The 115,343-nt window shown below is 44.6% G+C and carries 110 protein-coding genes, 4 tRNA genes and 1 pseudogene (2 of these 115 cut by a window edge); 51 read left to right on the top strand and 64 right to left on the bottom strand.

All coding sequences use genetic code 11. The features are described from left to right. The 15 genes from WC805_02750 to WC805_02680 all read right to left on the bottom strand — a co-directional run. Nucleotides 1–536, bottom strand: the 5' portion of a protein-coding gene (locus WC805_02750) for an alanine--tRNA ligase (GenBank protein ID MFA5967409.1). Its footprint begins 1,225 nt before the window's first position; 536 of the gene's 1,761 nt are visible here — the first part of the coding sequence; it begins with the start codon at nt 534–536; its stop codon lies beyond the left edge, outside the window. 501 nt (nt 537–1,037) lie between these two features. Then, complete coding sequence (locus tag WC805_02745) at nt 1,038–1,721, bottom strand: 50S ribosomal protein L25 (protein MFA5967408.1); 684 nt, start codon at nt 1,719–1,721, stop codon at nt 1,038–1,040. A gap of 84 nt (nt 1,722–1,805) precedes the next feature. After that, entirely contained in the window at nt 1,806–2,171 is a 366-nt protein-coding gene (locus WC805_02740; GenBank protein ID MFA5967407.1) for a hypothetical protein, read from the bottom strand. A gap of 71 nt (nt 2,172–2,242) precedes the next feature. Continuing rightward, complete coding sequence (locus WC805_02735; GenBank protein MFA5967406.1) at nt 2,243–3,265, bottom strand: MraY family glycosyltransferase; 1,023 nt, start codon at nt 3,263–3,265, stop codon at nt 2,243–2,245. Next, complete coding sequence (locus tag WC805_02730) at nt 3,258–3,566, bottom strand: RNHCP domain-containing protein (GenBank protein MFA5967405.1); 309 nt, start codon at nt 3,564–3,566, stop codon at nt 3,258–3,260. Before WC805_02730 ends, WC805_02735 begins: the two co-directional genes overlap by 8 nt. Further along, nucleotides 3,538–4,413: a ComEC/Rec2 family competence protein gene (locus WC805_02725; GenBank protein ID MFA5967404.1), complete on the bottom strand. Its 876-nt coding sequence runs from the start codon at nt 4,411–4,413 to the stop codon at nt 3,538–3,540. The genes WC805_02730 and WC805_02725 overlap by 29 nt, the downstream gene beginning before the upstream one ends. Further along, complete coding sequence (locus WC805_02720; protein ID MFA5967403.1) at nt 4,358–5,851, bottom strand: ComEC/Rec2 family competence protein; 1,494 nt, start codon at nt 5,849–5,851, stop codon at nt 4,358–4,360. The genes WC805_02725 and WC805_02720 overlap by 56 nt, the downstream gene beginning before the upstream one ends. 149 nt (nt 5,852–6,000) lie before the next feature. Then, nucleotides 6,001–7,752, bottom strand: a complete 1,752-nt coding sequence (locus WC805_02715; protein MFA5967402.1) for a hypothetical protein — start codon at nt 7,750–7,752, stop codon at nt 6,001–6,003. Nucleotides 7,753–8,636: 884 nt separating this feature from the next. Then, entirely contained in the window at nt 8,637–9,620 is a 984-nt protein-coding gene (mltG, locus tag WC805_02710) for an endolytic transglycosylase MltG (GenBank protein ID MFA5967401.1), read from the bottom strand. Nucleotides 9,621–9,694: 74 nt separating this feature from the next. Beyond that, the gene (locus WC805_02705) at nt 9,695–9,886 is read right to left on the bottom strand and encodes a hypothetical protein (protein ID MFA5967400.1); all 192 of its coding nucleotides are present in this window, start codon (nt 9,884–9,886) and stop codon (nt 9,695–9,697) included. Nucleotides 9,887–9,985: 99 nt separating this feature from the next. Then, nucleotides 9,986–10,543: a Holliday junction branch migration protein RuvA gene (ruvA, locus tag WC805_02700; protein MFA5967399.1), complete on the bottom strand. Its 558-nt coding sequence runs from the start codon at nt 10,541–10,543 to the stop codon at nt 9,986–9,988. Nucleotides 10,544–10,552: 9 nt separating this feature from the next. Beyond that, complete coding sequence (ruvC, locus tag WC805_02695) at nt 10,553–11,143, bottom strand: crossover junction endodeoxyribonuclease RuvC (protein MFA5967398.1); 591 nt, start codon at nt 11,141–11,143, stop codon at nt 10,553–10,555. A gap of 90 nt (nt 11,144–11,233) precedes the next feature. Further along, the gene (locus tag WC805_02690) at nt 11,234–12,034 is read right to left on the bottom strand and encodes a hypothetical protein (GenBank protein ID MFA5967397.1); all 801 of its coding nucleotides are present in this window, start codon (nt 12,032–12,034) and stop codon (nt 11,234–11,236) included. A 479-nt stretch (nt 12,035–12,513) separates the two neighbouring features. Next, nucleotides 12,514–13,257: a YebC/PmpR family DNA-binding transcriptional regulator gene (locus tag WC805_02685; protein ID MFA5967396.1), complete on the bottom strand. Its 744-nt coding sequence runs from the start codon at nt 13,255–13,257 to the stop codon at nt 12,514–12,516. A 44-nt stretch (nt 13,258–13,301) separates the two neighbouring features. Further along, entirely contained in the window at nt 13,302–14,075 is a 774-nt protein-coding gene (locus tag WC805_02680; protein MFA5967395.1) for a helix-turn-helix domain-containing protein, read from the bottom strand. A 194-nt stretch (nt 14,076–14,269) separates the two neighbouring features. Here WC805_02680 and WC805_02675 point away from each other — a divergent pair, with 194 nt between their 5' ends. After that, nucleotides 14,270–15,715: a radical SAM protein gene (locus WC805_02675; protein ID MFA5967394.1), complete on the top strand. Its 1,446-nt coding sequence runs from the start codon at nt 14,270–14,272 to the stop codon at nt 15,713–15,715. A gap of 76 nt (nt 15,716–15,791) precedes the next feature. Further along, entirely contained in the window at nt 15,792–16,133 is a 342-nt protein-coding gene (gene panD / locus WC805_02670; GenBank protein ID MFA5967393.1) for an aspartate 1-decarboxylase, read from the top strand. A gap of 105 nt (nt 16,134–16,238) precedes the next feature. Here panD and WC805_02665 read toward each other — a convergent pair whose 3' ends face one another. Continuing rightward, a complete protein-coding gene (locus WC805_02665; protein ID MFA5967392.1) occupies nt 16,239–17,012 on the bottom strand; it encodes a helix-turn-helix domain-containing protein in 774 nt (257 codons plus the stop codon). Nucleotides 17,013–17,214: 202 nt separating this feature from the next. Here WC805_02665 and WC805_02660 point away from each other — a divergent pair, with 202 nt between their 5' ends. The 10 genes from WC805_02660 to WC805_02615 all read left to right on the top strand — a co-directional run bounded on the left by WC805_02660 (nt 17,215) and on the right by WC805_02615 (nt 25,718). Then, a complete protein-coding gene (locus tag WC805_02660; GenBank protein MFA5967391.1) occupies nt 17,215–17,772 on the top strand; it encodes a hypothetical protein in 558 nt (185 codons plus the stop codon). Next, on the top strand, nt 17,760–18,062 hold the full coding sequence (locus WC805_02655; GenBank protein MFA5967390.1) for a hypothetical protein: 303 nt from the start codon (nt 17,760–17,762) through the stop codon (nt 18,060–18,062). Before WC805_02660 ends, WC805_02655 begins: the two co-directional genes overlap by 13 nt. 27 nt (nt 18,063–18,089) lie before the next feature. After that, nucleotides 18,090–18,752, top strand: coding sequence for a hypothetical protein (locus tag WC805_02650; protein ID MFA5967389.1), 663 nt, complete (start codon nt 18,090–18,092; stop codon nt 18,750–18,752). A 111-nt stretch (nt 18,753–18,863) separates the two neighbouring features. Continuing rightward, the gene (locus tag WC805_02645) at nt 18,864–20,993 is read left to right on the top strand and encodes a UvrD-helicase domain-containing protein (GenBank protein MFA5967388.1); all 2,130 of its coding nucleotides are present in this window, start codon (nt 18,864–18,866) and stop codon (nt 20,991–20,993) included. A gap of 23 nt (nt 20,994–21,016) precedes the next feature. After that, a complete protein-coding gene (locus WC805_02640; GenBank protein MFA5967387.1) occupies nt 21,017–21,697 on the top strand; it encodes a septal ring lytic transglycosylase RlpA family protein in 681 nt (226 codons plus the stop codon). Nucleotides 21,698–21,834: 137 nt separating this feature from the next. Further along, nucleotides 21,835–22,707 (top strand): 16S rRNA (adenine(1518)-N(6)/adenine(1519)-N(6))-dimethyltransferase RsmA, encoded by an 873-nt coding sequence (gene rsmA, locus WC805_02635; protein ID MFA5967386.1) that lies wholly within the window; start codon nt 21,835–21,837, stop codon nt 22,705–22,707. A 19-nt stretch (nt 22,708–22,726) separates the two neighbouring features. Continuing rightward, complete coding sequence (locus WC805_02630) at nt 22,727–23,176, top strand: DUF1003 domain-containing protein (GenBank protein ID MFA5967385.1); 450 nt, start codon at nt 22,727–22,729, stop codon at nt 23,174–23,176. A 119-nt stretch (nt 23,177–23,295) separates the two neighbouring features. Further along, entirely contained in the window at nt 23,296–24,009 is a 714-nt protein-coding gene (gene rsmI, locus WC805_02625) for a 16S rRNA (cytidine(1402)-2'-O)-methyltransferase (protein ID MFA5967384.1), read from the top strand. Between the two features lie 121 nt (nt 24,010–24,130). Further along, nucleotides 24,131–24,349 carry a hypothetical protein gene (locus WC805_02620; protein MFA5967383.1) on the top strand — a complete coding sequence of 73 codons (219 nt, stop codon included), beginning with the start codon at nt 24,131–24,133 and terminating at the stop codon, nt 24,347–24,349. A 412-nt stretch (nt 24,350–24,761) separates the two neighbouring features. Then, on the top strand, nt 24,762–25,718 hold the full coding sequence (locus WC805_02615) for a L,D-transpeptidase (GenBank protein MFA5967382.1): 957 nt from the start codon (nt 24,762–24,764) through the stop codon (nt 25,716–25,718). Nucleotides 25,719–25,729: 11 nt separating this feature from the next. On the opposite strand, the gene recA is transcribed toward WC805_02615, so the two are convergent. The 3 genes from recA to WC805_02600 form a co-directional block, all read right to left on the bottom strand. Beyond that, entirely contained in the window at nt 25,730–26,731 is a 1,002-nt protein-coding gene (gene recA / locus WC805_02610) for a recombinase RecA (GenBank protein MFA5967381.1), read from the bottom strand. Between the two features lie 27 nt (nt 26,732–26,758). Then, nucleotides 26,759–27,253 (bottom strand): YajQ family cyclic di-GMP-binding protein, encoded by a 495-nt coding sequence (locus WC805_02605; protein MFA5967380.1) that lies wholly within the window; start codon nt 27,251–27,253, stop codon nt 26,759–26,761. A 105-nt stretch (nt 27,254–27,358) separates the two neighbouring features. After that, a complete protein-coding gene (locus WC805_02600) occupies nt 27,359–29,572 on the bottom strand; it encodes a DNA translocase FtsK 4TM domain-containing protein (GenBank protein MFA5967379.1) in 2,214 nt (737 codons plus the stop codon). A gap of 137 nt (nt 29,573–29,709) precedes the next feature. Here WC805_02600 and WC805_02595 point away from each other — a divergent pair, with 137 nt between their 5' ends. Both WC805_02595 and WC805_02590 read left to right on the top strand, forming a co-directional pair. After that, on the top strand, nt 29,710–31,509 hold the full coding sequence (locus tag WC805_02595; GenBank protein MFA5967378.1) for a hypothetical protein: 1,800 nt from the start codon (nt 29,710–29,712) through the stop codon (nt 31,507–31,509). A gap of 17 nt (nt 31,510–31,526) precedes the next feature. Beyond that, nucleotides 31,527–31,823, top strand: coding sequence for a hypothetical protein (locus WC805_02590; protein MFA5967377.1), 297 nt, complete (start codon nt 31,527–31,529; stop codon nt 31,821–31,823). A 13-nt stretch (nt 31,824–31,836) separates the two neighbouring features. Here the strand turns inward: WC805_02590 and WC805_02585 are convergent, their stop codons facing one another. The 6 genes from WC805_02585 to WC805_02560 all read right to left on the bottom strand — a co-directional run bounded on the left by WC805_02585 (nt 31,837) and on the right by WC805_02560 (nt 38,359). After that, nucleotides 31,837–33,579 (bottom strand): ribonuclease J, encoded by a 1,743-nt coding sequence (locus tag WC805_02585; protein ID MFA5967376.1) that lies wholly within the window; start codon nt 33,577–33,579, stop codon nt 31,837–31,839. A 10-nt stretch (nt 33,580–33,589) separates the two neighbouring features. Beyond that, complete coding sequence (locus tag WC805_02580; GenBank protein ID MFA5967375.1) at nt 33,590–34,228, bottom strand: uracil-DNA glycosylase; 639 nt, start codon at nt 34,226–34,228, stop codon at nt 33,590–33,592. Further along, nucleotides 34,221–34,547 carry a zinc ribbon domain-containing protein gene (locus WC805_02575; GenBank protein ID MFA5967374.1) on the bottom strand — a complete coding sequence of 109 codons (327 nt, stop codon included), beginning with the start codon at nt 34,545–34,547 and terminating at the stop codon, nt 34,221–34,223. Before WC805_02575 ends, WC805_02580 begins: the two co-directional genes overlap by 8 nt. 18 nt (nt 34,548–34,565) lie before the next feature. Beyond that, the gene (locus tag WC805_02570) at nt 34,566–36,671 is read right to left on the bottom strand and encodes a polyribonucleotide nucleotidyltransferase (GenBank protein ID MFA5967373.1); all 2,106 of its coding nucleotides are present in this window, start codon (nt 36,669–36,671) and stop codon (nt 34,566–34,568) included. Nucleotides 36,672–36,781: 110 nt separating this feature from the next. Then, nucleotides 36,782–37,051 (bottom strand): 30S ribosomal protein S15, encoded by a 270-nt coding sequence (rpsO, locus tag WC805_02565; protein MFA5967372.1) that lies wholly within the window; start codon nt 37,049–37,051, stop codon nt 36,782–36,784. A 21-nt stretch (nt 37,052–37,072) separates the two neighbouring features. Beyond that, nucleotides 37,073–38,359: a DHH family phosphoesterase gene (locus WC805_02560; GenBank protein MFA5967371.1), complete on the bottom strand. Its 1,287-nt coding sequence runs from the start codon at nt 38,357–38,359 to the stop codon at nt 37,073–37,075. A gap of 136 nt (nt 38,360–38,495) precedes the next feature. On the opposite strand from WC805_02560, the gene rpsT reads away from it, so the two are divergent. Continuing rightward, nucleotides 38,496–38,738, top strand: coding sequence for a 30S ribosomal protein S20 (gene rpsT / locus WC805_02555; GenBank protein ID MFA5967370.1), 243 nt, complete (start codon nt 38,496–38,498; stop codon nt 38,736–38,738). Here the strand turns inward: rpsT and holA are convergent. From holA to rpmH, 14 genes are all read right to left on the bottom strand, one after another. Next, on the bottom strand, nt 38,735–39,682 hold the full coding sequence (holA, locus tag WC805_02550; GenBank protein MFA5967369.1) for a DNA polymerase III subunit delta: 948 nt from the start codon (nt 39,680–39,682) through the stop codon (nt 38,735–38,737). The two genes, rpsT and holA, sit on opposite strands and share 4 nt — an antisense overlap. 1 nt (nt 39,683) lies before the next feature. Beyond that, nucleotides 39,684–41,513: a VanW family protein gene (locus WC805_02545; protein ID MFA5967368.1), complete on the bottom strand. Its 1,830-nt coding sequence runs from the start codon at nt 41,511–41,513 to the stop codon at nt 39,684–39,686. 2 nt (nt 41,514–41,515) lie between these two features. Next, on the bottom strand, nt 41,516–41,719 hold the full coding sequence (locus WC805_02540) for a hypothetical protein (GenBank protein MFA5967367.1): 204 nt from the start codon (nt 41,717–41,719) through the stop codon (nt 41,516–41,518). A gap of 38 nt (nt 41,720–41,757) precedes the next feature. Further along, on the bottom strand, nt 41,758–43,758 hold the full coding sequence (locus WC805_02535) for a sodium-translocating pyrophosphatase (GenBank protein ID MFA5967366.1): 2,001 nt from the start codon (nt 43,756–43,758) through the stop codon (nt 41,758–41,760). 88 nt (nt 43,759–43,846) lie between these two features. Further along, nucleotides 43,847–44,992 carry a glycosyltransferase family 1 protein gene (locus tag WC805_02530; protein MFA5967365.1) on the bottom strand — a complete coding sequence of 382 codons (1,146 nt, stop codon included), beginning with the start codon at nt 44,990–44,992 and terminating at the stop codon, nt 43,847–43,849. After that, complete coding sequence (locus WC805_02525) at nt 44,961–46,232, bottom strand: O-antigen ligase family protein (GenBank protein ID MFA5967364.1); 1,272 nt, start codon at nt 46,230–46,232, stop codon at nt 44,961–44,963. Before WC805_02525 ends, WC805_02530 begins: the two co-directional genes overlap by 32 nt. Next, nucleotides 46,226–47,308 carry a glycosyltransferase family 1 protein gene (locus WC805_02520; GenBank protein ID MFA5967363.1) on the bottom strand — a complete coding sequence of 361 codons (1,083 nt, stop codon included), beginning with the start codon at nt 47,306–47,308 and terminating at the stop codon, nt 46,226–46,228. Before WC805_02520 ends, WC805_02525 begins: the two co-directional genes overlap by 7 nt. Then, nucleotides 47,305–48,729: a flippase gene (locus tag WC805_02515; GenBank protein ID MFA5967362.1), complete on the bottom strand. Its 1,425-nt coding sequence runs from the start codon at nt 48,727–48,729 to the stop codon at nt 47,305–47,307. Before WC805_02515 ends, WC805_02520 begins: the two co-directional genes overlap by 4 nt. Beyond that, nucleotides 48,726–49,316, bottom strand: a complete 591-nt coding sequence (locus WC805_02510; protein ID MFA5967361.1) for a class I SAM-dependent methyltransferase — start codon at nt 49,314–49,316, stop codon at nt 48,726–48,728. Before WC805_02510 ends, WC805_02515 begins: the two co-directional genes overlap by 4 nt. Beyond that, on the bottom strand, nt 49,317–49,778 hold the full coding sequence (locus WC805_02505; GenBank protein MFA5967360.1) for a R3H domain-containing nucleic acid-binding protein: 462 nt from the start codon (nt 49,776–49,778) through the stop codon (nt 49,317–49,319). A gap of 4 nt (nt 49,779–49,782) precedes the next feature. After that, complete coding sequence (locus tag WC805_02500; GenBank protein ID MFA5967359.1) at nt 49,783–50,550, bottom strand: YidC/Oxa1 family membrane protein insertase; 768 nt, start codon at nt 50,548–50,550, stop codon at nt 49,783–49,785. A gap of 7 nt (nt 50,551–50,557) precedes the next feature. Continuing rightward, on the bottom strand, nt 50,558–50,803 hold the full coding sequence (yidD, locus tag WC805_02495) for a membrane protein insertion efficiency factor YidD (protein MFA5967358.1): 246 nt from the start codon (nt 50,801–50,803) through the stop codon (nt 50,558–50,560). Nucleotides 50,804–50,807: 4 nt separating this feature from the next. Next, the gene (locus WC805_02490) at nt 50,808–51,095 is read right to left on the bottom strand and encodes a ribonuclease P protein component (protein ID MFA5967357.1); all 288 of its coding nucleotides are present in this window, start codon (nt 51,093–51,095) and stop codon (nt 50,808–50,810) included. 2 nt (nt 51,096–51,097) lie between these two features. Next, nucleotides 51,098–51,232 (bottom strand): 50S ribosomal protein L34, encoded by a 135-nt coding sequence (rpmH, locus tag WC805_02485; GenBank protein ID MFA5967356.1) that lies wholly within the window; start codon nt 51,230–51,232, stop codon nt 51,098–51,100. A 128-nt stretch (nt 51,233–51,360) separates the two neighbouring features. On the opposite strand from rpmH, the gene dnaA reads away from it, so the two are divergent. The 4 genes from dnaA (at nt 51,361) to WC805_02465 (ending at nt 55,436) form a co-directional block, all read left to right on the top strand. Continuing rightward, nucleotides 51,361–52,779 carry a chromosomal replication initiator protein DnaA gene (dnaA, locus tag WC805_02480; GenBank protein ID MFA5967355.1) on the top strand — a complete coding sequence of 473 codons (1,419 nt, stop codon included), beginning with the start codon at nt 51,361–51,363 and terminating at the stop codon, nt 52,777–52,779. Between the two features lie 183 nt (nt 52,780–52,962). Beyond that, nucleotides 52,963–54,051: a DNA polymerase III subunit beta gene (gene dnaN, locus WC805_02475; protein ID MFA5967354.1), complete on the top strand. Its 1,089-nt coding sequence runs from the start codon at nt 52,963–52,965 to the stop codon at nt 54,049–54,051. Nucleotide 54,052: 1 nt separating this feature from the next. Then, a complete protein-coding gene (recF, locus tag WC805_02470; GenBank protein ID MFA5967353.1) occupies nt 54,053–55,183 on the top strand; it encodes a DNA replication and repair protein RecF in 1,131 nt (376 codons plus the stop codon). Beyond that, a complete protein-coding gene (locus WC805_02465; protein ID MFA5967352.1) occupies nt 55,140–55,436 on the top strand; it encodes a DUF721 domain-containing protein in 297 nt (98 codons plus the stop codon). The genes recF and WC805_02465 overlap by 44 nt, the downstream gene beginning before the upstream one ends. Before the next feature lie 94 nt (nt 55,437–55,530). Here the strand turns inward: WC805_02465 and WC805_02460 are convergent, their stop codons facing one another. After that, nucleotides 55,531–55,902: a hypothetical protein gene (locus WC805_02460; protein MFA5967351.1), complete on the bottom strand. Its 372-nt coding sequence runs from the start codon at nt 55,900–55,902 to the stop codon at nt 55,531–55,533. Between the two features lie 252 nt (nt 55,903–56,154). Here WC805_02460 and WC805_02455 point away from each other — a divergent pair, with 252 nt between their 5' ends. Further along, complete coding sequence (locus tag WC805_02455; GenBank protein ID MFA5967350.1) at nt 56,155–56,718, top strand: hypothetical protein; 564 nt, start codon at nt 56,155–56,157, stop codon at nt 56,716–56,718. A gap of 78 nt (nt 56,719–56,796) precedes the next feature. On the opposite strand, the gene WC805_02450 is transcribed toward WC805_02455, so the two are convergent. Continuing rightward, the gene (locus WC805_02450; GenBank protein MFA5967349.1) at nt 56,797–57,573 is read right to left on the bottom strand and encodes a helix-turn-helix domain-containing protein; all 777 of its coding nucleotides are present in this window, start codon (nt 57,571–57,573) and stop codon (nt 56,797–56,799) included. A 190-nt stretch (nt 57,574–57,763) separates the two neighbouring features. On the opposite strand from WC805_02450, the gene WC805_02445 reads away from it, so the two are divergent. Together WC805_02445 and WC805_02440 are read left to right on the top strand one after the other, a co-directional pair. Beyond that, nucleotides 57,764–58,879, top strand: coding sequence for a radical SAM protein (locus tag WC805_02445; protein MFA5967348.1), 1,116 nt, complete (start codon nt 57,764–57,766; stop codon nt 58,877–58,879). 5 nt (nt 58,880–58,884) lie between these two features. Further along, complete coding sequence (locus tag WC805_02440; GenBank protein MFA5967347.1) at nt 58,885–59,055, top strand: hypothetical protein; 171 nt, start codon at nt 58,885–58,887, stop codon at nt 59,053–59,055. A 121-nt stretch (nt 59,056–59,176) separates the two neighbouring features. On the opposite strand, the gene mutM is transcribed toward WC805_02440, so the two are convergent. The 9 genes from mutM to WC805_02395 all read right to left on the bottom strand — a co-directional run bounded on the left by mutM (nt 59,177) and on the right by WC805_02395 (nt 67,427). After that, entirely contained in the window at nt 59,177–60,151 is a 975-nt protein-coding gene (mutM, locus tag WC805_02435; protein MFA5967346.1) for a bifunctional DNA-formamidopyrimidine glycosylase/DNA-(apurinic or apyrimidinic site) lyase, read from the bottom strand. Further along, nucleotides 60,096–60,485 (bottom strand): hypothetical protein, encoded by a 390-nt coding sequence (locus WC805_02430; GenBank protein ID MFA5967345.1) that lies wholly within the window; start codon nt 60,483–60,485, stop codon nt 60,096–60,098. The genes mutM and WC805_02430 overlap by 56 nt, the downstream gene beginning before the upstream one ends. Further along, a complete protein-coding gene (locus WC805_02425; GenBank protein MFA5967344.1) occupies nt 60,464–60,877 on the bottom strand; it encodes a HEPN domain-containing protein in 414 nt (137 codons plus the stop codon). The genes WC805_02430 and WC805_02425 overlap by 22 nt, the downstream gene beginning before the upstream one ends. A gap of 6 nt (nt 60,878–60,883) precedes the next feature. Beyond that, nucleotides 60,884–63,103 (bottom strand): DNA polymerase I, encoded by a 2,220-nt coding sequence (locus WC805_02420; protein ID MFA5967343.1) that lies wholly within the window; start codon nt 63,101–63,103, stop codon nt 60,884–60,886. A 249-nt stretch (nt 63,104–63,352) separates the two neighbouring features. Beyond that, a complete protein-coding gene (locus tag WC805_02415) occupies nt 63,353–63,547 on the bottom strand; it encodes a hypothetical protein (protein ID MFA5967342.1) in 195 nt (64 codons plus the stop codon). Nucleotides 63,548–63,694: 147 nt separating this feature from the next. After that, a complete protein-coding gene (locus tag WC805_02410) occupies nt 63,695–63,973 on the bottom strand; it encodes a hypothetical protein (GenBank protein ID MFA5967341.1) in 279 nt (92 codons plus the stop codon). A 144-nt stretch (nt 63,974–64,117) separates the two neighbouring features. Further along, nucleotides 64,118–65,041, bottom strand: a complete 924-nt coding sequence (locus tag WC805_02405; protein MFA5967340.1) for an SIMPL domain-containing protein — start codon at nt 65,039–65,041, stop codon at nt 64,118–64,120. Between the two features lie 36 nt (nt 65,042–65,077). After that, the gene (locus WC805_02400) at nt 65,078–66,409 is read right to left on the bottom strand and encodes a UDP-N-acetylmuramoyl-L-alanyl-D-glutamate--2,6-diaminopimelate ligase (GenBank protein ID MFA5967339.1); all 1,332 of its coding nucleotides are present in this window, start codon (nt 66,407–66,409) and stop codon (nt 65,078–65,080) included. Next, the gene (locus tag WC805_02395; GenBank protein MFA5967338.1) at nt 66,402–67,427 is read right to left on the bottom strand and encodes a peptidoglycan bridge formation glycyltransferase FemA/FemB family protein; all 1,026 of its coding nucleotides are present in this window, start codon (nt 67,425–67,427) and stop codon (nt 66,402–66,404) included. The genes WC805_02400 and WC805_02395 overlap by 8 nt, the downstream gene beginning before the upstream one ends. A gap of 425 nt (nt 67,428–67,852) precedes the next feature. Between WC805_02395 and tsaD the strand changes: the two genes are divergently transcribed. After that, complete coding sequence (gene tsaD / locus WC805_02390) at nt 67,853–68,896, top strand: tRNA (adenosine(37)-N6)-threonylcarbamoyltransferase complex transferase subunit TsaD (protein ID MFA5967337.1); 1,044 nt, start codon at nt 67,853–67,855, stop codon at nt 68,894–68,896. After that, on the top strand, nt 68,889–71,009 hold the full coding sequence (locus WC805_02385) for a valine--tRNA ligase (protein ID MFA5967336.1): 2,121 nt from the start codon (nt 68,889–68,891) through the stop codon (nt 71,007–71,009). The genes tsaD and WC805_02385 overlap by 8 nt, the downstream gene beginning before the upstream one ends. Here the strand turns inward: WC805_02385 and WC805_02380 are convergent. The 7 genes from WC805_02380 to WC805_02350 form a co-directional block, all read right to left on the bottom strand. After that, nucleotides 70,977–71,693: a hypothetical protein gene (locus tag WC805_02380; GenBank protein MFA5967335.1), complete on the bottom strand. Its 717-nt coding sequence runs from the start codon at nt 71,691–71,693 to the stop codon at nt 70,977–70,979. The genes WC805_02385 and WC805_02380 overlap by 33 nt on opposite strands. Nucleotides 71,694–71,786: 93 nt before the next feature. Further along, the gene (locus tag WC805_02375; GenBank protein ID MFA5967334.1) at nt 71,787–73,493 is read right to left on the bottom strand and encodes a GspE/PulE family protein; all 1,707 of its coding nucleotides are present in this window, start codon (nt 73,491–73,493) and stop codon (nt 71,787–71,789) included. 4 nt (nt 73,494–73,497) lie between these two features. Next, nucleotides 73,498–74,379: a hypothetical protein gene (locus WC805_02370; GenBank protein ID MFA5967333.1), complete on the bottom strand. Its 882-nt coding sequence runs from the start codon at nt 74,377–74,379 to the stop codon at nt 73,498–73,500. Then, nucleotides 74,376–76,172, bottom strand: a complete 1,797-nt coding sequence (locus WC805_02365) for an ATP-binding protein (GenBank protein ID MFA5967332.1) — start codon at nt 76,170–76,172, stop codon at nt 74,376–74,378. The genes WC805_02370 and WC805_02365 overlap by 4 nt, the downstream gene beginning before the upstream one ends. A gap of 1 nt (nt 76,173) precedes the next feature. Beyond that, complete coding sequence (locus WC805_02360; protein ID MFA5967331.1) at nt 76,174–76,851, bottom strand: hypothetical protein; 678 nt, start codon at nt 76,849–76,851, stop codon at nt 76,174–76,176. 4 nt (nt 76,852–76,855) lie between these two features. Beyond that, nucleotides 76,856–77,398 carry a PrgI family protein gene (locus WC805_02355; protein MFA5967330.1) on the bottom strand — a complete coding sequence of 181 codons (543 nt, stop codon included), beginning with the start codon at nt 77,396–77,398 and terminating at the stop codon, nt 76,856–76,858. A 5-nt stretch (nt 77,399–77,403) separates the two neighbouring features. After that, nucleotides 77,404–79,938, bottom strand: a complete 2,535-nt coding sequence (locus tag WC805_02350; protein MFA5967329.1) for a hypothetical protein — start codon at nt 79,936–79,938, stop codon at nt 77,404–77,406. A 164-nt stretch (nt 79,939–80,102) separates the two neighbouring features. Between WC805_02350 and WC805_02345 the strand changes: the two genes are divergently transcribed. The 7 genes from WC805_02345 to WC805_02315 all read left to right on the top strand — a co-directional run bounded on the left by WC805_02345 (nt 80,103) and on the right by WC805_02315 (nt 85,500). Further along, complete coding sequence (locus WC805_02345; protein ID MFA5967328.1) at nt 80,103–81,617, top strand: PEGA domain-containing protein; 1,515 nt, start codon at nt 80,103–80,105, stop codon at nt 81,615–81,617. Between the two features lie 3 nt (nt 81,618–81,620). Further along, on the top strand, nt 81,621–83,951 hold the full coding sequence (locus WC805_02340; GenBank protein ID MFA5967327.1) for a hypothetical protein: 2,331 nt from the start codon (nt 81,621–81,623) through the stop codon (nt 83,949–83,951). Between the two features lie 440 nt (nt 83,952–84,391). Further along, nucleotides 84,392–84,484 (top strand) — tRNA-Ser (locus tag WC805_02335). 16 nt (nt 84,485–84,500) lie between these two features. Continuing rightward, nucleotides 84,501–84,803 (top strand): GIY-YIG nuclease family protein, encoded by a 303-nt coding sequence (locus WC805_02330; GenBank protein ID MFA5967326.1) that lies wholly within the window; start codon nt 84,501–84,503, stop codon nt 84,801–84,803. Between the two features lie 3 nt (nt 84,804–84,806). Next, nucleotides 84,807–84,896: transfer RNA gene (locus tag WC805_02325), tRNA-Ser, on the top strand. A 30-nt stretch (nt 84,897–84,926) separates the two neighbouring features. Then, nucleotides 84,927–85,409: a hypothetical protein gene (locus WC805_02320; GenBank protein MFA5967325.1), complete on the top strand. Its 483-nt coding sequence runs from the start codon at nt 84,927–84,929 to the stop codon at nt 85,407–85,409. A gap of 15 nt (nt 85,410–85,424) precedes the next feature. Continuing rightward, a tRNA-Arg gene (locus tag WC805_02315) sits at nt 85,425–85,500 on the top strand. Nucleotides 85,501–85,572: 72 nt separating this feature from the next. On the opposite strand, the gene WC805_02310 is transcribed toward WC805_02315, so the two are convergent. From WC805_02310 to WC805_02290, 5 genes are all read right to left on the bottom strand, one after another. Further along, on the bottom strand, nt 85,573–85,911 hold the full coding sequence (locus tag WC805_02310; protein ID MFA5967324.1) for a hypothetical protein: 339 nt from the start codon (nt 85,909–85,911) through the stop codon (nt 85,573–85,575). Between the two features lie 86 nt (nt 85,912–85,997). After that, nucleotides 85,998–86,240 carry a hypothetical protein gene (locus WC805_02305; protein ID MFA5967323.1) on the bottom strand — a complete coding sequence of 81 codons (243 nt, stop codon included), beginning with the start codon at nt 86,238–86,240 and terminating at the stop codon, nt 85,998–86,000. Between the two features lie 7 nt (nt 86,241–86,247). Continuing rightward, nucleotides 86,248–87,642 carry an extracellular solute-binding protein gene (locus WC805_02300; GenBank protein MFA5967322.1) on the bottom strand — a complete coding sequence of 465 codons (1,395 nt, stop codon included), beginning with the start codon at nt 87,640–87,642 and terminating at the stop codon, nt 86,248–86,250. Further along, a complete protein-coding gene (locus WC805_02295; protein ID MFA5967321.1) occupies nt 87,639–88,505 on the bottom strand; it encodes a UTP--glucose-1-phosphate uridylyltransferase in 867 nt (288 codons plus the stop codon). Before WC805_02295 ends, WC805_02300 begins: the two co-directional genes overlap by 4 nt. Then, nucleotides 88,502–88,915 (bottom strand): Hsp20/alpha crystallin family protein, encoded by a 414-nt coding sequence (locus tag WC805_02290; GenBank protein MFA5967320.1) that lies wholly within the window; start codon nt 88,913–88,915, stop codon nt 88,502–88,504. The genes WC805_02295 and WC805_02290 overlap by 4 nt, the downstream gene beginning before the upstream one ends. 76 nt (nt 88,916–88,991) lie before the next feature. Here WC805_02290 and WC805_02285 point away from each other — a divergent pair, with 76 nt between their 5' ends. Together WC805_02285 and WC805_02280 are read left to right on the top strand one after the other, a co-directional pair. Next, a complete protein-coding gene (locus tag WC805_02285) occupies nt 88,992–90,974 on the top strand; it encodes a SpoIID/LytB domain-containing protein (protein MFA5967319.1) in 1,983 nt (660 codons plus the stop codon). Between the two features lie 9 nt (nt 90,975–90,983). Further along, nucleotides 90,984–91,661 (top strand): ComF family protein, encoded by a 678-nt coding sequence (locus WC805_02280; protein ID MFA5967318.1) that lies wholly within the window; start codon nt 90,984–90,986, stop codon nt 91,659–91,661. Here the strand turns inward: WC805_02280 and trpS are convergent. Beyond that, nucleotides 91,658–92,644, bottom strand: a complete 987-nt coding sequence (gene trpS / locus WC805_02275; protein MFA5967317.1) for a tryptophan--tRNA ligase — start codon at nt 92,642–92,644, stop codon at nt 91,658–91,660. The two genes, WC805_02280 and trpS, sit on opposite strands and share 4 nt — an antisense overlap. A gap of 73 nt (nt 92,645–92,717) precedes the next feature. On the opposite strand from trpS, the gene WC805_02270 reads away from it, so the two are divergent. From WC805_02270 to WC805_02260, 3 genes are read left to right on the top strand one after another with little or no spacing between them, the layout of a single operon-like run. Next, on the top strand, nt 92,718–93,635 hold the full coding sequence (locus tag WC805_02270) for a hypothetical protein (protein ID MFA5967316.1): 918 nt from the start codon (nt 92,718–92,720) through the stop codon (nt 93,633–93,635). Beyond that, on the top strand, nt 93,610–94,989 hold the full coding sequence (locus WC805_02265; GenBank protein ID MFA5967315.1) for an O-antigen ligase family protein: 1,380 nt from the start codon (nt 93,610–93,612) through the stop codon (nt 94,987–94,989). The genes WC805_02270 and WC805_02265 overlap by 26 nt, the downstream gene beginning before the upstream one ends. Further along, nucleotides 94,982–95,437 (top strand): hypothetical protein, encoded by a 456-nt coding sequence (locus WC805_02260; protein ID MFA5967314.1) that lies wholly within the window; start codon nt 94,982–94,984, stop codon nt 95,435–95,437. Before WC805_02265 ends, WC805_02260 begins: the two co-directional genes overlap by 8 nt. Before the next feature lie 15 nt (nt 95,438–95,452). On the opposite strand, the gene WC805_02255 is transcribed toward WC805_02260, so the two are convergent. Next, the gene (locus WC805_02255; protein MFA5967313.1) at nt 95,453–96,808 is read right to left on the bottom strand and encodes an MBL fold metallo-hydrolase; all 1,356 of its coding nucleotides are present in this window, start codon (nt 96,806–96,808) and stop codon (nt 95,453–95,455) included. Between the two features lie 174 nt (nt 96,809–96,982). Here WC805_02255 and WC805_02250 point away from each other — a divergent pair. From WC805_02250 to WC805_02180, 15 genes and pseudogenes are all read left to right on the top strand, one after another. Continuing rightward, nucleotides 96,983–97,059 (top strand) — tRNA-Ala (locus WC805_02250). Between the two features lie 308 nt (nt 97,060–97,367). Continuing rightward, the gene (locus tag WC805_02245) at nt 97,368–98,747 is read left to right on the top strand and encodes a lyase family protein (protein ID MFA5967312.1); all 1,380 of its coding nucleotides are present in this window, start codon (nt 97,368–97,370) and stop codon (nt 98,745–98,747) included. Between the two features lie 121 nt (nt 98,748–98,868). Further along, nucleotides 98,869–101,289, top strand: a complete 2,421-nt coding sequence (gene leuS / locus WC805_02240; protein MFA5967311.1) for a leucine--tRNA ligase — start codon at nt 98,869–98,871, stop codon at nt 101,287–101,289. Nucleotides 101,290–101,291: 2 nt separating this feature from the next. Further along, nucleotides 101,292–101,939 carry a hypothetical protein gene (locus tag WC805_02235; GenBank protein ID MFA5967310.1) on the top strand — a complete coding sequence of 216 codons (648 nt, stop codon included), beginning with the start codon at nt 101,292–101,294 and terminating at the stop codon, nt 101,937–101,939. A gap of 68 nt (nt 101,940–102,007) precedes the next feature. Next, complete coding sequence (locus WC805_02230) at nt 102,008–105,481, top strand: DNA polymerase III subunit alpha (protein ID MFA5967309.1); 3,474 nt, start codon at nt 102,008–102,010, stop codon at nt 105,479–105,481. 33 nt (nt 105,482–105,514) lie between these two features. Continuing rightward, nucleotides 105,515–107,446: a hypothetical protein gene (locus tag WC805_02225; GenBank protein ID MFA5967308.1), complete on the top strand. Its 1,932-nt coding sequence runs from the start codon at nt 105,515–105,517 to the stop codon at nt 107,444–107,446. A 202-nt stretch (nt 107,447–107,648) separates the two neighbouring features. Beyond that, nucleotides 107,649–108,005, top strand: a complete 357-nt coding sequence (locus WC805_02220; protein ID MFA5967307.1) for a hypothetical protein — start codon at nt 107,649–107,651, stop codon at nt 108,003–108,005. A 129-nt stretch (nt 108,006–108,134) separates the two neighbouring features. After that, a pseudogene (gene rplS / locus WC805_02215) lies at nt 108,135–108,470 on the top strand (50S ribosomal protein L19). A gap of 223 nt (nt 108,471–108,693) precedes the next feature. Then, nucleotides 108,694–109,338, top strand: a complete 645-nt coding sequence (locus tag WC805_02210; GenBank protein MFA5967306.1) for a ribonuclease HII — start codon at nt 108,694–108,696, stop codon at nt 109,336–109,338. Between the two features lie 2 nt (nt 109,339–109,340). Beyond that, the gene (locus tag WC805_02205) at nt 109,341–109,685 is read left to right on the top strand and encodes a YraN family protein (GenBank protein MFA5967305.1); all 345 of its coding nucleotides are present in this window, start codon (nt 109,341–109,343) and stop codon (nt 109,683–109,685) included. A gap of 83 nt (nt 109,686–109,768) precedes the next feature. After that, nucleotides 109,769–110,953, top strand: coding sequence for a transcription termination factor NusA (gene nusA / locus WC805_02200; protein MFA5967304.1), 1,185 nt, complete (start codon nt 109,769–109,771; stop codon nt 110,951–110,953). Between the two features lie 28 nt (nt 110,954–110,981). Continuing rightward, the gene (locus WC805_02195; protein MFA5967303.1) at nt 110,982–113,471 is read left to right on the top strand and encodes an ATP-dependent Clp protease ATP-binding subunit; all 2,490 of its coding nucleotides are present in this window, start codon (nt 110,982–110,984) and stop codon (nt 113,469–113,471) included. A gap of 56 nt (nt 113,472–113,527) precedes the next feature. Further along, a complete protein-coding gene (locus WC805_02190) occupies nt 113,528–114,511 on the top strand; it encodes a PIN domain-containing protein (protein MFA5967302.1) in 984 nt (327 codons plus the stop codon). Further along, on the top strand, nt 114,492–115,049 hold the full coding sequence (locus tag WC805_02185; GenBank protein MFA5967301.1) for a DNA-3-methyladenine glycosylase: 558 nt from the start codon (nt 114,492–114,494) through the stop codon (nt 115,047–115,049). The genes WC805_02190 and WC805_02185 overlap by 20 nt, the downstream gene beginning before the upstream one ends. A 62-nt stretch (nt 115,050–115,111) precedes the next feature. Beyond that, nucleotides 115,112–115,343: the 5' portion of a hypothetical protein gene (locus WC805_02180; protein MFA5967300.1), read on the top strand. The gene runs 1,118 nt beyond the window's last position; only the first 232 of its 1,350 coding nucleotides appear in the window; it begins with the start codon at nt 115,112–115,114; its stop codon lies beyond the right edge, outside the window.

The raw sequence follows: 115,343 nt of genomic DNA, 5'->3' as shown, positions 1-115,343 counted from the left end.
TCTACGGTCGGACCGCAAGGACCTTCGTTGCCAGTCGGTCCCCAGAAATTATCTGTATCCGGCTGCGCTGTAATCTGATTTAATCCATCAACTCGTAATGATTCTAGAACTTCTTTAGCTTCATTATCCGGAAAAGTCCCGGAACGATTGCCGTTATAGTAGGTGGCTGACAGCCGAGCCTTATCAATGCCCATCCCATCAGGAGAAGTCAAAAATTCCCAGCCCCAATTAATCGCCTCTCGCTTGCTGACTGAACCATTAAAAGCAAAATTGCCTAGCATTTCGAAAAAAGTCAGATGTGATTCATCACCCACTTCGTTAATGTCAGCAGTCCGAAAACATTTTTGAATACTAACTACTCCCTCTCCATATGGAGAGGGAACACCCGTGTAGTACGGTTTAAATTGTTGCATCCCCGCAGTGGTGAATAAAACTGAGGCATCATGCTCAGGAATTAACGCAGCCGAAGGCACTAATTGATGCTGTTTATCGACAAAAAACTGAATAAAATTTTTCCGGACGGTTGGGTAATCCATTTTCCGTAGATAACCTATTAATAAACTGTACTACCTCTATCATATTATAAAAAATTCCGCTTTGGCAGTGTAATTTTTATTTCTACTAAAGAACACTCATTACTGAGTGTTCTTTAACGATTCTTAGTGAATCTTTTTACTTTCTCTTTTTGCGACGGACGGCCTTCTTCTTTTTGGGAGCTGCCTTCTTTTTCTTTGGAGCAGCTTTCTTTGCGACTTTGCGCTTTTTCTTTGCAGGCATTGTCTACCCTCCTTGGGTTATTAATATTATTCTTTTGTGTTGCATTTACAACAACAACTTAAATTATAAATACTTTACTAATCAAATACAATAGTTATTGTCAACATTTTCAAAAATTGACAAAGTTTTCTTTGCTTTGTCATTCTGACTTAGCCTAGAATCTTATTAAATAACTTGTAAACAAAAAAAATTATTTAAAAACTTTCACCGTGATGATGAAAGTTTCTGTTAAATTAATTGTTTTAATAATTTTGAACGAATTATTCTGATTTTTTCTCTTCTTTAGTGGTTTCTCCTTCGGCTGATTCTGTTTTTTCTCCAGTAGCCTCCACTGCCGCCACGGCTTCTGCCTCTGATACGACCGGCTCTACCTCTTCAGCTGCTGGTGGCGCCACCATAATAATAGAATCCTCTGGCTGATCTAACAGCTCTACGCCAGCGTTAACATGTAAATCTTTAACTAGAATGCTGTCGTCAACATTAGCCAACTTAGTTAGGTCCACAATAATTTCATGCGGAAGATCTTGCGGCATACACTCTACTTCCACTTCATTTTTATTAGTGATTAGAATTCCGCCAAAATCTTTTACCGCCGGAGCTTCGTTCTCAAATTTCAATGGCACCGTCACCCGCAACTTCTCACCTACTTTGATTTGCAAAAAATCAATATTTAAATATTCGTCTTGATCGGGACTCAACTGCACATCTTTGATCAATACCATTTTAGGCAAGGCATCGCCTAATTTTAAATTGATAATAGTGGTTTCACCCGCACTCCGATAAATTTTCTTAAAATCAAGCAGCTTGACTGCCAGGGGAGTGGGGACAACGTCTTTGCCATAAGCTACTCCCGGCACCTTGCCTTGGGTCCGGAAAGCTTTAGGGGAGATACTGGTATCCCTAATTTCGGCTGAGAGTTCGAGTTTTTCGGCTGGTTTATTCATTCTCGCTTATCGTTAACCCTGCCAATATATCCAAAAAACCCTGCCAAAGCAAGGTTTTCTAGTTCAGAGGTTAAAAATTAGCTTTTAGCGCACTTGCAAGAATTTGTCCCAATCATCCACCGCCTTGCCGAGAGCCTCATGAATATCGATCACATCATCATGGGTAATGGACCGAAAAATCTGAGGTTTTTCCTCAATCGCCAGCTTGCGCGTCTTAATTACCTGATTATCAATAAAGTCAGATTCTAGGATAGTGCCATCACCGGCCGCTACAGCCACACTCGCAAAAACAGGAGTACCGCACTTATGGCAACGCAGGTGTAGAAAGGTCATAGTTTCCATCTGGCCTAAATAATGGATGTCGTCCAGAAAATACCCCGAAGAACAATTAGGGCAACGCATCACATCCTGTAGATTGGCGACTAATTTTTCGAATTGCTGATCATTCATGTTGGTTTTTGTTTTAATGTTACAACGACATTCAGCAAATTATATCATTGTAACTCAAGGAGAGAGTTTTGTCAATGGCTTTTTCTCCTTTGCAAGAAAAATACAGTCCTGACGAGGATAATCATTAGCAAAGCTACCCCAAAAAGAGCGATCAGTTTAGCCCAAGTGCCCGATAGCAATGAAACCACCCCGAACAGAGCTACTAGTGCTAAAATGATCACCACAGCACTCTGGTGAGGCACTCCCGCATCCAGCAAACGATGATGGAGATGTTCGCGGTCGGCCGCAAAAGGAGATCGGCCTTGTTTTATCCGGCGGAACGCTGCCCACAGCAGATCCATAATCGGGAATCCCAACACTAAGGCAGCTGTAGCAATCTTCCCACCGCTCACAATGGCTAAGGCCCCCATGATAAATCCCACCATGTTGCTGCCGGCATCACCATAAAAGATTTTAGCGGGATGCCAATTCCACCACAAATAACCCAGCATCGTGCCTAAAAGAATTACTGCCATCGTAGCAGTCGTCGGCTGATTAACAATTACAAAGAGACTTAAGAAGAAAATGATAATCGAAAAAATACTAGTAGCTCCCGCGGACAGACCATCCAGGCCATCTAACATATTCACAGCATTCACTACGATGAGTAACCAAAACCCACTTAATAAATAATCCCAGATGGGAGATAAAACAATTACTCCACCGAAAGGATTAGTCACTTGCCCAATATGTAGTCCCAAACCGACCGCGATCGCCACTGCTCCGATTTGCCAAATCAATTTAGTAATCGGTGAAAGATTGTAGATGTCATCAACCAGCCCCATTAAAAATAGTAGTGTCATCCCGACTAGTAATGCCAAGCGCGGAGGAGTAAGGTCGACAAACCCTAAAAACACGATCAAAAAAGTCAACCAAACCGCGATGCCGCCCAAGCGTGTGATTTGACGCGCATCATGATGAGCACTCTGGTGCCCCCACCACTGATATTTCGTTGTTAAATATTTTATTCCGGCAAGTAACCCCCAACTCAAAATCGCCGCCAGCAAAAGAGGGGAGAGAAATTGCAGCCAAGATACAGCAATTAATTTAAACAAGGAAGCTAGTGCTCAATTTTATAATTTGGTCAAAATCATCATCCGCTGACATTTTATTAGTTTTGAGTGCACCGCACTTCAGGCATTTATGGATAATGTCGTAATCGCCGCTCTTGAGCTCAGCCCGCGTCGGTGCCATCAAGCCACCACAAGCATTCAACCGATCACCCGGCACATTGTCCACGTGTTTACTATATAAGCATTTAGGACAATGGTTGGTAAAACCACTGCCCTTAACCTGATACCCGCAATTTTCGCAGGTAAAATCTTCTTCAGTTTTGATAAAATTTTTTCTGTCCATTGGCTTTAACGGAGTAACCGTTATCTGTAAAAATCATCTCAATTGTACCATTCTGATCCGTCCGATAGATATCTGCCCCCACTGCCTGCAATCGCCCTAGCGTATCCGGACTGGGATGGCCATAAGAATTTTTACCTACCGAGATTACTGCTATTTCTGGATTAATCATCTGTAACCACAAGGTGTTGGATGAATTTTTACTGCCATGATGAGCCACTTTTAATATTTCAGCTGACAGAGCGGGATAAATCTGCATAAACAAGCTTTCTGCGGGCGCTTCCATATCGCCAGTCAGTAGCAAACTATTACTTTCATAGGTGAGTTTAGCCACAATGGAAGTATTATTAGTGTCCGTACTAACTATATCGATACTGGACAGCGGCAGTAGCGTATCCCAACTCACATCTCCCCACTGATAATCATCCGCTGCATCAACATAATTGATTATTGGCCCTTGCATGATCGCCTGTTGCCAGGCCGCACTGATACTAGTGGATCTACCGGGTGGTGGTGTTAGCACTTCTTTGATTTGGTAGCGCTTTAAAACACTAACTAAGCCGGTAATGTGATCGGCATCGGTATGAGTTGCCACCACCAAGTCTAGCGTGGTATCCCACACGGGCAAGATCTTGCCCAACTCCGCTAAAACACTGTCATCGGGTCCGCCGTCAATTAAAATATCCTCGCCGGTGGGAGTGCGCAATAAAATAGCATCGCCCTGGCCAACATTCAAAAAGTAGACCCGCAAACTATGGGCAGCAGCTTCGCCCACAGCCACCCAAACAAAATAGTTAGTGAGGATCAGGATGGCTAACAGCCCTAAGTGGAACTGATTTTTTCTGACCATAATAAATGATTAAACCTATAATCAGTATTAAATAATAAACAGCTACCCACCAGCCGCCGGAAACTGTTATTTCCAGACTAGCTCCCGGCAGAGTGCGAAAGTATTCTGCCAAAACCGCCACTAGTTTTAGAGGTACCCATGCCAGCCAACCCAACACCAATCCTAAATCAGTCTGCACCATGCCGCCGATAACTGCCCAAAACCCCAGCAACATCGCGAGAGGTACCAAAGGCACCACTAATATATTAGTCAACGGCGCAACCAACGAGATGCGACCAAAGTTTATCATCAAAATTGGTGTCACCAAGACTAAGGCTGATAAAGTCGCGCTCAACAAGCCGCCCAAATAATGCGGCCAACGCCGTAGCCAATTCTCTAAAACCGGACTTAGATAAATAATACCAACGGTGGCTAAAAATGATAACTGAAAACCAATATCGTCAGCTAATATTTTGGGATTAATTGCTACCATTGCCACTGCCGTAAGACACAAAGACACCGCCACATCCGCCCACCTCCCCAATAAACTAGCCAGCAGGATCAACATACCCATCAGCGCTGCGCGCACAGCCGAGGGAGCCGCTCCGGTCAGCAACACAAACAGCCACACTGCTACCATGGCCGTAATCAATCGGAAATTTAACGGCAACCAACCCAATAATTTAAGAATCGCACCAGCTACAATGCTGATATTAAAACCTGATAGGGCAATGATATGAGTTAAGCCGGTAGTATTAAAACTTTCCAATAAGTTTTTAGGTAAAGCTGCACTGATACCCAGCAGTAAGCCAGCCAAAAGACCAGCAGTCGGTTCCGGCATTATCTGATTAGTCGTCTGTAAAAAATAATGTTTAACCTGATATAGCCAGCGCCATATTTTATTGCCAGCGAAATCTTGCACTACGGTAATTTCCGGATAACTGCAGATTACATAAACGCCGGATTTGGCGAGATATTTAACATAACTATCAGTGGTATTGGCCGAGGGCAAGCTTAACTGCCCGGTTAAAGAGATTAGGTTGCCGTATTGATAAGTTGGATAATGTTGCGCTTTAACCAATATCTTTCCGGACACGCTAGACGCTCCTTCTAACGATTTAACTCGCACATTAAACTTGGTCTCATCGACTGACACTTGAGGATCGTCCATAATTATTCCCTGCAAGGTAACTACTTGTCCCGCATAATAACTAATATCTGTGGCTGAAATAACCTGGGCAGTCCCTAAACGCCAGTTTCCTACTAGAGCTAGCAGTAAAAACCAAACAACTGGCCCCAGCCAGCGTCTATATTTATAAAAAATTAGACTAATTGCCACTAGTCCGACCCCGCAATAAAGCGCTAAGCCCCAATTCGGCAGCATCCACCAACTCCCGACAGCTACCCCCACCAAAAACCCGATACACGCCAAAATAGTGTATACCCTCCCCATCGCCATACATTAATTATACGATCCTGCCTGCCTTGCCGGTAGGCAGGGACGAAGCCAGGATGACAAAGCAAGGAATGCTTTGTCAATTATATCAACGGCTATCCGCCAAAAAGTCTCTATATATGGTTAACCCCGAGGCGGACCTCGGGGTTATATTAACTTAACAATGTGCCACCATCACGGATAGTGATGGCGATGGTTTCAGAATCTACTAGCGCTTTGACGTAATTTCTGACTGCCACTACTTTGTCATAATCCAGATTTTGTACTCTCTGGATATACGCTTTAGTCAGTTGCTCTTCTTGCTCCCAAGTTAAAAATCCGTTTGTGATAAAGAAATGATAGATGTCGTTAACATCTCCCCATTCTTGTTCTAGAGCTTCTTTCTGTAGAAACGCCCAGGCCGGAGAGCCGGGAATGATGATCTGCAAAAAACTCCCGCAGGAAAGAACAACATCTCCATAACCCGCCATCATATTGTCAACAAGCTTAGGAAGCTTATTTAGATTGGAATCAGTCAGACCGGCTCCAATGACAAATGATGTGCGAACATAGATATCGTTCTCTCGGCAGAGTTGCAGCACCTTCATGGGATTAATATTTGGTTTATGCAACGCTGTCCGCGTTCCACGTTCCCAACCATCAAACCCCACGTAAGCAATCCTGATCCCTGCTTCCCGTAGAAGAGGAGCGGTTTCTGAGCTGAATGATGCTGCAGTGAGATAAACATACTTATTGATGTCAACCTCGCTATACTGATTTTTGGCAATCAAATAGCCTCGCAGCCAATCAGCCTGATTTTTACCAGTAACTGGAATAAATTGATTACTCACATCGAACAACCAGTTAATCCCAAATTCTCTAGCAAGCTGATTCTCTAGATCAAAATGGTTCTGGAATGGCTTAAAGACTGGCTGACTGGAAACTCCTTGGAGGGCACACATTTCGCATGGCTTTCCAGTCAAGTATGCCCATGAACATCCCCTGACGCTTTCGATGCATAAGTTTCGTATACCAGTGAATGGTCCAAACGCATACCGAGAGCTTTCATTCAGTCTATTGTTCAAACCTAAATACCCATGGTAGTTAGGTTCTGCGTAGAAGTTTAGACCAGAATCAAGCCAACCTTCAGCATAGTTTTGACCAGCCAACATCGGTTGCAGAATAACTTCTGCATCACCCACGCCAACTTGATCGATATATGTTAGGTTGCGATAAGTTTCAGGAATGACCCGGACTAATTGTCCGCCAACTCCTGTTTTGATTTTTTCCCCGAACTCATTTTTGAGAGTTTTTAATAACCCCAATGACGATTCAGAGTTATAAGACAGGAGCGTACAATAAACAACTGGTTCAAGTCCTGAAGACCAAGATTTCTCAATCTCGCTTCTAAGATAGTTGAGAACGAAATCACGTTCTCGTCCTTGCAGATTCGGTCCCGGATAAGACTCATCGATGGCCGATGAATCATAACCAAGGCCTCGGGCGATCCCATTCAATACAGCTATGGTACCATTGGGCATCATTACCGTGTCAAATCGGGGATCGTAATCGCCAGAGGGTGAGCAGTGAACAAAAAAAGGTTTAACCTTCCTTTGTCGGATCATACTAGTCGCAATCATAACTAATCTCTGATCCTGCTCTTCAAGCCGATAACAAAGCGGTTTGATTCGAATAATCAACGCTTTTCGTTCAGGGATTTCCTTGGCTAGATCGGCAAATTGCGCCGGAGTCAAGCCTGGACTCTCCCAAATCCAATGATCCAGCTGACATATCTTGTCTATGAATACATGCCGCGATGGTACATATTCAGAATGCTGACTGATTCTTTCTGTCGGCTGACCAGTGTAAATATAGTTGATCTGAAAAAAAGACAGAATCAACAGGATAGCCATGAATATCCGCATCAGGATGTTCCTCCTTGGAAATAGATTCCTTGTTATCAAGGTAATTATTATATAGCAAAAAATTACCTTTCTGTCAAGATTTATCGGCTCTGGAAGCTAATTATCTTGCATGACTGAGCTTAGATTACCTTTAACCCAGTTTAAGCTTAAATTCAGCGCGCCAGTTAGAATAATTTAAAAAACCGACCAGCAAGTGGTCAGTTTATACAGGAGGTTTTCTGTTGGAGCAGTCAGTTAGTTTGGATTTAGGATGCATCATTATGATGGTAGATATAACTGCAGGTTGCTCCTATAACTGTTATTCCCAATATTAAACAGAGGTATATTCGCATCACCAGCGTCATCAGCTGTGGATCATGCTGATCACTGAAATCATATATTCTTACCGTTACTGTGTCATTAGGACCAAACACCTCTCTAACTAAGTAAGAACTACGACTGGTTTCTCTGTCAGTTGTGCTTACAGATTGATATTGGGGTGCGATGGCTACAATCACTACCAAGCAAATTACTACCAACAAATACCTGAATATGGTTGGCATTAGATTTAGCTCCCTTTAAAGAACATCAGATCAGTTGATCTGTATGAGCATACTATGTAAAAATCCTCTTTGCGTCAAGCTATTCTATCACCAACCATCGAAGGAGAGATGTTTTTATCTTCAGTCCTGGCATTGGAGGAGGGCTTTTGTTCCCATCCGGGCATTGGAGTCCGAGCGATAGGTATTCCAAAAATTACCGCTGCAAAGTCGGTTACACCGACGAGAGCGGAAAGGTAGATTTTTGGTTAAATACCGAGTGAGGACGACTGCCCGAAGACTTTGGTTACTTTCCTCGGGAAAGTAACAAGAAAAATTCTGCAATACTCTGTCAGAGTATCAAAACTATAATAAATATTCGACTTTGTTTTGATTATGTTCCGCCAAAGTTTTAGCGTAATGGGTTACCCCTTCCGGATCAGTCAGATAGTAATAATATTTGTGCTCGGCGGGATGCAACGCCGCTTCGATCGCTGCCAGACCAGGATTGCAGATCGGCCCCGGAGGCAACCCCGCATGTTGGCGGGTATTGTAGAGCGAATCGACCGTGAGATCGGCTCGTGTCAGGGGATCCTTCCAATTATTAATAATGAAACGCACCGTGGCATCGATATCTAATTTCATCCCGATCTTCAGCCGATTATAAATCACTCCGGCAATCATCGGGCGGTCTTCGGTTTTTTGGGCTTCGCGTTCAACTAATGAGGCTATGATCAATATTTTATACAAATCCTGGTCGCCCAAATCCGGCTGGATCTCGGAATGATATTTAGTCGAAAAATTATCCAGCATCCGCCGGATTGCTAAAGTGGGATCGCCTTTGATTAGCTTGTAGGTATCGGGAAACAAAAATCCTTCCAAAGATTTCCCAGCCGGCCGCGCTTTCAGAAAATCATAATCTGGCGGAAAATCATTGGCAATTTTTAAGAACTCTTCTTTAGTGGCAATATTCTTTTGGGCAACTTCTTCGGCAATCTGCTCTAAAGTAAATCCTTCCGGAATAGTCAGGGTTACATTAGAAGTCGAGCCGCTAGCAATCAAATTAGCTATTTTGGGCAAACTTTGAGCGGGGGACAACTCATAAGTGCCGGGCTGCACAATGATCTGCCCGGTTAGTTTGAGATATAATTTAAAACCCCAGGCAGATTTAATCAAATTCTCTTTCTGCAAGTGTTCGGCAATGATGCCAATGCCCTCGCCAGACTGCACCACAAACTGCTTAGGTTGCTGGCTAGAACCAGCTGGGGCCAACCAAACATAATAACCGCCCCCCAAGATCAGGATGCCGGCCACCACGCCACTAATTAGCCACCAATATTTAGTCTTCATTATATTTATTTTACCACTCTAAAATCCGGCCCTCTTAGGAGCCGGATTTTTAATCTTAAATTGATCTAAAAAACTTAGCGGCGCTCAATCAATTCTTTAATAGCGGCTGCAATCAACAGTACCGGCCAATAAGCGAATAGATAAACGCCCAAGAAGCCAAGATTAACCCCTAACACTACAAAAGCCACCAATAAAATCAAAACGATATAAAACCAGTCACCGAATAAATGCACCCCACCACACTTACACTCATCATGTTTGGCCATATTATTTCCCTCCATGTCCGAAGGACATGTCCCGCTTCCCGATGTCGCCAATAGGCGAATTCGGGACATCGGGACTACCTTCAATATTTAATATAAATACTACCCTAATAATTTTAATGCTTCTTTGACTTTTTCTTCGATGGGAGATTCCGGAGAAATTTTTCTGATCACTTCGCGAATTTCATACATATTATAGCCTAATCCTGACAGGGCAGTGATAACTTCTTGCGAACTGCCGTTTAATTCGCTCGTGCCGATCTCGCCAACTTTGGATTTTAATTCCAGAATAATGCGTTCAGCTGTCCTTTTGCCGATTCCGCTCACCGCCATAAAAATAGCGCTGTCGCCGCACCCGATCGCCGACCGCAGCTCTTCAATTTTCCCGGCCGACAGCACCGCCAAAGCAATTTTAGGGCCTACCCCCGACACGCTAATCAATAAATTAAACAATTCTAATTCCTGGAGGGTCATAAACCCATACAGTGACTGGCTGTCTTCCCGCACAATTAACTGCGTAAATAATCTCACCGGTTGATCCAACAGGGTTTTGACTATCACATCACTCGTCACAAACACCTTATAACCCAACCCGCCGGCTTCCACCACCAGATGATCAATACCCTTATGAATAATGTTTCCCGAAACCGATGCGATCATATCTTTATTCTAACATCCAACTTTAACTGTGTGGTGCACCGCACAAATCGCTATCGCTAAGGCGTCGGCGGCATCATCCGGCTTCGGGATGCTTTGAAGCTTCAGGATAGATTTAACCATCCGCTGTATCTGTTGCTTATCGGCTTTACCATATCCGGTCAGGGTCTGTTTCACTTGCAAAGGAGTATATTCCGCAATTTCCAAGTTATGTTTGGCGGCTGTGACCAAAATTACCCCGCGGGCTTCTGCTACTGAAATGGCGGTAGTAATATTCTTGGTAAAAAACAATTTCTCTACTGCTAAAATATCCGGCTGATATTTTTTAATTAAAATTTCCAGAGATTTCTGAATGGTCAGCAGTCGTTCGGCAGGCCCGCCAGCACCCGCCAACATCTGCGAAGTTGTGACGGGAGCATTGCGGGCAGGCTCGCCAGCAACGCTAAGCGTAGCTTTGCGGGCTGGGGATATACTTTTGAGTGTAGTAATGATACACCCGCAATCCACATATTCAACTTGGCCTTTAGTATCTTTAACTACCCCAAACCCAGTTGTCGCCGTCCCCGGATCCAATCCTAAAATAATCTTGTTCATTGTTTCCATTTTACACCCCTCCCAACCTCCCCTTGATAAGGGGAGGAGGGGTGGGGTTATAAAAAACCCACGCTTTTTAGAACGTGGGAATACTAACTACTAGGCTTCTTCTGGTGGAGTCAACCCCCATCTTTCAAACCATTCTTTCGGAGTAGGTTTACCCGCTTTAAACCAATCCACTCTATTGCCAGGTTTACCTATCGTACCTGTAACGCCTATCTCATAATAGAGCACCACTATTGGTAACAATCCATATTTGCGCAAATTGGCCATACCACGCATTTCCAATTCGCCTATCTTTTCCAGTAGATACTCTGGAATTTCTCGAATAACTAAGGGGTCGTGGATGATTTGTTCAATGATCGGGTTAATCAAATCATGCATCTGATTAATCAAATTTTTTGTGTCGGCCAAAATAGATCGACCAGTATTCTCGTCCTGTTTATCCGGATTAATCTGATCATAAATATGTTTGAGCAGTAGCCATTCATCTATATGCTGCTTTAAACTGGTGCGCCTGTACTTATCACGTTTCTGTTGGGTATCTAGTAGTTCATTGTTGTCACCTCGGCCGTGTCTATGCTGAGGGGCATCTGCTACCAATCCCAATATAACCCCGGGGCAAAATAGGTTGCACATGGGAGCTTCATTCTTGCGTAGAATTCCAAAATATTTACCGAATTGTTTGACATCTACTCCACACTCTTGCTCAATGCGCTTAAATAGTTCTCCAGTAATAATTCCTTCGAATTCTTCTTCATAAGTAAGATGCAATTTTTCTAAGTAAGTGTAAACGCGCTCCGCTACTTTCGCTTGTTGATCCAAATAATCTTCCTCGTCTGATAAACCATTGGCTCCATGGCCTAGTTCATCAGCTTTCGGGGGGATATAGGCCATCATGGTTCACCGTCCTTATTGTCAATGTGATCTAAATATACCAAAAAATAGCTCCTGGTCAATAATAATCCCTTCCTATCCCTGACTTCTGTGGTTCTCCTTCCTCTAAGCCATTGGAGGAGGACGACTTTGTCTTTCAACCCCATTGAGCAAATTCAGATAGCAAATAGCAAAATCACTATATTTCTTTGTCTTTCTCCGTCAACCGGGCATTGGAGCCCGAGCGTACTGCAGACAGAAAATCGCTGTTGCGTAGCCCGTTGTCTGTTAGGGCGAGAGCAGGAAGGCGATTTTATGATTTACTGCAGAGCGAGGGCGACTGCCCGGGACTTTGGTGTTACCTTTCTAGAAAGGTAATAAGAAAAAAGTTTTATTGATTTTACAAAATCAAAGGTAGCCCCCTGCCTACCGGCAGGCAGGCTCGACTCCGCTCGGGGAATATACTCCCACCTCCCCCAACCCCTCCTCCGGCAGGAGGGGAATTAATCTTCGAGTTTTGCCATAATCTCATCCGGAACATCCAGAGTGCTGGCCACTTCCGTTACATCATCATAATCATCCAAGGCATCCAAAAAATTCAACACCCGGCGAGCCATATTTGAGTCAGTAATTACAGTTTTATTTTTCGGCACCAGCCCCAAAGCACTGGAAGTTATTTTAAATCCGGCGGACTCCAACTTGTTTTTCACTTGGTCCAATGCTTTCGGCTCGGTATATACCTCCACCACATCTCCCGCATCTGAAAAATCCAATGCCCCCGCATCAATCACAGCTAACTCGAGCTCCTCAACATTGCCTGATTTGCTGATTTCCAACACTCCGCGATGGTCAAACTGCCAAGACACCGGGGAGCCAAAATTCCCGCCAGCCTTAGTAAAAATATTGCGCAAATCCGCCACAGTCCGATTTTTATTGTCAGTTAGGGCTTGAATAACTACCGCCACATTTCCGGGAGCTAATCCTTCGTAAGTTGCTTCTTCTAGACGGCTCGCTTCTTTGTCTTGTCCGCTCCCTTTTTTGATGGACTTCTCAATCGTAGCCAGAGGGACATTGGCCGATTTAGCTTTTTGCACCGCCAATTTCAATTTAAAATTCATCGCCGGGTCCGCCCCGCCTCTGGCCGCCACTTCCACGATTTTCACCAATTTGGTAAACAAAGCCCCGCGCTTCTGGTCTAGCGCGCCTTTCTTCCGTTTGATTGTAGCCCATTTTGAGTGTCCAGACATAGAAAAACTGGTTATAGACCCAGTATACCAAATTGGGCAATAAGCTAGAGTAAACTCCACAGGAGGTCGAAAATCATGCGTTGGTTGCGGGCTAAAACAGGACTCTCAATGATTACAGCGGTTAATTCGTGCTTGCTCAAAGAAATCATCGAGATTTTATTGCCATAGATGTTTATATCCACCTCGAAAGGGAACTTATCCGGTGGCACGGTTTTGATGGCAAACAGATCTTTAGTGGAATGCTGGTAGTACTTGGAGAAATAATCCTTCAACGCTTTTTCACCAGGGACAATTAGTTTTGTTTTAATCTTACTGCGAATCTTTTGCTTAGCATAAACTTTTAAATACTGTTCGCCCAAAGCCTGTTCGACTTTACTGGCCGAACTATAACAGAGGATTTCTTTATGATCCCCCCGAATTTGGTCAAACCATACCTCTTTGATTCCGGCTTTGCCTTCAAAGAATCGCATCACCGGTTTAGTGCCCGAACTATTCAGTAAAGCCGAGAGTTCTGTCTTAAGCCCCTTAAAGCTATCTGACACGGTCCGCCAATTGGTTTCCTGTGCCAGAATATATTCTTCTAGTTCGTTAATCCCAGTGGCAAAATAGTGAATCTTCTTCTTCTCTTCCGAACGCGACACTAAACCCTTGTGGGTTAAGGATTCTAGGATATCGTAAGCGGTCGAGCGATTGATCTGGGCCTTCTGGGCGATAGGGGAAACCGCCGCATTGCCCAAACTCACCACCGCCGAATAAACTGCCTGCTCTTTCTGGCCCAACCCGATCTCCTGGAGTAATTGTTCAACAGTTTTAGCCATCTTAAAAAAAGTTATATTTTGTGGAACTGCACCCACAAATATATTAACATATCTGATTACTTTTGTAAATACTGATATAATCCAGCTATTTTATTTATTTATACTGTGGATGATAATTGACAAATTTATTAGTTTATCATAGTATTGAGCCATCAGAGCGCAAAATCAATGTAGCTTGAAAAAGGAGAGTAACCATGAAACGAGTAATTCTGGTAATCCCCCCATTGATCACTAACAGAGCAGATCTGAAAAAGTCTGCGCTGAATCTGGGGACTTGGTACCTCGGATCAGCTTTAAAAAACTTAGGGCATCACGAAGTCCAAGTAATTGATTCAGCCCTAGAGGGCTGGGGCACCCTCCGAAAGACTACCTCGGAAACGTTGGAGTATGGATTGCCAGACAAGGAAATTACCCAAAGGATATCTGATTTCAAGCCAGATGTCATTGGCATAACCTTACTGGCCACTGTGGGGTACACGGGATTTCTCACAACTGCAAAACTATTGAAGCAGTATTTCCCCAATATACCTCTGGTTTGTGGTGGAGCTCATGCTTCAGCGCTTCCTGAGAAAACCTTAAGGGATAGCCTGATTGATTATGTAGTAACTGGTGAAGGAGAGGTTGTAATGGGGAATATCGTTGCAAACCTGGACAACCCTTCTATAATCCAGCAGTCAGGAAGCGTGGCCTATCTGGATAGAAACAACAAATTTTGCATTAATCCGCCAGAAGATCTTGTAGAAGATTTGGACTGCTTGGGGTCTTTGGATCTTGAACTGATTCAGCAGATCCCTCTTACTCCAAGCCCAACTTACGCAGGGTCTGCACACGGAGAAAAATATTTGGATGTTATCTTGAGTAGAGGATGTCCAAATAAATGCGGATTTTGTTGCACTCCTTGGATGTGGGGACAAAAATTTAGGAAACACAGCCTTTCCTGGATTTCAAATCACCTTAGGCTGTTGAGAGAAAATGGTTACAGCCATGTCATTGTTCAGGACGACAACTTTTCCCGAGGAGGGGACTGGGCAATAAAAGTAATGCGGCTGTTTAAAAAGCATGGTCTGTCTTGGGAGAACAATGGTGGACTTGAGTTAGAGAACCTGACACCCGAACTTATCGACTACATGGCAGATACTAACTGCCGGACATTGTTTATCCCAATTAATCTGCGAGGAAAGACAACCGACCAAATTCCCGAGCAGCTGATGTCTCACTATAGAAGCATCCTGGGGGCAGCTAAAAAGAGAGGACTCTGGGTGTACACCTCTCATATTATGGGTTTTCCTGAGCAAACCATCCTGGGAATGGAGAATCAAATTAAGTTCGCAAAGAACTTACGAGATGAGGGACTCTCAGATTTCCATGTGGTTTATTGCTTTTCGTTGCTCCCAGGGACAAGAAGGTTCCACGAAATAATGGAATCAATAGGCGGGGGAGAATACCGCATCAGGCCGGAAAGCGGTATTGAACTACATGGGGGATGGCAAAACTGGAGTAGGTATTCCATAAACATCCCTCAGTTGAACTCAAGAAATTTCACCTTTCAAGAGGTGAGCGACTTATTCTTCTCGGCTATACGGCACATCAATGGAGATCGAGGAGAACTCTGGTTCTCCAATAGAGAATGGCCCAAATGATTGATTAAATGGAGACTTCTTAGGGAGTCTCCTCTACTTTCTTAATACTCTTATTTAGTTTTTATTAGAAAAAATGATGAGATATTTAATGAGATCAAAAATTCATAAAGCAACTGTAACAGAAGCCAATATAAACTATATTGGCAGTATTACTATAGACAAGGATTTGATCATTAAAGCCGGTTTTTGGCCAGGCGAAAAAGTTCTCGTTGTAGACAACACCAACGGTGCGCGACTAGAAACTTATGTAATTGTTGGAGCAAAAGGTTCGGGTACTATTTGCATGAATGGAGCAGCCGCCCTTCTGATAAAAACTGGCGATGAAATTATTATTATGGGTTTTGAATTGACTAATAAATTAATCAAAGCTAAGAATGTATTAGTTGATAAAAATAATAAGTTTGTAAGGTTTCTATAGAGCTTTGATGGTATAAAACAATCTAGGAAAGTTCTTTCATCTTTAAGAACTAAAACCCCTGCCAGATCTCTGACAGGGGTTTTAACTTGCTAAAAAGTTTGGCTATTATAATCGCTTCCAAAGAAGATTAAAGATGATACGTTGATTGCGAACTAGAGCAGGGCTTTCGATAATAACCGCAACCGGCTCGGCAGGGTTAAGCGAGATCATGGAAACTTTATTACCATAAATGTTCATTTCCATCTCCATCGGGAATTCATCGGGAGACACAACTTTAATATCGAATAGCTGTTTGCCTTTTTCAGGATAATATTTTTTGACATATTCTCGCGAAATGGGTTCGTCCGGCAAAATCGCTCTGGTAACGATATTGGTTTTAGATTTTTGTTTAGTAAACATCTTTAAATAATCACTCCCCATTAGTTCCTCTAATTTGCCCGCCGAACCATAGGCTAAGATTTCTTTATGATCACCGCGAATCTGATCAAAAAAAACTTCTTTTACTCCTAACTTCCCTTCAAAGAATCTTACCGTCGGCTTTACTCCCGCGCTGCCTAACAATGCTTCCAGTTCAGGTTTTAAATGATGAAAGGTATGGATGATGCCATCCCAGTTAGCCTTTTGGGACATCAGATATTCTTCAAGTTCACCGGTACCCTTAGCCGAATAATGCAGTTTTTTCTTCTGCTCGGATTTAGCAACTAATCCTTTTCCGATCAAATGATCCAAAATACTATAAGCTGTTGCTCGATTAATGCGAGCTCTTTTGGCGATCGGGGACACTGGCGCATCACCCAGTTCAACTACTGCTCGGTAAACCGCCTGTTCCTTGGCGCTCAGCCCGATTTCTCCTAATAATCTTTCGATTGTCTTAGCCATTTCAAAATCTTAAATTTTGTTCATTCGTACCAACAAATATTATAGCATATCTGGTTTTATATAGCAATATCAGATTATAAATGACCGTAAAACAGTTTTCTAATTGTCCGAACTTATTGACACAAATCTACAAATAATGTAGTCTGGAAGCAGAAAATTGCAATCTTGAAAACAGAAAAACGAAAAAATAAGGAGAATAACCATGGGGCTATTATTGCTGATTGCCATCGGCTATGGAATCAGTATGAAAATTGCTGATCTCCATAACGAACATGGTTTCTATTGGTTCTCCGGAGCCGATATTCTGTTCGGCATTGTCTGGGGAATTATGGGAGCCGCATTAGTTATGCTAGGAGGGCCAGCTACAGCCAACATTATGTTGGCCATGAACCTAGCGTTCTTGGTGAGAGGCAGACTAGACTACCTAAATCACCAAATCGCCACAACCATGATCATAATCACTTTCTTAGCAGTCGCTAAGCCAGAAATTGGTTTGCTTCTGACATTCTACCTGGTATTTGTTCTGTTCGGCTCAATCAAAGATCGATGGCGAGGCAAAGCGCCAAATAGGTTTGTCAGAAACCTGTATGAAGGTATGTTGTACTATCCAGTTCCAGCTGTGATATATAGCGGATTCAGCGGTGATTGGCGAGTGTTCTGGATCTTCCTCTTCTACACCGTCGGCTACGATGCCACAAAATACATTGTCTATCTTGTTACCCCATCCAAGGCCAAGGAGGCGACACAATGCGACACGTAAATACCTTTGACGAATTGGTCAAGCTCATTAGTGGCGGAAATTGTTTCGTTAAGAAGAATGAAAAGTTCCAGATCAGTTTTGGTGAGCTTGTTATTACAGGGGAGCGCTGCGATGAAACTGTTGGAGACATTGAGTGGCCAGATCCAATCATTATAAAAACTGATGTCATCGAACCTTTTGCAACGACCCTATTGCAGCAAAGAAAAGCATTCACAATTCTGACTAATAAAAATGACCGTCGGCGTTGTGTTAAATGGTCTCTGGAACCCGCCACGAAAGTGGCGGGCTAATCTCGAATGAAATAAGGAGCAAAAGCCATGAATATCTTCCTGAGATTGATCGAGAAGTTTAAGGGAAAGAAACAAAACGTCGTAGAACCATCAGTCATACCAACAGAAAAGAAAGAGGAGCTCGCAAAGTATGACGTAATCGTCGAAATGGAACATTTCTCTGTTCTTATGGATAATGAAAAAATCAATGAAGCTGTCCAAGGCAAACTGAAGGGCAACTTATATATGTCTGGTTGCTTTGCCGAAAGTGGAACATTCACAGATTATTCGACAGCATTGGTTAGACGTTTCGCATTGACTGAGGAATCAGACTTCGAACCTTTCGCTCAGATTATGAAAGAAATCGCTGGAGTGATTGATGTAAAAAAGGTAGGAAGTTCTTGGCAGGAAAGGGACATGGTCGGTAATCCAACAACTATCTCGTCCGCGACTATTGCCCGATTGTATTGGTACGCATCGACCGCTCGAAAGATAATGGGAAATCTTCCCTTTGCTGATGCTCAGACCGGACAACAGCTTGTTGATACAGTCAACTCCCTGATAGAAGCGGCTGCCAAAGAAGGAGGTTTGGATAGTGCTGATCCTATGAATTGGCCAAATTGCAGCTTCAGATCAGAAACTGTGCAAAATCTCGTGCGAGAAGGGGAGAAACTTGCACAGAAATTTGTTCGCAACTCTCTAGGTCGCTAGGGAAAATATCAGCCCACCGAGAGGTGGGTTTTTTGTTGTGGGATAATAGGATAAGTTAATATGAGTAATATATAAGATCCCTCGACTACGCTCGGGATGACACAAGGTTGTATGACAGATTTATTAGACAAGTTGAACCCGGAGCAGATTAAAGCGGTGCAGGCCACGGAAGGGCCGGTGCTGATCTTGGCGGGAGCCGGGAGCGGCAAAACCAAAACCCTCACATCCCGGGTGGCTTATTTGGTGCAAACCAAAAAAGCTACCCCCAGCGAGATCTTGGCCGTCACCTTTACCAACAAGGCGGCCGGCGAGATGAAACAACGGATCATGCATCTGCTGAAGTTAAAATCCGATAAAGCTTTTCATATCAGTACCTTCCATTCGCTCTGTTCGCGGATTTTGCGGGCCGACATTCAACACATCGGCCGCAATCAAAATTTCACTATTTTAGACACTGACGAACAAACCACAGCGGTAAAACAGGCCATGAACGACTTAAATGTGGACACCCAGAAATTCGCCCCCGGCGCGGTATTAAATTACATCTCTTCCGCCAAAAGCGAACTGATCAATGCCGAAGAATATCCCGAAATGGCGTATGGCTACTTTCAAAAAGTAGTGGCTAAAGTTTACCCCCGCTACCAAGAAATTATCCTCGCCAACAACAGCTTGGATTTTGACGACCTCTTGATGCAAACAGTAGTTTTATTCCGCAATAATCCGGATGTTTTGAAGAAATACCAAACCAAATTTAAATATATTATGGTGGACGAGTATCAAGATACCAACACCGCCCAATACCAATTAACCAAGTTGTTGGCCGAAAAACATAAGAATCTGTTTGTGGTAGGCGACGATTGGCAATCGATTTACAGTTGGCGGGGGGCGAATTACCGCAATATCTTGAATTTCCACAAAGATTACCCAAAAGCCAAAACCATTAAACTGGAAGAAAACTACCGTTCTACCCAAAATCTCCTAAATAGCGCGGCAGCTGTCATTTCCGCCAACAAAAATCGGAGCGAAAAAGAACTCTGGACCAAAAACGGCGAAGGCGAGCCGATCACTATCAAACAAGTCTTTAACGAAGAGATGGAGGGAAAATACATCATCCAAGAAATTCTCCAGCGCAAATCGGCTGACCCTAAACTCGACTTTAATGATTTTGTGATTTTGTATCGCACCAACGCCCAGTCCCGCGCTTTAGAAGAAGCTTTTCTGCAACAAAACATCCCATACCGGATCATCGGCGGTACTCGGTTCTACGATCGCAAAGAAATTAAAGATGTGCTGGCGTTTATGAAAGTAATTAATAACCCGCAGGATGATTTGAGTTTAAAGCGAATCATCAATTTGCCGCCCCGGGGAGTAGGGGAGAAAACCTGGGAAGAACTAGTCAAATACGCCACAGTGCACAATCAGCCGACCAGCGAAATTCTGTTAGATGTGCCGGTAGGAGCTAAAGCCCAAGCCGAACTCCGAAAACTGGGACAAGTATTTACCGAAGCCAGGTCGGGTAAACGAGTGCTTTCTAAATTGTTCGATTATCTCTTAGAAAAAACTGGCTATTTGGTTTGGCTTAATGATAAAACTATTGAAGGTGAAACTCGCATTGAAAACGTCCGGGAACTTAAGAGCGTCATCGAAAAATATGATATTCTAGATATCAAAATCGCTTTACCACTCTTTTTGGAAGAAGTCAGTTTGATCCAAGATATTGATAGATATGATGCAGACGAAAACGCTGTTAGTTTAATGACTTTGCACTCGGCTAAAGGATTGGAATTTGATTATGTGTTTATTGCCGGAATGGAAGAAAACCTGTTTCCGCATTCCCGCAGTATCCTAGACGAAGAGGAATTAGAAGAAGAACGTCGCTTGTGTTATGTCGGGATGACCCGAGCCAAGAAAAAGCTTTATTTAATCTATACGGTCCAGCGTCTGATCTTCGGCACTTTTACCCCCAGTTTGCCATCTCGGTTTATTGATGATATACCAGAAGAGTTAAAAGTTGACGGCAACGAAATGTCTCATACCACTACTACCATTGAAGAAGTTTCCCCAGCCCTCAAGGTTAAACCTGGGGATTGGATCGAACATAAGCATTTCGGTCCCGGTAAAGTGATTACCGTAGATAAATTGGAAGTAATCGCCGCCTTCCAACAATTCGGTATCAAACGATTGGCGCGCAATTTGGCTCCGATCAAAAAAATAGTTGCTCCCACCTCAGCCTCCCTCTAAAGCTTTTACAGTATAATGTAACTGTGAGCAAACTCTTTAGGCACAGGTTGACGGATTTAAATTATCCTCATCTCGCCCCCGAAACTAGAAAGAAATCTTTTGCCACCGCTATAACTTTAGGGCTATTGATTTTTCTTATCTTCGGTCTGGGCCAGTTAGGAAATGCCACTATCAAGACTATCAAAGCCGTGACTGTTTCGATTAATGGTTTAACTGACATTTATACTACCAAGGCGACTGAGGTAGGGGATTTAATTGCCGAACTCAACATCCAAGAGCCGATCGTCGCTGTCACCCCCCGGCCAGAGAGTCGGCTGACTGCCGCAACTTTAGTTACCGTCACTACTAAGCCGACTGACAGAAATTCTATTGTGGCTGCTAACATGCAAGCCACTATAGACAAGGTTGCGGCTGATATTAAGAAACAAGAAGAGGCCCTAAAAGTTCCTAAATCACCGGTTCGGGAAGGCTACGCCAGTTGGTATGTCTTCGGCAACGGCATGAATACTGCTAGCCGAGAATTTCCCCGGGGCACCAAGGTGCACGTCATTGCCATCAAATCCGGCAAATCCGTGGATGTCGTGGTAAACGACTTTGGCCCGGAGGATTGGACGGGTATGTCGCTGGATTTGAATCATACCGCCTTTGCTAAACTCGCTCCCTTAGGTGCCGGGATTATCAATGTCCGCTACTATAAAATCTAGATAATATTCCCCTCCTGCCCGAGGAGGGGTTAGGGGGAGGTGGGAGTAGAAGATTAATCACTCCCCACCTAACCTCCCCTCCGTGAGGGGAGGAACTATATTTTAAATGCTAGACGCTAAACGCTAAATACTGACCTATGGACCTAACTAATATTGATACTATTCGTCTAATTCTCCGCGAGTATAATATGTCGGCTCAAAAAAGGCTGGGGCAACATTTTTTAACTAATACACAGGTTCTACAAGAAATTACGCAAGCAGCCCGCCTGACCGATACCGACGAGGTGCTCGAAATCGGTCCGGGACTCGGCACCCTGACGAGAGCTTTAGCCCAAACCGCCCAGCGCGTGGTAGCTATTGAAAAAGATATCAGTATGGCTAAAGCTTGCCGGGGAATCAATTCGGATCTTTCTAATATGAAGATCGTGGAAGGCAATGCGCTGGCTTTGAGCGATGCTTTCTTTAAAGAATATTTCCCGAAAAAGAAATATAAGTTAGTAGCCAATTTGCCTTATTATCTAACTTCCGCAATTATTCGTTTCTTTCTAGAAAGCAAATACCGCCCTGTTATGATGGTATTGATGGTGCAAAAGGAGGTCGCCGAGCGCATGATTGCGTTACCTCCCGACGCCAATCTCCTAAGCGTTGCCGTACAATTCTATAGCACTGCTGAAATCATCACGCTGGTCCCCAAACAGAATTTCTGGCCAATACCAAAAGTCGATTCAGCGGTGATCAGAATTATTCCCCATCAGAAATTACCGACCCCTGGCCGTTCAAGCCCGGCACGGGCAGGCGAGATTGATGAAAAAAAGTTTTTTCGGCTAGTCAAAGCAGGTTTTGGCGAGCGCCGCAAGCAACTGCATAATTCTTTGTCCGGCGGACTGCATTTGGACGACGCCAAGGTTAAACAGGTTTTGGCCAAAAGTCGGATCGCCCCGGAGCGCCGCGCGCAAACCCTCACCATCCCAGACTGGATCAAGTTATATCAAAATATCGATAAATTATAAGTAAATTGTGGAGGAAGTAATGTCGTCACTTGAACAGAGAGAGCCGAGTAAACGGCATCATCCTAAAAACGTTAACATAATTCATAAAAACCAGCTTGGACTAAACGATAGGATTGCCGTAACTATCACAGCAGCTATAGGCACCATGTATGCGGTTTATTTCTTTACCTTGTTTATGGCAGGATGGATTCTCTGGCAGACTAATTCCGCCAATCAGCCGTTTGATCCTTATCCCTTCGCCTTTTTGCTATTTATAGGTAATATTATCCAACTCCTCTTGATGCCGCTGATTCTGGTGGGGCAGAATATTCAAAACCGCCACGCCGAACTGAGAGCCGAGGAGGAATTCAAAACCACCGAATCTATCTACAAAGACATCGAACATATTTTGACTCACTTGGACGAACAAGATAAAGAGATACTGGAACAAACTAAATTACTTAAAGATTTAGTCTCTAAAAAATATTAAGACTCTTTTGGCCGTCATCCTGGCATCGTCCAGGATCGTATAAATAATATGTACGATTCTGGAGTCGCCCCAGGGGCTCCCCAGAATGACGGATACGTAATTATTTACTCAATTAACAGATGATGGGAAAAATTTATGTGGTCGCCACACCGATCGGGAACCTGGGAGATATTACTCTGCGGGCTTTAGAAACCTTGCGGACAGTTGACTTGATCGCAGCCGAAGATACGCGCACTAGTAAAAAATTACTAAACCACTATAATATTGGAACTCCGCTGATTTCATATCACCAACACAGCCGAGATAATAAACTGGATTACCTGGTGGAGCAGCTAGTGGAAGGCAAAAACATTGCCTTGATCACTGATGCGGGTACTCCCGGTATCCAAGACCCGGCCGGGAGGCTCGTAGGGGCCGCTCGCGCTGCCGGTGCTGAAGTCATGGCTCTCCCTGGCCCTTCTGCCCTGACCGCTGCCCTCAGCATCGCTGGGGAATCGGCTGATAATTTTATCTTCCTGGGATTCCTCCCGAAAAAGAAAGGCCGGGAAACTCTCTTCAAAAAGATCAGCGGCTGGGATTTGCCCATTTTAATTTATGAATCACCGATGCGGGTAGGCCGCACCTTGAGAGATATTGAAAAATTTTTAGGCCAAAGAAAGATTCTGGCTTTTCGCGAACTCACTAAAAAGTTTGAAGAAGTCAAAATAGGGGAGACTAACGAACTAATTAACTACTTCGCCAGCAAACTTCCTAAAGGCGAGTTTGTTATAATGATCTTACCCGCTGCTTCGCAGCGAGGCAAGCCCGCTCAATTCGGCAAGACAAGCCGCTAGCCTGACTGAGACAGAATATAAAGAGGGCGAAGACTATTAAATAATATGTCATCCTCGGGCTTGACCCGAGGATCCAGGCCTGGATTCCCGATCGAGTCGGGAATGACAAAGAAGAAACAATATGACAGAAATTAAATCAGACAAAAAATCATCGAAAGTCCAGAAGCTAAAAAAATTGGTTCCCAAAAAAACCAATTATATTATTGTTCTGCCTGATGAAATTGAAGATGGCGCGCATTGGCTGTTTTGGGTTTTGATAATTTTACTAGTATTACTTGCCGCCAGCGCCGTGGTAATTAATTACACCGATCTTCCCACCACCCTCTCGTTATTGTTTTAATATCGCCAAACATTTAATAGAAGAACCCCTCTGATTCAGAGGGGTTTCTTTGGTTAGTTAGGCCTTGGTCAGGCCGCTGATACTTTGCGCTTTCTCGGCTTTCTCTGCGCAACAGTCTCGTCGGGCACTGCCGAAGAGCAGTTAGACATAGGTTGATTGTTTTGAAGGGGACAATGGCCTTGATCCTCCCTCGCACAATCGCAGGATCTTTCGCAGTATTGCTTCTTGATTTTCAGCTGCTTCTTTGCGATGGCCGACTTTCTGGTCTTCTTTATCATTATGGTCTCCAAGGTACACCTAGCTTCACGAAATCATTATAACCTATCATATCTACTCCTATGTGTCAAGAATTATCTTGACCAGAGGCGATTTTTTTGGTATAATGAAATCTTAGTTAAAACCATAAGAATCGGTGAAAATAAACATAAAAATCTTCCAAACCATAGGTGTAGTCGTGATGTCGTCTTGTTTAATCGCCGGCGGCTTTATCTTCTTTGCCCAAACTACCCGCGCCCAAGAGCTGTTGCCCTCTTATCAATATGAAATTGTTGAACAGAGCGCCGACCCTATCCTAGAACCCAACCAGCCGGGGTTTCTTACGCTTAAGCTAAAAAATATCGGGTCGGAACCTTGGCCCCTGTACCAGCTTTATCTAAGCAGTATTTATTTCGATGGCACTCCCGACCATAAAAGCCCCTTTGCTACTTCCGTTTGGATCGACCAAAATCGGATTTTAGCTGGTAGCTCGGTTGACCAAGACAGTATTCGCCCGCGTGGCACAATTACTTTTAATATTCCGATTCAGACCGTCACTCGCAAAGCCTTATACCAAGAATCCTTCAAATTACATTTAGGTACTACTGTAATTACCGGCCCCACTATTAAATGGTTGCTCCAGGTAGGCAATGAGCTTAGCTATCAAGATGCGATGGGCAAACAGATTTATATTTGGTTAAGCGACCAACGGCTCTGGGTTGTTGAAAATAATGTCGTAATGTTAGACACTCCCATTTCTAGCGGCAAATCTGGCTATAACACTCCGAAAGGAAAATTCAAAATTCTTAACCACATCGATACGGCCTATTCTAGTAAGTACAGTTTGTTTATGGATAATTGGATGGCGCTCTATAACAGGGAATACGGGTTTATCGGCTATGGTTTGCACGCCCTACCGCACTGGAAAGTTAAACAAGGTAAACGTATCGAAGGGGAAGTGGTTGATGGTCGTTTATATACCAATGGTAAACTGTACGAAGATTATATGCATTTAGGCAAACCAATGTCACACGGTTGCGTCCGCGTGGGTATTGAGGCTTCTAAAGTGCTGTACGACTGGGCCCCAAATAACACTCTGGTTACTATTGCCTAAATTATTGCAATTTACGCGAGTGAGCGGATCATCTTCTCGAGCTTCTCGGCGGCTTTTTTGTCGGTTTTTAGGAATTCTTTGGCCGCTTCCTTACCTTGACCGATTTTGGATCCTTCCCACTCGTACCACGAGCCGGATTTAATAACAAAGCCGCGGCTCAAGCCCAGATCGATCAGTTCGCCCTCGCGGGAGATACCTTGCGCAAACATCAAATCAAACTCGGCTTGGCGGAATGGAGCAGCGATTTTATTTTTAACTACTTTCACCCGCACGCGGTTGCCAACTGCTTCTTCGCCTGATTTAATCGACTCGACCCGCCGAATATCCAATCTAACCGAAGAATAATATTTTAAAGCATTGCCACCGGTGGTAGTTTCGGGGTTACCGAACATAATTCCAATCTTCATGCGCAACTGATTAATAAAAATGACTGCCGTCCGCGACTTGCTCACATAAGCTGTAATTTTCCGGAGAGCTTGACTCATTAACCGGGCTTGCAGTCCCATATGGGAATCTCCCATATCGCCCTCAATTTCCGCCCGGGGGACTAATGCCGCCACCGAATCGATCACAATAATACCGACCGAATTAGATTTCACTAAGGCTTCGACAATATCTAGGGCTTGTTCGCCATTGTCCGGCTGAGAAATCAGCAGATTTTGAGTGTCCACGCCGATCCGTTTAGCGTAATCCGGATCCAGAGCATGTTCGGCATCCACAAATGCCGCCGTTTCGCCCCGTTTTTGAAATTGGGCGATCATATGCAAAGCCAAAGTGGTTTTGCCGGATGATTCCGGCCCGAAGATCTCAATCACTCGACCTTTGGGAATCCCACCCACGCCTAAAGCCAGATCCAAAGTGAGTGACCCGGTCGGGACAGCTTCTACTTCGGCATGCTTAGCATCACCCAAACGCATGACGGCGCCTTGGCCGTATTTCTTCTCAATCTGGCTTAGCGTATCAGATAGGGTATCCGTGGGTACAGATTTAGTTAAAGTTTTAGTGGGATTCATATCTTTTATATTAGTTAAATAAACTATTTAACGATAATTAGTAAACTGGAGGGGGATAGTAACTTCCGGCTTGTCTTTAAATAGAGCCATCACTGCCTGTAAGTCGTCGCGGCTTTTGGAACTGACCCTGATGGTATCCCCTTGGATAGTGGCCTTTACTTTTGGCAACTGATCTCGAATTATTTTATTGATTAACTTAGCCCGATCCGCCGATATGCCAGCGACCAGGGGAATGGTTACGCGCACGGCACCGCCGCTGGCCGGTTCGATCTTATTCTCTCCCAAAATCCGCAAATCCAGTTGCCGCCGGATCAGTTTTGATTTAATAATATCCAGCGCCGCATTAAATTTAAACTCGGTTGGCGCTAAAATGACTAATTGATCTTTCTCCTCTTTAATCTCGACAGGAGCATCTTTAAAATCATAGCGCCCGGCAATTTCACGGCGGGTTTGATCTAAAGCGTTGGCGAGCTCTTGCTGATCAATTTCGGACACGATATCGAAAGAAGATTCTGTAGCCATACTGTTTATTCTTTGTCATTCCCGACTCGATCGGGAATCCAGGCCTGCCAGCCTCGCCGAGTCTAGGCCTGGATCCTCGGGTCAAGCCCGAGGATGACATATTATTTAATAGTCTTCGCCCTCTTTATATTCCGCCTCAGTCGGGCTGGCGGCTTGCCCCACCAATTCGGTGCGCGACATTAAAATCTCGCGCGGTTTGGCCCCTTCGCCCGGACCGACAATTCCTTTCATTTCTAATAAATCTAGGAGGCGGGCCGCCCGCGCATAACCAATCCGAAATCTTCTTTGCAAATACGAGGCTGAGGCCTTGCCAGTCCGCACCACCAATTCAACAGCTTCATTTAATAAGGGATCGCCTTCGGATTCAATCTCGGATTGCTTGGATTCTTTGGTTTCAGCGATCAATTCGCTAATGTATTGGGGATTGTCTTGCTGTTTCACAAAATCGGTCACGGCTTTAACCTCTTTATCGCTTACAAACACTCCTTGAATCCGGCGCGGCTTGCTGGCATCAGAAGGTTGGAAGAGCATATCTCCATTACCCAGCAATTTGTCCGCTCCGACCGTATCTAAAATAGTGCGAGAATCGGTGCCGGAGGTAACTGCAAAAGCTAGCCGGGAGGGGAAATTGGCTTTAATCAGCCCGGTAATGACATCCACGGAAGGTCTTTGGGTGGCTAAGACTAAGTGGATGCCTACTGCCCGAGACATTTGCGCTAAACGACAAATGTAAGCTTCGACCTCGCGGGCCGACACTGCCATCAAATCAGCTAACTCATCAATAGCTAAAACAATGTAAGGCATTTTGGCATCCGGATATTCCCGGTTAAACGCTTCGATAAAGCGCACTTTATGATCGGCAAAAACTTTATAGCGGCGCTCCATCTCCATCACTAACCACTTTAAAGCACTAATGGTTTTGTAGGGATCGACAATCACCGGCGCCAGTAAGTGCGGGACATCGTTGTAGGCCGTAAACTCTACCCGCTTCGGATCGACCAGGACCAATCTCAAATCCGCCGGAGAATTCTGATAAATCAAACTTACTAATAATGAATTAAGAAAAACGCTTTTACCCATACCGGTGGCTCCCGCAATCAGTAAATGCGGCATCCGCACTAAATCGGCGGCTACCGGCGTCCCCGCTACATCGCGTCCCAAGGGCATCCGCAAAGGGGAGCGGATCGCTTTGAAGGCATCAGATTCGATTAGTTCGCGCAGGCGCACCATCGAAGATTTCTTATTGGGTACTTCAATCCCGACCAACGACCGCCCTGGAATAGGTGCTTCAATTCTGATAGGATGGGCCGCCAAAGCGAGCGATAAATCATTAGATAAATTACTGATCTTAGATAATTTAACTCCCGCCGCCGGTTTCAAGGTGTATTGCGTGACTGTCGGGCCGACATTTACTTCTGACATCTCCACTTGAATACCGAAATCTTCCAAAGCTTCTTGGATAATACCGACATTTTGGCGAATATTGCCGCTATCGACTTTAGTTACCGTGTCGCTCAATAAATCGAGCGGGGGCAACTTAAAATCGCCGGCAGTAGTGAGTTGGGGCACAAAATCTGGCTCTTGCTCGGATACCTTCTTACGCACAAAGGTCTTAGCTACCTCTAATTCGGGTTCATCTGTTTTAATTTGTTCCTGATTTTCTTTAGTGTCGGTATCTTCTTCTTTTTGCGCTCGGCCACCCTTCGCTCCCGCATTATGAATAATCAATTTGGGTGAATGGGGGAGAGCAGGCACATTCAGTTTGGCTCGATAATAAAGCTCGCGCAGAGGTTGGCCAAACACAAACAATAAAGCAATGGCTAGTGCCATACCGACAATCAACAAGGCTGCCCAGAAATCGACCAGTTTAATTAACCCTGCGGCAATGCCGAGTCCAATATAACCCCCGCCGGCTCCACTTTGGGCTACGCCCACACTGTTTTCTGGGACAACAAACAAATGCAGTAAAGCCGACAGAGCCACGACTAACATAATCAAGCCCACAGTATTTGTAGTGGTAAATTTATATTTCACTGGATAAAACAAAGCTAGGCCAGCACCGACTAATACTACCGGCAAGATAAAACTAGTCCAACCCAATCCTATCCGCAAAGCCGTAAAGAAGACACTGCCGACACCGCCTGCTGCTCCTAAGATTGCCAGTAAAGTAAACACTCCCAACCCTATCAACAATACTGCCACAATCTCGCGTAAGATATGCGGCTCTAATTCCAAATCTAAATTCAGTCCATCTACCCATTTAGAGGTCTGATAGGAACGGTAGCGGTACTGTTTTTTCTTTTTTCGGGGTTTTGCCATTAAAAAATCGCCTCAATAACAGGTTAATTATAGCATAGAGCGATTTAGAGGAGGAGAAACCCTGGAACTAATCTCTTATTGACAAAAAACTCTATTGGTGATATAATAAAATAATAGTAAAACTAAGCAAGAAATCCATGGCAGAGCAAAGAGAACAACCTATTTCATCTGAATCCCCAGAGGATGATTTTGATGAAATCCGGCAAGGTGCGAGAGAGAAAGCCTCTAGACTAAGAAAATCATTTGAAGATACCTCAGATGCTGAACCTCTGTTATATGAGAGGGAAATTAAGGAAAAGGAACAGACAGATGTCATTAAACAAATTGCTCGAGCCGAAGACGTGTTCGAGCGTTACCCCAGTATTGAGAAAAAATATCGCCCCCCTCATCGGCTGAATAACATTTGGACCAATCCCATCGGAACATGGCTCCGGAATAAAGAAACTCGGCGCCAAAAAGATTTGCAATTTGAAGCCAAGCGTAATAAGCGTCAATTAGAAGGTCAACTTTATGCTGAATTAGGAAAAATCCGCGACGAAGAAAGAATGATCGAGAGAGACTTACGAGAAGCCGAAGCCAATGTTTTAGAGTTAAAACAACAGTGTTCTTTATTAGAAGGGATTGTCCTCCAGCCCGGAGAAGAATTTACTGAAGCCGAGCAAGTCGAAGCGATGGCTGATTTAGAATCGATCAAGTGGAGTCTGGACGCTCAAGAACACTTCTTGCAATATAAGCAAAAAGACTATGAAAAATACACATCGGACTGGAATAAAAATCGTTCCCAACTGGTCACAGAATATGGCACCGCCATTAAAGAGGCTCAGCAAAAAGTTCAGGAAACTGAAATAGTTTTGGCGATTAAACAAATGCATCGGCCTAGAAAAGACCAAACGGCCTATCGGATGGGTGATAGCAGGTCTGATTTCGAACAGGCTGATCTGCTAAGTTTAGCAGCGTTGGATCTTCAACACCAGCAAGAACAAAATCGCTTACGAGCAGAACTGGCTAAACAATCAACTCAAAAAGATACTCACCTTCGAGAGGAAGCTTTTAGCAAACAAGTCCAGGCTGCGGAAAAGTTTGCCAAAGAAAAAATAGAAGTTAAAAGGACCAAAAAGCGCAGCCAAGCCGAACAGGAAAAAAATATTAAACAAGCTGAGTTAGATCGGAAAATTGCCATCTTAGAAGAAAAATTACAACCCGAAAGCATAGCCGAAGCCAAATTAAGCACTGAATTGGAACAGCTCAAAGATGCTTTAGCAGAACAGGGGGAAGCTATCAGCACTTTGGAATATGACTTGCGAACTACCCAAAGCGAGAGAGAAGACTTAAGAGACAAGTTAAAAACTATCACGCAAAAAATAGCGGAATTGGACGAAAATATTTCCCAAAAAAGCTTGGAGTTAGAAAGAGCTCGGGGCGAACAAGTTGAGGCAGAAAAAAAGAAGAGAGAACAGGCTGTTATCATCGGGAAGGCGAAGCGTAAAGCAGAGGCTGCCCAAAAGAAGCTTGAACGATTGGAGTATCGGCAAGTTAGAGGAGGACAAAACGCACCAGATGCTCTTTTGATAACTGAGGCACAAACAGAAACAGACGCTGCTAATGCTGCACTGGATGAAGCTTTGACCCAAGCGGGCGAATATGATGACACCCTCAGAGAGGCTAAACAAGAATCATCGACAATTAGTCAGGCTCTTAACTTACTGCAAAACAAAAAAGACACCTTAGTAAGAGAGGGGAATGACATCCACACTCATCGAATACTCGAAGCAAATAAAGAAATTGAAGCGCTGATGCAAAAGCTTGATAAAAGTAAACAAGCTGCCGCTAAATTCAAAACTACCACACTACATCCTAAGGAAATTGCGCATCAGGCCGCTAAACGCAAAAAAGAAGCCATTGAAGAAGAAATTACACGCACCAAAGGCACCCCTTAAATTAATAAAGAATTAATATGAAATTCGACGAACTCAAATCTAAAATTTCCGACCTGACTCAGCAGGTTTTAGATAATTCTAACAAAGCCCAAACCCTGGCTAATCAGGCTGATAATTTAATGCAGTCCAAGACGGCAGTTCAACAAGCCTTGGCTGATTTGGCAGCTGATCAACCCATAGCAGAAGTGGTAGATAAAATTCGCCAGGCCGATGAAGCCATGCAAGAATCAGCCATCCGGAAATTAGAACAGGATAGCCAAACCATTCAGGCAGCTGTCCGCAAAGATCTGGAAGATACTGCCAAATCTGAATAAATTCTACGGCAATTTAGACTTCGATTATTACCGGTAGGATCATCGGGCGACGTTCAGTTTCTCTGTAGAGAAATTGACCAATCTCTTCCCGGACTTTTTGTTTGATATTGTTCCAGTCATCCGGCATCTTTTTACCTTTGCGCTTACCGCCGAGAATCCGTTTGACTTCGTTTCGGGTGCGATTGATCAGGTCTTCCTGCTCCCGCATATAGACAAATCCGCGCGAGATAATGTCCGGACTGCTCACCAGCTGGCCGGTTTTCCGTTCTATTGTGGCGATAATCACAAACATGCCTTCCTTGGCCATAGCTTGGCGATCCCGCAACACAATCTCTCCCACGTCACCGACACCTAAACCGTCTACCATAATCACGCCGGCCGGAACGGTTTCCCTGAGCTTCCGAGCACTGGTTTTATCAATTTCCACTACATCGCCATTATCAATCATAAAAATATGGTCTTCTGTCATCCCCAAGCCAGTGGCCAGTTTTTTATGGGCGGTGCGCATATGATATTCGCCGTGCACCGGAATAAAGTACTTGGGCCGCAGCTTATCTAATACGAGCTTGAGCTCGTCCTGGAAAGCATGGCCGGTGACATGTACCTGCATTGTCCGATTATGAATAACCTCGGCGCCTTCCCGACACAAATTATTAATAATCGCGGAAACCGACCGTTCATTGCCGGGGATAGGGGACGATGAAATCACGACCGTATCGCCGGATTTAATTTTGACTTGAGTATGTTCGTTAAAGGCCATCCGCGCGAGTGACGAACCTTGTTGACCCTGGCTACCGGTACTCAAGACCACTAGTTGCTCATCGGGAATTTTACTAACGCCTTTTAAGGGGACTAATAATTCTTTCGGGTATTTCAGATAACCCAGGCGCGAGGCGGCATCAAAATATTTCAACATACTGCGTCCGGAGATGGTGACTCTCCGCCCATATTTTTGGGCGGCAGTTAACACATATTGCATCCGGTCAATCCGGGAGGCGAACGAAGACACGATTAATCGGCCCTTAGAAGCGGAGAAGATGCGATCAAAACTCTCTACCACCTCCTGCTCCGAAATAGTGGAACCCGGCATTTCCGCATTAGTGCTTTCCGAGAGGAGAAGCAGGGGTTGTTCCTGCCCGCCATTAGTGATCCGATCGAAATCGAGTGTGATCGGTTCAGGGGCAGTTAAATCAAATTTAAAATCACCGGTATACACCACTCGGCCAAGGGGAGTATCAATAATAATGCCGAAACTATCCGGAATGCTGTGGAGCACCCGGAAGAATTTGATCCGAAACACGCCGAGCTTTAACTCATCATTCTCTTGGTATTTATAAACTTTGACCTGCTTAGCCCCGGGGAATTCGCTTAAACGCGCCTCAATCAGAGCACTCGCGAGCACGCTGGCATAAACTGGCACGCCTAACTCGGGGAGGAGATGGGGAATGCCACCGACATGGTCTTCATGGCCATGCGAGATAATTACTCCTCTAAGTTTTTTCCGGTGTTTTCTTAAATAAGAAATGTCAGGAATGACATAATCGATCCCGAGCATAGTTTCATCGGGAAACATCATGCCGCAATCCAAAGCTACAATATCATCCCCGTATTCCAGCAACAGCATATTCATCCCAATTCCATCTAATCCGCCTAAAGGAATGAACCTTAAAACGCCCTTGGAGTTAATGGGATAAACTGGTTTAGTCGGTTTATGGGGCCGCTGGGATTTGTGAGGTCTGTCCGATCTTGTTTTCATAATTGATTAATTAAAATATGGCGAGTTGAGCAGGCGGTTGAGGGGATGGATTGATGGCAGTTGGTGAGGCCGCGGCGGGAGCCGGCAATTCGGCTATTTTTTGGAGAACAACCGGGATTTTCAAGAAATCATTTTGTAAATCCTGCGCGAGATTGGGATTATGCAAGGTGGCAGCGGGATGATAAATCGGAAAATAAACGTATTGCCCCTGTCGTTTAGCTTTACCTCGCGCTTTTGAAATCTGTTCATTCGGCAAAAACCAATGCAGGGCATGCCGACCCAATAGCACAATTAACTTAGGTTGGATTAAATCCAATTCCTGTTGCAAAAATATATGATGTTCGTCTACTTCGGCGGGGAGAGGATCGCGATTACCCGGCGGGCGGCATTTTACTACATTAGTAATGTAAACATCCTCTCGTTTCAATCCGATACTAGCTAGGAGTTTGACTAAAACGTGCCCAGCTGGACCGACAAAAGGGCGCCCCTCCTGGTCTTCTACTCTCCCGGGTCCTTCGCCAATAAATACGATAGGACTGTCGGGATTGCCCTCACCCGGAACAGCTTGCAGGCAACCCGCCCGTAAAGAACACTGGTGGGATTTCACGTCAGAAATAATTTTTTGCAGAGCTGCTAATTTATCACTCATCCATTAGTTCAGTAGACTGATAATCAATTGCCATAACTTCAAAAACATCTCGGTACCAGAACCAGTAATAGGCTCCGGCTGCCACTATAATAATCGCCAAACTTGCCACTACGGCCGGGTAAATCGAAACGGCCGGACGTCTCAAGGTATCTCGATAACTGATCAGCTCATCAATATCCTGGGGTGGCAATAACACCTTTTGACGACTGATGGATTGGGGAGTCTCTCGCGTAGCGAGTTTAGACTCGAGAGCAGTGCCGCAAAAGATACAAAAGCGATTGTCATCATGATTGCGACGAGAACATTCACTGCACTTCATAACGAATTTAAAAGAGTACTATTTTCCTTGGCGTTTTAATGCCGCTTTCCGCGACAAATTAACTCGCCCTTGAGAATCTATTTCCGTAACGATGACGGGAATAATATCTCCTTCTTTTACTATATCAGTTACTTTATTAACTCGTTCCGGTGCTAGTTGAGAAATATGGACCAATCCTTCTGTACCGGGGAAAATTTCTACAAAAGCTCCGAAATCCATAATCCGGGTAACTTTTCCTTCGTAGAGTGCCCCGACTTCGGCTTCCCGAGTTAGATTTTCGATTTCTTTGATCGCCTGGGCAGCTAATTTAGCATCAGTAGAAGAAACATAAATAGTGCCATCGTCTTCGATGTTGATTTCGGTGATATTTTTTCCACCCGCACGATCAATAATTCCATTAATAATCTTTCCGCCCGAGCCAATGACGTCGCGGATCTTGTCTTGATTAATTTTAATTGTCTCGACACGAGGAGCATAGATAGACAATTCTTTTCTCGGACCGGTCAGACATTTACTAATCACTGCCAGAATCTCTTGCCGGGCAGGATAAGCTTGTTCCAGCGCTTTCTCCAGAATATCTAGACCTAAACCGGCCACTTTCATATCTAATTGCACGGCGGTAATGCCGTCACGGGTTCCGGCCACCTTAAAGTCCATGTCGCCGTTAAAATCTTCGATCCCGGCAATGTCGGTGAGAATTTTGAATTTACCCTTATCGTCCGTAATTACTCCCATGGCAATCCCGGCGACCGGCTTTTTAATCGGAACGCCGGCGTCCATCAAACTTAGCGTACTGCCGCAAGTGGCCGCCATCGAGCTACTGCCATTACTGCCTAATATTTCCGAAACTACCCGAATAGTATAAGGAAATTCTTCTTTAGAAGGAATCATCGGGAGGAGAGCTTTTTCTGCTAAGGCGCCATGACCGATTTCTCTCCGACCCGGACCCCGCATCGGTCTAACTTCACCCACAGCATAGGGAGGAAAATTATAGTGATGGAGGTACCTTTTGGTTGTACTGGCATCCATCGTATCAATCATTTGTTCATCAGCTACCGAGCCTAGGGTGGTGGACGTCAGAGCTTGGGTTTCACCACGATTAAACAGAGCTGACCCATGTGTGCGCGGCAATACGCTAACCTCACAAGAGAGAGGACGGATTTCGGTTAATTTGCGTCCGTCTGGCCGTTTATCTGATTTCAAGATATTGGCCCGCAGCTCTTCTTCTAAAAGATGGTCGAACGCATCCGCCATGATTAACTCTGTGAGTTCCTCTGTGGCAAATTTTTGCCAAACTTTTTCTCTTAATACATGCAGGGATGCGTCACGCTGAATTTTGTCTGCCTGATAAATAGCCTCACTCGCTTGGCTGCCAACAAATTCACGCATTTCAGACATTAACTCCGGAGTAGGCCGCATTAGGCTATATTCTTTACTAGCTGACTTGTCTCGCAATTTCATTAGCTGCTCTTGAATATCCAGAGTTGGTTGCAAAGCCTGATGAGCAAACTGCAAAGCTTTCGCGAAAGTCGCTTCGTCTACCTCTTTAGCTCCAGCTTCAATCATCAATATTTTGTCGCGCGTTCCGGCAATAACCAAGTCTAACTGGCTATCTTTTTCTAATTGCTCATAGGAAGGATTAACGACCAATTCGCCGTTAATCAACCCCACGCGCACGGCTCCGACCGGACCCGCAAAAGGCGCATCCGTGAGCATTAAGGCTGCCGAAGCGCCAATAATAGACAAGGTATCCGGATCATGCACTAAGTCGGCAGATAAAACAGTAATTACTACTTGGACATCGTTATAGAAGCCTTTAGCGAAGAGGGGACGGAGCGGCCGATCGGTTAAGCGCGCTGTCAAAATAGCGTTATCGGAAGCGCGGCCTTCTCTTTTAATAAATCTGCTTCCGGAAATTTTACCCGAAGCATACATTTTCTCTTCGAAATCGATCAGCAGAGGGAAGAAACTGACGCCCTCTTTGGGTTTGTTGGCGATGACTGCTGATGCCAAAAGCACGGTATCGCCTAGGCGCACAGTGACTGAACCGGAAGCGAGCAATGCCAGTTTCCCGGTCTCGATAGTTAAAGTGGCATCGCCAACTTTAGTCTCAAATTTTTCCATTTGTCCTTTCCAGAAGAGCAGAGCGGGGGATTGCAGTAGATAAAGCTTAGAGTCAAACAAATTTTTGGGAATTTACTTAACTCTAGGCTCTATGACAATCCTAAAACTCCTTACTTCCTAATTTTTAATTCTTTAATTAACGCGGAATATTTTCTCGGATGAGATTTCTTTAAATAATTTAACAGTCTCCGGCGGTTCCCGACAATCTTAAATAGCCCTTGGCGAGAATGGAAATCTTTGGCATGGGCTTTCAGATGTTTGGTCAGCTCTTTCACCTTTTCGGTGAGCAGCGCGATTTGGACCTCCGAGGAGCCGGTGTCTTTCTTGTGCGCCTGGAAAGCGCCAATGATCTTCTTTTTTTTGTCAGGACGTAATGTCATACTTATTCTATTATACCATATTTATTCTGTTTGATCAAGATTTTCCGCTCCCACAGCCATTTCCTGAGGTAAATTCGCTTCTGGCACTGCCTCTGGGGAAATTGTGGCTTCCACTACTTCTGAAGGAGAAGGTTGTTCTAGTATGGCATCTTCTTCCTCAGGGGTCAATTTAGGCTTCCTGGCTTGGTATTCCCGATTCTTACCTGTCACGATTTCCTCAGCAGCGGCCAATTCGATATCGGAAAGCTTAAAACCAGCGGCTCCCGGATGGCCTCCTCCGCCAAAGAGAGCAGCGATTTCAGCTGAATTCACTCCTTTTTTGGTTCGGATACTGCCAGAAATTATTCGCGGTTCCTTTTCGGTCAGCAAAACCACCACATCCGCTCCCGGCACGGAAGTCATTAATTCGTCAATCACTCCAGTGGTTTCTTCTTTAGCTGCTCCAGTCTCGTCAAAGTAAGTCAAAGGCACTGTGCTCCAACTAAATTTATGCTCTTCGTCTAAGCGGATGTTGGACAGGATTTTGCCCCATAATTTCAACGTAGTGAGGGATTTGGTCTTGAAGAGGTATTTGATAATCTCTTGCTGCCGTGCCCCCAAGCCCACCATTTGCGCCGCGATCGTTAAAGACTTCGGCGTGGTATTACTATGCTGAAAACTGCCGGTATCGCTGATGATGCCGGTAAGCAGGGCTGTCGCCACGTCTTCGTCCACCAACGAAGGCCCCAGAGCTTCAATTAAACCGACAAGGACTTCGGCGGTAGCGGTAGCAGTCAGATCAACTAGATTGATGGTTCCGTAATAATCATTACTGGAATGGTGATCGATATTCACCACGGGGACGCCTTGGAATAATTTTACATTATTGGCATAGAGCGGTCCGACCTGATCCCAATCGGCTGCATCCAACACGATAATTAAATCGAACTGGAAATTGCCTTCGGCAAAACTCACATCTTGCGGATTAAAATTGCCGTCTTTAGGGGTAATGACAATATTCAGTTTGCCGTCTTGAAAATTGTACGCCAACTTATCAGCTTGCGCATTGGCACAATCTAAACTAATCACAAAATCCCGCGGCGCGACCAAATGGGGAGTAAACTCATCCACCTTCGGCAAGAACTGATACCGCCCCGAGACTGGCTCCACGACCACGGCAGTAGCCTTTTTACCCAATTTATTTAACACCAAATAGAGTGCCAAGGTACTCCCAACGGCATCGCCATCTGGCTTGTCGTGTGTAGCTAGTAGGATATTCTTGGATTTATTGATTAGCTCGAGAGCTTGTTGTTTGGGGGTAAGTTCCATAATAAAAATTTATTTGGAGTCTGAATAATAAGAAGCTATCATAGTAAATAACCCCACCCCTGTCAAACCAGAAAAGGAAAAAGTATTTACTACAGCGAAGTTTTGCCCTAGAATGGCAAGGTAAAAATAAATCATTATGCCAATCACTCATTCAGCCAAAAAGAAGATGCGGTCTGACCTCAGGAAACGAGCTCATAATTTGGTTTACAAGCTGGCCTTCAAAAAGGCTGTCAAAACAGCCCGGCAGGATACCAATACTGCCTCCCTCAAGGCTGCCCAGAAAGCTCTGGATAAAGCTGTGCGCGCCAAATTAATCCACGCCAACAAGGCTGCCCGCCTGAAATCACGCCTGGCTAAAAAAGCTAAGACGACTGTTTAACAGCTAACGATCTGCGCCGCCAGGATATCTAACCCCACCCGTGGGGGAGTTTGGTTTTGCTTGATCGCTACATCAACCTTTTGCAGTAAATAAAAGATCCTCTGCAGTTGGGATAGGGAAAAATCTCCAGAAAAATCCCAGCTTTTGCGGACCACAAACGGATGTAGCTTTGTCCGCGCAGCAATTTGCGCCTGAGACAGCTTTTGGTCTCTTAATGTCCGTACTAATAAAATATTGCGGAATTGATAAGCCACCATGGCCAGGAGTTCGTGTTCGGCTGTGCCCAAAGCCAGCTGGGTGTTGATTAACTGGTTGGCTAAAGATAATTTTTTGTGAGCCAGGGCATCAATCATTTGGAAAATATGATCATGAATCAAAGGAACGGCCAATGTTTGCGTCATCATGAGGGTAATTTTCTGTCCCGCAGCAAAAGCAGCTAATTTATCCAGTTCGTTGCTTAGCCGAAGCAAATCGCCGCTAAAATTAGTTAGGAGATAGTTAGCCACCGGGGGATCGAGAGCCAATCCCCGTAACTTAGTTTGGCTTTGCAGCCAAAGTTTGGTTTGAGTGGAATTGAGCGGTTCATAGAGCTCTGTCGGATAAGCCGCCAACTGCTGGCCCAGAAGATTCTTTTTGGCTGGAGGTTGGGTTTCTATAAAAATTATGACCGTCGGGTCTGCGGAGTCTATTTTAGTTAGCCGCTGCGTTAACCACTGCTGCACTTCCGGCGCTCCGTCCGCCAACAAGTTTTGGATCACTAAAAACTTTCGCGCTGCCATCAATGATTGCGCTTCAATTAAATTAACTATTTCTTCTAAACTGCATTTACTGGCTTCGACAAATGAATAATCTAGTCCGGGAGTAGCTTTTTCTGCCTCCGCTCTTAGCGCTTGCAGTCTGGCCCGCACACTAAACTCATCACTGCCAAATAAACAATAGATCATCTTAGGTGGTGTTAGGGGGAATAGTCACCGGAGTAGTTTCTTTAGCTGTGGTTTCTGGCGGCACATTCCCTAAATTAGTTTCTACCGGTGGGGCTGCTTTAGCGCCCACTAAATATTTAGCCGGCCACGGCACATAATGGCTCTTGAAAGTATCCTTGCGAATCTCTCTGCCACTTTCATTATAGATGTGCCGATAGAGCACAGTATCGGCCCCCCGATGCGCGGTATCAATTTTTTTCTGGCTTCCCTCTGGCAAAGTAGAGGTTTCAATATAGACTGGCGCGGGCGGTTCCGTAATATTAAAGATCCGCGGGCCTTCTAATTCAACGCGTTGTCCGGTTTTGGTGCCATAAAAATCAAAATAGAGCTTATCACCTTCGACGCGCGTATGAATTAAAATGTGACCCTGGCTATCATTGAGAAATTGCATATCCGGATAAGGTTGGTAAACTGTGGCATCTGTCCCGGCTGGTTCGTAATAAGATACTCTGTAGCTGTGGTTCTTCCGTGCCAAAATCGGATAACCTCCTTGCAATGCCGCCCTAAAAGCCGTGGTTGAAACTTGGCACAAGCCGCCGCCAAATTCGGGAGTGGTAGCGTCACCTTTGATCACCAACTCTGGTAAATAGCCGGTGGCGCCACTAACTTCTCCTAATGTTTTATTAAAAGAAAATTTTTCTTCGGGGGCTACTAAAACTTTATCGAATTTGGCGGCTCCGGTTTTAATGTTATGCCGCCGGTTATTAGGACTGCCGGCAAAATTAGATTCTCCGCGAGCCACTAATTCGTTGATACCCAAATCGTTTAATTCACTCAAGCGCACCTTTGGATTAACATAGTTGGCTGCTACCTCTAATTTGCGTTGGTCAGTTAGTAGACTCGCTTGAATAATTGCAGCTGTCGCTACCACTTGCACGCTAATACCTAGCTGATCCGGTTGAAATTTAGTAACTTTTTTATCTTTAATAGTTAAACTAGCATCTTGAACGGGTTGATCGGTACTTGTTTTCATGTCTTGCAGATATTTAGCGAGATCGTTCGGCCGCAAATGCACTAGAAACGAGTTGTTCTGCTTGACCACTTCGATCCATTTCCATAAATCATCTGTGGATAAGATTATTTCCCGGTCTTTTAGGACCAAGGTATAGGGGGTAGCCAAGCTTTGGTTAATTTTATCAGCCGTCATTTTCGCCAATCCATCGTCAAACACCGGCAAGGATTCGCTAATCGGAAGCGGCAGAGCTGAGAAGTTTAACCGCTGCCAGCGCTGCTGCAATAATCTTCCGAGCTCAACTTCATCTAAACGCTTTCCCACTACCGCTGGTTTGGTCACGGCCTGGCCGGACTCAATCAACACCTCACTATCTACTCCCGCCTGATCAATCTTTCGTCTTAGCTTAGTAATAATCTGATCAGTTTTATCTAGTTGTTCTTGATAAATGGCAGGGATGGTAGCCCCGACTAGTGCCGCCCGCAGCCGCTGATAGAGATTGTTTACTACTGAACGGCTGCGGCCGAATTGTATGGTTGATTGCGCTATGGTTTCTGGAGCCCAAATTATTCCGAATTCTTCTGGGAGATAACTTTCTGAAAATCCAATGGCTTCTAAAACCAATTCTTGTTTTCTCGCGTTTTGCACTAAACTTTTAGCCGTCTGATTAGCTACTGCCAGCGTTTGCCCGCCAAACCGTGTCTCGCCCACAAAAACACCTGGAAAAACTCGACCAGCATAAGCGACGTCCCACACCCAATAAAACAATGTGGCCAAGAGAATTAAGCTAATAATAATCAGCCAGCCGGTGGTGTGTTTAGTTGAATGCAATCGCTTCATATTTATACTTTAAGGATTTCTTGCAATACCAATTTGGCTAGTTCTGTCTTGGTTGGTAATGTGGGCAGAGGAGATAGGGTGAGATAGTAAGTACCCGGACGCATCTCTGGATCAGAAACTGGCCACGGTAACTGTTGCCCATCCGGCAACCTAATAATTAGTCGACCATCCTGGCTCACTACTTCTACTGTAATTTGGTGGTCCACTAACCGTTCTGTTTGCACCCCAGTGTTTGATTAAAGTATTAAATAATCAGTCTAATAATTAGCAGCGCTACAATATTAACTATTTTAATCATGGGGTTAATGGCAGGACCGGCGGTATCTTTGTAAGGATCGCCGACGGTGTCTCCGGTGACAGCCGCTTTGTGGCTCTCGGAACCTTTACCTCCCAGATGCCCCGATTCAATATATTTTTTAGCATTATCCCAAGCAGCTCCACCTGTAGTCATAGAAATGGCCACAAAGATACCCGTGACAATACTGCCAACCAACATGCCGCCTAAAGCCACCGGACCTAATAACACACCGACTAAAATAGGGGTGATCACCGGGATCAATGCCGGCAACAACATCTCCTGAATAGCCGCTTGCGTTACAATATCAACCGCTTTCGCATAATCTGGTTTAGCTTTTCTCTCCATCAACCCAGCAATTTCTTTGAACTGGCGCCGGACTTCTCGCACTACGCTACCGGCGGCTTTACCCACGGCTTCCATAGAGATAGCTGCAAATAGATACGGCAATAATCCGCCAATAAACAACCCCACTAAAACTTTCGGATCGCCCAACTTAAATTGATAAGCCTGCACCGCCACTTGCTGCAATTCTTCCGCATAAGCTGCGAACAAAACTACCGCTGCTAACCCGGCTGAACCGATAGCATACCCCTTCGTAATGGCTTTAGTGGTATTACCAACTGCGTCCAGCGGATCAGTGACTTGTCGGACTGACTCGGGTAATTCGGCCATTTCGGCGATGCCTCCGGCGTTATCCGTAATCGGACCGTAAGCATCAATAGCCACAATAATCCCGGTCATCGACAGCATCGACATTGCCGCTAAGGCAATACCGTACAACCCAGCCAAAGCATACGCTGCCCAAATAGCCGCCACGATTACTAATACAGGCAGGGCGACAGATTTCATTCCCACAGCCAGCCCGGCAATAATATTAGTGCCTGGGCCGGTTTCAGAAGCGGCGGCAATATGCCTAACTGGTGAAAAATTGGTAGAAGTGTAATATTCTGTAATCACTACGATCAAAGCCGTCACAACCAAGCCGACAACCGTCGTCCAGAATAAGCTGGCAGAGGTCAGTTCAGAACTAACCACTCTTTGGCTGGTGAGATAGAATCCTATCGCCGCCAATATTCCGCTGACGCTTAGTCCTAGATAAAGCGCTCCCATAATATTTTTACTCTTGCCTAATCGCACGCACAAAGTGCCGATAATTGAAGCAATAATCGCAATCGCCCCCAGTAGTAAGGGATAGATGGACAATTCCGAATTAACCCCATACAGAAGTTCGCCTAAGATCATCGCCGCTATAGCAGTTACTGCATACGTTTCAAATAAATCTGCTGCCATACCGGCACAATCTCCCACATTATCTCCCACGTTATCAGCGATCACGGCTGGGTTGCGGGGATCGTCTTCTGGGATATTCGCTTCAACCTTGCCAACTAGATCGGCTCCCACATCAGCGGCTTTAGTATAAATCCCGCCTCCTAGCCGGGCAAAAATAGAAATAAGACTGCCGCCAAATCCTAGACCCACCAAGGCAGGCACATCCCGGAAAATAGCATAAAAAACGGTAACGGCAAGTAAAGCCAACCCCACCACAAACAGCCCGGTAACCGAGCCGCCCTTGAATGCTACGTTCAAAGCGGCGGCGAGTCCCTGGTGAGCTGCTTGCGCTGTCCGCACATTTGCCCGAACGGAAACGTGCATACCGATAAATCCGGCTAAACCAGAAAAGATGGCTCCGACCAAAAATCCGATAGCCAACTTATAACCTAAGGCAAACCAAATTAATATCGCTAAAAGAACTGCCACCAGGGCAATAGTCCGATACTGACGCGAAAGAAAAGCCCGAGCTCCTTGTTGAATGGCGGCAGCAATTTCTTGCATGCGTTCGCTCCCTGCCGGCAAACGCAAGACCCACCACGCTAAACCGCTGGCATACAAAATTGCTACGACTGCACTCAGGGAAGCTAACCACAACACACTATTAACAAATTCCATGGTTTTGATAAATAATTAACGTTAATAAATCTTATCTTGTATTATATAGCCTTATTCTTGATAGGAGAACGACCGCAGTCCTTCCTGATTATAAACGATCCAAAACCCGGCGATAAACTTTTAGGGTTTCGACTGCCATTTGATCAAACGAATATTTTTTAACCTGTTTAAACCCGGCTGCCCGGAGTTGCTGTTTCAATGAATAATTCTTCGCCACTTCTGCCATGGCTCTGACCATATCTTCCACGCTGTCCGGATCAAAATAATGCGCCGCCTCTCCCAGTACCTCTGGCATACAAGAAGCCCGCGAAGCTACTACTGGTGTCCCGCAGGCCATCGCTTCCAGGGGAGGTAAGCCGAATCCTTCATAGAGAGAAGGGAAAACAAATAGATCGGCTCCATTATAAATATAAGGAAGATCTGCGTCAGGCACATACCCAGTCAGAATTACTTCTGACTTAAGATCTAATTGTTTAATGGTGGCGAGAACTTCCGGACATTTTTGATCAATTTTACCTACTAAAACCAACTGGTAATCTAGGTTGTATCTTCGCCGTAAAAGATGGAAAGCTCGGATCAGCCGCACCACGTTTTTGTGTTGCCGCCATTGCCCTACATATAAAACATACGGCTTACTAATACCAAATTTCCGCTGAAATTCGGTTAATTTGTCTGGTTGATTGATTGGTTTGTATCTGTCCGCGACTGCTTCGTAAATTACCGTGACTTTATTAGGATTTATGCCCAATATACTAACGATGTCCCGTTTAGTCGCTTCAGTAATAGCGATGATTTCCTTAGCATTCTGGCAAGCTTGCGTAATGGCTAAGCGATAAGACCAGCGCCGCCACCAACTCCGATGAGTTCTGCCTGCAAAAAACCAGAGAGTGAGATCGTGAATAGTCACTACGCTAGGGATCCGGCGCCACCAGATCGGAGAATTGAAACTAGTGTAATGAATTAAATCCAAATTAGCTCGCTGCAAAATTTGCGGATAATTTAATTGTTCCGCCCAAGAATAATGGGGGATCGCCGCTTTGATCTTGGTCAAATTTGGAGCATAAATAGGAAACCCGGCTAAAGTTTTGGGTGACAAGAATATCCAATATTGATTATCTGGATCATTGGTAACTAAATGCCGGATTAACTCTTCGGTATATTGACCAATCCCGACTGCTTGAGCCGTTCCGAATAATCTGGCATCAATGCCGATCCGATAGGTTTTCTCTTCCATGTGTTTCGCGACTTAATAGTTCGCCTAGGGCAACAACTATCCAGAATACTGCTGCCAGATCATTTTTCCAATAGGGAGTATCCAAAAGTCCGTGCGCTAGAATAGCGATCATCGCTATGCCGACGCTAGTTAGCAGCGGATCTCGGCGATGAGACCAGGTTCGTATAACCTGGGTAAAAAATATAATCAAGATTCCAAAGAATCCGAGCAAACCCAGTAACCCCGCATTCAACCAAAAAGCAAGCAACAGGTTATGAGCATGTAACATCACGAGCTGTACCGGAGGATGGAATATCCGGCTGGCAAATTCTACATACCGCTGCTCAAATTGGCCTAAACCAATTCCTGTCCACCAGTGTTCTTTAATCATTAACAGGGCTGTTTGCCACACTTCCAACCGAGCATGGGACGAAGATTGCCCTGCCAAGTCGAGCATTTGTTGAAATTTAGGCAGTTGCCATTGAGAAGCCACCAGGCCGACAAATCCTACCCCTAAGCCAATCAGCCAATATTTGTATTTACTGGTCAGCCAGAACCAAATTGCCAGCGCTATAAGCAACGCTAACCAACCAGCGTAGGAATAAGTAAAATACAGCGCTATTAACATGAGTAGCCAGCCTCCAGCAACAACCCAGCGGCGATAGCCTGATTTGATATCGTGCCACCACCCCAGCACCAAGATCATGATCGGCACTAAATATAAAGATAGATAATTAGCTGAACTGAACCAGGCTGAGGCTCGCTGATCGAGAGTTATATAATGCCCTGTAACGACTTGCCCCACTGCTACCAGAGCTACAATCACCCCCGATATCCACAAACCAAAAACTATATTATTAAATTCGATTTTAGGACTCTGTGCCTGCCGACTATTCGTAATCAGCCAGAATAACAGCAGGGGATCAAAAAACCATCCTTTAATAATTCCGAGCGACCCAAGCGGGTCAGCCGAAACTAGCGTGCCCATAATTAAACCGACTATCAAAACACCCAAAGGCCATTGGTAATCTCGAATAGCTTGCCACTTAATCGTTCCGCCTCGTCGCCAAAGTTTAATCAACCAAATGGCAGTTACCGTATAAATAGCTAATTCTAGCCAGGTAGTCGGAATATTAAAAACCTGCAGCCGAATCAAGTAGGTAGGCAGGGTTATGGCCAGGAGTTGCAAACCCCGGTCTTCGTTCCACCAGGTGAGACCGCCTATCGCTAACATCCAAATAATTGTGGTATAAATTAACATTTCTTTTGAGTTTCCATTAGAACCTGGAGGGTTTGCGTAGCGGTGGCTTCCCAACTAAAGAGTTGTGCCTGAGCTTGTCCTTTACTTTTCAGATCAGCCGCCAGGCGATCATCTTGCAATACTTTTTGTATAGCAGTGGCTAATTCTGTTATCGAAGCGGGATCCACTAGTAAGGCCGCCTCTCCTACTACCTCTGGGACCGAGGAAGTATTGGCAGCCACTACTGGCGTACCGCAGGCCATCGCTTCCAAGAGAGGCAAACCAAATCCTTCATAAAGAGAAGAGAAAGCCAGCACGGCCGCTTGCTGATAGATTGATTTTTTCTGCGTATTATTTACATCTTCTAAAATATGAATATCTTTCCCATAAGGACTGGTGGCGATCGCTTTTTTGATGCCGTCGCTTTGCCAGCCCCATCGTCCCACTAAAACCAAGGTGGCTTCCTGCACTTCGGCTTTAATTAAATTAAATGCCGCTACTAGCCGCTCTAGGTTCTTGCGCGGCTCTAAGGTCCCCACACCTAAAATAATTTTGGTATATGGCAGTGGGTACGGTTTTTCTGAGCTGCCAAAGCTAGGGGCTAGGGGAGTAACTGCAATTTTGGCTGGATTGACTTTAAACAGTCTGATGGCGTCCTGTTTAGTGTGCTCAGAGATAGCAATAATTTTCTGGGAATAGCGTAAAGCCGGCCGCATCCAGATTCGCTCTAATATGAGTGCTTTCAGTTTGTGTCGTTCCGGTAAAATAAAACTCACGAAGTCCATCACCGCGGTCACCACCGGCACACGGCGCACTAGCGCTGGCAAAATCAAACTCGTGGGGGAAAAATAAACATCCACTGGCCGCCATAATTCGAGATACCAAAACATGATTTTCTGCCACAGCAGCGCATTGGTTTTAAAAACAATCGGCTGGACATTGGCTTGCTTCCACTCCAGTGGTAAATCGGCATCTAAAAACAATTTAAATTGATGTTGGCGATTTTGAATCAGACGCCCGACTAATTGGTAAACATACTCGCCCTTGCCGGCGCGCTGGTCTTTGATTCCTTCTCTGGCATCAATGCCGATAATCATTTCTTTTTTAATTGCGGGATAAGATTAACTATTTCTACCCAGGTAACCGTGCGGGTAGCTAGAATCAGGCCTCCATAAATAACTACCGCCAGACCAACCAACCAACCCACCGGCCAAGCCCGCAACCACCATAACATTAGACCCATAACTAAACTGATAACGGCTGTTTTGCTAAACACTGTCCAATCAGCTGCCAGCTTAAGCTGCTTAGCCACAATGTAAGCGCTGAACACCAGCACCCAGAGCTCGGTGAGTACCGTGATCACGGCTGCTCCCCAGAATGAAAACCGAGGAATTACTAAAAAATTAGCTACGATATTAAATATTACCGCCCAAGCATACGGCTGAATCAACCGGCGCTGTTGATTAGCAGCAATAATTGTATAGATCATCACGCTATTAAGAAACGATCCGGCTAAAGAAAAGCTTAGAATTTGTAAAACCGGTCCTGATAAAACGAAATCTGGCCCTGAGATAAATACCATCACCGGAGTGGCCAACACCACTGCTCCCGCGATCAGCGGGAGAGCCGCCAGGCTCAGAAAATTAAAGGCGCCTTGAAAAATTTGTTTGGCTTTAGTTGGAGATTCTCGCAAAGCCGCTGTGATGACAGGGAGAACTGAGCTCATAAAAATACTCGGAACTGCCAAGAGCACCTCTAAAATTTTATAGGGCGCGCTGTAAATTCCGACAGCATAAGATCCTTTCAGATGGCCTAAAATCAAAACATCAATCTTGAAATAAATTACCCCCAGGATCATCACCAGCCCCATCGGGAGAGCTGCTATTAAAAGTTCACGCCACTGGCGCCAATCAAATAGCGGTACCAGCCAGTATTGAGTGCCCATCATCAATATATTCAGCCCGAATACGGCTATATTTGCCCAAACTACCGCCCAGATCATATCTAGCAAGCTACCCGCCTGGGCAATAAACCACCACACCAGTCCCAGCATCACCACTCGGCCGAATACGTCTGCTAGAGTAGCTTTATACATTCTGAGGCTAGCCTGGAAAGAACTCAACGGCACTTGATTGAGCGACATAAATAATTGGGAAATGGCTCCAATCAGGATACCCTGGCGCACAATGGCAGGATAAGGGACTATCCAAGCCAATCCATAAGCCACCGCCAAAACTATGACACTGAAACTCAGTTTTAACCCCAACATATTGCCTAAAATCGCTTTTTCCTGGTGGGGCCGCTGGGCAATTTCCCGGACAGCAATGACAAATAGACCTAAATCTAATACGGCGCCAAAAATGCCCAAATAAGCAAAGATGGTAGCATAATCGCCATAGCCTTCTACCCCCAGGTACCGGGTAATATAAGCGATGACCAATACTGAGGCGGCTACGGTAACCGTTTTACCGACCAGCTGAATAACTGTATTCAGGGCAATTTTTTGGGTATTGTTCACGTTCGCCCGATTTTAGCCATATATTGGATAGGCACCCGCACTAGGTACCATTTAGGAAAAATCTTTAATGCATAATCGCGATTCATCTTTACTTGGTAGGGTCGTAAAACATTTTCCCAATCCTTTTTCCTCAACAATCTTTCATTGCCAAAATCACGGCGTGGATAATTCGCATTCGGCACGCTTAATATTACCAGGGGGGCTACGCGTAACTGTTCGTCGAGCAGTTGCTGAATTTGCACATTAGTAAAATGCTCTAATAATCCTTGATGAAAAATTAAATCAAAGCTGTTATCCGGGAAGGGGAGCTTGAAAGCGTCGCCTGCCACTATTTGGTTGTGCCCACCAAATTCTTGCCGAGCTTTCTCCGCTCCTTTTAAAACGGCCGGATCATTGTCTAGCGTGGTTACATCCAATCCGAGTTGGGATAAAAATATACTCATCGCGCCAGTACCCGCCCCGACCTCTAGAATTTTCTGACTGTTTGTAGCAACAATTTCTGCCAAAAACTCCCGCTGACCGTATAAATTGCGAATATAAGAATCGAGCTCTAGACCTGCAGCATAATACTCGGACCAATCCGACATTTATTTCGCATTTAGTTTAATGACCACATGGCGGCTCTCTCCTGCCCCCATACTCTCCGACGCCAACTCCGGCTCGGCAGCTATTAGCATGTGGACCACTCGCCGTTCAAACGATGACATCGGTGATAGGTGCACCGAATTACCGCTGGCTTTGGTTTGCCAGATCGCTTCCTTGACAGCGGCTGCCAAGGCAGTTTGTTGTTGTTCCCGAAAATTACCAATATCTAACAGGAGCTTGTCGGCGGAATCGGGAAACTGTTTTTTAAACATTAGCCGCAATAGGTGTTGGGCTGCCAGCAGCGGCTGGGCATTCGGTTGGATAAAAATAAAATCTTTACCCGTATTCACTCGAACTGTCCAAGTTTGTTCTTCCGCCGTTACTTCCACAGCTGGTTTAAGCGGCCAATCGGCAAAGAATTCTTTCAGGGTCCGTTCTAACCACTTGGTTTTTTCTTTATCCATATCTTTACTGTTTAGTTTCCTTGTTCTTAAATTGTTTCATCACGATTACTTGCTGGATAACAGTAAATACTGTGGTAGCTGCCCAATACAGCGCTAAAGCCGCCGGCAAACTCATACCGATAAATACTGTCACTATCGGGAAAAGATAGGTCATCTGCATATTGATCAATTTCATCGTGCCATTCCCTGGCGCGGTGGGGTTAGATTTCATCATCAGCCAGCTTTGGGCCAATTGGAACACTCCGGCCAATACCGCCAAGTAAATATTCGGATGGGCCAGGTTAATTTCTAGCCCGGGGACATGCAACCAATGTAAAAAGGCGGTATTGATCTCTGTCGGCATCTGCGGAAACCAGGCATAGAGCAGTTTTAGACTATCCGTATTTAATCCCGCCATAAATACCCGGTAAAGCGCGTAGAGAATAGGCAGTTGGATCAACATCGGCAAACAACTGCTAAATGGATTCACCTTGTTAGCCTGATAGACTTTCATTAAAGCTTCTGATTGTTTCGCCTGATCGTCTTTGTGTAATTTCCTGATTTCATCAATTTCTGGCTGAATCCTCTTGAGTTCCTGTTGGGCTCGTAAGGTTTGCACATAAGAAGGAGCCAATGCCAACCGGATAATCAGGGTCAACACGATAATAGCCACTCCTAAGTCATGCCCCGGCAAATAGACATAAAACAGCATCAGAATATTAAATAACGGCTGATACAAGATCTGCGTCATCAGCGCTTTTTCATTGAGAGTCATTAAAGCTGTTGTATTCATATTCCTATTATTTCACTAAATCTAATCCGCCCTGGTACCAGGGGACACACTTGCAGATCCGTTGCACCGCCAACCAACTGCCCTTATTCGCGCCATGTTTAGCTATGCTCTCATAGGCATATTGTGAGCAGGAGGGGTAAAATCGGCAAAACCCGTGGGGATAGCGCAATCTAAACCAACCGTGATCAGGCGATAAGCTAGCTTGATAAACGCGAATCAATCTTAAGAAAACTTGTTGGACTGATAAAGACATGTGCTTATTTTTTGATTAAAGGAGCAGCCAGCCGCGTTACTACGGCCTTCAACTCAGCAAACGACAAAGGCAGAACTGTGGATTTAGTGTAGAAAGTGGCTGCCACATTAGGGACAATCGGTAAACTTCGCCAAATCTCTCTTAGTCGCCGTTTCAACTGATTTCGCTCAGTAGCTTTCTTAGAAACCTTAGTCCCTACCACTATGCGCAGTCCGGAGCGTCGAGCCGGTTCAATATATTTTAAAGTTAGCGCCGGATGATGAATCACTCGTTCGGAACGGTAGGCTGCCATGTTTAAACCGAGAGTTTCTTGCGGCCTTGAGCCCGGCGCCGAGAAATAACCTCCCGACCGCCTTTGGTGGCCATTCTGGCTCGGAATCCTAGCTTCTTTTGGCGACGTCCTTTGTGGGGTTGATAAGTTCTTTTCATTAAATTTATGCGATTGGTTCGACTAATTACTCATCCAGTATATCGGGAAGGCTTGTCAGGCGTCAATTTAGTTTATAATAGAGTGTTGCTACTGGTTGTTATTTGTGGATAACTTTAGTAAAATTACCTTGGGTGAGACCAATACGATGGTGGATAATAAGCGATTGTGGCAAGGGGTTCTAGGTGAAGCAGAAATTGCTCTGAGTAAAGCAAATTTCAACACCTGGTTTAAGAATACTGAGATTGTGAGCGCTAGTGACACTACCGTGCTAATTCGGGTACCAAATACGTTTATTAAGGAGTGGTTTGAAAAGAAATACGAAAAAGAGATCATCCGCAAATGCCTACTCCGAAGTTTGCCTCATCTGCAAAAAGTTGATTACAGCGTAGGGATTAAATCTCAAACTGAAACTATCTTTAATGAATTTACCCCTACTGCCACTAAAACTAAATCGACACTTCCGGTCGCTTCACCGCCTGTGGCTACCGCCATCAAAACACGAACCACTGGCGAAACTGCGGAGCGCCTAAACCCCCGCTACACCTTCGACACCTTTGTGGTAGGGGAAAGCAACCGCATGGCCCAAGCTGCCTCTGAGGCCGTGGCCAAGGCTCCTGGGATCACCTATAACCCTTTATTTATCTACGGCGGAGTGGGTTTGGGTAAAACCCACCTCCTGCAGGCCATCGGCAACGCTATTTTGGCAGCTTACCCCAAAAAACGAGTGGTTTATATGACCTCGGAGCGCTTCACTAACGAATTGGTGGACGCGATTATGAAAAAAACCACCCGGGAGTTTAAAGAAAAATATCGCCGCGTCGACTGCCTTATGATCGACGACGTGCAATTTTTAGAAGGCAAAGACGCCACCCAAGAAGAATTCTTCCACACTTTTAACGCTTTATACGAAAACAGCAAACAGATCGTGCTGGCTTCCGATCGCCCGCCTAAAGCCATTCCCGCCTTAGAAGCCCGCCTCCGCTCCCGTTTCGAGTGGGGAATGATTGCAGATATTGCCCCTCCTAATTACGAGATGCGCTTGGCCGTACTCCATTCGAAAATGGCCAATGTGAAGATGCAACTGCCCGCTGAGGTGCTCGAATGTATCGCTCAAAAGATCCAAAACAACATTCGCGAACTCGAAGGTGCCCTCACCCGAATTGTGGCTTTTGGTCAGCTGAACAACACGGTTCCCACTCTTGAAGAAGCGGAAGGCTTGTTGGGGGGAATATTGATTAACCCCGGCAAGCGTATTTTAAAAGCCGGGGATGTCATCAGAACTATTAGCAAGTATTACAATTTAAAGAAAGAAGATCTATTGGGCAAACGGCGCAATAAAGAGATTGTCGTCCCGCGCCAAATCCTGATTTTCCTCCTCAGAGAAGAAATGGATCTCCCTTACACCTCTATTGCTCGTGAAATCGGTGGGAAAGACCATACTACCGTAATCCATAATTATAATAAAATTAAAAATCTTTTATTAGAAAATAACGAAATGGAGATGGAAATCAGCGCCATTAAAGAGCGTCTTTATACTGTCGAATAACTGGTGGGATAACTTTTTCAAAGAAAGTTATCACCAAATTATCCCCAAGTTATCAGCTCACTGTTTCTGCAATAATTTCTACCTATCCTGTATAATCTAACTTACCCCCGGAAATCCCAGTTCTATTAACTACTAGTTTAATCTCTTATACATAAAACTTATTAACCTATAACGGAAAAGAAAATGAGGATATCTATTCTACTGGACAAATTTAAAAAAGGATTAAATGCAGTTGATCGAATTGTCGCAAGTAAAAATACTTTACCGATTTTAAATAATGTCTTAATTAAAACTGAAGATAATCAAGTCATTCTGTCGGCCACAGATTTAGAGATCGGAGTTAATTATTATTTGGGAGGAAAAATTGAAGAAGAGGGGACCATCACAGTGCCCGGCCGAGTTTTAAGTAATTTTGTAAATAGTCTAAACGAAGAAAAGATTTCTCTCGAAACTACTAACGGGGTTCTGTTTGCTAAAACTACCAAAAGTGAAGCTAATATCAATGGGATGTCCTCAGATGATTTCCCGATTATTCCCCGAGTAGTTGGTAAGGAAATTCTGGAGATAGATGGTAATATTTTAAAAACTGCGCTTAGCCAAGTGGTTTTCTCGGCTTCGTATGACGAATCCCGGCCAGTTTTAACCGGAGTTTATTTTATTATTGATGGCGGCACATTTAAGCTGGTGGCCACTGACAGTTATCGTTTAGCTGAAAAAACCATTAGTATTCCAACTGCCGATAGCGCCCACTTTATTGTACCGGTAAAAACTATTCACGAATTATCCCGGATCTTAAGCGGCACCGAAAAAGTCAAAATTGTGGTATCGGAAAATCAGGTGATGTTCCTTCTCCCCGATATGGATTTAACCTCCCGGATTATCGAAGGGGATTACCCAAATTACGAGCAAATTATCCCGAAAAGCTTCAAGACTCAGACCAAGGTATCGACTAGCGAGCTCGCTACTACCATTAAGACCGCTAGCTATTTTGCCCGAGAGAACGCTAATAATGTAAAAATGACTTTCCATAAAGACCATATCTTAGTAGAAGCGACTTCTTCGCAGTTAGGTAATTTTAAATCTCAGATTCCTTGTGAAGTGGCGGGGGAAGAGAACGAAGTCAGTTTTAATGCCAAATATTTACTAGATGCTCTCAGTGGAGTAGATAGTCCCCGGGTGAGTCTAGAGATGATTGGGAAAATCAACCCGGGCGTGATCCGCCCTGATAATGGCTCGGGCATTATGTATATCATTATGCCGCTGCGGAGTTAAGATGAAATTAACCGGGGTAGACATCACTAATTTTCGCAATATCGTATCAGCGAAAACCAATTTTGGTCTAACTAATTTTATTATTGGCGATAATGCACAAGGTAAAACCAATATCTTAGAAGCTTTACATTATTTATCGGTGGGGAATTCCTTCAAAACCCGCCAAGAAGAGTGGTTAGTGAAAAACGGCGAACTCTACGGGAGTGTGCAGGGTGAATTAACCTACGGCGAAGGACGACAAGCTGTTATTGATGTGGTATGGGAGAGGACAGACGAGGAGACCCACCGCCAATTCAAATTAAATGGGACTAAAATTGCCCGGAAAACACTTTTAGGCACCCTCCTCACGGTTATTTTTTCACCCGATGACGTGAGCCTACTTCGGCTGCAGCCGGCGCAGCGGCGCGGGTTTTTAGATAGCTTAATTTCGCGCACTAATAAGGTGTATCACGCCGATTTGCTGGATTACACCAAGACCTTGAAGCAGCGCAACCAACTTTTATTCTTGGCGAAACTAGGGCGAGAAGATTATATCGAAATTGATGCCTGGGACAATAAATTAGCCGAACTAGGCAGCCGGATTATCCAAGCCAGACTAGAACTGGTGGAGCAACTTAATCAGAAGATTAAACCATTTTTTCATGCGCTAGCCGAGAGCGCCAAAGAATTCAGTATCGTTTATACGGCCGACCCTAAATTTACCGACCCAGCGATATATAAAGATAAATTAGCCAGCATCCGATCGATTGATATAAAATCTGGACATACTAATTTTGGGCCTCATCGGGATGATCTGATGCTCCTCTTAAACGGCTGGGATGCCAGGAACACCGCTTCTCAGGGGGAATTTCGTTTAATGATTTTAGCGCTAAAGCTCGCGGAAGGGGAATACATCAGAGCCAGGTTTAATGAAATGCCTGTTTATCTGATGGACGATGTGTTTTCGGAGTTGGATCCGCATAAATCCCGGGCTCTGATCGAATTCTTAGGAAATGCCCAGGCGATCTATACCACTACTGACGAAAGATTTGTGACGCCGGAAGCGCAGGTTATTATAGTAAAAGAAGGGACGATAATCAAAACACAAAATGAATTTAGTACAACTCCAGAATTTGTTGCCGAAGCACGTTAAGGACCTACATTTGAAAGCTGAGGTGGATGGTGCCCAAGTGTGTAAGCTATGGCATGAATATGCTAAGCAGTTTTTCTTGTCTCGGACAATGCAAAACCATGAAGCGATTAACTTTCGCGATGGAGTCCTGACCATTTTAACTAGCAGCCCGGAAGTAGCGGAAGAAATTCAGACTCAAAAACATCGGATCATTTCCCGCATCAACCGCGCCCTCGGCCATAATTTGGTTGTATCTATCCGTTTCCGCTCGTAACTGCCCTGGCAAATCAGACAGCAGAAGAATAGATATTCAATTATTAATAAACACCTAAAGTAGGTGTTTATTTAGTTTTGGGTTTGCCTTTGGCTTATCCCCGCCTGGGCATAATAGAAAGAGCATCTTCTTTTTTTGTTGTGGTCGTTATGCCCATCACACAGGTGGTCCTCCGAATGTGTTGAGAAATAATATCCACAACTTTTGAACAAAGTTTCTCTCTTTCTGCTGTGGCCGGCCTATCATCGGTGGTCACCAAAGGAACCATCATAATGTTGGCCAGTATTATGTTGGGAGAAGAAGTAAAAAGGGGAGTTGTTTGGTAAAAGACGTGGCATGAAGTTTGGCCGTTGGCGGGATTCTCCTGCCATGTCCTCAATAAGCCACTAACCACAGCGCTCTCCAATCGATTGAGTATGTAAAACGGTGTGGTCCAGGGTAAACCCGAAATAATGACAAAGAACATATCTGTACTCTCCTTTTGAGCAATCAGGCTCGATTGGTCAAGATAGTCTAAACTAACATAAAGCATTCTTATTGGCAATCCAAGTTTAATATCAGTTTATTTGTCGGCCACCCCCTTCGTCATCTTGAGCCGTTGAAAATTAGGCATAGAAGCGGATAAATCTTGACTGGGAGCTGATTTTATGACAAATTGTAAACAATAGAAGCGGCTACCATCCTGGTAAATCTACCCGCTTGTACATTGAGGTGACAAATGATACCAGACTGGGAAGATGTTGAACGCCCAGAACATTTAGGTAAACGTCGCGACAAAAGGTTCATTGAGTGGAACAAGACGTATGGCAAAGATGGTTGGCGACTGATCTGGAAAATTGGCAAAATCCCTGTCGATTTTCTGGGCGCGTGTACCTTGTATGAGGATGCATACTTTCGCTACTTTCTGGATCATCCCAATATTCTGAGCAAGTTGCTTCGCACAGCCTATAATGTCTATGATGATGCTGAGTCGAATGTGGAATCTATTTTCGATTACAATCATCAGGAGACCGGAGCAACTCACATTCAAGATATTGCCATCAGGCGCTGCGTGTTGCGTATGGGTAAAACGTTCCATGGTGAGAAACTAATCTGTGTCCGGCAGGAAGGAGGAAACGATCCCTTAAGCACAATCCTTTCTCCTGGGAGAGTGCCATTCCACCGCCCCGACTTGATTATCAAGCCAGAGATCAAGGGATGGTGGGATAAGGGCACGGTAGAATCATTTTACCAATCCAATCGTGTACTCCAGAAGTTTATCTGGGGTGACGGAGGTTGTTGAAAGCGAAGCAACAAATCCCGAACATTCTGAACTGAAATAGCCGGCATTTTGCCGGCTTGTTTAATACTCCTCGAGTCTCTATTTTGCGCGCATACAGTGGGAGTGAGGGGAATGGTGGCGGGTTGTCTTTAAGCTCTGCCAAGCCATTTCGAAGATAATGCGTTGAGTATCGGCGACTTCTTTAGATTCGATCAATATGCCGAAAGGTTCCGGCAAATAAGTGTTAATAATTATTTTATTGGCATAAATATTGATTTCGTTCTTGATATTGAATTTTTTCGGATCAACAATTTTAGAAGTGCGCAGTTGAGATTTATCTTTTTTAATAAAAACTCTGATAGCGGGGGAGTCCTGGTAAATGCCGCGCAGCTTGATGCCTTTTTGAGCCCGTCTTTTCACATAATCCTTAGTAAATTCAGGCATGGCTGCGGGAGTTTCGGAAGTTATGTAAGCTAAGATTTCTTCGCCTCTGCCGAGAGTGAGCGTATCTTCGTACAGTTGTTTTATTCCAGCTAATCCATCGAAATAAGCTATTTTAGGCCGTTCCGAACTGACATTGTAAATAGATTTTAATACCGGCAGATCGTACTCCAAATCTCTTTTTTGACTCTCGATCAATTCGAGTAATTTTTCTGGAGGGTTGGCGATAAAAAAACGTTTTTTGTTTTCTTTGGTTTCAAAAGCTATATTGTTTCTTTTAAAACCGTCCAAAATATCATAAGTAGTGGGTCGTTTAGTCTTGGCCTTGTAGGCGACTTGATTGGCAGTAGCTTTGCCGAGCTGTAAAAGAGAAAAGTAGACATCCTGCTCCCTTTGATTTAATCCTAATTGTTGGAGCGATTTAAGATATTCCATAGATTCGAGTTAATAGTCGGTTTATTACGACTAAATTAAGTATACATCAATATTCATCACCTGTCAACTCCTATATTAAAAATGTGTTGTAAGACGGAAAATATTGACAATCTAAGCCATTTTCACTATCATCTAAAGACGATTATCGTACTTTGAGTTGCGCATCAGCGCTAAAGGATAGTGATTAAATATGGGATCAGAATTAGAGCCAGACCTCCAGAACTGGGCCGAAAGAATAAAGCAGCTCGCGGTGGAACATCCTTTGCAGATTATCTCCTGGGAGGCGACCAGGAGATGCAATCTCTGTTGTGTCCATTGTGGATCGCCCAGCGAGGATAGTAATCTAATCGAAGAGCTTACTACCGAAGAGGTGGTTAATGCTTTTGACCAAATTGCTGCGGATTTTGACATGGATAAATTCCATCACATCAATATCACCGGGGGAGAACCCTTTGTCAGGTCAGATCTGTTGGTTATTCTGGAGCAGTTATCTCGCCATTCTTGCTATCGGAATATCGATATCCAAACCAATGGAATCTATGTGGCTGAACATCCCGGCATCTTGCCAGATCTTAAACAGCTTGGTGTGACGGGGTTGGGCGTAAGTATTGATGGATTAGAAACCACTCATAACAAATTTCGTCGCCATCCTGATGGTTTTCGAAAGGCATGGCAGGCAGCGGCGTCAGCTGTTCAAGAGGGGATGGTGGTAACAGTTTCAGTGGTAGCCCATTCCCAGAATATCGTCGAAATCCCGGAATTATTCCGAATGGTCCAGACAGAAATTCACCCCCGGTTCTTTCGGATTATGACTATCGATTCCATTGGCCGAGCAGAGCTGGACCGCGAGTATTTGCTTTCGGATGAACAAATCGCCCAAGTTATTGAGTTTCTGAAAAAGCAATTTATGCAGAATTTCGAAACTTATGCGGATCCGTCGGCAACGATGGTGGAGCTGGGATGTGGCGGTTGGCTGGGATGCGAGTTGGAAGGAACCTTCCGTCCGTATTTCTTTCATTGTATTGCCGGACTCAATAATCTTGGGATACTGCATGACGGCAAGCTGGCCTCCTGCAGTAATATTTCCCGCGAGTTTGTCCAGGGTGATCTTCGCCAAGAGCGCATCAAAGATGTCTGGGACAATCGGTATCAGAAATTCAGGGTTTTTGACTGGAAAAAGACAGGTCCTTGCGTTGATTGTTCTGAATGGCCTTATTGCCATGGGGGGCCGATGCACAAAAGAAAGCTGGATGGAGAGCTTCTAGAGTGTCTATATCAGCGGTTCTATTCTGTCCGAAGGAGGTGACGGAAATGCCCTCTGCTCTTTTGGAAGCTCGCCGGCGCATGTTGAGATGGCCTAACCCCGTAGAGGTTGTCAATAATATGTATGGGTGCCATCCAGGTGATCCGGAAAGCGAAGAAAGCGCCGACAACCCGGAGGGGTACTTTGCAACCACCTTCGGTAATCTCGGCAATAGCTAGCCAAGACAACTTGGTCAAGCTGGCCCTCGCTTATTATTGAGCGAGGGTTTTTTAATTGGATGCTTGTTATTTCTGGCCCCTCGGCGGAGTTTACCCTGAGCGAAGCCGAATGGGCTCGGGGTCACTTTTGACAGACAGGACAGAAGTGGGCGGAGCGGCCGCCGATGCGGATACTTTTAACCACGCCACACTTATGCGGGCAGGGGAGACCTCTGCGGCCATAAACTTTTAGGTAGTTTTGCATCCGGCCGGGCAACCCTTCGGCGTTTTTGTAATTGGCGATACTGGTGCCGGCATGTTTAATACCCAACCCTAATACTTTTTTAATAGCCGAGGCCAATTTCTTGGTTTCCGGTTTGGTAATGGTTTTGCCTTTGCGGTCCGGGCGGATGCCAGCCATAAATAAAGCCTCGTCGGAATAGATATTTCCCACCCCGGTAACTAAAGATTGATCCATAATCGTAGATTTGATTGGGCTGTTGGGATGTCTTTGGATGGCTTGCCATAAAACATCTGGATTAAACGAACGGCTCAACGGCTCAACCCCTAATTTGCTGATAAATTTGTCTTTTTCGATGTCACGGGTAGGCACCAACTTAACCCAGCCGAATTTCCGCTGGTCGTTGAAATATAATGTGCCCTTGGATAGTTCAAAAATCACTCGCGTGTGACTCGACGGCATTTCCTCCGCAAAATCTTTCGTCGGATGCCCCAAGTTTAGTCTTTTCTTGTCATCCCGACCGGAGCCTTGCCTAGGGTGGGCGGAGTGGAGGGATCTCGGCACATAAATCAACTGCCCCGTCATCTTGAGATGAATCAGTAAGGTGTAGTCTTTACTCAAATTAACAATAATGCCTTTCCCGCGGCGGGAGAGCGAGTGAATGGTAAGACCAAAAACACCAGTCGGTTTTTTAATTTTAGGAGACCACAAAAAGCTTCGCGCATTTTTGATGTCGATATTCTTAATCTTCTGCCCGACAATATGTCGGGTGAGCCCCTTAACCACTGTTTCTACTTCTGGCAATTCTGGCATGATGTGTCTAGGTAGATAAGAATATGCGTGCTTTTTTAATTGGGATTTGGTTGATGATGACATTTTCCATACTTACCATATTGTCTGGGTCAGTCACCCGTAGGGTAGAGGTAATATTTTTAACAAGAGGACTGGAAGGGTCCAATGTTACAACCCGGCTAATAGTTGACAGATCCTCTGTAGAAAGAGTCGTGCTTAACGCTGTCACATATGTAGTTAAATAATCTTTGTATGCATCAGGCTGCTTTTTAGACAAATATGGACTTACCAATAAATCCCAGTTTTCAGTGCTGTCTTCTTTGTTTAGTAACATAAACAAAGCAATGCTGTCTTGCTTTTTTGCAAGCCTGTCCTTCAAAAGTAATTTTAGTGATTCTACCAGCGAGTTTTCAGCCATTTTATTATATTAATTACTGATACCAACAAAACACCGACGTCTTTTTTTGTTTTATGCATCAATGTGTATCTCATTTCTGGTTGCCACCCAGTAGCGATTGACCAATCTACAAACAGAGATTGGTTGTTTTGAGTATTACTAAGAGCTATTTCCTGCTCCAACCCAGATAATTTTAATAGAACACTAAAATCATGCGTGGCGAACAGGCTTTTGAATATGCCAGTTACGGGGTAATCAGATATTTGCAGTAATTTACATATTCGGGCTTTTAATGCTATCTCTATGGCATACCCAGATAAATATGTGGCGCCATCGAACCTATTGGCCTTGTAGAGAGCCTTTGCATCGTCTAGTCGTTCGTCTGCTAATCTTTTTAAGTCACAATATTGCATCGGACTTTACATGTTAACAGATTTAGTATTTCCCCAGGAGGGGCCGGCTTCGACATTGGCGATCACCGGAACATCCAATTTATAAATATTCTCCATCACGGTTTTAGTGAGTTTTGCTACCTTTTCGACGTCTTTTTGGGGTACTTCCAGCACTAATTCGTCATGAATTTGTAAAAGCAGTTTAGATTTGGGGCTAACCCGGGGCAGGTTTTTATCCAACTCGATCATCGCCGCTTTCAAAATATCCGCGGCAGTGCCTTGGATTGGCATATTGATGGCAGCTCGCTGGGCGGCATTGCGCACTGCCATAATCCCAGAGGAAAGTTCGGGAATTTCGCGTTTTCTACCAAATAATGTTTCCACATAACCTTGTTGCTGGGCAAACGCCACAATATCTTTCATATATTTCTTAATGCCGGGATGAAGATCAAAATATTTCCGGATATATTCGCTAGCTTCGCCAAAACCCATCCCGGTATTGGCAGCCAAACCATGGGGGCTGATGCCATAAATCAAACCAAAATTTATCACCTTGGCATCACGGCGTTGTTGTTTAGTTACCTCATCTATGGTGACACCGTTAATTTCGGCTGCCACCCGGGAGTGAATATCCTCATTATTATTGAATGACTCAATCATCCGGGTATCTTTAGCTAGCGATGCGACAATACGGAGCTCAATCTGCGAATAATCCGCCGAAATTAAAGCATATCCCTTAGGCGCAATAAAAGCTTTGCGGATTTCGGCGCCCAACTCTGAGCGAATCGGGATATTTTGCATATTCGGATTAGACGAACTCAAGCGACCAGTCGAAGTATCTTGCGCATAGGTGGTATGGATGCGATTGTCTTTATCTACTAAGGTAGGCAGTGTTTCTAGATAGGTATTACGGATTTTTTCCAGCGCCCGATATTGCAAAATAAATTTAATGATCGGGCTATGCTCGGCTAATTTTTCTAATTCGCCCACAGCCGTGGAATAACCGGTTTTCTTCTTTTTAATATCCGTGGTCGGGAGTTTTAATTTTTTAAATAAAATCTCACCCAGCTGGGCAGGGGAGTTAATATTAAATTCTTTTCCCGCTTTTTTATAAATAGTCTGGGTGAGTTCGGCGAGTTCTTTGGTAATTTTTTTGTTTAATTTTTGGATAAAATCGACATCTAGTAAAATGCCATTTTTCTCCATCTGGCGGAGGATGGGGTCCAAGTCGCGATCTAATTTTTCGGTGTAGCTTAGCTTATTTTTTAAATCAGCGAATGGACGCGAACCGTCCGTCTGCCTGGTGTCCGCCATCCGTCGACCGGCGGAGGCGGGAGTCTCAAAAAAAGATGATTGCCTCCCGGCAGTTAGGGTGCCCTCCGGGATTCTTGCCACCAAACTCCTAAACCCAAGCTTAAAAAACAGATCTTTTACCTTATTGGCATCGAATTCGACTGCCTCAGCGCGTTTAAGATCCAATTTAATCGGAATATCCAACAAAATGGTGGCTAAACTCTTGCTTTGAATGGCGCTGGCCTTGTGTTTAGTCAGGAGTTCCTTGGTTTTCTCGGGTAATTTATCTAAATTCTGATAGATTTTATCAATCGTGTCATATTCGGCTAATAACTTTTTGGCAGTAACTTCGCCGATGCCGGGGACGCCGGGAATGTTGTCGGAGGGATCGCCCCGGAGCCCTTTAAAATCTATCACTTGCGAGGGCTTCATCCCCTTAACTTTCTCCACCTCGGCAGGATCGTAAATCACAATATCAGAAAAGCCTTTGCGCGGAGCATAGACAAAAGTATGATTGTTGACCAACTGCAAAGCGTCCATATCGCCAGTGGCAATATATGTGTCGATGGTATCAGGGGCCTGATGGGATAATGTGCCGACAATGTCGTCCGCCTCAAACCCGTCTTTAGTAAACAAGGGAATATTAAAGGTTTCTAATAGTTCTTGCACACGCGGGATTTGATCGTAAAGTTCCTGCGGGGCTTTAATGCGGGTAGCCTTGTATTCTTTGTATTCCGTATGTCGGAAGGTCGGGGCGGAGGTGTCAAAAGCCACGGCAATGTAATCCGGTTTGAGTTTGGTAAAGATGTTGAGTAGCATCACGGCAAAACCGTAAACCGCTCCGGTAGGCTCCCCGGTAGGGGAAGTAAGATTAGCCTGGGCCAAAGCATGAAAAGCCCGGTGCACCAGAGCATTTCCATCGACCAAGACTAATTTTTTGCGTCCTTGTGCCATATCTTAATTATAGTTGATTTAAGAAACAACAGAGAACCGCTGCCAACCCTAGTGAATGAATCCAATTATTTACCATTGTTTACTATAATATTAACGGTATCACAGTACGTACTGTGATACCGTAACATAACTGCATCTCCATCTGTTCTATTCTATCGGATTCGCTCTTTTTTGTAATAAATAAACAGAGCCGGGCGGCTCTGCTATTACAGAGGTACTAATGCTTTTAGAGGAGGCTGTATATTGTGGCTAATCGCCGTCTTCCTTGGTTCCATTGAATAATGGGGAAGAAGAAACTTTTTTCTTTTTCTTATCGGCAGGGTCTTTAGGTTTCTTGCCGGGGCCAAAGTTTCTCGGCGAATCCTTGGGGTCACATATTCTTTTGCCGAAAATAAGAGGATCATCTTCAGTAGGATCAGCCCCGTAATCTTTGTGCAAGGTCATTATTAGACCTCCTTCTGTAAAATGTGCAATAGCTCATATTTTAATTATACTAATAAAAAGCACGCGTTCCTGACGGAACGCGTTAGTGCTTCAAAGCTTACTGCATAGGTACAAATGTGCAAATCGATCACTTTGCCGGATGTTGACTTATCCGCTACCGCAACCGCCACAGCAGTCTTTCTTTTCGGTTGGTGGATCGCCGTCACCTTCGATCTGGGTGACAGGAGTGTCGCCGCCTTCGACTTTTTCGCCGTCGCTGGTCTGGCCAGGTGTGTCTTCCTGGGGTGGTTCTTCAATTTTTTCAGCGCCTGTTTCGCCGTCGCCGGGAGGTGGTCCGCCAGGGGGAGGGGGAGCTTCGCCGATCTGGTCCGTTTCTTTTTCCACGGGTTCCTTCAGGTCTTTTTCTGGTGTGTCGTTGCCGCACATAGAGCGACTCCTTGTATGTTGTTGAGATGCGCAATGCTGCCTAGGGGCAGGGATTTTTACTTTACCACAGCCATTTTTCCTGTCAATAAACAACAGCGTACGTATTGCGCGCTGTTGTTATTAACCAATTCTCGATAATTGGGCTTACCTTAAGGAGTAAGAGATGGTGACAGTAGAGGTAACGGAAAGAGAGCCTTGTTCCACGCCGGGACCACCACCTCCGCCCATACCATCCATGAGACGAGGATTATTACTATCGGCGGAAGTGTCTTCTTGGATAGAGATAACTCGGCCCAATTTAGTGTTGTTTAAGGTGACTAATTGAATGGCCATGTCTTTGGCGGCGGCAATCGCTTTCTCGCGAGCCTCGTTTTTAACGTCTGCCGGATCTTCGATAGTAAATTGGATTTGGCTGATATCCGTGGCGCCAGAATTACCTAGAGTTTGCAAGATCGGATCCACCATATCTAATTTACGCATCGTCAACCGCAAGAAGTGGTAAGTGCTGTAACCGCTCAGGGTCGGTTTTTGGGAAGGGGAGTAAATATAATCAGGATTAATGTTGTAATTGATGGTTTGAATGTCTTCGGCATTGATTTCGAAAGGCGCCAGATCGTTTTTGATTTTAGCGATCGCATCGGCATTCATTTTTTGGGAAGTGGCCAAATTGCGAGCAGTGCTGCGGACGCCGAAATCAATTTTAGCCACATCCGGGACCGAGTAAGCCGTGCCAGTACCGCTGACGGTAATAGAGCGGGGTTGTCCTAGGCCAAACCAATTTCCGGCCAAAGCCAACACAATACTTACCAAGGTAATTACAAACATCATCGCAAAAATAGCTATCGGGAAAGGATGAACGGGCTTAGGCGGGATCAGCGGGAGCAGAGGAACCGGTTGGGGAGCTGCTGCCGGGAGATTAAAAATAGAGGCCGGAGGCGGGGTCACCGGAGGAATAACGGGTTTTGGCATAACTGGAGGCGGGGTAGGGGCGGTGTATGGCAAAGGCTGGTCCCACGGAGTCGGCCGGGTCGGAGGGGTGACTGGGTTCAAATTCTCATCAAATTCCATAATTCTCCTCAGAATTAACTCATAAACAGCTTATTATTACATACTTTGGAGAATTTGTTGAACTACCTCACGTTCGTGATAGGGGATTTTTTTATCGCCCCGCACGATTACAGTTTGAGCGCCCATGGCCAGCAATAGAATTAAATCATTAGCCTCGGCGTGAGTGAGGGCGTGTTGAACGGCAGATTTGCGTTCCAAAATAATATGCAGATTTTTCCCTTCAGTAAATTTATGTTTATCAATTCCAGGTAAGAGCTCTTTGATGATTTGTAAAGCATCTTCGGAGCCGGGGTCTTCTTCGGTTAAAACAATTTCATCGGCGAATTGAGAAGCGATTTGGCTTAAAATAGGCCGTTTAGTTTTGTCGCGGTCGCCGGTTGCGCCAAATACGGCGATAATTTTGCCGCGGGCAATGGGACGCAAGGTTTCAAAGACTTTTTGGAAACCGTCAGGGGTGTGGGCATAATCAATAACAATATCTAATCCCTGGGTATTAGGCACGTATTCCATCCGGCCAGGTACTTGCCAGGCACTTTCAATGCCTTGCTGAATCACCTGGATATCAAGGTCCAGCGCAAAGGCACTGCTTGCCGCTGCCAGGGCATTAAACACATTAAACCGTCCCGGCAGATGCAATTTGACATCGATGCTTCCCTTGGGCGTATTGAGGGTAAAGTAGGTGTGTTGTCTGCCTTCATGAATGTTGTTGGCCCACAGCATGGTATCGGGAGCCGGGGGAGTATCAACTTTATCTACGGCAAAGTAATATTTTTGGTCAGCCGGAAACCGATCAAAGTAAGCCGCATTCGGATCGTTTAAATTAACAACGGAAATCTTGGGCATACCGGGTTTGCGTAAATTGCTGACAAGTTCACGGAAAAGTTTGCTTTTAGCAGCTTTATAATTTTCGAAAGTTTTATGATAATCCAAATGATCATGCGTAATATTGGTAAAAATTGCCATATCGTAGAAAATACCCCAAGTGCGGTGTTGCGCCAAAGCATGAGAAGTAGTTTCGACAATAGCGTAGTCGCATTTATTGTTGGCCATTTGCCGGAGCAACCCCTGCAGGGCAAACGGGCTTAAGGTGGTCATTTTGGTTTCATTGACCCATTTTTTACTCCCAGTCCAGATATTTACAGTAGTAGCCATGCCGACGCGGGCGCCGCTAGCCTCCAAAATATGCGCTAAGATATTGGCCGTAGTAGTTTTGCCGTTGGTACCGGTAATGCCGATCACGCGCATTTTAGTGGAAGGAAAACCATAAACAGAGGCAGCGGTAATGCCTTGAGTGCGATGGTAGGCATCGTATAACCAAGGCATGCTGTATAACACGGAGCGCAATAATTTCTTCACTTTTTTAAACATATTTTTTGTAAGTCAATAGCTGATATAGTTTAAACCAAGGTTTGTTGAGAGGCAATTCTAAGTTGCCCAGATAAGTAGTGGGATTGCCGCCAAAACCTAGTTTGAATCGGGTGATTCCGGCCCAGGCGGAGTTGTGAGCCAAATTGATGCCGCCCAAATCATAGACAGTACAATCCCTTTTTTTAGCGGCTTTGATAATTTCCCAATGCAATAAATAAGGGGCTTGTTTCTCTCTGGTTTGATTGCTGGAAGCGCCATGCAAGTAACTTGCCACTGGTCCAAACCAAGAAACCAGCGCAGCCGCCAGAGGAATCTCCTGGTCGTAGGCAATAAACAAAGACAAAGCGTTTTGCGCGCCCAAAATGGCTAATTGTTGATGATAATAATTGTCAGGATGAGGAGTAAAGCGGTCTCGGAGAGCCGTTTCATGCATTAACTGATTAAAAATCGCGATGTCTTTGGGTTGAGTAGTTTCCCGAACAGTAATTTCTTTCTTTTCTGCCAAGCGGATGTTATAGCGAGTTTTTGGTTTCATTTGCATTAATAGATTGATCGAGCGCGAGCTGATGTCTAACCAAAGACTGGTTTTGGGTTGAGTTGATTTAGGGGACAGTACAAATCCGAGTGATTTATAAATAGATAATGAGGTCGTGTCGTCTGGGGGGAGCGGGGGGTCAGTGCGAAATAAAAGAATTTTTTCTGATGCAGCCAAGCTGTGAATCTTTTCAATGATTAACTTCATAGCTTGATGTTGCTGATGGGCGGGCAGAGTTTTATTTAGCAGAAGTGCCCGCGGCGAATAAAAAATATGCCGGCCAAAACGCAAGGGTAGTTTAATGATCAACAACTGCGCAATAGTTTGCCCTTGATCGGCCACCCCTAACCGCCAGATCTTATTTCCGAGAGATTTCTGAAATTCACCCCATTGCCAGCTTTGCAAGAGGTTAGCTTCGGGGTGTTGCAAGACAAAGTAATCCCAGCTTTTGGGCTCCAAGCCCTGATTAACGTGTAATTCCATATCCTTATTATACGCGATGGATTTTCTTATCTGTTTTGGTCATTCCAACCTACTTTTTGTCATTCCGGACTTGATCCGGAATCTAGGCCTTTTCTTCCCGTCATCCTGAACTTGTTTCAGGATCTCTAGAAATCATTTTTATGTTACCTTTCCAGAAAGGTAACGCCAAAGCTCCGGGCAGTCGTTTTTGCTGCGGTTCTAATAAAATATGGCTTTCCGTTCTCGCCGGTATAACCGGCTTCACAGCGCCAATTTTATTGAACCGTAACGCTCAAACTCCAATGCCCGGGTTGCAGACAAAAAATACATCCCTTCTTCAATGGCCGGTTTAAGGGACAAAAACCAACGGCTCAATGGGGTTGAGCCGTTGAAATCATAGTTCTTCTGTCCACATTTTTGCTCTCTGGGTGTGGTATATTTTAAATATGTTAATTCTTGGGATTGAAACTAGTTGTGACGACACCGGGGTGGCGTTAGTGCAAGACGGCAAAAAATTATTAGGGTCTTTGGTGGCCTCCCAGGTGAAATTGCATAGTAAATTTGGCGGAGTGGTCCCCGAAGTGGCCTCCCGAAAGCATCTGGAAGTAATCTTAGAGTTAATCGATCAATTATTGATTAAAGCTAAAGTTAAGCGCGATCAAATTGATGCGCTGGCCGTCACCTCTGGTCCGGGATTACTGGGTTCTTTACTCATAGGCATTAACACTGCCAAAACTCTCTCCTATCTTTGGCAAAAACCGTTGATTGAAGTGGATCATTTGATTGGACATATATATAGTAATTGGATAACTAATAGTATTCCTGAGAAATGGCCGATATTAGCGCTGATTGTGAGCGGAGGACATACGGAACTAGTTTTAATGAAAGATTTTAATAAATTTCAGAGCATCGGAGGGACGCGGGATGACGCCGCGGGGGAAGCTTTCGACAAAGCTGCTAAAATTATGGGATTGGGGTACCCGGGCGGGCCGGCCATAGCCGCCGAGGCAGCTAAATTAAAAAGTAAAAATGAAACTCTTCGACAAAGTTCAGGGCATGAATTAAAAAAGGGAACAGAGAAAATAACATTGCCCCGACCAATGTTAGATGATGGTTTAGAAATGAGTTTCTCGGGACTCAAGACGGCTCTGTTAAAACTAGTAGGCAAATATAATCGGACAGAGTTAGCGCATGAATTTCAAGCAGCTGTAGTAGGGGTGCTAGCAATTAAAGTTGATCGGGCGATTAAAAAATATCACCCAACTACGCTAATTCTGGCCGGAGGGGTGGCAGCCAATCAGACTTTGCGGGAAAGGTTAAGTCGAGTTGCTTTGACTAATCAAATAAATTATTTTGTGCCGGAGATGAAGTACTGTATGGATAATGCGGCAATGGTGGCTCTGGCAGCGTATTTTTTACGTCGGCAGAAAAACAACCTCTGGTATAATGTAAAAGTCAAAACTAACAGCCTCCTGGCACTTCATGGCTAAAGAAATTCCTAAAATTTTTGAGCATCAAAAAGTTGAGCCCGAACTCTATCAGAAATGGGAGCAATCAGGTTTATTTACTCCCAAAATCGATCCCCAGAAAAAACCCTATACGATTATTATGCCGCCCCCGAACGCTTATGACCAACTTCATATCGGCCATGCTTTGTTTGTGGCCATCGAGGATATTATGGTGCGCTATCATCGCCTCAAGGGAGAGCCCACGCTGTGGCTGCCCGGAGCTGACCATGCCGCTTTGGCTAGCCAGATTTTCTTTGAAAAGATTTTGAAAGAAGAAAAAGGACTGACTAAATACGATTTAGGGCGGGAAGAGTTTGTGAAACAATTAGGCGAGCATATTAATGCCAACCGCGAGCTGATGGAAAATCAATTGCGGCGGTTGGGAGCCAGTTGCGATTGGACGCGTAAGAAATTTACTTTAGACGAGGATGTGAGCTATGCTGTGCGCTACACTTTTAAAAAGATGTTTGATGACGGCCTGTTATATCAGGGGGAACGGGCGGTCAACTGGTGTCCGAGATGCGAAACTTTTTTGTCGGATCTGGAAGTCGACCACAAAGAGAGCGCCGGGCAGCTCACTTACATTAAATATCCGATTAAGGGTGAGGTTGATAAATATATTACCGTGGCGACAACTCGGCCGGAAACCATGTTAGGCGACACCGCTGTGGCGGTAAACCCAGAGGATAAGAGATTCAAAGAGCTGGTAGGCAAAACGGTTATTCTACCTCTCATGGATCGGGAGATCCCGATCATTGCAGATGAATATGTGGCAATGGAATTTGGTACTGGCGCCGTTAAAATCACTCCCGCCCATGATTTAAACGATTTTGAAATCGGCCAGCGGCATAATTTACCGATTATTTCCGTGATCGGACCTGACCTAAAAATGACAGTGGCTGCGGGTAAGTTTAAAGGCCTTAAAACTAAAGCTGCTGCCACTGCGATTGTAGAAGAATTGCAAACTCAAGGATTGATTGAAAAGATTGAGCCATACAAACACGCTGTCAGTATTTGCGAGCGGTGTAAATCCGCACTCGAGCCTTTGCTCTCTAAGCAATGGTTTGTCAAAATTAAACCTCTGGCCGATCCCGCCATCAAAGCTGTGGAAACTGGAGAAATTAAATTTATTCCGGAACATTTCCAGAAGGTTTATATGAATTGGATGGAAAATATCCACGATTGGAATATCAGCCGGCAACTCTGGTGGGGGCATCGCATCCCGGTTTATTATTGCCAAAATAATCCTGAACACTTTGTGGTAAGCGTGGATCCTGTCGATAACTGCCCCGACTGCGGCGGAGCTACTCAGCAAGATGAAGATACGCTGGATACTTGGTTTTCTTCTGGCCTGTGGCCCTGCACTACTTTAGGTTGGCCGAAAGAAACTGCCGATTTTAAGTATTTTTATCCCACCACCATGATGGAAACCGCTTACGACATTATCTTCTTTTGGGTGGCGCGCATGATTATGATGGGAATTTATTGCACCGGGAAAATACCGTTTGAATATGTTTATTTTAACGGCCTAGTGCGAGATAAGCACGGAGTTAAAATCTCTCGCTCCAAGGGGAATGTAGTGGATCCTCTAGAGATGGTGGAAAAATATGGGGCGGATGCGTTGCGGCTGGGGTTACTTGCCGGCATGGCACCCGGCAACGACAGTATGGTGTCAGAAGAAAAAATTCGGGGTTACCGTAATTTTGCTAACAAAATCTGGAATGCAGCCCGGTTTATTCAGATGAGCGCCGGTGCAGAAGTTGATTTGAATCAGATTAAACTAAACCCAGAAGATGTTAAAACCATTCAAGAATTTAAGGCTGTGACCAAGGAAGCCACTGGGCATATGGATAAATACCGCTTTGCCCAAGCGGGGGAATTACTGTATGAATATTTTTGGCATCAGTTTTGCGATAAATACATTGAATCGGCTAAAGCTCGGCTCAAAACTGACCAATCGGCGGAAGCCACCTTGCATTATATTCTAAAAAACTGCCTCGTGATGTTGCACCCGTTCGTGCCATTTGTGACGGAAGCAGTTTGGCAAAATCTGTACTCCGGGCTATTGCTGGGAGAGAAATGGCCGCTTGACTGAAACCGGCTTAGCAATTTTTAAATATCCTCCCGAAGGAAACGACATCAATACCCAAGTCTTAGTCTCGGCCACAATCTCGCCGTGATAATTATTGATGTAATTGGTTAAAGCATCTGGCGAATCCAAGGGAGCATAGCTCAAACTAGTTTGCAGCCAATCGGTTTCTTCGCCGGTAGATTTTTTGTAACTACGAAAAGTTTCACTGTCGGCAAATATTACCACCACATTATCATTTAGTTCATACCAAGCCCGGCCGCCGGTGGCGTAAGCCTCCGACAGGGGGGTGCCCGATTTGGGAATGACATCACCGATAAATGGTTGATCGATGGTCGGGATAGTAGGGCTAACAATTACGGCGCTGGGGTTAGTATTATCGGGTGTGGTTGGTAAAGGAGTAGTGGCTACTGTGTAAACCGCCGAACGAGCATCCTTACTAAAACTAATTAGTTTGTCTGGGATAGTTGAAATATCAGAAATAAAAACTATTTCGTCTGCCGGGGCAGTAATAATAGCTTCTTTTTTGTTAGCCGGATCAAAAAAAGATAATAACAATTCGCTTTGTGTGGGTTCTAAGGCATTTTCAGAATAGGCGGCGGAATTGGCTGTTTTTAAAGTTGGCAATAACTCGGCGTAAATAAGTCCGAGGACTAAGAAAGCGGCAATCAAGTTTTGGATTCTAGGCATCAAATAAGAGGTTAATGGCTAAGCGCCACTTCACCTCCTACCCTGATTAAGATTATACCACAAAACTAGTCAGTTGTCAGCGGTAAGAGAAAATTAAATTGTGTCTTGGCCGGTAATTCGATTGACTTCTTCCAGGCTGGTAATACCTTGCAGAACCTTTATGATGCCATCCTGTTTCAGGGTAATCATGCCGTTAGCCATAGCCAGTTTTTTAATTTCTCCGACAGTGGCGCCGGCGAGAACAGCTTTAACCAAAGCCTCGTTAGTTTGCAGTATTTCAAAAATTCCTAAAATACCTTTGTAACCTAAACCATGGCACTGGTCGCAGGTCTTGGCTTTGTCAGGATTAGAACGTTTCAGAGTTGTGGGAATAGTTGGTTTGTCGATACCAGCAGGGAGGCTGTTCATTTCTTGCTGTAATTCTTGGAGTTCTTCGGAAGAAGGGGAATATTCTTCGGCACATTTACTACAGAGGCGCCGAACTAATCTCTGGGCGATGATAGCCAAAATAGCTTCAATGAAATAACCCGGTTTTAAACCGAGATCAGCTAGTCTAGGGATAGCTCCGGCCGCATCGTTAGTGTGGAGGGTAGATAGAACCAAATGGCCAGTGAGAGAAGCATTGATCGCGATATTGGCGGTATCGGCATCGCGAATTTCTCCCACTAGAATGACGTCCGGATCTTGACGCAGGATAGCGCGGAGGCCATTGGCAAAAGTGTAATCTTCATCCGGATTGACTTGGCTTTGAGTGATCCCAGCTAATTTATATTCGATCGGGTCTTCAATGGTAATAATCTTTTTGCCGGGAGCGTTAATTTTATCCAAAATAGCATATAAGGTGGTGGTTTTACCTGAACCAGTCGGGCCTGTGTTCAGAATCAGCCCATTGGGTTGCTGAATAACTCGTTCGATAATTTCAGCGTTAGGGCCAACCAAGCCAAGTTTATCCAGAGTAATAAATTTACCTTTCTGAGGCAGTAACCGTAAAACAGCCGATTCACCGTAAGCGGTCGGCAAAATAGAAACACGAACATCATAACTAGTCTCGCCGGCCTCGAAGCTGAAGCGTCCGTCCTGAGCCGATTCCCGGATATTTAATTTAAGGTCAGCTAACAACTTGATTCGGTTGATGACGCTGTTTAACAAGTTAATATTTAGATCGGCCATATCTTGCAGGACACTATCAATGCGAAAGCGCAGGTGCACAGCAGTTTTAGTTGGTTCAATATGGATATCAGAAGCATCGTAAAGCGTAGCCGCTCCTAAAATGGTGTCTAGGGTTTGCGTGGTGCTGGCAGCTGTTTGGAGCGAAGCAGTCGGAATGTTTAATTCTTTAAGGAGTTGAGCGTTAGCGGTTTGTTCAGCGGCAGTGATCTTGATCCCGGCTTGATCGATGGTTTTGGGTACGAACTCGTCGTAAACCGATATGAGATATTCCAAGCTAGTTTTCGAAACCATTACCGGGATAAAATTATATTCGCTTTGTTTTTTTAAGGTTTCCAAGGCTTGTATAGTGGCAGGATCAGCTAAGTTGCTCACGGCCAGATGCACATCCTGACCGTCCTTTTTAAAAGCAAACACGTGGCCAGTTTCTACTAAAGATTTGGGAATAATATGCACTGCGCCAGGATCAGGCTGATAGCGAACCAAATTGTAATAAGGCACGCCAAATTTTTTAGCTAGCATTTGGGTAGCGCGTTCCTCTTCTTTCCGGTTAATGTTTTTAATTAACTTGCGGATTAAGGGAGTGTCGCCGGATGGTTTATCGCTTGGATTTGGTGATGGATTAATTGCCATAATTTTAACTAGTAACTGGTTTGATAGTAATAAAAGAAAAATCAGTTTGCATTTGGGTTTCGGTTTTGATCTTGGCGTAGTTGGTGGTGAGACTGAGGGCATTAGTTGGGTCTTGCCAGACAACAGCTTCGAAATAAATTTCTACAATCGTAGAGGGATAACTCGGAGTCGGGGGGTAGATATTTAGATTCAATCCATTCGTTAACCAAGCAGAATCAGGCAGAGGGTTATGGATACCATTCACGTAATAATAATTTCTAGTTCCCTCGCTATCAGGCACATACCGCAGGCTTTTGCCGAGTTGATCGGTGATAACGCAGGGTAGGGCGTCGGTGGGGTGGTTGCTGGTCAGGCTAGCATAGATATGGAATCTAACCTGGTCGCCGATACGGGCTGTAGTATGATGCGTCCAGTCAGTTTCTCCTAAGGTTTGGTTGAGCACATTTTTAAGGAAATTATCGATCACTAAACGATAAACCGGGGCAGCAGCAGGCCCCCAGCCTCCCCAAATTTCTATGGATTGACCGAGAGTCGGATCAACTGGGACGGAATCAACTGAGTCAATAATACCGTCGCCATCGGTGTCCGGATTGTCGCACTGGGTACCCAGGGCTTCCTCCAGACTATTAATTAATCTATCCAGATCAGGATCGGCGTTAGCGTCTCTACAGGCATTTTCCGGAGTATCGCTAAAAGCGTTTAGGTGGTAGTTGGCATCCGGGGTCACCAAAGCCAGAGGCTGGTAATAAGTAGCATCAATTTCTTGGGCGGATTTGCTGTATTTAAATTCCGAGGAGGTGGTTTCTCTGGTGTAATTATGGGCAATGGACGCTACCGCAGCCATTCCTACTACTAAAACAACAATAATAACAAGAGGGGATTTCATTGCGGCGTGATTTGCGATTTATAAACATCCAAGAGCAAGTTTAGTTCCTCTGGATTAGATTTAATAATATTATCTTCGAGTTCTGAACGCACAATATTGATAGCCGCGTGGTTATTGCCGGCAAAGATTAAACCTTCACCCACGGGAGCGCCCAATAGAATATATTTTTCTCCTTCCGTGAGATTAAAAGTTTCGGATACAATCTCGATGGAAGCGGGGGATTGGCGCAACAGTAGCTGCAAAGACGAGTTGGTCACGATAGCTTTGCCATAAGTAGTGTTTAAGAAATCCTCAACATCCTGAGTGATGGTGGTTAGCCCCAAAGAATATTTCCGAGAACGTTTGGCAATACTGTAAACAAACTTGGCCGAATCTTCATACTGCATCATTACCCAGGCCTCATCAATGACTAGCAATCGCTTCCGTTTTTCAAATCGAATGCGGTTCCAAATATAATTCAGGACCATATACATAGCGATGGGGCGCAGGCTGTCTTCCAAGTCGCGGATATTAAATACCACCAAGCCTTTAGTTAGATCAAAGTTAGTGGGTTGGTTAAGCAGGCCGGCAAATGTACCAGTCACATATTTATCCAGTCTTTGGGCCAAACTAGTGGTTCCCTCCATATTCTTCAGGATATTATAGAGATCGGTCATGGTGGGAGGAGGATTTTTTTGAGTTTTGACGTCGGTGGTGATATCGCGCAGAGCGTAGGACTCGCGGATGGCCCGATCCATGATGGCATCCTCTTCGGGGGTGAGTTCGCCTAGCATTAAGTTCATCAATCCTAATATAGTGATAATAGCCGTCCGCAAGTTTTGTTCGCCGTCGGCATTCGGGCCTAAATCTGGCAAGTCAAAGGGGTTAATCCGGCGTTCCGAGTTTAAACTCAAAGATAAATAGCTCCCGCCCACTGATTTAGCCAAAGATTTATATTCGTCTTCCGGATCGATCACAAATACATCAATGCCAGTCATCAAACTACGGAGGATCTCTAATTTGATCGCGTAGCTTTTCCCTCCGCCTGATTTAGCAAAGACGACCGTGTTAGGATTCTCTAGTTTAAACCGATCAAATAGAATCAAGCTGTTGTTGTGTTGGTTAACTCCGTAAAGGATCCCTTCGTTGGTGGTTAAGTTGGCAGACACGAAAGGAAAACTGGCAGCTAAAGATGAACTGGTCATATTGCGGAGGACTTTTAATTCATCCTGCTTGATAGGTAAAGAAGAAATAAATCCCTCACTGACCTGCATAATCGCCGGTTTGGTATAAATAAGCTGTCCGCTGAGGGCAGTTTCGATGCGGCCAGCCGCTATATCTAGTTCCTCTTGGCTTTTAGCGTAAAGAGTGAAGTAAAGAGCGCAATGGAAGAATTTTTCCAATCCGCGTTGGAGATTATCGCGCAATTCCTCCGCATCTTGGTAGGCGATTTCCAATTCGGGATCGCGCACAGCGCCTTTTTCTTCATTTAAGCGCAAACTCGATTCCATTTCGGCGACCTTGCGTTTTAACATTCCGGCGATCTCCGCATTATCTACCGGGTAAACATGCATGGAGATGTCAAAACTCATATCGAAATTAATAATCGAAGACATCCAGTTAGTTTCTATATATTGAGGGTAGGTCAAGACAAATAAAGTTTTGACATAAAAACTATTCAAGGTGAGATAATTCGGCTTGATGAGTAAAGCGGCAGGGGCAATCAAGTCTTTAATAGAAGCCAAGCCGCGCTCAAATAGTTCTTCCGCGACTTTTTCTGAATCCAAGATTTTAACTTTGTTTTTCCCCCACATATTATTTTTTCTCCTGACTTAAAGCAGTGATGACATCCGCATCCACATGACTGATATTAAACAGTTTTTGCCGGCGGGCAATATCTGGGTTATAAGTAGCGTAAAAAAGATCGATCAGTTCTTTAGTATTCAATAAGACGGAATTGATTCCCAGCGGAGAGAGGCCATTAGCCACCATATTAGCTTTAGTCAGCAATTCGCTCTTGGATTCCTTGAATTTACTGGCGGGAGTAATGGCTTGCTTGTGAAAGAGGCGATAGAAAAATCCCTGACCCAGTTCCGCACCGCTGTCTTGAGAGATAACAATATAAAATGTTTTACTCATAATGTTGGTCAAACCGATCAACTGCTGGACAAATTGGATGTATTCCATGGTTTGGAATTGCAGCAATTCATTGTCTTGTTTTTGTCCCATGGTTTCCAGATTTTTCAAGTAGCTATCTAAATCAAGAATGCGGGATTGGATGACGATCTGCATAGGAAAATCCAAAGAATTCAAAAAGCCCCTGTAGGACTCCACCAGCGCAGTCTGTTCATCACTAGATTTAAGGTTAAAGTTAATGGCATTGACCATTAAAACAGCCCGCAGGGATCCATTGGGCATGACGATAGCGCCTTCCTTAATTTCTTTGAAAGGCAAGTACTTCTGCGTACTGTGGCTAATGTTTTTAGTCTTCATTTTTTTAGAGATCAGTTTTCTCTAGAATATCTTCTACGCCCAATTCATTTTCTGTCGCTTCAGGGGTGGAAACTGTCGCGGGTTGGATCGTACTGACTTCATGAGTAGTTGCAGTTTGTTCCGCATTCATTTTACCACCGGTATCGAGAATATTAGCTAATCTTTCCAATTCACTTTTGGATATAGCTTCTTCTTCAGCGGCTGCCGCACTAGAATCAACAGCAGCCACTTTGATCTTCTCTTCCCGAATAGTATTATCTTTTTTCCAGAGGCGTTGTTTGGGGGAAGCGAGATATCCCAGCCAGCTATTAACGAAAACAATAAAAGGCCGACCGTTGATTTTAACAAAGGCTAAAGCTATAGCTAGAACCACTGCCACCAGAGAAATAATTATAAATTCGTGAAAGAAGAGATAGCCTAAATTATAGTACTGGTAGGTGACAAACACAGCTGCCGCTCCCCCCAAAACATATAAAAATTGTTTTAAGGTCAGGGGACCCACCAGCTTGTCTTCGATGTCTACATTTTGAGGAATTTTTGTCGCCATGGGATTTAAGGTTTAGGTGGATTATTTTCTTGGTCTGGATTGATGCCTTCTCGACGAAGTTGTTTTTTCATTTCTTCCGGCGTCTTTTCATGGGTGCGGAAAATATCTTCCATGGTGCGCTTGGCTGCATTGATCACCGGCCGGGTTTTAGATGGTTTAGGTTGAGCAGGTGTGGAAGGTGTTTCTTCCGGTGCGAAAGATTCATAGACTTCTTCTTCCATCGGTTCTTCGCTGGCTATCCCTCCTGCTACCTGAGTTGCTTCAGGAGTAGGCGAGGCAGTTGTTCCAGTAGGAGCTGACGCGGCGGCTGTGCCGGTGGTTCTGGTTTTTAATTTAGCGACGAGTTCGTTCAATCCGGTTCTGATCTCCTCAGGGGAAGCTTTATCTCCGCCAGCCGGAGATTTAATATGACTAAGGGCATTGAGGCGAACTTGGATATCATTAGCCGTCATGCCCTCTCCGCCTGCGCTGGCACTAGAGAGCGCTTTTTTCAGAGCCTGTTGTTCGTCGGTCTTAAGTCCAGCTGCTGTCATCATTGTTTCGGCTGCAGCGGTATCACCAGAATCTAGTAAGAATTTGATTGGCTCAATTTCTAGTTTTTCCGAATCAATGAAACGTTCAATCTTAATGGCAGCAGTTAAGCTAAGCTTATCCAAGGCCGATGCCTCAGTTAATTTCCCTGCTTCTTGATTCTTTAAAATTTCTGGAATAACTTTCCCTAAACTACTTTTTGGATACTTCTTAGATATAGTTGGAGAGAGTTTATCAGGATCAAAGTTTTTACTGCGGAGAACTGCTTGTACATCCGGCCTGGCTAGACCAGCACTGGCTTCCGCTGCCTCTTCCGGGTTGCGACCTCGCTTTACCCGGTTCATATTTTTGGCATTTTGGATGACATCCGCCGCTGTCGCACCCGGTTTAAGGATCTTACCCAACATGTTTGCCACCGGTTTCATTTCTTCGATCGGGGCCTCTTTAACCGAGGTGTTAGCCAACCAGTCTAATTGATCCTGTTTCTTGTCGATAGAGTTGGCATGGTTACGGATGCTGATATTTTTGTCTTTTTTGAAATCGTCTTTCTCTTTTGAAGAAAGATCATCCCAATTCATACCGCTAGTTATTTTGCTAAAATTCTGTTTTAATTTAGAGAGCTGGTCGCTGGTAGTATTTAATCTCGCCTTACCCATGTCGATATTTCTTTCGGCGGTAGTCCGGGCAATTTCACCTTTGGGGTTAAGAGTTTTAGCAATTAACCAAGGCACGCTACCTATAGTATGACCGCCGGCGCTTAAGGTTTGGCGCTTAGCTTCTAAGGCTCTCCCAGTTTTAGTTCCCAAGGCCAGTTTATAGCCCATACCGAACTGAGCAGCTGTAGACTTACCTAGCGCATTTTTGCCAGTCAGAGTTTCCGTGATTGGTTTAGAAACAGCTTTGTAGCCTTGCATAGGGGAGCTGCCCACAAATCCGCTCAAAGGCGTCGCTCCGCCCGGCTTGATATATTCCGGAATCTTACCGGCAAAATATAAAATAGTGATGCCGATAAATAGCGGGCCCAGTTGTCCTGCGGGCATATCGTGGATCAAGGCGCTGTTTTTGATCAGGTTGTTGATCGTAGTCGCATCCAGAGCAGGTTCAGAGGTTGTCCAAATATGTATGGCAGCAAAGATAGCAGTTTGTATTAGCGGGAAGATAATAATCCATTTCAAAACATTTTCTGCCCATTTGCTGGATAATTTTTGAGTAAATGATAAGGGGAGTAAATCAGCGGCAAAAGCCAAAGGGGCCGATACGGTTAGAATAAATAACCAAAAGGTTCTTTCTAGTAAAATTAAAGTTATTTTTAAGAAGACCCAGAAAATGATGATCAATAAAATAAAACTAGCCACTGCCGGTCCAGTGCTGGCGTTATCGTTAGAGAATACCGAAATTACTCCTTCGCCAAGGTTGCCAAAAAAATTACCCACGCCGCTCCAAAATCCGGTGCCGTTGCCTAAGGTGCCCAGATCGCTAATAAAGAGCACGGCAGCATCTGTAGATATGTCAAACAAAGCTGCAAATCCTTGAGTGAATAAATTGCCTATACTGACAAAAGCCCGAATGATGGCTAAACTTAAATTAGCCAGCAATACGGCGGGGATTAATTTGGTTAGCACCACCTTGATGTTGTAGACATTGGCATTGGTGCCGATAATGATATTAATAATCGAATAAACTAGAGCGATAATGAAAATAGAGTTAGCCGCCAACATGCAGAGGTTCCAAATTCGTGTAATCAGAACTGAGGTGGATCCAAAGTCAGGCAATCCGCCCGGAAAATTAACTTGGCTAAAGTCTAGAAAATAAACTGGATTCTCTAAAAGAGGCTTGAGTAGTTGAAGAATGAAAGGCATCAAACCGGTATAAATAGCTTCAGCCAGGGTTTGGATCATTTCTACCATCGAAGAAGTCAACCCCGCTTGAGCCGGTTGGGCTAAACTCCAGACTTGCCAGCCGACCAGAGTTAATAGGAGAAGGAGAAATAGTTTTTGTTTTAGTTTCATCGCCCAGGTTCTTTTATATTCTTATTGTTTCATTATATCACAATTCTTCTATTTGGTCAACCCCAGATGTCCAGAATGACCGCAGAGGGGGTAATATCACCTAACAGTATTTACAAATCAACCAATATATGATATAATTTAACTAAAGACCTTCAATAATATAGATGGCAGAAGAACAAAACCAAAATAGTTCCGTTAATACCAACCAAAGCCCTGCGGGGGGATTGCCGGATGATTTGCAGGTGCCGGTAAACTCTCCAGCGCCGCAGTTTGTCCCGCGTAAAGATGTAGGAAATCAGCTGCTTTCCAAGGCTGCCCCTGCTTTACCGATCGATAATTCTCTGAATGTACCAACAACTAAACCAATGCGGCCTCGGCGGGGGAGGCGATGGTTGAATTGGGTAATCGGAGCGGTAGTGCTGGCGCTTTTGGCGGGCACGGCCTATGTCGTCTTGCCGCTGCTAGATTTTCAGCGCGGAACTTTAGCCTTAACTTTTGATCCCGGGAATGTGCGGGTGACTATTGATAACAAGTTTCAGAAAGATTCGGTTAACTCTTTAACCATCAAATTGAAAGCCGGCTCGCATAATTTGTTAGTAGCTAAAGATGGTTACGTTGATTTTGAACAAGACATTGATCTGACTAGTAAAGAAATTATCACTTTGACCGTTGTGCTGCATGCGGTGCCAACTATTGAAAAACTAATCGACGAACCGGTCAGCTGGCCGAGTATCACCAATAATGGGCGGGCGCTCGCATTTGTTAATGCGGCCGGAGGTTTTGAAGTATTAGAGATAGCGACTTTAACCCGAGCCCCTTTATTTAAAGGTAATTTCATTAATTTAAAAAAAGTGGTCTGGTCAACCGTGGAGAGCAATGCCTTAGTTCGGCTCATTGGCCAACTGCGCTTGCCAAACGCGATTGATAACTCTAATGTGCGGGGAAGATTTATTCCGCTCGGGGAACGCCCCGCCCAAGGTGCTCTGCAAGATAATGGGATTAGTGCCTGGTCATTTAAAAGTACGCAAATCAACGCTATCGGTTGGCAGCCGATTCTATTAAATGGGAATGTGCGGGATCTAAGCTTCTCGCCGGAAGGTGACAACATAATTTATTTTTACGAAACCGCCAATGGTGAGAAGTCCGTGGTGTTGGCGCAGGCGGATGGCACGGAATGGGAACGCTTGCAGAGCGGGCTTAATTTTAATGACCCTACATTAACTTGGCTGAATAATGATCGCTATGTCCTGTGGGCAGATGATACGGTGGGAACTGATAAAATTTTTGATCTCGTGGAAAAGGAGTTTATGGAAATTATGCCCGATCGGGTCAAGCAAACATTTTGGAGCAACTCGCCGGAAGGGAATCGGATTGCCTACTGGGCGAATGTTGGAGGAATGCAACAATTATCGATCTGGAATATTGCCGAACAGAAGGTCGAGAAAGTCTTTGATCGTCCGATCAGCACTTTTACTTGGCGCTCAGAAGATCAGTTGATCGTTGGGTTGCCTGACGGTTCGCTCTGGCGCTGGTATCTAGATGGTAAAGAACGCCCGATCCAATTTTTGAGCGCAGTCGGCCAAATGCAAATTAATAAACTGCTGTTCAGTGCCGTTATCAATAAATTATTTATTATTAGTAGCGATAACAAGGTGCTTAGTTTAGATTTAATTGTTTAAGCAATGGTTGATCAGGATACCAATGAAGATCTCGACCAAGAACCGTTAGAGGAAAATCTGAACCCAGAAGAGGACCAACCTGTATCAGAAGAGGCTGAAACGGAACCAACCGCCGAAGAACCTGCGAGGCAATCGTCGCGGGAACCAAGACGCACCTCGCCTACTAAAGAGAAAAAACATCAAACTCGACAACAAGAAAAACCAGCAGATCGGTCAACTCAGCCTAATAAATTAGCTACTGCCGGAAAACGTCCAGCTAGTACTCCGAAAGTGGGGGGAGCGGGAGGTTGGAAAGGGAAAGCGGCTAATTTGGGCAAACAAGGTTTGCGTGGTGCTGGGCAGTTGGCGCGCGGTGCAGCTGGCCGGATGGGTGGTTCTTCACAAAATAATTCATCTGATCAACAAAATCAACCGGCCGAAAGCCCTCTGCAAAAAACCCAGCGGTTAGCGGGGCAGACTGCTAACAAAGTGAAGGAAGCTGCGGAAACAGCCAAAAGAATTATCGAAACGCCGCAAAAAATTCGCGAAGCAGCAGAGGCGGCCAAAAGAGCAGTGCAAATTGCCCAAAGAACAGTGCAAGTTGCCCAAAGAACAGTGCAAGTTGCTCAAAGAACAGTGCAAGTTGCCCAAAAAGCCATTGAGGTGAGTATTAGAATGGCACAAGCTGCGGCCCAAGCGGCGCAAGCGGTTTACCAAGCAGCCGTACAGGCTGCCCAGGTGGCTATTCATGCTATCACGGAGGCAGTGGTATTTTTGGTATCTAATCCGGTCGGCTGGGTAATTTTGATCATCATACTGATATTTGTCATTATCATCGGCATATTCACCTGTGGACGCAATGGCAATATGAGCGAGGCGGGTGGTTCGGTTAAAACTGAACTAGTAGCTCCGGCCAGCGAAGTCACACGAGACAGTGAAGGTAATATGATGGCAGTTAATAATGAGTTTATCCATAGTCTCCAAGAAAAAGTGACCAACGGCAGTTTGGTGATTTATAGTTCAGGTATAGGAGATTTAAACCAATGGAACTGCGGTACCAGCGGGCCGTGTACGCACACCTTGGATTACCGACTATTGCGTACCATCTCGTACTTGTCTGATCTCCATGATTATTTAAAGATCGGTTTGATTAAAACTAACTCTCCGCGCCAATCGCGCTACAAATTAGTTAAAAGTTTAGCTGCCTATAGTAGCGACGGAGAAGAGAGTACAGAGGAACTGGGAGCCTTCACCGCTTTTTCTGAAGGACAAGCCCTGGCGATTGTGGCAGTAGATCGCAGTCAAATTCCAGAGATGTCGGGACAACCTATCGAAATTAGTTGGCAAAGAACTCTGGCCGAAGCTGAGGTCCGGCCGCTTTGGGAAGAATTGGGTTATGTGGCGGGTTGGTTGGACACCACCATGGCTGACTACCGGGTTTTCTTGACTGATAAAAATCATGATCAAATTGTGGCAGCCTTGCAGAATGCCCCTCTCAATAAGCTGTTCTTTGTGCAGTATTTTCAATTTATCAACCGAGTTAAAAATTTATTAGATCGGGCTGCCGCTATAACTAAACTAGATGACCGTACTCAAGATTATCTATCCCAAGCCAATAATGTTTTTTCGAATCTCCAAAATGAAATTGGCCTGGATCCCAGCACTTTAAGCAATAGCCAAATAACAGCCCTGGTCGAAGCCTTAGGCACGCCTGAGGCTCTGAATAATTTACGACTTGGTATTGGCCAAGCGTATAAAGCTACTCAGGTTGCCAATATGGTGGGTTGGAATAAATCTATCGCTGCCGGAGGAAATTTAGAAATGTTAAAAGCTTATGAGGCTCGGAATAAAATTCGTTTAGTCATCAAAGAGCTGTTAGATATGCCGACTAAAATAGCTTTACGAGGAGAGTCTCGGCTTTTTGATAAGGATATGGTAGTTAAGCAAATTATTACCTATTCGCCCGAGGACGATCTGGATAATGGGCTGGATCGGTTGGATATCTTTCCTTCTGGCATTACTTCTGTGGGAGTAGGGGGGGTGGGTTTTGATGACACCATGAGAGATGGTATTCATAATGATTACGACGATCATTTTAGCCGTGCTCCTCTTGATAATGGCGTGTTCAGCAAGATGGGAGTTAATTTTATTTACAATATCGCCGATCTGGGAGTGACTACGCCAGCAGAATTTATTTTTACTGCTGATAATGGGGGAGAGATCTATCAAACACCCATCGCCGGAGAGTTGCTAGAATTGTGGGATGCCTTAGTCGGGGAAATTGGGGTGATTGACCCAGAGAAAGAATTAGCTAAAAAAGCCACTTACCAAGATTTTATCCAAGTGGGCTTTTGAGGACTTTTTTCTGTTACTTTCCCAAGGAAAGTAACCAAAGTCTCCGGACAGTCGTTTTTGCTGCGGTTCTAATAAAATATGGCTTTCCGTTCTCGCCGGTATAACCGGCTTCACAGCGCCAATTTTATTGAACCGTAACGCTCAAACTCCAATGCCCGGGTTGCAGACAAAAAATACATCCCTCCTTCAATGGCGGCTCTGGACTCCAAGAAGGGTTGGTACAACCCCTTTTTCAGGAGAGGTATATTGATGGTATTCTTAAATAGTCAGATACTTACCTTAATATAGGTGGATAGGTTATGAAATCAGCTTTGCTGATTTCCCTAAATTACAAACCGAAGCACGGAGTGCTGTTTGTAATTTGGAAAGGAGGAACAACGAAGCGGTAAAGTTTGCCAATCCTAATTGGCAAACTGCCGGAGCGGAGGCCGTTCCGACACGGTGAGGTACCCAAGAGGCTGAAGGGGCTGGTTTGCTAAACCGGTAGGGGGGAGAAATCCCCCGCGAGGGTTCGAATCCCTCCCTCACCGCCATGCACCGCTAGGGTGCATGGCGAGCCATAAACCCGAGTGGTTTATGGACGCCTGTAATTTTATGTATTACACATACGTATTAAAAAGCCAGAAAGATAATAAATTGTATATTGGTTATTCTACTGATTTGCAGAAACGGTTTCAGGAACACCAAAAGGGTTTAGTGAGATCAACAAAAGATCGCCGACCGTTTAAACTTATATTTTATGAAGCTTTCAAAGATAAGAGAGATGCCATAAGACGTGAAAGATACTTTAAGACAGATAAAGGTAAATCGTCACTAAAACAAATAATTAGATATTCTTTGATTAATCTGTAGTAGGGAGGTGTGGCCGAGTGGTTTATGGCGCTAGTCTTGAAAACTAGTTGAGGCGAGAGCCTCTCACAGGTTCGAACCCTGTCGCCTCCGCCAGTATAATGAAACAGTGGTTAACTTAAATTTATGAATGAACAAATACTAGGTAGTTTTATGCCCATCGAATGGGAATCAACAGAATTTGTGCCGTATAAAAAAGACTGGCGCTGGTATGTAATAGCTATTGTTTTAGCGGTATTTATCTTAGCTTATGCCATTTATGCCAAACAATGGTTGTTCGGAGTGACAGTAATTATTTTGTTGGTAGCCATTTTTATAGTAGATCGAGCGAAACCCAAGCTGCTAAAATGTCGGATAGATGCAGCCGGGCTAACCATTAATGAGCGCAAATTTACTTATGATCAATTAAAGTTGTTTTGGTTTCATCAAGCCGAGGGTAAGCTATACTTAAACTTGCTATCAACCTCTCGCATGCTTCCGCCTATCTCCCTGACTATACCGGCAGATTATCAAGACAGGTTGCGGATAGCTCTCAGTAAGATGTTACCGGAATCGGATACTAATAAGGATAATTTTGTAGATAAACTGGGTCGTATTCTCAAAATATAATTCAGAAAATATCATGCGCCCGTAGCTCAGGGGATAGAGCGTTCGGCTACGGACCGAAAGGCCAGGGGTTCAAATCCTCTCGGGCGCGCCAGAAAAGGATTTAGAAATAACTCACCCCTCTTAATAAGAGGGGTGAGTTGATAGGTTTAAGTTAACTTTAGATTTACTCTCCGCCGAGAGCACCCACCACTGTGTTGACAATCACGAAAGCTAAAGCGATGACGAATAAACCAATAATAGCATTGATGATAAGAGGTTTAGCTTTTTCAGCTCCTTTTTCCCCCCCGGTGATATAGACAAATCCACCATAGATAAGAAAAGCTACCGCGATAGCCCCAGCTATACCAGCGGCCCAGTTAGCCAGAAGTGTGATAATACTCTCAAGAGAACCGGTAGCAAAAGTAATCGGTTCTACACTCTGCGCCATTACCCGAGTGGGAGCCAATAATAATGTGCTAACTAAAACGGCGCGGCCCGCCACTTGGTACAGAAATTTTTTCATAACATACCTCCTTTTTATATCTAAATATCTATCAAGGTAATTATACAAGACATATCTTGCTCTCGGCAAGAGGTGACGGTGATTGATTAACCGAATAAGGTAATGACAGTATTGATAATCAACAACGCTAGCGCCATGATAATTAAGCCGAGAATAGCTGCTCCGATGGTTTTTTTACCTTCCTCAGGCCGATTTTGGATATAGAGCCAGCCCCCCCAAATGATAACTAGCGCAGCTAAAACTGCTCCGATGGGCAGTAGTTGCTCAGTTAAGAAATTCCAAACAGCCATCTTTAGGGCATTCATAAAATCAATTATGGTAGTGTCCATGGGTTTTTTATCGTTGGGGCACGGGTGAAGTCCGGGCGCGGTAGCTGCTTAAATCATTAATATCTCTAATGGCTGCACTCACTGCCACTTCGGCAGCCATGCGGTTATGCAACACGTTATTAACCATCTCGGTAAATATCTTTTCGATGTCCGATGAATTTTGTCTATACCAGGAGGCACACAGTTGGAGTTGTTCAGCCACTGGTCCATAATATTGCCTACCCTTGTAAGTATCGACAGATTCTTTAGTAGCGGGGACATGGTGAGTGGCGCTGAACAATTTGTTTAAATTGCTAGATTTAGTGACGACGTATTTAATAAAATCCCAGGCTTCATTGGGGTGCTTAGATGTCTTAGAAACCGTTTCACCCCAATAATTAGCTACTACAATGGGGTTTTCCAGTCGCAATTGAGGCAGAGGAGCAGTTTCGAAGTTGAGCCGCGTCGTCATAAATTTCTTAATGTATTCCACCTGGTAAGAGTAACCGATGAACATAGCTGCTTTGTGTTCCATAAAAGCTTGCACATCCTCAGGCAATTTCCGGGTACCGTCAGGATTTTTGGCATCAGTGTAGGTATAAAGAGGAGATTGGGGGTCAGCAAAACTAGTATAAAATTTGAGAGCCTCACTGCCGGGGTAAACCGGAGGATTAGAATTTGGCACCGGTAAATCAAAAGTAGCTTTAGTGCGGTCAGAGCTAGTCATTTCGCCGCCGTATTGCATGATGAGGTTAGCTAAGATTTCTGCAAAGCGAGGGATGCCATCCGCTACGCCGAAAGGTAAAGCCGATTGAATAATATTTCCATTGGCATCTTTTTTAGTCAATTTGGGAACAATTTCTACTAATTCCTGCCAAGTGCGCGGGGCTTTCTTGACTTTAGCGGCTGTAAACATATCTATGTTGTAATACAGCATCAAATTATCAATATAGTAGGGGACAGCGTAAATCTGGTTATTAGTCACAAAATCATCTACCACTACTTGCGGAAATCTTGCCTGGTAATCTTCCAGTGTCATTAAGCCGCTAGGCATGGGGGAGATTTGGTTGACCTGGTAAGGCAGCCAGTCATTATGAATCATAAAGATATCGGGGCCAGCTCCATCGGCGATCTGTTTAATGATATCTTGCTGATAGTCGTAAATTGTTTCTCCAGCTGGAAGGTTGACCTTTCGCACAACTATCTTAATATTCGGATGTTTTTCTTGATAAGAGGCGATGATTTCGTCTAAAGCAGTGCTATCATCAAACAAACGGACATACTCTAAAGTGATGGGAGTGGTTTGGTCGAGAGTAACTTTGCCACCGCTCCCGCCAGAACCGCCGCGACTGCACGCAGCCGCCCCCAAAATAAGCAGCAAACTAGACGCGAGTACAGCGTAGCTAAATATTTTTTTGTTCATAGTGATTTAATAAAATTTATTATTTCTTGTTTCAGATCCGGCTGATCGTTTATATAAGCCAAAGTAGTTTTTAAATAATTTAAGGGATCACCTGTAGTATACCATTGGCCATCTTTAACTTTATGGACAATAATTTTATCTTTTTGCAGCATTAACCTTAAAGCGTCAGTCAGCCAAAGTTCTCCACCTTTGCCTGTCGGGGTGTGGGCTAAGGCTGGGAAAATATCCGGAGTCAGCAGATAACGCCCGAATACTGCCAGGTTGGATTTGGTTTGTTGGGGCGTCGGCTTTTCAATGATGGTATTAATTTGGTCAGTGCCAGGGATTAATTCGGCAATGCCGTATTTACAGGCTTCGTTATGCGGTACTTCCTGTACGCCGACTACGGAACAATGATTTGCCTGGTAAGCCTTAATTAACTGAGCGCAGAATGATTGTTTGGATTTGACTAAATCATCTCCAAAAGCGTACACAAAAGGTTCGTTCTTAACTAGATTTTGTACGGCTAGCAGAGGGGCCCCATTACCATAACCATTTTTTTGGCGGACATAGATAAAATTGGCCAATTTATCAATCTTGCGAATTTCTTTTAATATTGATAACTTATTCTGTTCTTCGAGATGTTTTTCGATCTCTCGGGAACGGTCAAAGTGGTCTTCGACCGAACGCTTTTGCCAATTAGTCACTAAAATAATATCAGTGATTCCAGCGGCGGCCATTTCCTCAACGATATATTGAATAATCGGCTTATCAATAATAGGGAGCATTTCTTTGGGGGTGGCTTTTGTTACGGGCAAAAATCTGGTGCCAAACCCAGCAATAGCAATCACTCCTTTGGTGACTTTTGCGGAATCAAGTTTCATCTAATTTTGATAATACGAGTTTGCCGATGGCCCATAATGGGCAGGACAATCTTGAGAATCCCGTCAGCTAAAGAAGCTTTGGCGCCAGTCGGGTCAACCGATACTGGCAATTGGATTTCTCGGGCTAATGGGCCCCAATGGCATTCACGCACATAGTAATTGTCTAGTTTTTCTTCGGGAGTGTAATTATTCTTATGAATAAATAAGATATCATTATTGACTGTGATACTTATATCTTCATTTTTGGCTCCCACTAGAGGAGCTCGAATAATTAAATAATCTCCCTGGCGAGCAATGTCGACGGGTAGCTCTACCTCTTCGGATTCAGAAAATGTATTTATATCATCATCTTCCAAGGACTCCGATGATGAAGTAGATTGTGGCTGCCAGGGAACATGCATAGGTTTCATCGGTTCTCTTTAACTGATTAAATTATATCCCGATGAAGTCAGTTTGGCTAAGCAGTGATGTTATAATGTTTATACCGTGAACAAAACCAAACTAATTAAAGGTATAGGGGGATGGCTCGGAGCAATTTTAACAATTGCGCAAATTTTTAGCATACCTTTTCCTGGTCAAGCCGCTAATCTGTATGCGGCTAAATGGATCGATCAGCTGGAAGGTATGTCGGTTAAGCAGGGCGAGAGCGTAGAAGCCTGGGTGGATATTAAGAACACCGGCACAGCGACTTGGGAAAATTCTGGCCTGCATGCTGTCAAAATTGGCACGATTCGGCCCCAAGATCGCAAAAGCAAGCTCTATCACTCATCTTGGCTAAGTGATAACCGCATGGCTTCTTCGGTAGCGACCACGGTTGCTCCTGGTGAAGTGGGCAGATTCAATTTTACCATTACTGCTGAAGGGCCAGCTGGAAAATATCGTGAATATTTTGGTTTAGTGGCTGACGGAATCACCTGGTTTGATAAATTTTATTTTTATGTCGAAATCCAGATCCTTCCGGCTATTTATAAAACAAGTTTAGTGAGTCAATCAGGCAATATCACCCTGGCTCCCGGGGGAGAAGCAATGCTGTGGGTAGATTTGCGCAATGATGGCAACACCGCTTGGACAACGACCGGCAATAATGCCGTTAAATTAGGCACGGCTCAGCCGCTGGATCGTGTTAGTAATTTTTATGCAACTAGTTGGTTGAGTAATAACCGTGCTGCCGTGGCTGATAAAATAGTTAATCCGGGTGAAATCGGTCGGTTCAGTTTTACGGTGCGAGCACCGGATAAAATTGGTAAATATAAAGAATATTTTCGGCCCGTGGCAGAGGGAATTACCTGGATGAATGATGTGGGACTAGTTTGGGAAATCACTGTGAACGAAGAATTAGTCTTACAGAAGCCGATTTTAGTCGGACTAAGTTCCACGGACAGTTCTATCGCTGTGAGTAGCGATAACGGCATGGTCATTCGCCGGGGCAGCGATAAAGCTTTAGTGGTGCGGGCAGAAGCCGGGGTTAGCGCTACTGTTACGGCTCGGTCAGGTGGGTATGTGATTAATGCCAATGGGGTAACCTATGATGTCGGCGACTGGATCCGGTGTATCCCATTGCGTAGTTCCATTCTGACGGTGAACAACGAAAAGGTTAGTAGTCAATATAATAGATTCCGTGGTATTATCACAATTCGTCGCTCAGCGATGAGCGGGAATATTTGGATGGTGAACGAGGTGGAATTGGAAGACTATCTCAAGGGGTTAGCGGAAGTGCCGGATACCTGGCCACTGGAGGCTCGCAAAGCCCAAGTAATTGCCGCTAGGACATTTGCCGCCAAAAAACTCCAAGCTCCTCGCGCCGACATCTTTAATTTATACGACGATACCCGCGACCAAGTTTACTATGGTTATAATTATGAATTAAATAAACCCGGTATCACTGTGGCTGTGTCTGCTACCCCCGGCATGATCATTACATATAATAATGAGCCTATCTCGGCGTATTATTTTTCTGATAGCGGAGGAGCCACTGAAAATGTCGAAAATGCCTGGAGTAACGGTAATCCGCAGAAGGCCACCCCGTACCTTAAGGGAGTGGCTGACCCCTATGCCAAACCAATTTTATGGGAGGCTACTGTAGAACAGGCATATTTGATGGATTGCTTTTCTGGTCCGCTCACTAAAGCAGCTGCGATAGGTGAAACCATCGTGGATTTGGTAATCGATAATCGTTATCCATCCGGCCGCTTGAGCACACTGACACTGGTAACTAGCACTGGCAAACGCATCACGGTCACCACGGCTGTCTTTGAAGCCTCGATTGATACAGGTTATGTTAAAAGTACTAATTTTACTGTCGAGAAATTCGGAGCCGCTAATTCACCTACGTTTATTCTAAAAGGGAAAGGCTGGGGGCATGGCGTGGGTATGCCGCAATGGAGTGCTTATAATATGGCCAGCGCCGGTCAGACCTATGATCAAATTTTGAAATACTTTTACACAGGAGTTAATATCGGCGTGGCTTAAGGTAAGGTTATGGGAAGTCTACTCGACATCGTTTTCCCACCCCGGTGTGCTAGTTGCCATGCTCAAGGTGACTGGATTTGCTCTGTTTGTGCAAAGCGCATCGAAATTATTAAGACACCGATTTGTTATCATTGCCATCGTTTGTCGGCAGATTTTAAGGTGTGTGGTAAGTGTCGTCCGACCGGCGCAGCCAGTCGTTTAATAGTGTATGGTTATTGGCAATCACCATTAAAAGAATTAGTTTATAGTTTAAAATATCGCCGATTGCGACCACTGGTAAAAATTTTAGGTGGTTGGTTGGTAGAGACGATCAACCAAACTACAGCTACCACTGGTCTGGTGATTGTGCCGGTGCCGCTGCATCGGGGACGGCTCTGGGACAGGGGATTTAATCAAGCGCGTTTGCTCGCTGAAGTAGTGGCTCAACAAACCGGTTGGCCCTTGCTGCCAATCTTATTCCGGAAAAGATCTACCCAGCCGCAATTTGGTTTAAGTAAATCGGCTCGCCGAGATAATATTGAGGGAGCTTTTAGTATTAATGTTGCTCTCAGCCAAAATCTGGCCAATAAAACCGTAGTGCTAGTGGATGATATTGTGACTACTGGGGCAACTATAAATGAGTGCGCTAAAATCCTTCGCCAGAATGGCGCTCGGGATGTTTGGGGATTAGTGCTAGCGAAAGCCTAGATCCCCAAACCCATTTTTTGTTGGAGGATCTCGATCTTTTTGTTAGAGATTTTTTTGGCTTTTTTGGCTCCCGCTGTCAAAACCGTTTTGATATTGTCGGGATCTTGTCTAATTGCAGTCAACTTGGTTTGAAAATCAATTAGAAAAACAGCGACAGCTTCGGCTAAATCTTTTTTAAATTCGCCGTAACCTTTATTTTGATATTTGATTTCCAGGTCAGATATGGGTATATCGGTCAGGAGAGTATAGATGGTAAGTAGATTAGAAATGGCTGGTTTATTAGTAGAATCGAATTTAATTTCCGAACCAGAATCAGTCACGGCGCGCATAATTTTTTCTCGCGCGATTTCTGGAGTATCAGTCAAGGCAATATAGTTATTAGGACTGGCCGCTGATTTACTCATTTTTACGGTAGGATCATCCAAACCCATAATTCTAGCCCCAAATTTGGGCAACATCGGTTCTGGAATGACAAAAGTTTCGCCAAACCGGTTATTAAATCGGATAGCTAAATCCCGAGCCAGTTCGACATGTTGTTTTTGATCTTCTCCCACCGGGACTAAGTTAGTGTCGTACAGCAAGATATCGGCCGCCATTAAGACAGGATAATCGAACAATCCGACGGATACGTTAGGCTTGCCTTCCTGTTTTTCTTTAAATTGAGTCATCCGCGACATTTCGCCCATGGAAGCGATCGTATTTAGAAGCCAGGCTCCTTCGCTGTGGGCAGGCACTTGGGACTGGACAAACAAAACCACTTTTTTAGGATCTAGCCCAGCTGCCAAATAAATTGCTGCCATGTCTGATATTTGTTGGTGTAGTTTGGTCTGGTCTTGAGGGACAGTAATGGCATGCAGATCTACAATGCAAAAATAACATTTGTTTTTGTTCTGCAAATCGATCCATTGTTTAATGGCGCCAAAATAATTGCCGAGATGCAGAATGCCGGTGGGCTGAATGCCACTAAAAACCACTTTCTTCATATAAGACTAAAGTAACACAGTTTCAGGGGAGCGGTAAGATAAAGTAGGGTATACTAAAAGGTAATTATTAAAGATGAAAGTTAGCCAAGCCATAAAAAAATCAGTCTTGGTGCCGATAATTTTCTTTAGCTGGTTTAGGTTCCCTTTAACTTTGTCAGAATTAAAGCGGTATGCCTGGCAGCGGGAAATTGATGAAATAGAGCTCAAGGCAGCCATTAATGAATTACCCAAAATTAGCCGAGTGGGCGAGTTAGTTTGGCAGGGAGATTTATCTATTGGAGAACGCCTGGAGCGGATAGCTTTAGCCGATCGGTTGTGGGATAAAGTAAATAATTGGCGGTGGCTGTTTGGCTATATGCCATTTTTAGCTCAGGTTTATGTTACTAATACGCTAGCTTATAATAATGCCCACGCCAATAGCGATATTGATTTATTAGTAGTAGCTCAGCCAGAGCGGCTGTGGACTACGCGCGCTTGTTTGTTGGTGATGATGAACCTGTTTAAATTGCGCGTCCGTAGCCCCCAGAGGTGGGGCAAATTTTCCCCGGAATTTTTCTTAAGTACCCGGAGTTTAAATATTAATAAGCTAGCTATTGAGAAAGATTATTATTTGACTTATTGGTTAGCTGACTTGGTGCCAATTTGGCCGGATGGGGAACATCGGTCGCTGCGGCAGGCTAATCAATGGGTAAAATCAGTTTTGCCAGGAGCTTGGCGCAATCCGAAGCTGCGCCGTTTAAAATATCTCAAACCATCTGTTCTACGAAGGCTGATAGAAAAGATTTTATCTGGAAAATGGGGAGATCAATTCGAAGAATGGGCCTACACCAAACAGCGGCGAATTATTGATAAAAATATTCGTCGGCTCGGCACCAATCCCAGTGTTTTGTATAACCGAGATATAATTAAATTGCATTTTAATGATCGGCGGGCGCAAGTGCGCGACGTCATAGAACAGGCACTAGATGATCTCTTGGCAAAAAATAAATAGATTCCTACTGTGGTCGGCTTTTTTTGTGTTGCCGTGGCAGTTCCGCCATACATTAATATTTGCAGAACATCAGGGACAATTTTTTGAATACGCCTCCATCAGTATTTATTTATCGGATATTTTAATTATCCTAGTGTTATTAACTTGGTTTATCTTTGCCAAGAAAACTGAATTTAAAACGGGACCGGCTGTAATTTTTTGGCCCCTTACATTTCTAATCGTTTGGCTGTGGATTTCGGTGGGTTACGGTAATTCTATCACCGGCAACTGGGCGGTGGGGCTAAATAATGCCGCGCATTTTTCTTTATTTTATCTATTCTATATTTATTTAGTTAACGCAGTAAAAAACCTTTCCGATATTCTATTGCCTCTGGCCTGGGGGACTGGCTTGCAGGCAATCATTGCCATCGGCCAATATGGCCTAAATCGTTCTCTCGGCTTAAAATTTTTAGGCGAATCACCTCTGCAACCGGCTGAACTCGGCATCCCAGTGGTGCTGATTAACGGAGTAAGACATTTACGGGCGCACGGGACCTTGCCTCATGCCAATGTTTTGGGCGGTTATTTGGCCTTAGTTTTGCCCTGGCTGGGATTGATTTATCTTGGCGTAGTAAAAGCTATAAAACGGCCATGGATTTATTGGCTGATTTTAACAGTTGGCAGCGTGGCTTTGCTGTTCAGTTTTTCTCGTTCAGCTTGGTTGGCTATCGGCCTAACTTGCCTGGTAGTTATAATCTGGCGGTTGATTTCAGGTCGGCCGCGTTGGCAAGGGTGGGATGGGGGCTTAATCGCTATCGTTATGGTAATAGCGCTCAGCCAGTATCCGGCCCTGGTGTCTCGATTTCATCCAGAACAAACTGCCTTGGAACAGGGATCGGTCACTGCTCGGATTGACCAGCTGCAACAAGCTAAATTAGTCTATGATAAATATCCGCTTACAGGAGTAGGCGTGGGGCAATACACTATTTATTTGCTTCAACAAGATACTAATAAATTGGGCTGGCAATATAATTCTAAGTTGTCGAGTTGGGTATATAATCTTAGCCGCCAGATCTGGGACTATCAGCCGGTCCATAACATTTTTCTGTTAGTTTTAGCAGAGCTGGGTTGGGTAGGAGAAGTTTTGTTTATTGTTCTGTTGGGCGGTCTAATCTGGGTCAGTGGGAGTCTGTTTAAGCTGGGCCGAAGTTTATTGGGGGTAGTGGCTCTGAGTTCAGTAACCGCTATTGTTATCCTGGGTTTGTTTGATCATTATCTTTGGACTTTACAACCAGGTCGGCTTATACTATTTTTAACTATCGGGATCATAGCTGTGTTATATCAGAATAAAAATAAGGAAATAGCCAATGAATGAAACTATAGATAATATTTCTTCGCCCCCTTCAGGGCCATCACTAGAGGAACCAACTCCTGTTGATCCGATTTCGGCTATTCCGCCTATTCATTCTAGCCACACAGCACTTGAAGCGGATATTAAAGTGTTTGCGGCGTTGAGTTACTTCTCAATATTATTTGTAGTGCCTTGGGTTGTCAAAAAAGATAATTCGTTTGTTGCCTTTCATATCAAAAGGGGAATGGTTTTATTCGCTGCCGAATTGATTGCTTGGTTTATTCTTTGGTTGATCGAATCGTTTTTAATCGCTCTATTTTCTATGCCAGCTGCCATAGTGGTAGTTTGGCTGTATAAACTAATTTGGTTATTGTTCGCTGTGGTCAGTGTGGCGGGAGTATATTGGGCTATAACTGGCAAAGAAAAATCCCTACCCTGGGTAGAGGTGTTTGCCAAAAACATCAAGCTCTAATTGCTAGTCGGCCAGTTAGATTAGGTCGTAAGTTTCTTGGAACTGGGGCTGATGATTCTTAAATTTAAGCTGCTGGCTGATTTTGGTAGCCAAGATTTGCCGCGAATCGTCATCGCCATGCGTGATCAACACTGTCGGCTGGGTTTTAAAGCCATTTAGCCAAGTAAGCAAACCTTTTTGGTCAGCATGTGAAGAAAATGACTCGATGCCGAACACCCGGGCGCGAATGTTGGCAAATTCATGGTACAACTCGATATGTTTGGCGCCATCTAAGATTTTGCGTCCAGGCGTGCCTGGGACCTGATAGCCGGTAAAGATAATTTGGTTATCTGGATTACTGGCGTGATGCACGATATGATACGGTACGCGGCCAGCATCGACCATACCGGATCCCGCGATAATTACAGCCGCTTCTTGTAAATTATTCAACTGCTTCGATTCTTCTTTGGTGGAAATAAGTCGGAAATTTGGAAAGTCGAATAGATCGGGATCGGTCTTAAGATAGGCCTGAAAGTCTTGATCAAATAAATCAGTATATTTTTTATAAACCGCTGTAATTTCTGTAGCTAAAGGACTGTCTAAAATCACCGGGATATTAGGGAATCTTCCCTGGTTTTTTAGAAGATTAAAAGTGTACAAGAGATCCTGAGTTCGCTCCAGAGCAAAAGCGGGAATAATAATTTGAGCGTGATGCTTTTGGGCAAAAATAGCCGCATTTTGCAGGTCTTCCTCCCGCGAAACTATGGGAGTGTGCAGGCGATTTCCGTAGGTTGATTCGCACACAACATAGTTTGCTTCTGGAATAGTGGCCGGGTCATTCAAGATAGGCACCGGACTGTTGCCGAGATCTCCGGAAAAAACTATTTTTTTATCTTCTAGCCAAAGCTCCGCTATAGCGGAACCCAAAATATGTCCAGCATCCTGCAAACAGAGTTTGACTTGGGGATTAATTTCAAATTCAGTTCGGTAATCTAACTTACGAAATAACTTGATGGCATTAATGGCATCCTGGCGGTTAAACAAGATGTCTAATTGGTCTTCCCGGACGCCGTGTTCTTGAATTTGGGCGGCATCCGTCAAAATAATTTTAGCTAAATCAGCTGTAGCTGGCGTGCAATAAATCTTGCCCCGGAAGCCTTCGCGGTAGAGTTTAGGGATCCGCCCGCAATGGTCTAAATGAGCATGAGTGAGCACCATAAAATCAATGTCTTGGGGGTTGAAGGCAAAAGGTTGATAATTGCGCTGTTGATTTTCCCAGTCGCCTTGGAATAACCCACAATCCACCAATAATTTAGTCGCACCACAAGTAACCAAATAATTAGAGCCAGTAACAGTGCCGCAAGCCCCTAGAAATTGAATAGAAATATTCATATCCCTAGTATAGCTTGATAAGATAGAGATTGTCAGCTATTGTATGAACGATCCCTCCGTCATCCTGAACTGACAAAGTCTTCCTTGCTTTGTCATCCTGAGCGGAGGAACGTCAGACGTTCCGGAGTCGAAGGATCTAATTATGATTCAGGATCTCCAGTAAAATTATCATATGGGCCGTTAGCTTAGCCTGGTAGAGCGCTTGCATGGCATGCAAGAGGTCACCGGTTCGAATCCGGTACGGTCCACCAAAACGGAAAATTCCTGTGAGGGAGTTTTTTGTGTTTTTGGTGAAAGTATCGGGTGAGAGCCGGGGAGAGGTTCACTCGTGAGCCGTTGAATTTATCCTACGGTATCACAGTACGTACTGTGATACCAACAAAAAAGACATTTTTAATAAGAAATATTCCTTTCTACCAGGAGGCCTGTAAAATAGTTGTGACAAACGGCATATCTAGAAGACATCGCTGAGTTTGCTATAATAAACTATCACTACTCCAGATTGGCTGTAGTGTCCTTTTCAAATTAACTCAAATTAAATTCCGAGGAGGAATTCATTATGGACGGTCAATGGGACATATATGACAATATTTCCCCGATCGATTATCGGTATTGGAAACAGAAGGTGGCGGAATATCTGTCTGAGAGAGCCTTTATCAAATATAAACTTTTGGTAGAACTGGCTCTTATCACGGTACTCTGTCGCTGGAAGATCTGCCCTCCCGAAGCAGTTGATCAGGTTAAGTCTGCTTGCGACAAAGTGACTGCACCAGATGTTTACGCTGAAGAAAAGCGAATTGGTCACGACATTCGAGCACTGGTCAACTGCATCCGGAAGTGGATCGCTGATACAATTAAACGATTTGTTCACATGACGGCTACTTCGTTTGATATCTCGGACACAGCTAATGCTGCTCGGTATCGCGACGTAGTCATGAATGTGCTGGTACCATCTCTGGTTAAACTTGAGCAGGTGCTGATGACTTTAGCGCTGGAAACCGCTAATGTTCGCCAAATCGGCCGGACTCACGGCCAACATGCCAACCCGATTACCTTTGGCTTTGCTATTACGTCCTATGTCTCTCGTTTAGGCGAGTGTATAGAGATGTTAAAAGATCGAGCCAAAGCGTTGAGAGGGAAGTTCTCTGGAGCAGTCGGGGCCTACAATGCATCTGGATTATTTTTCGATGATCCAGAACAATTTGAGACCGAGGTGTTGGCGGAAATGGACTTATTGCCAGCGGAGTGCTCCACTCAGGTGGTGCCTCCAGAGGGCTTAATTCGTCTCATGACCGAAGTCACTATTGCTGCCGGCATTATGGCTAATCTGTCTGATGACATGCGCCACCTCCAACGTTCCGAAATTGGTGAAATCGGTGAAGAGTTCCAAAGCGATCAGGTTGGGTCATCAACTATGCCTCAAAAGCAGAATCCCATCAATTTCGAGAATGTAAAGAGCTGTTGGAAAATTGTGGTGGCTCGGATTATCACTGTGTTTATGGATCAGATCAGTGAACACCAGCGAGATCTCACCAATTCAGCATCAGCTCGCATCAATGGTGAAACTATCGCCTATGTAGTTGCGATGGCCGATCGATTATCTAACACAATGGCGAAAATGCGAGTGAATAAGGGGAATATGGATCGGAATTTAGCTATGAGCCGAAACCTCGGCGCTGCCGAACCGCTCTATATTATTCTGTCTTATCTTGGTCATCCTGATGCCCATGAAAAAGTCAGACAGCTCACACTCATCGCCCAACAAAACCGCAGTACACTTGAGGCAGTGGCTTTGGCTGATCCGGAAGTGGAGCCTTATTTCAAAGATATGACACAGCATCAGAGGAGTATTATCTCTGACCCCACACAATATATCGGTATTGCTCCTGATAAAGCCGGAAAAGTGTGCCGCAATTGGCAGAAACGCTTGCTCGCCTAAACCCATTCGGTTAAAACAGTCCACCCAACCCCGCATTTCGCGGGGTTGTTTTTTATCATCCAGCACCGAATCAGGTTTGTGTTAAAATTAAACTGCTCCTATGGGGGTATTATTTAATAGTATGGCAGAGATAAAAGAGAAATACGATCACCAAAAATTAGATGCCAAATGGCAGGCATATTGGGAAAAACATAAAATTTTTGCGACTAATGAAACCGGCGAAAAAAAATATGTTTTGGATATGTTTCCATATCCTTCCGGCGAGGGTCTGCATGTAGGACATCCGGAAGGGTATATCGCCAGCGACATTACCAGCCACTATTATCGACTGAAGGGTTTTAATGTATTACATCCGATGGGGTTTGATGCTTTTGGATTGCCGGCGGAAAACGCGGCCATCAAAAAAGGCATTCCGCCAGCCGAAAATACAGCTAAAAATATTCAACGGTTCAAAGAACAGCTCAATATGCTCGGGTTTTCTTATGATTGGAGTCGACAGGTAGTTACCTCCGATCCCGAGTATTACAAATGGACTCAATGGCTGTTTCTGGAACTATATAAAAATGGTTTAGCTTATCAAAAAGAAGCATTTGTAAATTGGTGTCCGAATGACAAAACCGTACTGGCCAATGAGCAGGTAGTGGGGGGCTGCTGCGAGCGCTGCGGTACCGCCGTAGTGCAAGAAAAACGCAAACAATGGTTCTTTAAGATCACTGATTTTGCCGAGGATTTGTTAAACGGATTAGACAAATTGGATTGGCCAGACAGTACCAAGGAAATTCAACGCAATTGGATCGGAAAGAAACAGGGTATCGATATCACCTATCCAATTGAAGGAACCAACGAAACGATAGTGTGCTTTACGACTAGGCCAGATACTAACTTTGGCGCCACATTTGTAGTGTTAGCGCCCGAACACCCGTTGGTTAAAAAAGTTATGGATGAGGAAATTATTCCTCAGGGTGAATCATATGTCCAGGCAGTTCGAGATTATTATCAACAAGCGCTTTCTAAAACAGAACTTGAGCGTCTGGAAGAAGGTAAAAAGAAAACAGGTGTATTCACGGGCTTCTTCGCGATCAATAACCTTAATAACAAACGTCTTCCGATCTGGGTTTCTGATTTTGTCTTAGCCGGCTTTGGTACCGGAGCTGTAGTGGGTGTTCCTGGTCACGATATGCGGGATTTTGAATTCGCTAAAGAATTCGATTTACCTATTGTGCGTGTTGTTATAGGTACAGATGGCGATATTTCTCCTATTGAACGTGCCGAGCAAGTACAAGAAAAGAATGGAACCATGATCAATTCAGAATTTCTTAATGGTTTGCCTATCCACGAAGCTACTCAAAGAATTATGGAGTGGTTAGAAGAGAAAGGACAAGGCAAGATTACCGTTAAATATCGGTTGCGGGATTGGCTAATAAGCCGTCAACGCTATTGGGGAGCGCCCATTCCCATTCTGTATGACAAAAATGATCAGCCGATTCCTGTTAAAGAGAAAGATTTACCGGTAATGCTCCCGACTGATGTGGAATTTCGTCCGACCGGAGAGTCGCCTTTAACTTATTCGGAAGCATTTAAAAAACTGCCAGTTGGATATCCGGAAGCGGTACGGCGCGAATACGATACCCTAGACACTTTCGTGTGCTCGTCGTGGTATTATTTGCGCTACGCAGATCCTAAAAATGCCAAAGAGTTTACCGGCAAAGAGGAGCTCGCACATTGGCTACCGGTGGATGTTTATGTGGGAGGAGCGGAACACGCTACGGGCCATTTAATTTTCGCCAGATTTATCACCAAAGTTTTACATAAACTGGGCTATATCGATTTTAATGAACCTTTCTTAAAGTTGCGCCATCAAGGCATGATTTTGGGGGAAAATGGCGAAAAAATGAGCAAATCTAAAGGCAATGTGATAAATCCCGATGAAGTGGTGGAAGGATTTGGCGCTGATGCTCTCCGGATGTACGAAATGTTTATGGGTCCGTTTGACCAGGCCAAGCCCTGGAGCACTGCCGGGATCGAGGGAATTAAGAAATTTCTAGACCGGGTTTACCGCTTAGTCCAGGAAAGGGTAAAATTATCTCAAGATAATAGCAAAGAGGGCGACCTCCATCGTCTGATCATAAAAATTACCGGTGATATCGAAGAATTTCATTTCAATACAGCGGTGAGCGCTTTTATGATCTTTGTGAATAGTGCTATCGAAGATGGTGCAAGTACTAATTGGCTAGAAGACTTTGTAATTTTACTAGCCCCGTTTGCACCGCATTTGGCGGAGGAACTCTGGCAAAACATACTAAAGAAACCAGATAGCGTATTTAAGGCTAAATGGCCCGGAGCAGACCCGGCTAAGGCCAAGTTAGATAAAGTGATTATCATTGTCCAAGAACAAGGGAAAAAACGGGGGAGTCTGGAGGTTCCTGCGGGAGCCGATGAAGCCGTGGTGATCAACTTACTCAAGCAAGACGCTAAACTGGCTGGTTTTGCAGAAAAGTCGCAGTATAAGTTTGTACCGGATAAAATTATTAATTTCTACTAAACATGGAAGACGACATCATAGATCAATCCTCTCCCGAACAAGAGATTGAACAAGAAGAAATAATTATCGAGAAAGAGTGGGATCGCATCGAGAAATTGTTGGCTCAGAAACACCAAGCTTCCTTAAATATGGCGATAGTGGAAGCCGATAAACTATTTCGGGAGGTGTTGGGGATTATTAGTTTTGGCGAAACGGTGAATGAGGCAATCCAAAATTCAGCCAATCTTTTCTCGAATATGAAAGGATTGTTGGAAGCACGCAAAGTTTACGAGGATATTGTAGAAGTACCAGGATTTTTCACGGATTTAAAAACAGCCCAAGAGGCTACGGCTATCTATCTTCGATCCATCTTGGATATGATGGGCAAAGATTATCGCGAGAAAAGCAGTTGGCAGGTATTTATTAACGAGCTGGTCTATTTTAGCGAATCACATCCACATTTAATTCGGGATATCTTTCTGGGTATCCTGATTTTTTTGATCGGGGTTTGGTTTTTGTCCGGAACAACTTGGGGCCAATATTTAGTTGGTATTGCCGTGGGGATTACCCAGTTTATTCTTACTTGGGCTTGGGGATTTGTCATTGTTTTAGGGGCAATCTTAGTTGTTGTTTTGGTTAGCTGGTTATTCTTTGAGCGGCGCAAGCGGTAGGGCGGAGAAGTGATTAATTTGTTAGAATAAAAAGTACGTCGGAGCGTAGTTTTAGGGTAGGAGGAAAATTGATCCATTTACATGTACACAGTCATTACAGCCTACTGGATGGCTTAACTAAGATTCCAGATTTGGTAGCTGCTGCGAAAGCCCAAGGCGCCACGGCTTTGGCATTGACCGATCACGGGGTGATGTATGGCATTATCGAGTTTTATATGGAATGCCAAAAAGCCGGGATCAAGCCAATTTTGGGTTGCGAGGTTTATATGGCTAAAGGAAGTTTGGAAGAGAAAGTTGCTACTCCAGGCAGAAAAGGTTATTTTCATCTCACTCTCCTGGCCAAAAACTACACTGGCTATCTCAATCTTCTAACTATCACTACCAAAGCCCATGTCGATGGCTATTATTACCGTCCCCGGATTGACCATGATTTTTTGGCGCAACATGCGGAAGGGTTAGTGGCTATGTCAGGGTGCCTGGCCGGAGAAGTTTCCCAGGCTATTTTAGAAGATCGGTTAGAAGATGCTAAGAAGATTGCCCAGTGGCACAAAGGTCTGTTTGGTGAAGATTATTACCTGGAAGTGATGCCATTTAGTATGCCCGAACAAATTAAAGCCAATGCGGCCATCAAGACTATTGCCAAAGAGTTGCACATCCCGCTGGTAGCTACTTGTGATGCGCATTATCTGCGGCCGGAAGATGCTGAGGCGCAAGATGTGCTTCTGTGTGTGCAAACAGGGGCGCTGCTGGCCGATGAAAACCGTTTTAATATGCATGCCGATGTGTTTGATTTTAAACATCCCGACGTGGTTAAAGCAGCCTTTTTGGATGTACCGGAAGCAGTTGAGAATACAGAAAAAATTGCCGAGAAATGCAATGTGAAATTAGAATTAGGGAAAATCATTCTACCAAAATTTGATTTACCTTCCGGCGAAACCTCCGACAAAGAGTATCTGGATAAATTAGTGAGAATCGGTATTAATAAAAGATTTGGCGATCATCCTACTCAGGATATTTTAGATCGCATTACGTACGAGTTGGGCGTGATCAATCAAATGAATTACGAATCATATTTTTTGGTAGTCGAAGACTTAATCAGGTGGGCCAGGGACCATGGCGTGGTAGTGGGTCCGGGACGAGGAAGCGGAGCGGCCAGCATGGTGTCGTATGTGCTGTATATTACCGACCTCAACCCGTTGGAATATGGTTTATTTTTCGAACGGTTCTTAAATCCGGAACGTATCAGCATGCCAGATTTTGATATCGATTTTGCCGATGACAGACGGGAGGAAGTTATCCGCTATGTGGTGGAAAAATATGGTGAAAATCGCGTGGCGCAAATTGTTACTTTTGGTACTATGGCCTCACGAGCGGCCATCCGGGACACCGGACGGGTATTGGGGTTTGTTTATAACGACGTTGATCATATTGCTAAGTTGATTCCGTTTGGTTTAAGCTTGGACGAAGCCGTGGCGGCAGTCGATGAACTAAAAAAACTTTATAATGCGGACCCGAAAATAAAGCGCTTAATTGATCTATCCAAGAAGCTAGAAGGAGTAGTGCGACATACTTCTACACATGCGGCGGGAGTGGTAATTGGGGACAAGGAACTGGTTAATTACGCCCCTTTACAGAGAGCCGTGAAAGGGGAAGTGTCCTTAGTTACCCAATACTCGATGGGGCCCATTGAAAAACTCGGGCTTTTGAAAATTGATTTTTTGGGATTAAAGAACCTCACTATTATCAAAAATGCTTTGCGTATTATTCGGAAGACCAGAGAAGAACATATTATTATTGAACAAATCCTATTCAATGACGCGGCTACCTATAATTTATTAAGCCGCGGTGAAACCGTGGGTGTATTCCAATTTGAAAGTGAAGGGATGCGGCGTAATCTTCAAGAATTAAAGCCTTCCGTTTTGGGTGACTTAATTGCTATGGTAGCGCTGTACCGGCCCGGCCCCATATCGCTCATCCCGGATTTTATTGATCGGAAGCATGGGCGGAAAAAAATTGAGTATTTACATCCTAAGTTGGAACCGATTCTCAAAGCAACTTATGGGATTGCTGTATATCAGGAACAGGTATTACAAATTGCTCGAGATCTGTGTGGGTTTAGTTTGGGAGAAGCTGATGTGTTGCGCAAGGCGATCGGCAAAAAGAAAAAAGAGATGTTGTTTGAACAGCAGATGAAGTTTGTTAAAGGAGCTGTGGATAATGGCATTGATCACAAAGTTGCCGAGCAGTTGTTTGAATTCGTGAAGCCGTTTGCCGATTATGGTTTCAACAAAGCGCACGCGGCCTCTTACGCAGTGATTGCTTATTGGACCGCTTATCTAAAAGTGCATTATCCCAATGAATTCTTAGCGGCCTTGCTCACTTCCGACCAAACTGATTTAGACAAAGTGGCTAAAGATATTGCGGAAGCCGAGCGCTTCGGCATTAAAGTGTTGCCACCGTCAGTGAATGAAAGCTTTATAGATTTTGCGGTAGTGAAAGAAACTGGCAATATCCGGTTTGGGCTCAATGTGATTAAAAATGTTGGTCGCAAAGTCTCGGAAATTATTGAGGAAGAGCGTCAACAGAAGGGTGGTTATGCTAGTTTAACTGATTTTCTCACGCGCGTGCCCAAAGAAGGCTTAAACAAAAAAGTTTTAGAGTCATTAGCTAAAGCCGGGGCTTTAGAAGATTTTGGTGACCGCAAACAATTGCTCAATAATGTGGACACCATGGTAGATTTTGTGAGCAGTGTGCATAAAGATCACAGCCTAAATCAGATCGGTATTTTTGGGGAAGAAATAATGCAAAAACCCACTTTCAGTTTGCGAGACAGCGAATTATCTACCGAAAGAGAAAGACTGGCTTGGGAAAAAGAACTCTTGGGCACCTTTGTGTCCAAACACCCCTTAAAAGAAATGATGCCTAAGCTAAAAGGCAGATTCAAGGAAATAAATTCTTTAAACAATTCTTCGGACAATAAAAAAATCAAAGTGGCGGGAATTGTTACTAAAGTACAAAAAGTGAATACGCGCAATCGCGAGCCGATGGCTTTTATGCGATTGGAAGAATTAAGCGGCAGCCTGGAAGTTATTATTTTTCCGAACCTGATGAATAGTCACGGAGAGTTGTTGAAGACAGACAAGATTTTATTAGTCGAAGGCAAAGTCAATGTTAAGGATCGAGTGTCGGAAGAAGGGGACGAATTGATTGTTCATAGCGAAGCTAAATTGGTGGCGGATAGTCTGGTAGAAATTACTGATGAATATCTGGCTCAATTATTGCAAACACCTTTAATTACCGAAATACCGGTCCCAACTCTACGCCCGTTTCAATTTAGAGGGGATAATCTATTAATTAAAGTCCCGCGCGGTTTTGATGGAGAGAAATTAAAGACCCTGAAAGGAATATTGGAAAAATATCCCGGCGGGGTTAACGTAGAGTTAGAAGTTTTTGCCCAAGGGCAGTGGCAAAAACTCAAGACGACGACAAAAACTGCCCAAGTTAAAGAGCTCGAACAAGAGCTCGAGACAGTGTTAGCCTAGAGTACCTTGATAACCTGAAAGGAGGTGATCTATATGAGGTGCTGGTTTTGGATTTGCAGCCTAAGTTTAGGACTGTTGTTTGGTTGTGACGGAAATAATTCTGCCACATCTGGCGTGCCGGGGTTATATCTTTGGTCGCGTCAGCCAGCTCATTCGGCGCCGAAGGTGATTCTTTTCATCCACGGGCGTCGGGGAATTGTGCCGGATCAAGCCACTTTGGAAGAGCTGTTTTCTTTTAAGCTAGATAACCTCGACCTGTTGGGCGAGGAACAATTTGGCTGTCGAACATCAAAGTTGGCCAAATTTTGGTTGTATGAGTATAATTCTCAGCAACCAGTTGATCAGATTGCTGCAGACCTGGCAGCTGCCATTCGCGCTAATGCCGAACTCTCTAGTAGCCAGATTGCCGTCGTCGCTTATAGCGAGGGCGGAGTCGTGGCTTGGTTGCTGGATCAAAATTACGAAGGGCTGATTAGTGGAGGTGTTCTTTTGGGAGCGCCTTTACTCTCCACACCCTTGGCGCATCCCGATGTGCGTAATGCCGCTATTCAAGAAGTTGTTCCCAACGATCTACAGGAATATGCGATTTCTGTGTTCGACTCAGAAGTGCTAAGCACGGAATTTCTCCAACCTCTTTATTTTGAGGACTGTGAGGCCAAAAGCGACTTGGCTATGTTTGCTGGCCGAATTGACCCCCTTAATTCTCGGCACATTTCAGCTAACCTAATTATGGGCTACAGTACACGGTTGAATCATCAGCAACCCACAAGGGAAGCAGCTAAACTGGCGGCTCTGTTAATTCAGCACTCCGTTTGGGATTACACAACTGATTGCCAATTTCCCAGTGGCTACGAAGAAGATTGGTGCCACGAAAGCGATGGGGTTGTCCCTGTGGCTTCTGCGCTCTGGGGAACAGGTAGGTACTATCGGATTTGGCCGGATTATAATCATTACGATTTACTAACCGGCCAAGGAGCGAGGGATTTGGATCAAGCCACTCTCGAACATTTAGATCGGGTGTTGCATCTGGCACCAGAATTTCCAGAAGATTCCAGTATTCCATCTCTGCCTGAGATTAGTATTTTTTCTGCTCAACCTTTGGCTGAGGCAAGATTTGCCTATGTTTTGAACGGCCAACTGATTTTGGCTGATGCAGCTTGGCAGTCTCTGACAACTATTTCGACGGAGGGAGTTAGTTCCTTCCCGCGATTTAGTTCAGATGGATCTAACTTAGTTTGGACCCAAACGGTAACTAATGAATCCGGTATCTATCTTCTTAAAGATACCGATGCCGTTGCTACCGCCATCGCCTCCGGGTATTACGCCGACTTTTCACCGAATGGGGATTGGTTAGTCTATCAAAGCAGTGACGAGTTGCGTATTATGTCGTTATCTGCCGATCAGCCAGAACAATGCGTGATAAAAGGAGTGGATTTAATTTGTCCGCCGCTTTGGGTCACCCAAGGCTTGGTGGGCAAAATTTATTTTGTCAGCCGATCTGCTAATGGAACAACCGATCTGTATGTGGTGAGCCCTCGAGTGCGCGATCGGGAGTTATCGCCTGTGGATATAGTTGTGGCTAACTGCACCTCTATATTCTTGGCTCGAGGGATGATCAATGGCATAGTAGCTGGTAGCGGTACCGTTCTTACTCCACGATTTGATCTTGTGTCCAATAGTCTATTAACCAATTTCTCTTGTGAATTTCAAAATGACGCGGAAGCTCCTCTTTTTTCCTGGGATAAATTGGATTTTATGATTAACACGCCTGATCCTGTACCGGTCAGAGCTGTTACGCTGGATCAAGCTGATAATTTTGCCTTATATGTGGAAACTGATTTAGGTATCCAGTTATTTAGCGTTACGGTTGATATAGGGTGGAAGGGGGTTTATTGCGAAGATCCGCGCTGGGATGAAGTTTGTCCTGGTGCCCATCAATTGGATATTAACCCTACCGTTGACTAACAGGCCGGTTTAACTGATCTTTTCCAAATTTTACACTGGTTCTGCAAGGATTCCAGTCAGATATAAAATAAAATCCGCCGATGAATAACCGGCGGATTTTTCTTTACTAGAACAGTTTTATTTGTTATCTTGGTCTTACTTGGCGGCAACAAGCTGCCTGTACATTCAATCTCAACCTATCTATACGGAGGAACAAACAAAATTGGCCAGAAACGATCATCGCGAGAAGGCTTTAAACCACGCGTTATATGCGACGTTTGGTATTAAGCAAGGAATGCCAATCCGAATCTGTGTTGAAGGGGTGAAACAGAAAGATGATTTGCCTGCTATTCAAGGCAAGATCGATCAGCAGCTTAACCTGAAGATAGCCCAGATACTTAAACAGCAGGGCTGCCCTGAGGAAGACGCTGTTCTGGTGGGGAATAACTGGGGAGTAGTTATCGATTTTTTTCCTGGTAATATTCCCAAGCGGAATGGCGGGGGACAGGCAAAGGTATCAGGTGTTGCGCACCTGAAAGAAGACTATGCAGTTGGTATTGAAAAGTTGGTTTCAGGCTGAGTGGCATAAGCCACCAGGGGCGAATCAATAAGATTGACACAAAAACGGGGCGGCTCAGCCGCCCCCTTGTTTTTACTTGCTTCCAAATAAGTTTTCTGCTACCATAGCGGGAGATTAAGATAATCTATTATGACAGGAATGTTAAAACCATCCACCAAAAACCAGGGTTTGCCTGAGGTCCATCCAGGAGATATTGTTCGGGTGCACCAGAAGATTAAAGAAGGCGGCAAGGAGCGGGTCCAGGTTTTTGAAGGTATTGTGATCAAAACTCATGGCAAAACTGGCTCCAATGCCAGCTTTACAGTACGCAAGATTACTTACGGCGTAGGAGTAGAAAGAACCTATCCGCTGCAATCTCCTAATATTGTGAAAATTGAATTCAAAAAAGGTTCCGAAGTCCACCGGGCCAAATTGTATTATCTGCGGAAGTTGTCTGGAAAATCTTTAAAGATGAAGGAAAAGAAAATCGATCAGGATATTTGGGAATTAGTGGCTAAAGTCGATGAACCAGAAGAACTTAGCAAAGAAGTCTTAGAAGAAGCCGTGCAAGCCGCCAAAGAAAAAGAAGAACAGGAAATTGAACCAACTGAAACAGTCGCGGATACTACAGAAGTTAGTAACGAACCAGTCGACACACCCCCAGCCGTATCCGAAAAAGGTGATACAGTAGAGGGGGAGGAAAGCGTTGGTGAAAAACAGGATTCCCAATCTTAAAGTCGAGAAAGCGCTCCAGCAGGAGGGGTTTTTAGCGATTGCGGGAGTTGATGAGGCGGGCCGAGGAGCGTGGGCGGGCCCAGTAGTAGCCGCCGCCGTAGTGCTGCCGTTTTTAAATCGTTATTATGGCATTAATGATTCTAAACTACTCTCTCCATTGCAGCGAGAAATTTTGTTACAGAAAATTTACCAACTAGCGGTAGATATTGGTATCGGCATCGCCGAGACCTCAGAAATAGACGAGATGGGCGTAGGGAGAGCAACGTATTTAGCTATGCGCCGAGCAGTGGAGAATTTATCCGTCCAGCCGCAGTATGTTTTAGTGGATGGTTTTAGGGTGGGTTTTGCGGAAGCGCCGTCCCAAGGCATTATTGATGGTGATCGCAAATCGGTTTCGATTGCCGCAGCTTCGATTGTGGCAAAAGTAGCCCGGGATCGGATGATGAAAGAAATCCACAAATCAGTTCCTGCGTATAATTTTCATATTAATAAAGGCTACGGAACTGCCATTCATCAATTGAAAATTAAAGAACACGGCATTTGCGAGTGGCATCGTAAAAGCTACCGTCCTATTAAAGAAGCCATTTCTATGCGGTCTAATTTAGAGATTAAGTGCTAAATTTGAGTTTAGGTAAGGCTGGAGAAACGGTTGCCGAAAAGTTTTTGCTGGCTAGTAATTTCCAGATTTTAGCTAAAAATTACAAATGTTACTTAGGTGAAATTGATCTTATTGCTACTCATCGCGGAGTTTTGTATTTTATCGAAGTGAAAACCCGTACCAGTATTAAGAGGGGTTGGCCGGCTGAGTCAGTGACACTACGCAAGCAAAACAAATTACGGCGACTGGCCTTATACTATCTATCTGCCGGGCATTACCGGGGGCCGGTCGCTTTTGGGGTAGTTGAGGTTCTCTACCAGACTTGGCGCCGACGCTATCAGGTTAATTTTATCCCTAATGCCTTCTAGTCTTGACATTTCTTGTCCCTAGTTTTAAACTGGGAGTATTCTGAAAGTGGGTGCGCCCACTTTTTTAAAACCTAAGGAGTATTATGGATTCACAATTTTTGTCAGCGATCAATCAAATCGCCGAAGAAAAAGGCATCAGTAAGGAAGTAATTTTAGATACCGTCGCCGCCGCAATCGCCGCCGCCTACCGGAAAGATTTTGGGCAAAAGGAGCAAATGATTGCGGCTACCATCGACCCCACTTCGGAAAAAGTGCGGCTATTTATTGTGCATAAAATTGTCGAAACAGTTGAAGAACCGATGCGGGAAATTTCTTTAGAAGACGCCCAGAAGGTTAATCCCGATGCGCAAATTGATGGCGAAATTCGGGAAGAAGTTTTTCCACCGGCCGAGTATGGTCGCGTTGCTGCCCAAACCGCTAAACAAGTTATTTTGCAACGTCTCCGGGAAGCTGAGCGTGATGTGATCTTCCAAGAATATAAATCCAAAGAAGGCCAGTTGATTACTGGCACAGTGCAGCGGATTGAAGGCGACGTGGTGATGATCGATATCGGCAAAGCCTCCGGCATTTTATTTCCTTCCGAGCAATCGCGCTCCGATCGGTATTATGTGGGTCAGCGTTTAAAGGTTTATGTGGTAGAAGCTCAGACGGGAGGAAAGGATCCCCAAGTCGTGCTCTCGCGAGCCCATCCTGATATGATTAAAAAATTGTTTGAAATGGAAGTGCCCGAAATTACCGCTGGCACCGTGGAGTTGAAAGCTATCGCCCGGGAAGCGGGAGTCAGGTCTAAAGTAGCGGTGATTTCTCACCAGGAATCTATCGATCCCGTAGGTTCGTTAGTCGGTCGGCGGGGAGTGCGGGTACAAGCGGTGATGGCAGAAATCGGCGATGAAAAAATTGATATTGTCTTATGGGATGCTGATCCTAAAGCCTTTATTGTCAATTCGCTGGCCCCGGCTAAAGTGCGGGAAGTAGAAATTAACGAATCACTCAAAGCGGCCAAGATCAAAGTAGATAGTGACCAGTTATCTTTAGCTATCGGCAAGGCTGGTCAGAATGTCAGGTTAGCTAGCCGCTTGACTGGTTATCAGATCGAAGTGGATAAAGAAGGGATGCCGCCGATTGGAGGTACCGAAACACCTCCGGCTGGCGATGAAGCGGTAACTGAGCCGGAAAATATCGCTATTCCTGAATCTGTACCCGAAGTTTCCGAAGAATCCGCTCCCACTGAGGAAAATAAATCAGAGTCCGGGGAAGCTGCCGCGTAGTTTCCGCAAACGGTGGTATAAATAGAATATGAATGGTTATAACTATTTAGATAAATTCACCACCAATGCTAAGAAAGTCCTCACTAACGCTCAAAAGGTAGCGCGGGATTTAGGGTCAGCTCATCTCGGTACCGAACATCTGCTACTCGCCATGCTTAATATTAAGAGCGGTACTGCTTTTGAGGTTTTAGGCAGTCTCGGAGTCAGTTGGGAAAAAGCCGATATGATAGTTAATCTCTCGCGCAAAGAAGAAGCAGTAGCTAAAATCGGTTTAACCCCGGGAGCGCGGCGGTTAGTGGAAACAGCGGTTTTGATTGCGGCTCAGTATGGTAGTTTCTATATTGGTACGGAACATCTGCTGTTGGCCATGATGCAGGATAGCAGCAGTGAGGCTTTTCAAGTAATTCAAAAATTAGGTACTAATCCAGCCGAAGTCTCTCGTTTGGCGGCAGATGCCATCCAGGCTAGTGCTGATGACCGGATGATGGGGACAGCCATGGGCGACGAGCCGAGAGTAGGACGGGCTCGCGGAGGGGCTAGCAAGTCCAGCACGCCCATTCTAGACACTTTTAGCATCGATCTCACCGGCATGGCTAAATCTGGCAAAGTTGATCCGATCGTGGGGCGAGATAAAGAAATCCAACGGGTGATTCAAATTTTAAACCGGCGGACTAAAAATAATCCAGTTCTGATCGGTGACCCGGGTATTGGCAAGACTGCCATTGTTGAAGGACTGGCAATTAAAATTATTAATAAAGAAGCGCCGGAGAATATTGCCGGTAAAAGAATTATGGTACTCAATCCTTCGGCGATGGTAGCCGGAACCAAATATCGCGGCGAATTTGAAGAAAGGATTAATCAAATCGTAGAAGAAGTGGGCAAGGCAAAAGACGTAATTCTATTTGTAGATGAATTGCACACGCTGGTAGGGGCGGGCAGTGCCGAAGGCAGTCTAGATGCCGCTAATATTTTAAAACCAGCCCTAGCCAGAGGCGACCTGCAAATGATCGGTGCGACTACTTTAGAAGAATACCGGAAACATATTGAAAAAGATGCTGCTTTGGAGCGCCGTTTCCAGCCTATTTTAGTCGGCGAACCCACCCCGCAAGAAACCATCGGGATTTTGATGGGGATTAAAGAAAAATATGAAACGTACCATAAAGTGATTATTCCCGTAGAAACTATCGAGGCGGCAGTGTCGCTCTCGGTGCGTTATATTAATGACCGCTTCTTGCCAGATAAAGCGATTGATCTAATTGATGAAGCTGCTTCGGCAGTGCGGATTTCGGCTGGCTTAGCGCAAGTAGGCACTACAGCAGAAAGAGTCCAGCTGGATAATATTATGAAAGAAAAAGAAGCATCGGTGGAAGGACAGGATTACGAAAAAGCGGCTAAACTGAGGGCCCAAGAACTGAGATTACAAAAAAAGATCTCTACTGCCCAAAAAGAATCGGCCGGCGGAGATCGATCACATTGGCCTAAAGTAACTCCCCATGAAATTGCCCAAGTCGTGTCATTATGGACCAATATCCCCGTGGGAGAATTAGCCAGTGAGGAAGTCAAAACCCTGACTAATTTAGAAGGAGCCTTGAAATCACGCATTGTCGGGCAGAATGAGGCGGTAGAAGCTGTTGCTTCTGCTATCCGCCGCTCTCGGGTGCAGATTGGCAATCCGGATCGACCGATGGGTTCTTTTATGTTCTTGGGTCCGACTGGCGTGGGTAAAACTGAGTTAGCTAAAGCCTTAGCCGAAGAGATCTTTAAGGATAAAAGCGCTTTGGTGCGCATTGATATGAGCGAGTTTATGGAAAAGCACAATGTGGCTCGTTTGATCGGGGCTCCGGCAGGATATGTGGGTTACGAAGAAGGGGGCCGGTTGACAGAAGCCATTCGGCGTAAGCCCTATGCTGTAGTGCTGTTGGATGAAGTAGAAAAAGCCCATCCCGATGTCATGAATATTTTATTGCAAATATTAGAAGATGGATTTCTCTCGGACGCTAAAGGTCGCCGCGTATCCTTTAAAAATACAGTAGTAATCATGACCTCTAATGTCGGGACTGGCCTAATGAATCGCCAAGCGGTGATCGGATTTGGACAAGCGAATAAGCAATCCACGGAAGACTATGATAATTTACGCGAACAAGTGATGGGAGATCTCAAAAAAACTTTTCGGCCTGAGTTTTTGAACCGAGTTGATAAAATTGTAGTATTCCATGCTCTCGCTAAAGAAGATATCCAAAGAATTGTCGACCTGCAATTAAATCAATTAATGCAACGATTAGCTGCGCAGAAAATTACTTTGGATGTAACTGCAGCTGCTCGTCAGTTTATTGCTGATCAGGGCTTTGACCCGGATAGTGGAGCGCGGCCAGTGCGGCGAGTTATTCAAAATATGATTGAAGATCAGTTGGCAGAAGGCATTTTAAGTGATAACTTTAAAAAAGGTGCTAAAGTTAAAGTTGATGTTAAATCAGGCAAGCTAATCTTAAGCAGCGCCCGAGCCAAGGCCGTTAAATAATTTAGTTCTTTAGACAATTTATCCAGGGATTTATCTTTAATTATTTTTATAAAACCATGTTGTTAGGACAAATTTTTGGGGGCGTTGTTTTAGTGCTAGTAGCCATTTATCTGGTGTTTGTCCGGAAGTCGATTGAGATGAAATCGGCGGATTTTGCTATCGTGATCGTGGGAGTAATTCTAGGCCTGTCTATTGGCACCTTAGTGTCTTTACCGCTTGGGCGACTCCGGGATCCCTTCGGGCAATGGCTGCCATTAATTATTAATGTGTTTAGTGCAGCGGTAGTCACAACCTATTTTTACAATCAAAGAAACTCGATCATAAGATTCTTAACGCACTTGTTTTCGGTGCTGGCTACGGTGGCCAAGCGGGAAGTGGTTAGTCCGACAGCCACGGAAGATATTTTAGTCGATACTTCAGTGATCGTGGACGGACGTATTTTAGAAATCGTGCGCACCGGATTTTTGATCGGCCGCCTTTTGGTTCCGCGGTTTGTGTTGAACGAACTGCAATCCATTGCCGATTCTCCGGATGAGCTCAGACGCAGCCGGGGCCGCCGGGGTCTAGATATTTTAAGCGAATTGCGCAAAGAGAAAGGTATTATAGTGGCGGTAATAGATGATGATTTTCCTACTGAGCTCGATGTGGACGCTAAAATTGTGCGCTTAGCTAAAAAGCGCCGAGCTCGGTTGATGACGGTGGATTATAATCTTAATCGAGTGGCGCAAATCCAAAACATTTTAGTTTTGAATGTAAATGAACTCAACAATGTACTGCGGCCAGTGGTGTTGCCCGGCGAAGAACTGACGATTAAATTGGTACAGGAAGGGAAAGATCGCAACCAAGGCGTCGGGTATTTAGGCGATGGTACTATGGTAGTAGTGGAGAATGGCTATCGTTCCATTGGCAAAGAAGTTAAGGCGATGGTAACGCGAGTTTTTCAAACCGTGGCTGGTAAAATGATTTTTGCGACCATCACTAATGGCGATAATCCAGTTCAGCCGGTAGTCGTGGGGACAAATGCACAGGAAAATTCTTAATGCTAAATGGTTTGCTCGCCCCGCTCTGCAAGTCGCCCCGGATTTAGTGGGTAAAGTTTTGGTTAGGAAATTTCCCCAGGGAATAGAGCGCTATCGCATTACCGAAGTAGAAGCTTATTGCGGCGTGCAAGATTTAGCTTGCCATGCGGCTAAAGGGCGGACACGGCGCACAGAAGTAATGTTTGGGCCAGCCGGACGCATTTACGTTTATTTAATTTATGGCATGTACCATTGTCTTAATTTAGTTACAGCGGGAAAAGGAGAAGCCGAAGCGGTACTGATTCGTTCAGTCGAGCCGTTATCCTCTACCTTACAAAAACCTATCGGGCCAGGTCGACTTTGTCGCGAATTAAATATTGGCAGTGAGTTTAATTGTCACAGACTAAATCGAATTAGTGGTTTATGGGTCGAAGATGATGGCTATATAGTGAAACCGGAACAAATGGGACAATCAGCGCGTCGGGGAATAACTTACGCTAAAGACTATGCCAGCAAACCGTGGCGGTTTTATCTGAAAACCTCAAAGTTTGTCTCATGATTCTGTCTTGACGAAGAGAGATATTTATGATATAATAAATAAATATCATAATATCCTCAGGAATGCTCCAACAAATATCAAAAATAAAAATTTTTATCTGGGAACTCCTAGAAAAAGAACTTATTGCCGTCCTGGCGATTTGTTTTGTTTCATTAAGTATGTGGCTGGTCAATGCGGCTAGTGATACTACTGATATGTCCTTTGTTATTTTGGATGCTGGCACGCTGACAGTTGCAGATCCTAATGGCGGCGAGAATTGGCAGGTTGATTCTTCCCAACACATTATCTGGACTA

This window comes from Patescibacteria group bacterium, assembly GCA_041659905.1.
Taxonomy (GTDB): Bacteria; Patescibacteriota; Kazan-3B-28; order Kazan-3B-28; family UBA10110; genus UBA10110.
Note: the sequence above shows the minus strand (reverse complement) of the source record. Positions and strands in the feature narration are given on the sequence as shown.

Excerpts from the sequence above, each read along its gene's own strand:
- WC805_02745 (MFA5967408.1), bottom strand. The coding sequence starts at position 1,721 with ATGAATAAACCAGCCGAAAAACTCGAACTCTCAGCCGAAATTAGGGAT.
- WC805_02740 (MFA5967407.1), bottom strand. The coding sequence starts at position 2,171 with ATGAATGATCAGCAATTCGAAAAATTAGTCGCCAATCTACAGGATGTG.
- WC805_02730 (MFA5967405.1), bottom strand. The coding sequence starts at position 3,566 with ATGGACAGAAAAAATTTTATCAAAACTGAAGAAGATTTTACCTGCGAA.
- WC805_02725 (MFA5967404.1), bottom strand. The coding sequence starts at position 4,413 with ATGGTCAGAAAAAATCAGTTCCACTTAGGGCTGTTAGCCATCCTGATC.
- WC805_02720 (MFA5967403.1), bottom strand. The coding sequence starts at position 5,851 with ATGGCGATGGGGAGGGTATACACTATTTTGGCGTGTATCGGGTTTTTG.
- WC805_02715 (MFA5967402.1), bottom strand. The coding sequence starts at position 7,752 with ATGCGGATATTCATGGCTATCCTGTTGATTCTGTCTTTTTTTCAGATC.
- mltG (MFA5967401.1), bottom strand. The coding sequence starts at position 9,620 with ATGAAGACTAAATATTGGTGGCTAATTAGTGGCGTGGTGGCCGGCATC.
- WC805_02705 (MFA5967400.1), bottom strand. The coding sequence starts at position 9,886 with ATGGCCAAACATGATGAGTGTAAGTGTGGTGGGGTGCATTTATTCGGT.
- ruvA (MFA5967399.1), bottom strand. The coding sequence starts at position 10,543 with ATGATCGCATCGGTTTCGGGAAACATTATTCATAAGGGTATTGATCAT.
- ruvC (MFA5967398.1), bottom strand. The coding sequence starts at position 11,143 with ATGGAAACAATGAACAAGATTATTTTAGGATTGGATCCGGGGACGGCG.
- WC805_02690 (MFA5967397.1), bottom strand. The coding sequence starts at position 12,034 with ATGATGGCCTATATCCCCCCGAAAGCTGATGAACTAGGCCATGGAGCC.
- WC805_02685 (MFA5967396.1), bottom strand. The coding sequence starts at position 13,257 with ATGTCTGGACACTCAAAATGGGCTACAATCAAACGGAAGAAAGGCGCG.
- WC805_02680 (MFA5967395.1), bottom strand. The coding sequence starts at position 14,075 with ATGGCTAAAACTGTTGAACAATTACTCCAGGAGATCGGGTTGGGCCAG.
- WC805_02675 (MFA5967394.1), top strand. The coding sequence starts at position 14,270 with ATGAAACGAGTAATTCTGGTAATCCCCCCATTGATCACTAACAGAGCA.
- panD (MFA5967393.1), top strand. The coding sequence starts at position 15,792 with ATGAGATATTTAATGAGATCAAAAATTCATAAAGCAACTGTAACAGAA.
- WC805_02665 (MFA5967392.1), bottom strand. The coding sequence starts at position 17,012 with ATGGCTAAGACAATCGAAAGATTATTAGGAGAAATCGGGCTGAGCGCC.
- WC805_02660 (MFA5967391.1), top strand. The coding sequence starts at position 17,215 with ATGGGGCTATTATTGCTGATTGCCATCGGCTATGGAATCAGTATGAAA.
- WC805_02655 (MFA5967390.1), top strand. The coding sequence starts at position 17,760 with ATGCGACACGTAAATACCTTTGACGAATTGGTCAAGCTCATTAGTGGC.
- WC805_02650 (MFA5967389.1), top strand. The coding sequence starts at position 18,090 with ATGAATATCTTCCTGAGATTGATCGAGAAGTTTAAGGGAAAGAAACAA.
- WC805_02645 (MFA5967388.1), top strand. The coding sequence starts at position 18,864 with ATGACAGATTTATTAGACAAGTTGAACCCGGAGCAGATTAAAGCGGTG.
- rsmA (MFA5967386.1), top strand. The coding sequence starts at position 21,835 with ATGGACCTAACTAATATTGATACTATTCGTCTAATTCTCCGCGAGTAT.
- WC805_02630 (MFA5967385.1), top strand. The coding sequence starts at position 22,727 with ATGTCGTCACTTGAACAGAGAGAGCCGAGTAAACGGCATCATCCTAAA.
- rsmI (MFA5967384.1), top strand. The coding sequence starts at position 23,296 with ATGATGGGAAAAATTTATGTGGTCGCCACACCGATCGGGAACCTGGGA.
- WC805_02620 (MFA5967383.1), top strand. The coding sequence starts at position 24,131 with ATGACAGAAATTAAATCAGACAAAAAATCATCGAAAGTCCAGAAGCTA.
- recA (MFA5967381.1), bottom strand. The coding sequence starts at position 26,731 with ATGAATCCCACTAAAACTTTAACTAAATCTGTACCCACGGATACCCTA.
- WC805_02605 (MFA5967380.1), bottom strand. The coding sequence starts at position 27,253 with ATGGCTACAGAATCTTCTTTCGATATCGTGTCCGAAATTGATCAGCAA.
- WC805_02600 (MFA5967379.1), bottom strand. The coding sequence starts at position 29,572 with ATGGCAAAACCCCGAAAAAAGAAAAAACAGTACCGCTACCGTTCCTAT.
- WC805_02595 (MFA5967378.1), top strand. The coding sequence starts at position 29,710 with ATGGCAGAGCAAAGAGAACAACCTATTTCATCTGAATCCCCAGAGGAT.
- WC805_02590 (MFA5967377.1), top strand. The coding sequence starts at position 31,527 with ATGAAATTCGACGAACTCAAATCTAAAATTTCCGACCTGACTCAGCAG.
- WC805_02585 (MFA5967376.1), bottom strand. The coding sequence starts at position 33,579 with ATGAAAACAAGATCGGACAGACCTCACAAATCCCAGCGGCCCCATAAA.
- WC805_02580 (MFA5967375.1), bottom strand. The coding sequence starts at position 34,228 with ATGAGTGATAAATTAGCAGCTCTGCAAAAAATTATTTCTGACGTGAAA.
- WC805_02575 (MFA5967374.1), bottom strand. The coding sequence starts at position 34,547 with ATGAAGTGCAGTGAATGTTCTCGTCGCAATCATGATGACAATCGCTTT.
- WC805_02570 (MFA5967373.1), bottom strand. The coding sequence starts at position 36,671 with ATGGAAAAATTTGAGACTAAAGTTGGCGATGCCACTTTAACTATCGAG.
- rpsO (MFA5967372.1), bottom strand. The coding sequence starts at position 37,051 with ATGACATTACGTCCTGACAAAAAAAAGAAGATCATTGGCGCTTTCCAG.
- WC805_02560 (MFA5967371.1), bottom strand. The coding sequence starts at position 38,359 with ATGGAACTTACCCCCAAACAACAAGCTCTCGAGCTAATCAATAAATCC.
- rpsT (MFA5967370.1), top strand. The coding sequence starts at position 38,496 with ATGCCAATCACTCATTCAGCCAAAAAGAAGATGCGGTCTGACCTCAGG.
- holA (MFA5967369.1), bottom strand. The coding sequence starts at position 39,682 with ATGATCTATTGTTTATTTGGCAGTGATGAGTTTAGTGTGCGGGCCAGA.
- WC805_02545 (MFA5967368.1), bottom strand. The coding sequence starts at position 41,513 with ATGAAGCGATTGCATTCAACTAAACACACCACCGGCTGGCTGATTATT.
- WC805_02535 (MFA5967366.1), bottom strand. The coding sequence starts at position 43,758 with ATGGAATTTGTTAATAGTGTGTTGTGGTTAGCTTCCCTGAGTGCAGTC.
- WC805_02530 (MFA5967365.1), bottom strand. The coding sequence starts at position 44,992 with ATGGAAGAGAAAACCTATCGGATCGGCATTGATGCCAGATTATTCGGA.
- WC805_02525 (MFA5967364.1), bottom strand. The coding sequence starts at position 46,232 with ATGTTAATTTATACCACAATTATTTGGATGTTAGCGATAGGCGGTCTC.
- WC805_02520 (MFA5967363.1), bottom strand. The coding sequence starts at position 47,308 with ATGATTATCGGCATTGATGCCAGAGAAGGAATCAAAGACCAGCGCGCC.
- WC805_02510 (MFA5967361.1), bottom strand. The coding sequence starts at position 49,316 with ATGTCGGATTGGTCCGAGTATTATGCTGCAGGTCTAGAGCTCGATTCT.
- WC805_02505 (MFA5967360.1), bottom strand. The coding sequence starts at position 49,778 with ATGGATAAAGAAAAAACCAAGTGGTTAGAACGGACCCTGAAAGAATTC.
- WC805_02500 (MFA5967359.1), bottom strand. The coding sequence starts at position 50,550 with ATGAATACAACAGCTTTAATGACTCTCAATGAAAAAGCGCTGATGACG.
- yidD (MFA5967358.1), bottom strand. The coding sequence starts at position 50,803 with ATGTCTTTATCAGTCCAACAAGTTTTCTTAAGATTGATTCGCGTTTAT.
- WC805_02490 (MFA5967357.1), bottom strand. The coding sequence starts at position 51,095 with ATGGCAGCCTACCGTTCCGAACGAGTGATTCATCATCCGGCGCTAACT.
- rpmH (MFA5967356.1), bottom strand. The coding sequence starts at position 51,232 with ATGAAAAGAACTTATCAACCCCACAAAGGACGTCGCCAAAAGAAGCTA.
- dnaN (MFA5967354.1), top strand. The coding sequence starts at position 52,963 with ATGAGGATATCTATTCTACTGGACAAATTTAAAAAAGGATTAAATGCA.
- recF (MFA5967353.1), top strand. The coding sequence starts at position 54,053 with ATGAAATTAACCGGGGTAGACATCACTAATTTTCGCAATATCGTATCA.
- WC805_02465 (MFA5967352.1), top strand. The coding sequence starts at position 55,140 with ATGAATTTAGTACAACTCCAGAATTTGTTGCCGAAGCACGTTAAGGAC.
- WC805_02460 (MFA5967351.1), bottom strand. The coding sequence starts at position 55,902 with ATGTTCTTTGTCATTATTTCGGGTTTACCCTGGACCACACCGTTTTAC.
- WC805_02455 (MFA5967350.1), top strand. The coding sequence starts at position 56,155 with ATGATACCAGACTGGGAAGATGTTGAACGCCCAGAACATTTAGGTAAA.
- WC805_02450 (MFA5967349.1), bottom strand. The coding sequence starts at position 57,573 with ATGGAATATCTTAAATCGCTCCAACAATTAGGATTAAATCAAAGGGAG.
- WC805_02445 (MFA5967348.1), top strand. The coding sequence starts at position 57,764 with ATGGGATCAGAATTAGAGCCAGACCTCCAGAACTGGGCCGAAAGAATA.
- WC805_02440 (MFA5967347.1), top strand. The coding sequence starts at position 58,885 with ATGCCCTCTGCTCTTTTGGAAGCTCGCCGGCGCATGTTGAGATGGCCT.
- mutM (MFA5967346.1), bottom strand. The coding sequence starts at position 60,151 with ATGTCATCATCAACCAAATCCCAATTAAAAAAGCACGCATATTCTTAT.
- WC805_02430 (MFA5967345.1), bottom strand. The coding sequence starts at position 60,485 with ATGGCTGAAAACTCGCTGGTAGAATCACTAAAATTACTTTTGAAGGAC.
- WC805_02425 (MFA5967344.1), bottom strand. The coding sequence starts at position 60,877 with ATGCAATATTGTGACTTAAAAAGATTAGCAGACGAACGACTAGACGAT.
- WC805_02420 (MFA5967343.1), bottom strand. The coding sequence starts at position 63,103 with ATGGCACAAGGACGCAAAAAATTAGTCTTGGTCGATGGAAATGCTCTG.
- WC805_02415 (MFA5967342.1), bottom strand. The coding sequence starts at position 63,547 with ATGACCTTGCACAAAGATTACGGGGCTGATCCTACTGAAGATGATCCT.
- WC805_02410 (MFA5967341.1), bottom strand. The coding sequence starts at position 63,973 with ATGTGCGGCAACGACACACCAGAAAAAGACCTGAAGGAACCCGTGGAA.
- WC805_02405 (MFA5967340.1), bottom strand. The coding sequence starts at position 65,041 with ATGGAATTTGATGAGAATTTGAACCCAGTCACCCCTCCGACCCGGCCG.
- WC805_02400 (MFA5967339.1), bottom strand. The coding sequence starts at position 66,409 with ATGTTTAAAAAAGTGAAGAAATTATTGCGCTCCGTGTTATACAGCATG.
- WC805_02395 (MFA5967338.1), bottom strand. The coding sequence starts at position 67,427 with ATGGAATTACACGTTAATCAGGGCTTGGAGCCCAAAAGCTGGGATTAC.
- tsaD (MFA5967337.1), top strand. The coding sequence starts at position 67,853 with ATGTTAATTCTTGGGATTGAAACTAGTTGTGACGACACCGGGGTGGCG.
- WC805_02385 (MFA5967336.1), top strand. The coding sequence starts at position 68,889 with ATGGCTAAAGAAATTCCTAAAATTTTTGAGCATCAAAAAGTTGAGCCC.
- WC805_02380 (MFA5967335.1), bottom strand. The coding sequence starts at position 71,693 with ATGCCTAGAATCCAAAACTTGATTGCCGCTTTCTTAGTCCTCGGACTT.
- WC805_02375 (MFA5967334.1), bottom strand. The coding sequence starts at position 73,493 with ATGGCAATTAATCCATCACCAAATCCAAGCGATAAACCATCCGGCGAC.
- WC805_02370 (MFA5967333.1), bottom strand. The coding sequence starts at position 74,379 with ATGAAATCCCCTCTTGTTATTATTGTTGTTTTAGTAGTAGGAATGGCT.
- WC805_02365 (MFA5967332.1), bottom strand. The coding sequence starts at position 76,172 with ATGTGGGGGAAAAACAAAGTTAAAATCTTGGATTCAGAAAAAGTCGCG.
- WC805_02360 (MFA5967331.1), bottom strand. The coding sequence starts at position 76,851 with ATGAAGACTAAAAACATTAGCCACAGTACGCAGAAGTACTTGCCTTTC.
- WC805_02355 (MFA5967330.1), bottom strand. The coding sequence starts at position 77,398 with ATGGCGACAAAAATTCCTCAAAATGTAGACATCGAAGACAAGCTGGTG.
- WC805_02350 (MFA5967329.1), bottom strand. The coding sequence starts at position 79,938 with ATGAAACTAAAACAAAAACTATTTCTCCTTCTCCTATTAACTCTGGTC.
- WC805_02345 (MFA5967328.1), top strand. The coding sequence starts at position 80,103 with ATGGCAGAAGAACAAAACCAAAATAGTTCCGTTAATACCAACCAAAGC.
- WC805_02340 (MFA5967327.1), top strand. The coding sequence starts at position 81,621 with ATGGTTGATCAGGATACCAATGAAGATCTCGACCAAGAACCGTTAGAG.
- WC805_02330 (MFA5967326.1), top strand. The coding sequence starts at position 84,501 with ATGGCGAGCCATAAACCCGAGTGGTTTATGGACGCCTGTAATTTTATG.
- WC805_02320 (MFA5967325.1), top strand. The coding sequence starts at position 84,927 with ATGAATGAACAAATACTAGGTAGTTTTATGCCCATCGAATGGGAATCA.
- WC805_02310 (MFA5967324.1), bottom strand. The coding sequence starts at position 85,911 with ATGAAAAAATTTCTGTACCAAGTGGCGGGCCGCGCCGTTTTAGTTAGC.
- WC805_02305 (MFA5967323.1), bottom strand. The coding sequence starts at position 86,240 with ATGGACACTACCATAATTGATTTTATGAATGCCCTAAAGATGGCTGTT.
- WC805_02300 (MFA5967322.1), bottom strand. The coding sequence starts at position 87,642 with ATGAACAAAAAAATATTTAGCTACGCTGTACTCGCGTCTAGTTTGCTG.
- WC805_02295 (MFA5967321.1), bottom strand. The coding sequence starts at position 88,505 with ATGAAACTTGATTCCGCAAAAGTCACCAAAGGAGTGATTGCTATTGCT.
- WC805_02290 (MFA5967320.1), bottom strand. The coding sequence starts at position 88,915 with ATGAAACCTATGCATGTTCCCTGGCAGCCACAATCTACTTCATCATCG.
- WC805_02280 (MFA5967318.1), top strand. The coding sequence starts at position 90,984 with ATGGGAAGTCTACTCGACATCGTTTTCCCACCCCGGTGTGCTAGTTGC.
- trpS (MFA5967317.1), bottom strand. The coding sequence starts at position 92,644 with ATGAAGAAAGTGGTTTTTAGTGGCATTCAGCCCACCGGCATTCTGCAT.
- WC805_02270 (MFA5967316.1), top strand. The coding sequence starts at position 92,718 with ATGAAAGTTAGCCAAGCCATAAAAAAATCAGTCTTGGTGCCGATAATT.
- WC805_02265 (MFA5967315.1), top strand. The coding sequence starts at position 93,610 with ATGATCTCTTGGCAAAAAATAAATAGATTCCTACTGTGGTCGGCTTTT.
- WC805_02260 (MFA5967314.1), top strand. The coding sequence starts at position 94,982 with ATGAATGAAACTATAGATAATATTTCTTCGCCCCCTTCAGGGCCATCA.
- WC805_02255 (MFA5967313.1), bottom strand. The coding sequence starts at position 96,808 with ATGAATATTTCTATTCAATTTCTAGGGGCTTGCGGCACTGTTACTGGC.
- WC805_02245 (MFA5967312.1), top strand. The coding sequence starts at position 97,368 with ATGGACGGTCAATGGGACATATATGACAATATTTCCCCGATCGATTAT.
- leuS (MFA5967311.1), top strand. The coding sequence starts at position 98,869 with ATGGCAGAGATAAAAGAGAAATACGATCACCAAAAATTAGATGCCAAA.
- WC805_02235 (MFA5967310.1), top strand. The coding sequence starts at position 101,292 with ATGGAAGACGACATCATAGATCAATCCTCTCCCGAACAAGAGATTGAA.
- WC805_02225 (MFA5967308.1), top strand. The coding sequence starts at position 105,515 with ATGAGGTGCTGGTTTTGGATTTGCAGCCTAAGTTTAGGACTGTTGTTT.
- nusA (MFA5967304.1), top strand. The coding sequence starts at position 109,769 with ATGGATTCACAATTTTTGTCAGCGATCAATCAAATCGCCGAAGAAAAA.
- WC805_02195 (MFA5967303.1), top strand. The coding sequence starts at position 110,982 with ATGAATGGTTATAACTATTTAGATAAATTCACCACCAATGCTAAGAAA.
- WC805_02190 (MFA5967302.1), top strand. The coding sequence starts at position 113,528 with ATGTTGTTAGGACAAATTTTTGGGGGCGTTGTTTTAGTGCTAGTAGCC.
- WC805_02185 (MFA5967301.1), top strand. The coding sequence starts at position 114,492 with ATGCACAGGAAAATTCTTAATGCTAAATGGTTTGCTCGCCCCGCTCTG.